The following is a 112,468-nucleotide window of genomic DNA, read 5'->3' as shown; positions in this document are numbered from 1 at the left end:
CCGCCCTGCCTCACCACCTCCACCCCGAGGATGTCGCTGGTTTCCTCCGCCCCATCTGGTTGGGGCTCTTCACTGGACAAAGGCGCATTCTCCTTCCCGGGAAATAAAAAAGCGCCCACACGTCGCACCTACGAGGAACCGGGTCTCCTGTAACCCGCATGTAGGCGCAGCGCATGAACGCAGCGGAATATTCAGTTGTCACGTCGGATGCTGCCCGTCGGCCGCGCCCAACGCGTCATGCCGCCAGCCCTTGGCTAAGGGGCTGACAACAGCCAATCCAGGGTCTCCCAGGAAAGAGACCCGAACCCGAGCCGGTTACAGCCGGCCAGGGGCGCCACCAGGTTAGGGAACTAGTGGCGGTGTGGTGTTTCCCTTCGCGCTGCGTCCCGCGAGCTCCTATGGGCCGCTCGTGGGGTGGTGTGCAGCACCTAAGAGTGTGCCACAGGTTTCCCCACCGCGCGTCACGAATTGGGTGGGAACGCTGGGGATTCGTAGGGCTGCGGTGAGATGCCCCGCTTTTCCCGACGCCCCGCCACCCCCGCGAGGGGTTTTGACCTGGGGAAATCCCCGGGGCCTGTCCGGCCGGCCGCCGCAACGCCCCAGCTCTACAGCCCGCGCCGGGTGCGGAAAAACCCTGGGCAGTCCCCGCGAAACCGCTTGATATCAGTAGCAGTGCAGACTATTCTTAAGATATAAGTTGGATCTGGTGATCCCCCGACTGACAGGAGTACCGATGACCACGACCGCCGCCCACCCCGCCGCCGCCCCCGCCGACCCGGGCGACGGCTCGGTCACCTCGGCCCGCCTGCGGCAGATCGTCGCCGAGCTCGACGCGACGTACCACGAGCGGTCCAGCGCCATCCGGGCGATCGTCGCCGCGATGCTGGCCCAGCAGCACTCCCTGCTGATCGGCCCGCCCGGCACCGCCAAGTCGGAGCTGGCCCGCGACCTGACGGACCGCATCCAGGACGCCCGCCTGTGGGAGATCCAGCTGAACGCCTACACCGCGCCGACGGCGATGTTCGGCCCGATCGACGTGGCCGCCCTCATGCAGGGCCGCTACGAGCAGGTGTGGGACGGCCGGGCCACGACGGGGCACATCGCGTTCATCGACGAGATCTTCAAGTGCTCCCCCGCGTCCCTGAATGCCCTCCTGGCGTTCCTCAACGAGAGGGTGTACCACCCGGAGGCGGGCGGCGCCCCCATCCCCTGCCCGCTGATCAGCGCGGTGACGGCCAGCAACGAGCTGCCGACGGCGACGGAGTCCGCCGCGATCTATGACCGGCTGCTGGTCCGGGTCGAGGTCGACTACATCCAGGACGCCACCAGGTTCGCGGACCTGCTGCGGACCAGCTCGGCCCCGGCCGCGTCCCGCACCAGGGTCCTGCTGACGGACCTGCAGGCGGCCGTCGGCGTGCACGTCCCCGCGGTCGGCGTCCCCGACCAGATCATCGACGCGGTGGTCACGCTGCGGGCGGCGCTCCGCCACGAGGGCCTGGTGCCGTCGGACCGGCGGTGGCGGCAGATCGTCCGGCTGCTGCAGGCCCACGCCTGGCTGGACGGCCGCGCCGAGGTCGCTACGAACGACCTGGCGGTCCTCGCGCACGCCCTGTGGGACAGCCCGGCGACGCGGCCCACCGTGGAGAAGGAGGTGCTGAACCTGGTCAACCCGTCGGCCCGGGAGGCGCTGGAGCTGCGGGACGCCGTGGAGGAGCTGAACGCCCAGCTGGACGCCCTGCAGGGCAAGTCCACCAACGAGATCAGCACCTGGGCGATGCAGGAGGCCATGCCAAAGCTCAAGGCGGCCGGGAAGAAGCTGCAGGAGCTGCACGCCGACTCCGCGAAGGCGGGCCGGTCCACCGCCACCCTGGAGGAGGTCATGCAGCGGCACACCGGCGTCTTCGTGAAGATCATGACGGAGGCGCTGCAGATGCCCGCCGCCGTGGCCCGCGCCACCGTCAGCCAGCTCTAACCCCCTTCCCCTTCCCGAGATGATTGGAGACGCGTGATGCGACTGACCGCCAAGCTCAAGGACCTCGCCGCTACAGCCGGCCGCTGGCTGGGCCTGGCGGCGGCCACCCCCGCCCCCGCCGCTGCCCCGGGTGTGCGGGTCGTGACCTGCGACCGGTTCGACGACATGACCTGGCGCGACACCTGGGGGCAGGCGGCCGCGCTGCGGGCCCTCGCCGAGGACCTGAACACCGAGCACGACTACACCGAGGACCTGGTGCGCGACGCGTGGACGGCGGCTTTCCGGGCGTTCCCCGAGGTGCTGCCCGCCGACCAGGTCCACCCGTCCCGCCACGTCAACCGGCAGGTCGTGGCGTCCCTGCTGGACGCCCCCGACTTCGCGGAGCTGCGCCGCCACACCGTGGGCGACGCGTACGCCTCGGCGATGGCGGTGCTGGCGCAGGGCGACGCGCTGCGCACCATACTGGAGCGTTCCAAGGAAGCCGCTGAGGCGGCCCGCGCCGCGCAGGACGCCGCCGAGCAGGCGGCGCAGGCTGCCGCCGACATCGCCGACGCCATGCACGCCGCCGAGCAGGCCGGGGACGGGGAGGCGACGACGCAGGACGCCGCCGACGCGGTGGAGGCCGCCGTCGCCGCCGCCCAGCAGGCCGACGCCGCCGCCCAGCAGGCCGCGCAGCAGGCGGCGAAAGCCCTCGACCAGGCCGCGCCGGGGGTGCGGGCGGCTGCCCGCGCCGCCGCCCAGCAGGCGTCGGAGCAGGCCGGGCAGGACGCCGCCCTCGCCGCCGGGTGGGGGCTGGAGCCGGGCGAGCTGCAGCGCATGAGCTTCGACGAGCGGGCCCAGCTGGCGCAGGCGCTGCGCGGGCACCGCCTGTCCCGGTTCGCGCACCTCATCGGCAGGTTCCGGCAGATGGCGGCCGGTGAGCGCGCCCACCGGGTGAACAACGCCGCCGGGGAGCTGGTCGGCGTCGCCCTCGGCTCCGACCCGTCCAAGCTGGTCCCCTCGGAGCTGGCGAACCTGGCGGTGCCCGCGCTGCGCGCCGACTTCGCGGTGCGCCTCGCCGAGGGCCGCCTGCTGACGTACGAGACGCGCGGCGACGCCCCCGCCGGGAAGGGCGCGATCATCGCGCTGGTCGACACCTCCACCAGCATGGACCACGAGGAGGGCGGCATCACCCGGGAGGCGTGGGCGAAGGCCGCCGCCCTGTCCCTGCTGGACCAGGCCCGCAGCGAGGGCCGCGACTTCGTCGGCATCCTGTTCTCCGGCCCTGGCAGCCAGCGGGTGTTCCACTTCCCGAAGGGGCGCGGCCCCATCGCCGACGTCCTGGAGTTCGGGGAGACGTTCCTGCGGGGCGGCACCAGCTTCCCCCAGCCGCTCGACACCGCCGCCGACATCCTGGCCGAGCCCGCCAACGGGGAGGCGGTCCGCAACGGCGACATCGTGCTCATCACCGACGGGGAGACCCGGGTGCCCGCCGAGTGGCTGGAGGGCTGGCAGCAGCGCAAGGCCGCCCTCGGCTTCCGGGTGTTCGGGGTGGCGGTGCAGCACACCCCCGGCCAGGTCCTGGCCGACCTGTGCGACAACCTGCGGCACGTCGCCCGCCTGGCCGACCTGGACACCCCGCGCGACCTGTTCCGCCTGATCTGACCGGCCCGGGGGCGGGCGCACCGCCCGCCCCCGCCCCCCTTGACGGCCCCGCGGAGGTGCCCCGTGACGACCTCGGCCCCTGACCCCGCCCCGCGCGACGGCGAGCACGCCGGCTGCTCGGAGGCGGTGCTGTCGGTCACCGAACTGCAGCCCGACGGCGGCCACCTGCACCAGTCGTGGGCGGTCTGCGGGTGCGTGGCCGGCGACCTGCGGGCCGTGCTCGGCGTGCCGCTGCACCAGCTGCTCGCCACCAGGGAGCAGGCCGACGCGACCGGCCGGGCCGTGCTCTCCGTCCCCGGCATCGTCGAACTGTGAGCGGCATTTCCGCAGGTCAGAACACCAAAACCCCTGCACATCATGCGCAGAGGATGCTATGGTTTAGATATAAGTGCTGATGTGATGAAAGGACGGCCCCGATGAACACCCCCACCCCCGCCGCGACCACCCCCGCCGAGCAGGGCGGCACCGTCGAGACCCTGGCCGGGCTCAACGCCTTCACCGCCGCCATGGCCGACGCCCCGCACCTCGGCCACATCCTGTGGTACTCGGTGTTCGAGCCACAGGCCCCCGTCAGCCGCGACCAGCTGGAGCTGTGGTTCCGGCAGCTCGGCCTCGACGAGACGTTCCTGCCCCCCGCGATCCGCCAGATCGACGCGTTCGAGCAGATCACCGGCCCGCGCGGCGTCCACGCCTCCTACCGCCTGGCCCACGCCCACGGCGAGGCCCCCGTGACCACGACCCGCCGCCGCAACCGCCGCGACGACGACAGCCGCACCCTCGGCGTCACGCTGATGATCCGGCACGTGTCCCGCGAGGACAACAAGCTGGTCCGCAACCTGGTCCGCGAGGTCCGCGACGAAAACGCCTCGGAGCTCGAGTACGACCCGCGCCTCGCCACGATCGAGTTCTGGCGCGACCCCGCCCAGACCGGGGTGCCCGGCGCCGGGGTCCTCAACATCGAGCCGAACGAGACGGCGATCGCCCTGCTGTGCGAAAGCGAGCAGGCCAAGGTCCGCGCCGTCCTCGACGAGGTGCGCGAGACGTACGCGCAGGCCTGCCGCTACTACACCACCGACCGGCTGCGCGCGGTGGTCCGCACCTACGTGGAGGGCCTGAGCGCCGTCAAGGTCCGCCCGTCGGGCGGGGTGTACTTCGTGCACCGCTACCACGACGGGGCCATTGACGCCCTCAAGGGCCTGGTCGACCGGCTCGGCGGGGACAGCGAGCTGGTGCGGGTGCCGCTGCCCGACACCGCCGAGCAGCGCGACATGGTGGTGCGGGCCATCACCACCAAGGCCAAGGAGGACCTGCAGAAGCTGGCCGCCGACATCGCCACCGCCAACCGCGACGGCGCGACCGAGGCGCACATGCAGGGCCTGGTGAAGCGGTTCCAGGAGCTGCAGAAGCAGGCCGACGAGCACGAGCGGATGCTGGCCACCAGCCTCGGCGAGACGCAGGACGCCCTCAAGGTCGTCCACGCCCAGGTGTCGACCCTGCTGGTCTCCACCTGGTGACGGCGCGGCGGCCGCCCCCGAGCGGGGGCGGCCGCCCACCACATCCCCTGTAACCCGACAGAAAGGAACCGAGCCGACATGGCGACGAGCTTCGCTTCCCTGCTCCCGGAGGTGCCGGTCAACCGGTGGCACGCCGAGAAGCTGGGCGAGGAGGGCGACGACTACGGCACTCACCGGTCGTTCTACACGGTCGACGCCGGCAGCGGCGTGGAGGCCGAGCAGCGGGTCCTGGCGTGGATCCACCACGACTACCAGGACGACCTGCGGCACGCCGAGGTCACCGCCGACCCCAACCCGCTGCAGCCGGGGCGGTGGCGGGTCACCGTGGTATGGGACACCCGGCGCGAGTAGCCGGCCCGCCGTCCCTGCCCGCTGGGCCGGGGGTACGCGCCGCCCCCACACCCGCTGAGCTGCGGAAACTTCCGCCAGTCCTCTTGTATCTAGATAAGTGCAGGCTATTATAAAGATATAAGGGAACGATGAAGGGACGCCGACATGACCGCCACCGCCACCGCGACGACCGCCGAGGAGCTGCGCGCCCAGGCCGCCGCCGAGGACGCCAAGGCCCAGAGGTCGTACGAGGACTGCGACACCGACGGGTTCGTCTCCCAGTGGGCGCACGGCGTCGTCGCCCAGGAGCTGCGCCTGCAGGCGTCCATCGAGGAGGCGGGCGGCAAGGCCCTGTTCCCCGCCCTGTTCGACACGGCCGGCCGGCTGGTCCCGGCCAAGCTCATGTCCGGCCAGTGGGGCGTGTACTTCGCCCTGCTCGACGAGCGCGGCCGCATCACCGGCACCTGGTTCACCCCGTCGAAGGCGCAGGACGCCAAGCGCGCCCGCGCCAACGACGCCCGCAAGGGCTACTACGTGGGGTACGTGATGGCGCCCGCGCAGGCCGAGATCCGCGGGACCAGCACGGTGTCCTGCGCCGCGTACGCCGTCCGCACCGACGGCGGTTACTCCCCCGAGGCCGAGGTCGTCGACAACGGCCAGCACGACCAGTACACGTGGGAGCTCGGCCGCTGGTACGCCGTGCAGGGCGGCCTCATCTGACCCGCCGCGCGCCCGGGGCGGACACCCGCCCCGGGCCGCGGACCACCCGCACACGAAAGGACAACAACCCGCGATGACCGAACACCCGCCCGAGGCCCCGCCGGACGCACCGGCGGGGCAGCCGCCGTTGGCGACGTGCAGCTTCAAGACGTACACCCGGGACATGGGGGTGGCCGTCCGCATCACCGTCGGCCGCCCCCGGTTCTTCCGCCACCCATACGAGTTCGTCGCCGCCCTCGCCCCGTTCGGGATCTTCAACGCCCCGGAGTTCGAGGGCAAGCCGATGGACGTCAAGGAGGCGGCGTTCTACCGCCGCCTGGACTCCAAACGGGAGGAGGTCCTGGCCGCGCTCGGCGCCCTGGCCGACGCCCACCCCGGCCGCACCCTGGTCCTGCTCTGTTATGAGGACGTCCACGCCGGGGACGCGTGCCACCGCACGTGGGCGGCGAACTGGTTCGCCGACCGGCTCGGCTGGGACGTGCCGGAGGTCTCCCCCGCCCCCGAGCCGCGCCTGTTCTGACCCACAGGCCGGGCAGGGGCGGCCACCCCCGCACCCCGTGCGGGCGGTGACCGCCCCACCCGGGCACTGGCGAAGGTCAAGACTTCCCCATGATCGACCGCCCGGACGTTGCACCGCCCCCGCATAGGCGGCGCCGGGATCTATGGTGTGACCTGCCCGAAAGCGACCGGCGGTGGAGCAAGTAGCTCACCCAGCTTTTCCGCTGGGAGGTGCAGGCTCACTACCTGCCCGCCGGACCACCCCCGCCGGGAGCCAGCAGCACCACCCCCGAGGAGGTCCCGTTGGCCGGCCCCGCAACCCTCCTGTTCGCCGGGCTGGACATCTCCCCGGCCCGCGAGTTCGTCGCCACCCTGGTCGACCCCGCCCGCCACCACCGGTGGGTGCTGCCGTGCGTCGGCCGCTGGTCGACGGCCACGGCGATCGTCGCCAAGCACGGCCACCCGGAGCGGGTCGAGGCGTCCGACCTGTGCCTGTTCTCCTCCATCGTCGGCTACCTCGCCGACCCCCGCCACACCCTGGAGGAGCTGGAGGTCCGCATCCCCGGCGACCTGGCCCGCTTCACCGCCGGGGCCCGCGACGAGCACGAGCACGCCGCCGGGGTCCTGCTGACGGTGAAGTTCCTGTCGACGCCGCCGAAGAACACCCACGCCCAGGAGCTGCGCACCGAGATGTGGCGCAACGCCGCCGCGATCCGGGACAAGCTCGCCGACGGGCTGCGCCAGCAGGTCGACCTGATGCGGGGCTGCCGGTACGACGTCGCCGACGTCCGCGACGTGATCAACGACGCCCTGGCCGCCCCCGACCCGCAAAACACCTTTTTCTACGCAAATCTCCCCGGGTACAAGGGTGGGTACTCCAAGCAGTACGGCGCGGCTGAAACGCGCATCTGGGCCTGCCGGCTGATCGCGGAAGAGTTCGACCCGGCCGACGCCCGCATGTGGCTCGACTCCTTCACCGAGTCCCCGGTGTTCGCCGCCGCCTACGTCCACCACGGCGACGACCAGGCCCCGCCGGACTGGGTGAAGCTCGGCGCGTTCGCCGCAGGCCCCGACCGGGTCGACTACATCATCGGCAACCGCGACCCCGGGGACCGCCTGGTCGTCCGCAAGGGCCTCGGCGGGCCGCCCCGCCAGTGGCCCGTCTACGCCGACCAGGACATCACCCCAGAGTCCGTGATCAGCTTCGAGCAGGTCGACAAAGACACCTGCCTCCACTACCGGGACCTGTTCGTGCACCGGCTCGGCCTGACCAAGGCGGAACGGTACTGCCTCATGCTGATCGACGGCCGGGTCACCACGGCGTTCGGCCTGCACACCAGGGACATCCGGCTCGGCAACTCCGGCTGGGTCGGCGAGGTGTTCGGCATCACCGTCACCTCCGCCAGGTACGCCCGCCTCGGCAAACTGTTCATGCTCGCGCTCACCAGCGGGGACTTCAAGCGGTGGGTGCTGGCCAACAACCCGCGACTGCAGCAGGCGGAGATCGTCGGCATCTCCACCGCGTCCCCCACCATCAACCACGAGGGGAAGACCGACCGCGGGGTGATGAAGCTCGCCAAGCGCGAGCCCCGCCCCGGCGGCGGGTTCCAGCTGCTGTACCAGGGCGAGTTCCGCACCGACACCCTGCCCGAGGTGATGCGCCGCTGGCACGCCGAACAGGCCTGGGTCTGCCGCCCCGGCTGGGACGGCCCCCGCCTCCCCCAACCCACCGCGACGGGGCAGCGGCGGAAGAAACGCAAAGGCCGCGGAGCCTCCACCCAGCAGCAGCCGGCCGTCACGGAAGGGGAACCCGCCTGATGCCCACCACGAAGAGCAAGACTGCCGCCGACGAGGCGGAGGAGCGGCGCCCACCGGAGCGGGTGCTCGACCTCGGGCAGGGCCTGGAGCTGTGGCGCGTCCACGTCGACGACCTGCACGAGCAGGAACTCAACGCCCAGGCCATGCCCCCGGCCATGTTCGAGCGGCTGTCGGCCACCATCGGCCGGGACGGCCGCCTGGAATCCCTGCCCCTGTGCGGGATGGTCAACGACCGGTTGGAGATCATCAGCGGGCACCACCGCGTGAGGGCGTCCCGCGCGGCCGGCGTCGCCTACGTGTGGACCATCGTCGACATCACCGGCCTGACCGCCGACCAGGTCAAGGCCAAGCAACTGGCCCACAACGCGATCCACGGCCAGTCGGAGGAGCAGATCGTCGCCCGGATCTACGCGCAGATCAGCGACGTGGACGCCCGGCTGGAGGCGTTCGTCACCCCACCCGACATCGAGATCATTCCGCCGAGGGTGAGCCTGCCGAACCTGGACCTCGACCTGGCCTACCGCACCGTGCTGATCACGTTCCTGCCGCACCAGGCCGACCAGTTCGAAACAGCGGTCAAGCAGATCACCGAGCAGGTCGACCTGGACCGCGACCACCTGTACCTGGTCGACCGGTCCCTGTACGAGCAGTGGCAGGCCCTCACCCGCCGCATCGGCCGCGAGTACGACGCCCGCGCCCTGTCAACCGTGGTGTCCCGCATCATCACCACCACCGCCCAAGCCCTCGGCCTGGACGGCGCCGACCCCGACGAGCTGGACCCGCACGCCCACACCCCGCTGGCCGAGCTGCTGGGCACCGCCCTGGTCCCGCCCCGCACCGCGGCGGTCATCCAGACGGTGGTGGACGAGGCCCTGGCCCGCAACACGGTCACCAAGAGCACCCGCCACAGGCTGGTCGAGGAGGTGTTCGCCGCGTACGCCGACGCACACCACATCACCCTGCCCGACGACGACGACCCGAGCGAGCCCGCCGATGGACAGCCCTAAGCCGTGGGAGCGGCGCAACGACGAATCCGCCCCCGCGTTCGAGGCGTTCGCCGCATACCGGGACATGCCAGCGACCGAGAGGTCCTACCGCGACGTTGCGCGCCAGTTGGGCAAGAGTGCAACGCTGATCGCCCGCTGGGGCTCGACCCACAAGTGGCCGGAGCGGGTCGCCGCCTACGACCGGCACCTTGAAGAGCAGTGGCTGCTGGAACAAGCCAAAGCCCGCCGCAAAGCAGCCGAGCGGCAGATCCGCACCGCGCAGCTCGCCCAGTCCAAGGCCGCCCAACGGCTGCTGGAGCTCGACCCGGCCAAGCTGACCGTCGCCGAACTGGTCCGCCTGTGGGAGCTGGGCGTGCGGGTCGAACGCGACGCCATGACCGACCTGCACGCCGGGACCACGTCGAAGGTGGAGGTCACCGAGGACGGCGGCCGCCTGCAGGTGGCACTCACCCGCTTCCGGGAGCTGCCGCCGGAGCAGCGGCGCACCCACCTGGCCGAACTCGCCCAGGACGTCGCCCGCCGCGCCCGCGCAGCCGGCGACGAAGACGACGACGGCGAGTAGGTTGACCGGCGGGCTGGACCACCTGGACGACGAGGCCGCCCTGGCGGAACTGCTCGCCGCCCAGGAGGCCCTGCGTAAGGACATCCTGCGGGACCCGGTGACGCTGGCGCGGGCCCTGGACCCGACGTGGCACATGCGGCCGCACCTGCGGGTCATTGGCGACGCGATGGCGGGGCTGGAGGCCGGGGAGTACGACCGGCTCCTTGTGATCACTCCGCCGCAGGTCGGGAAAAGTACCTCTGTCGCGGAGTGGGGGCCGTACTGGTGGCTGTGCCTCCACGCCCGGGACAACGTCGCAATCACCTCCTACAGCGATGACCTGGCGCTGCGCCGAGGCAAGGCGGTCAAGGCGTACATCGAGGAGTACGGGGAGGAGTTCGGGCTGGTGCTGCGGCCCGGCTCGGGCGCGTCGCACGACTACAACCTGCGGACCGGCGGCGGCGTCCGGTCCGTTTCGGTGGGAAGCGGACTAACAGGATTCTCTGTCAACTTTCTGGTCATTGATGACCCGCACAAGGACCGGAAGGACGCGGAGTCGGTCCGGTCCCGGCAGCGGGTCCACGACTGGTACTCCTCGACCGCGTTGAAACGGCTCCAGCCTGACCGCAACGCCGTCGTCATTATCCTGACGCGATGGCACTGCCTGGTAGAGAATCAACGTGTGAGTACAGTGCTGGGAGACAAGCCGGTCAGCGACATCCAGCCCGGTGAGCTGGTCCTGACAAGCGACGGATACCAACCCGTCGTCGCCACCGCGGCGCGGCTGCACAACGGCGAGACGCTGACCCTGGCGTTCTACGGCTCGCCGGAGACGCTGCAGGTCACGCCCGAGCACCGTGTGTGGACCGAGCACGGGTGGCGCGAGGCCCGGCAGGTGCAGCGGCTCGACTGGCTGCTGCTGCCCGCCCGCAGGCGGCCGGAGATGACGGCGGAGGAACTGGCGGCCCTGCTGCCATCGCCGCCCGCGCCTCGGCGGGACCCTGCGAGGTCGACCCGCGTCCGCAACGCGCCGCTGACCCGCGAGGAAATGGAGGTCCACCTAGCCGCCGGGATGACCTACCAGCAGATCGCCGAGCGGTACGGCAGCAAGACCCGGTCCGCCGCGTACGAGTGGGCGCGGGTGCTGGGCGTCACTCGCCCGGCGGGCAACGTGATCGACCTGGCCTGCGTGCACGACCCCGAGTTTTGGAGGGTCGTCGGCTACTGGGTCGCCGAGGGCACCCTGACGTACGGCAGAGACAAGGACCGGCTGAATGTCTGCCGCTGGTCGTTCGGGGAGCACGAGCGCGACACGCACGCCGCGCACGTGCGGGAGGTGCTGGGCCGCCACGGGCTGCGCGCGGCGGTGAACCTACGCGGGGACCCCGAACAGTCCCCTTGGGCCAACGCTTCCCAGCGCACGGCCGTCGTCACGGTGTCCAGCGCCCAGCTCGCCAACCTGCTTAAGCAGTTCGGCCTCGGTGCGACGAAAAAGCAGCTGCCCGACTGGGCGCATCGGCTGCCACGAGAGCACGCCCTGGCCCTGATCGACGGCTGGACCTTGGGCGACGGCTGCGAGTACCGCTCCTCCGGGAACCGGGATGGGTGGAAGCGGGTCACGTCGTCGAGCTTCCGACTACTGCGGGACATGCAGACGCTGCTGGCCCAGCACGGCATCGCCGCGTCGATCATGCGGTCGGGTGGCGGCGCGCCGCACGAGCTGCGCTACCACCCCGGCGGCGGCAACCGACACATCCGCGCCGACGACAGCGGTCTGTGGGTGCGGGTCAAGTCGATCGAGGCCACGCACTACGAGGGGCCGGTGTACGACCTGCAGACGCCGACCGGGGATTTCGTGGCGGGCGGCGTGCTGGTGCACAACTGCGACGACCTGGCGGGCCGCCGCCTGGCCGAGGAGGGCCGCCTGGATGAAGGCGGCCGGTGGAAGGTCCTGCACCTGCCCGCCATCGCCGACCCCAAGTTCGGGCCCGACCCCCTGGGCCGCGCCCCCGGGGAGCCGCTGCCCCACCCGAAGATCCGCACCCGTGACCGGGCTGCGCTGCTGGCCTGGTGGTCGGACATGAAACGCACGTCGATCGTGCGGGACTGGCACGCGCTCGGGCAGGGCGACCCCAAGCCGGTGGAGGGGGCGCTGGTGTCGGCCGAGCTGCTGCGCACCATCCGCGCCAACCCGGCGGGGGTGCAGCCGCAGCGGGTGGCCGTCGCCGTCGACCCGTCCGGCGGCGGCCGCGACACCGCCGGTGTGATCGGCGGGTTCTTGGGCGACGACCAGCGGGTGTGGATCACCCACGACCGGTCCGGCGTCATGTCGTCCACGGAGTGGTCCATGGAGGCGTGCCTGCTCGTGCACGAAACCGGTGCGTCGGTGATCTTCGTGGAGAACAACTACGGCGGCGACATGTGCGAGCTGGCGATCGCCACGTCGTGGGACGCGCTGCAGCGGGAAGGCCGCATCCCCGCGCGGGAGCTGCCGCCGATGGTGCAGGCGCTGCGCGCCCGCCAGGGCAAACTCCTGCGCGCCGAGCCGATCGCGCAGCAGATGAAGCTGGACCGGGTGCGGCTCGCCGGCGCGTTCCACGACCTGGAGGCTGAATGGTCGACGTGGATGCCAACCGACCCGGACAGCCCCGGCCGGATCGACGCGTCGGTATATCTGGCGTTCGGGCTGCTGCCCGACATCACCGGCGGGGCGATCGTGCACGCGCCGCTGCCGAACCGCCCCACCCCGCAGGGGCCCAGCGCCGCCGGGGTGTACGGGCGCAACATTGGCGACCGCCGTCGCTGAACCCGTGCCAGCCTATGCTTGCGCGCACAGCCTAGCGATTCCCCACGTAAGCTACGGTTATGCCGCCCACTGCCAGTACAGGCGGGTCAACCATCTTACCTTTGAGCCAACGCTCAGTCGCGGTGAAGAACGACGTATCCTTCCCGCCAGAAGAGTATGCGGTAACCATTCCTTTGCAAGTTTTCAATGTCCTCCCACTGCTCTTTCAGGGAGGGAAACATGGGCTGAGGCGAGTGGATATCGGCAATTACCCAAGGCGCCCTACGCGGCATCTCTCGCCATATTACAACCTTCGTTCGGGACGATAGATTTGGCCCCAGCTGGTTGGCCGCTTCCACAAGGATCCCATCCGGCACTAGTGCGATTGCTGCGTCCGCCGCGTGATCACGCTCAGTCTTCTGATACCAGCTGGGGCTAAGCAAGTTTCCCAGCGCAAAAAAAGGGACAAAGGCCAGTGTGCAGGAAAAGCTAGCCGCACCCCATATCAAGCCCAGTCTCCGCTTTCCGCCTAATTGGGGCATGCGCTGCGAGGCGCATCGAATCAGCCTCTCCGCACCATCAACAGCAGCACACAGCAGAGCTACAATTATCGCCGAATTATAATGATAGTGAGTATCCCACCATCCTGGCTGGTCACTGGCTAACATCCGCTCCAACAGCAGCATCATCGGAGCAAAGAAGTACGGAGACGCTAATGACAAAAAAAGCAGCGGGGCTAGCAGCAGGACTAACGTGGCCACTTTGGCACTAGGAGTAAAAAGGAGTTCGAGTGCATTCATTGGGTCCGTTAGCATGTGAATCACAGCCGCTTTGGGGCTACCCCCAAGTTCACTGTAGTACCAGTATCGATCCGATGCGCCACCGAAGGCCGGAATCAATACTTGACTTGTAGCCCAAACTGCCACAGGCCCAAGACCGATAAAAGATACCCCCATCCATCGCCACTCCCGCTTCCATAGAAGCGCCAAGCCTAAGCCCATGACAAAGAAGCCGATATCCTCCTTGACCAGAAGGATCAACAAGGTGACGACCACCACATGCCAGGGCTTGGCTGCTTGCATGCGCTCAAACAGTACCGCCGTGAGTACAGGCATAAACGCATACTCATGAAAATGAAAGGCCACAGCTTCCGCTATCGGCCAAGACAGCAAATATGCCATACTGACAAAATAGGCACAACCACGCCCAAATTTTCTATACGTAAACACCCACAAGAACGGCGCGGCTGCTGCAAATAATACGGCCTGGGCGACAATGAGTGTTTGCGGGCCGTCGTATATCCAATAGAGCGGAGCCAGCGTTGCCAAAATCGGCGAGAAATGGTCACCGAGAATCGAAACAGCCTCTCCAAGCTGGTTCCATTGATCCTTCACATAGGATCCGGGCACGGTGAATCGCGAGTAGCCACGTATGGCCTGATCGAAAATAACGAGGTCGTATATCCCCGTGCGATAGGTGAAGAACTTCACTAAACCTAGAGTCGAATAAATGACGGCGGCTGCCGTAGACATAGCGAAAACAGTGCAGCGATGCGAACCTATTTTTCCCTGCAGCTTGAGGCGGCTTATTGTGTAGCCTTTCATCATCCAATCCAATAAGGAAAGAGACGCTCCAGTTGCGACTGGAGCGTCTCTTGATTCCGTTCTTGTGTAGCCATGATGGCAGAGGTTGTGCCATCACGCAAATCTGGAAGCCTCGTTCGGCTGTTTACGGACGGTTTGCGCCGCCTACATCAGAGCCTCGTCCAGCTAAAGTAGCTGCTAGTTCCGCAGCTCTGCGTACGGGCTTCATCGAGGTAGTTTCCGCCAACTCTGAGACAAAGACCCGTAGCCACGTTCTTGTAATAATTCCCCGAGGGCTGTACCCAGTTCTGATAAGCGTTACCGGTACTGCAGGGGTTGGTATATACGGATCCGCTTGCGTTGCTGTCCAGGCAGCGGCCTGTTGCTACATCCTTGAGGAGAGCCCCCCAGTTAGCGTTGACGAACTCCCAGCGCTGGAAGTTGTTCCCACTATCGCATGGGTTCAGGTACGCGTTACCGCTTGCGTTTGAGTCCAGGCAATCCCCGCTCCCGTTGTTCCTGAGGAGGTAGCTTGTAGCGGCTGAAGCGTGTGTGGTCGACAAGGCCAGGACAGCGGGAAGCAGCAGAGCGAATGGGATCATCCTGAAGATTCGCTTTTTGCTCGAAGTGTGCATAAAAATTCCCTTCTCGTGTGCCGGCAAATAGCTGACAGGGGTGTGCGTGCCTAGCGCGGTGCTGGACAAACGGCTAGCTAAGCAAACACCCATCGCTGAGCGTTGTTTCCGACGTTGCAGCTACTAGTGAACACTGCGCCGGTCCCATCCGTTTGTAAACACTTTCCTGTGGCAATGTCCTGCAGCTCGAAGCTTGAGCCGGAGGTATTGACTATCTGCCAATTCTGGTAGGCGTTGCCGGCGCTACAGGGGTTTGTGTAGGCACTTCCGCTCAGGTTGCTATCGAGGCACCTGCCCGTGGCATAGTTCTGGAACAGAATGGCGTAATTTCCGGAGTAGTAGTTCCATCGCTGGTAGTTGTTTCCACTGCTGCAGGGATTCGTGTAGGCGTTCCCGCTCGCATTGCTATCGAGACATGCACCTGTTTGAACACTGCGGAGTAGTGGCAACGGTGCCGCAGAGGCGGGTGTTTGGTAAGCGGTAACCCCGAATGCTGTAGCAGTGAGTGCTGCAGCGAAAGCGACGGAAGCCCGCCTGGCCTGTTTCGCACCTTGTACCTGAAGCAACAGTTTTCTCCTTTGGGTTTGGTAAGTCGCCTTTATATGATGGTTCCTTGAGATCGTGGAACTCCATACAAGGAGATTCAAGAAGGAGTTTCGGCAGATGTCATCGCAGTTCGCTACAGTAGATCGCCTATCCATCACGGTGACAGGCTGCTCAACGCGGGGCATTGACCATGCGCCTACAATCGCAGGCTTCCAACGGTGACACTGCTGCAGTTGCTGGGCGACACCTGTCCCGGCGGCGAAGCCGACCGACAACTGTCAGCAGGCTCATGACATCGCCCTCTGTTGGCCCGACCCGCACCCACTAGGGGGCAAGTTCACCCGAGCGGCCTGTCGCCCTACGCTGCTGATGTGCCCTGTAGCTAATTCCACCAGCGTTGCGCGTTGTTTCCGACATTGCAGCTATTAGTGAAAACTGCGCCAGTCCCGTCCGTCTCCAGGCATCTTCCTGTCGCGATGTCCTGCAGTTCGAAGGTAGAGCCTGACCAGTTGACTCGTTGCCAGTTCTGGTAGGCGTTTCCGGCGCTACATGGATTCGTATAAGCGTTTCCGCTGCCGTTGCTGTCAATGCAATAATTTGTAGCCACACTCCGGATAAGATAGCCGTAATTGCCGGTCGCGTAATAGTACCGCTGGAAGTTGTTGTTCGGGTTACAGGGATTTGTGTAAGCGCTGTTGCTGTTACTGTCCAGACACGCATTCGTTTGGGAATTATGGAAGAGGTAAGATGTTGCGGCGAAGGCGGGTATCGTGTAAGCGCCGACCGCTAGTACCGCAGACGTGACTGCTGTGGCGAGGGCGATCACTGTACGCCTAGTAGTCCGTGACAATTTACTGCTCCCTTTCCTGCCCACACTCATGCACTTTTTCGAGTGGATCTACGACTGTGATCATCAATCGCCAACACATGCCTGACAAGACCAAATGAGTGAGCCGTCACGCGCAAAGAGTGATATTGAAAGGTCAGCAGGGATCTTGGAACCTCAAGTTCATCTGGTAATTCGACATCACAATTTTTCGGGTGGGCTGTAACATCGATAAAGGTGCACTCGACCTGCTGGCCGTGCCGTATGAACCACCCACCTGCTACGGGGTGCGGCAGCGCCGCGCCGACACCGCGTTGTACTCTTCGCGGCGTTCACCCAAAGGGGGGCGGATGCACTGGACGTGGCCGCCCGCCAGTTGCACGCCCTTGGCCCAGCACGACCCCGACGTCGGGTGCTGGTGGCGGCTGTGCCCGAGGTGAGTGCGTCGCCTCACCGACGACGACGTGCGGCGTTCGCCCACGAGATGGTTGAGGCTTATGACCGTTCACACCTGGCCGGTCACGCGGCGCTCGTGTGAGCAGATGGGGATGGGGTATGTGCCGGCGGCGGCGCTGCTACTCCTGCGCGGGCGGGACCTCGACCCGCCCGAAGTCGCCGTTTGTCGGCTGGCGCCGGACTACCGGAACAGCCCGGTACCGCCTGGGCCGCCCCCGTACGCTGGCGGCCGTGGACTACCGCGACCGGATCCCCCCTGCCGTTGACCAGGCCGGCGACCTTGACGTGGAGGCGGCGGCCTTGGACGAGCAGGCCCGCCTGTGGGAAGACCTGGACCTGGCGTTGCGCGCCGACGGCCACTGGTCGCCCCGCTGCGACGCCATCGCCGCGCGGATCGCCCGCCTGACCCGGGCCCTCGGCCGGGCGCCCCACTGGACGCAGGTTCCCGCCTACCTACTGGAGGCGGGGCTGTTTCAGCGGATGCTCGACCTGCTGGGCGTGCCGTACGACTTACCCGACCGTGACCAGGCCGGGCAGCGGCGCGTCGACGTGGTGAGGGCCACCTCCCCGGAGCTGGACCGGGCGGAGGCGCTGGACGTGGCCGCCCAACTGCTGCAAGCCCTGGCCCGGCATGACCCCGACGGCGGGCCGTTGGTGGCGGCCGTGCCGGTGGTGTCCCCGTGGGTGCGTCACCTCATCAACGACGAGGTGAGGGCTTCGCCCGCGAGCTGGTCGAGGCGCTGGGTGACCCGGCAGGGCCAGGCACCGCGCAGGAGGTCATCGCCGGGTGGCGTGCAACGGGCCGCATCACCGCGGACCCGGCCAGCACCGGCCCGCGTCAGAAGACGGAGGGTGACTCCGGGCGGGCGAGGTCCCGCCCGCGCAGGAGTAGCAGCCCCGGCCGGCCGGCGCACGCCCGATTGGTTCCCGGCCGCACCTTGCAGTTCGGGCTGTCAGGGTGCGGCCGGGAGCTCAAGAAGTGGAGGTCCTGCTACTCCATGATGTTATTGAGGAGACCGATGATCGCGACTGCGGTAGTGAAGCCAACAGTCTGAACTCCGACCGTAACCGCAGCGGACGTTTCCTCACTGGAGAGCCTACTTACCACTTCCTGAGCGGCCGACTTGACGATCCACCAGCCGACCGCAGCGGCGAGCATGATGATCGCCCACCGCTGCGGGAGCTTCTGCGGCTCCTTATGGGGTTCCTTGTCTTTCTCTTTGAAGGCTCCTCGGAGTACGCTCATGTGTGCGGCCTCTCCTTTCGCATGCCTAGAGCTGGGACCGGACCGCGAAGAGCGGCCTCTCTGGTGCTACAGAGAGGCCGCTCGCCGTGTTCTTGGGCACCTCTTGAGGTGCTCCTCAGTGCACGATGCCACATGAGCAGGAGCCCCCGCATCGTAATCAGGTCACGGCATAAGAGGTTCCTCCCGGTGGCGGCCACAAGGAATGGATTTACCCCTCTCGGTAGAGAAAATCTTGCCCCTACCTTCCGGTAAAGATCTTGATCGTCTCACCTCGATCGCCAAATAGGCGTAAACCTTTGCACTTTTCGCAACACTGAGCGCATACTGTGCTCCATGATGGAAGCCGCAAGAGAGCTATCTAAGATCCTCAAGCCCGATCCAGAGGCAATCGAAGGGCGAGCACCCAAGGAGCGCGAGGAGGAACTCAAAGCCGTCCGTAAGCAGCGAGAGGCTCTCGCGGGTGAGCTGGTTGCCGCCGCACAGAGCTCGCCCACCGAGGATCCGGTCCTCGCCCGGCTACAGGAACTTGCCAGAAAGAAACGTGAAATCAAGAACGAAATCCGCCTACTCCTGACATATGCACGCGAGTTCACTCGGCCCGAACCATACCGATTGAAAGCCCTAGCCGAAGCTGCAGACATGTCAATATCGTCCGTTCGCACGGAGTGCGATAAAGGCGATAAAGCATACATCGCTGATCAAATCGGCCGTAGCGACCTAAAAAAGACCGTCATGCCAACTACAGCACTGGAATACCTAGCAACATTCCCCTCGCCGTCCACCGCCCCTTCTCTTGAGAGGCGGCAGTACGAACCGGGAATGGGCTTTATCCAGACCGACTGATTGCAGCCCACGCCGACCACATGTGGGGCTCCTACCTGAACCGCGCCGACTTGACCGCCATCTCCGCCCAGGACCCAACCTTCACGGCGCAGGCCGACACGGTACGCCGCCTGCTGCGACACCTGTCCATGGCCCTGGACGACGAAGGGATCACCGGGGAGCAGCAGGACCGCATCCTGCGCGGCGTGGTCTACGGGACGCCAGACCCGATCGGGGCCGAGCGCCGCGTACGCGACCACCAGCGGCAGGTGGAGGCGGTGCGGCAGGAACCGGCGGCGCTGCGCCTCGCCGCTGCGCAGGCGCAGACGCTGCGGCGCGACCCGCCCGGCCGGTGACGTGGGGCGGGCCCAGGCCGGAAGTGGCGCCACCCACCTGGGCCCGCGTCAACGAGGCCCCCGGTGGATGAACGCTAATCCGCCGACCGAGGGTGCCCGTGTCACCGCTCAGAGTAACCACCACCCCGCCCGGCTAAACGGCTGAAACCCCCGGAAAGCGGCAGGGCCCCGGCGCACTGCACTGGGACCCTGCATTCGCAATCAACGACCCGAGACCCCGGCCCCGCGTTCGTGGTCTGTCGAGTCGTGGGAGCCGGGGGCTCGCGAGAAGCGGTTCGACCTCTAACTCGTCGCTGACGGTAGCATGCCCGTCACCGAGGCGACGGGTGTACGGGGAAGTTGCACTGCGCCCGTGCATCACCCGCATATGCCCGGTATTTATTCCGGCCGCCCTGGGGGCGGCCGCGAGCGGCCGCTACACCAGTTGTCGAACTGCTGGGCCCGTACCACGTTTCGTCGTCGTGCCACGGAGTGCCGGCGCTTGACCCGTTTCTCCAGCGCCAAGCCGGCACCGCCAATAGCATGAGCCGATGCAGACCGGCGTAATCGTGGCACCCAAGTACGACATGGGGCAGGCCGTAGTAGATCGGCCGCTGGACGCCCTGCTCACTGTGGCGTGGCAGGTGCCCTTGACGGGCTTTTACACCCGCGAAGCCCGGCTGGATTCGGTGTCGGGAGTGGCCATGCTGACGTCCTCGGAGCACGGCGTGCTGGCCCTAGGCGCGGCCCCGCCGGACCTTAGGTCGGACGCGGGCCGATGGCCGGTGCCGGTCCGTGTCGTTGGCTCGGGGTATCCCGGGCAGCTGATGGTGGTCGACAACTCGGGCATGGTGTACCGGCTCAGCCCCGAGCGGCCGCCCATGCCCGTGTGGGAGAGCACGGAACACCCTGACGAGGTCGACGTGGTGGGGCTGCCTGGCGGTCGGCTGCTGGCGTCCTGCTTCGACGACTCTTGGTCCGAAACCCAGCTGGTCGAGGAGGCCACTGGGCATATCGTGTGGCGCAGCCCCGTTGTGCAGGCACCGGTGATGCCCGTAGGCGACCAGCTCATCGGCATCAGCCACATGGCCCCTAGTCGGGGTGACCTGGTGTCGCTGGACGTGCGCACCGGTCTTGAGCGGTGGCGGCGGCCGGGCGGTTCGCTGTGGGGGGCGGACATAGTCGCGGTGGTCCGCGCCGTGTTGTGGGTGGACGATCGGATCAACAACCAGTTGGTCGGGTTCAGTGTGGACTCTGGCCGCCCTATGGCGAGGGTTGCGCTGCCCCGCACGTCACGGCTGACGGGTGTCCTGGATCAGGCTGGGGTTCTGCACATCGTCGACGAGCACGGCTGGCTCGCCGTGGACTTGACGCAGGCCCGTGTGGTCGCCGACGTGCGGTTCGAGGTGTCCGGTATGGGCAGGGTGTATCAGTCGCGGACCATTCGGAGCGCAGACGGGCGACTGGTACTCGCCGACGATCGTGGACAGATCTTCGTGATGCACCCCGCGCAACCGCAGCGGCCCGAGCTCGTGGCCACGTGCCCGCAGGTACGGGGCATCGGGATCGCGGAGGGCCGACTGATCGTGCTGTCCCACGACGGCACCCTGACAGCACTCGGCGCACCCTCGTAGCATCGACGCCTCTCGGGTGAAGCGGCGCAGCATTTTGGCGCGGCTCCGCGCTGGCGGCCAGCGGGCCAGGGGCATGCGGCCTGGGGCCGCTCCCAGGCCCGCGCTGCCGCGCGCCAGACGCCGACGCGTACTGCGACCCGGAGTGGGAGTTGTACAACCCGGCGCGCCACGGGCTGACATTTACCCCCACGGTCGGCAACATCTTCGGCTACCCGGCGCCCTACCCGCCGGTGCGGGCCATCGCCGTCGCCCTGCGCGGGCACCTGGCCCCGGCCGAGCGTGAACTCCTCGCCCGCCTGCTCACCACGAAGGATGCCTGACCCGCACGCCTGGCGCGCGGCCCGTGTCCGTGCTCCCATGCCTGTCATGGAGGGGCGATGACACAGTCCTTATGGAATGTCCCGGACAACTTCTGGGTGCTGCAACGGCGGTCCCGCTGGGCACGCACGCTCTACCTGTCCATGCACGGCGAACCCGAACGCAAAGGCCGGAGAGGGAAACGATCATCCGTTGCTTTCCAGCAGCAGGTGCTCGACCAGTTGATGACCAGGCGGCGGCGTCCCTTCACGGGGCCCGTCGCGCTGGACCTGCAGTTCTACACGAGACGCAGGAACCCGCCGGCAATCCACCAGCTCGCCAAGCACGTCCTTGACCTCCTCGGCGCAGCCGACGCAGCGGTCCAGCCTCGCTGGCGCAGCGTGCTCTACCGGGACGACCGGCAAGTCAAGTTCCTGTACGTGGGCCTGCACCAGGGATGGGACCCTGAGGCTGCCGACGGCGAAACCCCCGGGTGGAGCACCATCGTCGCCCGCCCGGTCCGTGACGTCGCCTCCGACCTCCAGCTCGCCCAACGGCTCAGCCACGACGACTGGGATGCCAAAGAGGACGAGTCCAGCCCGTTCTACTCGCCGGAACTCCGCGACGAGCTTGATCGCGCCCTGGATCTCCCAACCGGCGACCGCGCCTCGTGGTCGTGGGTCGACGAGTTCAGCGTCTACTTCGACGCGATGCAGACGCAGACCGCCGTCCTGGCCCGGACAGACGCGGCGCTCCTGACCGGCCTGTGCTCCTACCTCGACAGCCTCTCCGACACGGCCGCACGGCGCCTCGAAGAATGGCGGGAGGCATTCGAGGCGCTGCTCCGCGACTCGTACATGATGAGCCGGCACCTGCTGCTGTCGAACCCGCTCACGGCGGCGCTGCCAGCGTTGCCCCGAGCCACCGGCGACGCCACCGCGTTCACCCGTGCACTCCGCGAACAACTGGAAGGGTTCCGGGCCCGGCACCCGCTGTTCACGTCCCTCGTGGTCCCGGTGAAGGTGACCTTCCTCGTTGTGCCCCCCGAGCAAGGCAAGGATCTCGACAACGTCGCGCGGGTGGCGCTGCCCGTCGTGCATGACGTACTGCGGCCGCACATCGAGCCCCACCTGCTGTCGCCCCAGCCTCCGGACGAAGAGCCCAAACCGTGGCGTGAGGAGGCGCTGCGCCGCCTGCGGTCCCTCAACGCCAACAGCGTCGCCGCCTACCAGGTGATCGAGTTGCCGCGTACGCCGCACGACCCGCCCGAGGGTGTGCTGCGTCTCGCGCTCGGCAGCGCTCACTCCTACCGCAGCTGGTGGGACCAGGCCGCAGCCTACGTGGACGAGCGAATCAACGACGCCGATGGTCTGTTCGGGTAGGACGTGCGCCGCTGGGCGCGTGCACCGCTACCGGCGCAGCTCCACCACCTCGACGAGGTCGGCCAGGTCGACGTGCTGGGCGACGCCGGCGACGGACCGGGCGTAGCAGATGTGGTAGCCGAGGTGCCGCACGCGGAACACGGGGCGGCCGTCGAGCTCGACCACGGCGACCTCCCAGCCGTCGACCCCCACCCACCTGGACATGCGGGCATGTTAGGCGCGCACGGGCGCGGGTGGGCATGTGGGGGCATGTTCCGAGCGGGGGCTGGTTGTCGGCGCGCACCTATATATAGGTGTGTGTGACGCGCCCTTGGTGCCCCGTTAGAAACTCGTTCGATTCCGTTACCCGGCCTTTATACACGCGATAACCTGAATTACCACCGGTAAGCAGGGGGATCGGATGAGTGACGCACAGCTGGTCATACGACCCAGCCGTGACGTTGCGCGCACCCGCCCCGAACCTGTCTACACCGACACGGACTTCGCACTCGGCGACGAGGCGCGCGAACTGATCGCGGAGGGTGTCGCCGACGAAACGCGCCGCGCCTACGCCCGCCACTGGCGGGACTTCGAGGACTGGTGCGCCCACACCGGCCGGGTGCCGCTGCCCGCCACCCCGCACACCTTCACCGAGTACGTCACCGACATGTGCGCGCGGGGCCTGGCCCCCGTCTCCATCGAGCAGGCCATGGCGGCGATCCGCACCTGCCACCGCACCGCCGGGTACAAGGGGCAGCCGGACCGGGAGGGCGCCGCGCTCGCGCTGCGCGGCTACCGCCAGCGGCGGGCCAAGAGCGGCCGCCGCAACCAGCGGCAGGCCCCCGTCCTCACCATCGAGCAGGTCCGGGCGATGGCCGGGGTGTGCCCCGACGACCCGGCCGGGTGGCGTGACAGGCTGGTCCTGGACCTGGGCGTCGCCCTGATGGGCCGCCGGTCGGAGCTCATCGCCCTGTTCCAGGACGACGTCCGCGTGGTCGACGGCGAGCTTGAAGTGCTGATCCGGCACAGCAAGACCGACCAGGACGCCCACGGCGAGACCGTCTACATCCCGCCCGGGGAGCACCCGCTGACCGACCCGGTCGGGGCGTGGCGGCAGTGGACGGCGTTCCTCGCCGAACACGGCCACACCGGCGGCCGGCTGCTGCGCCGCTTCTACCGCAACCACCGGGTGGGGCCGTCGCTCGGCGGCGACGCCGTCAACGACATCATCCGGGGCCTGGCCGTCCGGGCGGGCATCGACGGCGCGGAGGACGTCACCGCGCATTCGCTGCGCGCGACCGGCGCCAGCTGGGCGTACGCGGAACGCGCGCCCATGTCGGCGATCACCGAGCACGGGCGGTGGAAACCCGGCTCGTCGGTGGTGCTGCGCTACATCCGCGCCGTCGACAAGCGGCGCAACAACCCGATGCGCGGCGCTGGCCTTTAGTCGCGCGACTCCAGAAAGGGCAGAACATGAGCGGAGAAGCTGATCGGCCAGACGATGCGCGGCCCCCAGCTGTGCGGGTGGATCTCGGCGAGTCCGGCGACAGGCTGATGGAAGACCTTTGGCTTGACGAAACTGGTCGGCTAACTCGGCAGTCGGAGCACGTGCGGGAACTCCCGGGCTATGCCGATGCGCTGGAGGCATGGCGTCGTCTGGAAACCCCTCTACGAGCCCAGCTGAGAGAACGCATCTCCCTGCCCTTGGCCAATATCATCACCCAGGCCAGCAGGGTTCAAGTCCTGGTGTCCCGCATGAAGACGTTCGTCCGGGAGTCCTCGCCCGCCTTGCGGGAAGTCCTCTTGACACGGTGGAAGAGTTTTAAGGTTGAGGTGGTGCTCTACCGCCTCGGCCAGCTCGAACTGCTGGCCTGGATCGAGTCCGAAGATCCGCAGCTGGCAGTGAAGGGCTGGATCAGCCTCGCACTGTTGGACGAGGCCATAGACATGGACGACGCTGAGCAACTGTCTCCCATTGTGCTGTACGTCTCCAACGACGACGCATACAACGACGTGCGCGAGGCACTCGACGACGCCATGGAGGCGTTCGGCCTGGCCCCAGTCCGCAGCAGCCCTCCCATTCGCGGGTCCGTATGGCAGGTAATAACGGCCGCGTTCAAACGGCAGGTGGAACCGGACCGGCTGGATCAGGCCGGCGACGCGTTCACAGCCGGGGCTAAGGCGCGCTGGTACGGCGAGCCGCAGTCCCAGATCACCAAGGCACAGGGCGAGGCCGTCGCCAACCTGCTGGACAAACTGCAGTCCACCCCGGACGCACTCATCATGATCAGCAACATCCTGATCGTGAAGGTCGACGGGGTGCCGGTGGTGCGGGAGCTCACACCCGAGCAGGTGCAGGTCCTGCAGGAGAACCCGTCGCTGTTCACCGACCCCCGGCTCGCGCTGTCCCGCCTCCAACCCCTGCGGGCTGAGGTGAGCGGGCGCGGCCCGGATTCGGGCCAGCAGTCAATCGCCCGCTGACCCCCTAACTGGTAGGCCGATCCCGGCCGGGAAGGATCAACACCGCATGACCACCGACGACGAGTGGAGCCCGTACGACGTGTGGCGGGGCCTGCGGGACGCCCACCAGTTCGAGGTGCGGCCCGAGCACATCCGGCTGCTGCGCCGCGCCAACACCGCGTGGGAGGGGCACCGCGACGTCGGGGCCCCCAGCCTGGACCGCAGGCACCCGTTCGGGGACAGCGACGACGTGTACGCCGACATGGCGGAGATCGTCGACGGCCGCACCGACGGCGGCTACGACGACGAGGACGTGGACCGCTACGACCGGCTGCGGGGTGAGCTGGGCCTGGTGCTGGAGATCGTGCTGCAGGCGGGCAGCTTCGAGCCCGGCCACTACGAGCGGACCCCGGGCGGGATGTGGCGGCATGCGGTCGCGATCGACACCCCCGGCGGGGAGCAGGCCGGTGGGTGAGGACCCGCCCGCCGACGGGCGGTACGTCCGCCGGTCGATGACCGTGCCCAATGACCTGTCGAGCCTGTGCGGCGGCTGCCACGCCGCGATGAACGAGCCGCACCGGCCCGGGTGCGCCAAGGCGCGGTGCCCGTACTGCGGCGGGCAGCGGTACGACTGCCACGAGCCGCCCGGGTGCGAGGTGTTCGGCGGCGTCATCGACGACAAGCCGTCGATGTGGTGGGGCCGCTGGCCCCAGGACATCGCCGCCGAACGGTACGGCGTCGACAAGCGTGAAATCTTCGACCTGATCGAGGTCGGGCTGTTCGTGTGGGACCCCGACACGCAGCTGTTCAAACCCGCCGACTGACGGAAGGACTGACCATGACCGATCACCCGATGGACGATGACCTGGTGGCGGGGCCGCCCGAGGGGTCGGCACCCTTGTGGTTCCACGACGGGGAGCTGTCGCTGCTGCGCCGCCAGATGCAGGCCGCGCAGGCCGACCTGGCCCAAGCGGAGGGCGACGCCCCGCCCGGGTTCGGGGTGCCACCCGCGCTGCGCGAGGCGCGGCTGCGCGCCGCGACCTTGGAGGAGCGGTTCGCCCGGTGCCTGATCGGGCTGGTCGCCGCGCCGCGCGGCGCGGAGGGCGACCTGGTCGCCCGCGTCCTGGCGGCGGTCGCCGACCAGGAGCAGCGCCTGGAGCTCGAGACGCTGGCCCGGCTGGCCGGCGACGACAGCGGCGCCGCCGCGGCGGCGTTGCTGCGCACCGCGGCGGTGCGGCTGGGCGCGGTCGACGTGGCCCGCACCCCGGACGTCGCCGAGGTGGTGCACGACCTGGCCGAGGGGCTGACCGCGCTGGTCCCCGTGGTGCGGGACCTGTTCGGGCGGGTCGACGCCGATGACGCCGACCTTGGGGAGACGGTTGACGCGCTGGAGTCGGCCGCCGGTGGGGTGCGGGTGCTGGACCTGCACGCGCAGCGGGAGGGCCTGTGAGCGGCGCCGGGGCGGGCCGGTCGTTCACGTACGCCAGGACGTTCCAGCTGCGGTCCGGCGTGGTGTGCGACCTTGCGTACACGCCGCCCGCGTGGGCGCGGAGGCTGCTCGCGCTGCTGCGGCGCAGGTGAGCCCACCGGCGGGGTGTCAACTTCTGCCAACAAGTGCCAACTTGTGTCACACCGGGCGGGGGGCGGCCTACCGTGCTGGCATGGAGCGCGGACTGCATATGGCCCAGGCCGAGGTGGTGCGCGAGGTGTACGCGCTGTACGCCGACGGGGTGTTCGACACCGAGGAGCTGGCCGAGCACCTGAACCGGGAAGGCGTGCCCACTCCCCGCGAGCTGATGCGCCGCCCGGACTGACGGGGCGCGGGAGGCCTCGGGCCAACCCCAGGAGGCCCGAGCCCCGCGTGCGGCGCGGCGCGTCCCCGGTGGGTGACCGTCCGGGGGGCCGCGTCATACGGGTAGCCGGCCCCCGCGGCGTTGGAGCGTCGAGATCGCCGAGGGGGCTGGTTGCGTGGCCGAGCGTAGCCGCCCCGTCACACTCGCGTCCGTGTCTTCGGCGAAGACGCAGGCGGGCGGGCCGCGGCGGGTGGTGTAATGCGCTGCACCGTCGCCCCGCGAAGGGAAGCCGCGTTGTGATCACGCTGGATGAGGCCAAGCAGGTTCTGCCCGTCGGCCGACGCGTCCGCCACCTGTACCTGGACTGGGCGGGTGAGGTCGCCCCCCGGCCGGAGGGTAGGCCGGGGGCGGGCCGCGTGCACGACTCCGACGTGTCGGGGAACTGCTGCTCGGTTAACATCGCCTGGGACCACGGGGAGCACCTGTGGACCAGCCCCCGCGAACTGGTGTGGGAACGCGACGGCGACCCGCCGCCGGACCCGCTGCTGGCGTTCGCCCAGGCGGTCAGCGCGATCGGGCGGAGCATGGAGGTGACGCACCGCACCATGCAGGCGTCGGGCGCGATGGGCCTGGCCTTCCGGGGTGACCTGGACCGGCTGCGGGACCGGCTCCGCGAGCTGCCGCCGGAGCAGGTGCGGGGCATCCACGACGCCGCCCGGGTGCTGTGCGAGGTCACCGCCGAGGCGCCCGGGGATGCGGCGGGGCCGGGCGGGCAGCGGGGGGTGGCGGGGCCGTGACGATGGGGCCGATCGACGCCCGCCCGTTCCTGTGGGTCGAGGACCTGCCGGGGGTTCCGTCGGCGCTGCTGTATGTGTCGCCGCTGATCGGCGACCCGGCGGTGGAGGTGCTGCCCGCTGCGCTGTCGGTGCTGGGGCTGCCGTACACCCGGGTCGAGGGGCCTTCGTTCGTGCTGCAGGACGCGGGCCGCGGGTGGCGGTGCACCCTGACCCGCGCGAGGTGGCTGTCGGTCACCCGACGCGGCACCACCCTGGTCGAGGTCGAGCGGATGGACGCGCCGCCCGGCTGGGTGGAGGCCGCGCTGGCCGAGGGACAGCTGCTGGTGATGGCGGGGCCGCCGATCCCGGCCGTGGCCGGCGAGCGGACCTCGGCCGAGCAGGTGTTGGGCTGGGCGGCGTCCCGCCCGTCGTGCTCGGGGCTGGTGCCGGTGGTGGAGGGCGTCCGTGGCTGACGGGCAGGCGGAGCGGTGAGCCCGCCGCCCGGGTGGTGGGAGGCGGGGCTGGTCGACCGGTCCGGCCGGGCCTGGGTGCACATCCCGGGCCGGGGCTGGGCGCGGGTGCCCGACCGGCCATTCCTGCTCCGACACCGACGCTGGCGGGGGCGGTGGTGGCGGCGAGCGTGGCGTCACTGGGCACGTTGTTGAGGGCGCCGCTACCCCTTGACGATGCGCCAGGGGAACGCGAGGATAAAGAGAACAAAACCGATGATCGTCACTCCGACAGTGATGCTGTTTGCCCCCGTGAAGAATTCGCTAAATGACGCCCCCACGGATAACGCAACCCCCACGAGCACGCAAACGCTCTGAAACAGTGTGCGCTTTCGGGAGGGGCCGGTCGGGTATGGCAGTAGATCGACGTTGACGAGACTGCCTGTGACTTTGTCTTTGGTTGGTCGCGGCGGCTTCTGTTCGACCAGCAGCGTGTAGGTGACTTGCTGCTGGCGACCGATGTGCCCGGGGTCAATCAGCAGCGTGTTGCCGTTCCAATGGCGAGGCAGTGCAGGAGGCGAGCTTGGGATGGCCTCCTCTTTCACGACGTCCAGGATCTTGGCGCCGATCTCGGCCTTGATGGGCTGTTTGAACGCGTCGGCGTCTAGGTCGTTGGGTCCTTCAGCGTCCAGGCGGAATTTCACCGTGTGCGGGTCCTTCACTGGCACCGAGTTGTGGAACAGGGTGAGGTGATCGCGCGTCTCGTCGGTCACGATCGGGACGACTTCCATCACGCGCCAAAACAGCTTGAAGCGTTGCCTCTCGAACTTGTGCTTAAGCCAGACCGCTAGGAGCGTTGTGACCGCGCCGATGCAGGCCCCCACCAACGTCCAGACTCCCGTAAAGCCGCCCATACGGGAGGTATGGCCAGATTCTTGCGGTCTGATTTAAGGGGTGGTGCAAAATTGAGTCAACACCCTCAACGCCGTTTTCCTCGCAACCGATCGCCCGCACGTCGATCTCTGGCGGTCGGCCCTGCACCGAAGGGGGTAACGGAGAGATCACCGTGCGTGGTACACCTGGGGTGTCCCCCGATTTCTCCCCCGAGGCTTCACGTCTCGCCCAGTGATCGGGTAGCGCGTTGAATCATCTCCGCATCACCACCCGCCCGGACGGGCCGCGCGTTGTGCTCGTCGCGGACGGGGAGCTGGACGCGGCCAGTTCGGACCTGCTGAGGGCGGCGTTCGAGGAGGTGGTGCAGGCGGGGCAGCACACGGTGGTGGATGTGTCGGCGTTGACGTTCTGCGACTCCTCCAGTCTGCGGCTGCTGCTGTCGCTGCGGGACCGGTGCGCGGCGGGCGGCGGACGCCTGGTGCTGGCCGGGGCGCGGGGGGTGCTGGCCCGGCTGCTGCACATCACCGGGCTGAACCGCGCGTTTGTGCTGGCGGAGTCGGTGGAGGCTGCGGCCTGCTGACCCCCCGCTGTGGGGGCTGGGGGTCAGCGCCGGGTGGAGGGCCACACCTGGTGTTCGGGGTCCCACCACACGACGTGGAACACGTTGCCCTCCAGGAAGCCGTACAGGCGGATGGCGCCGCCGAGCCGCAGGCGGGAGATCTTCGTCATGTCGCCAAGGTTGAGGGCTTCTAGCCGGTCGATCGCGACCTTGTTGGGCAGGGCGGCGACGTCGTAGTGCTTGCCGGGTTCCTCGCCCTGGTCGAAGATCTCGCGGCAGGTCATGGACTCGAACGCCCGCAGCTTGTCCATAATCTGGGCGAAGGTGAGGTCGCCGAACCCCCACGGGCCGGCGTGGTCGACGTGGCAGAACCGCCACGCGATGCGACTGTCGGAGGTCTCCGCACGCGGCAGCAGCGACCGCGACGCGACGAAGGGCTTGTTGCCCTTACCGGTCTTGGCGGGTGCGGAGACCTTCTTCTTACTGCTGCCCATCCGCGGACACGAGGGCGTCGAAGAACTCGTAGATCTCGTCGTCGTCGAGTGGTTCGCTGCTGCGCTCCAGCGGGCCGACGTTCGCGCGCTTGCGGGCGTTGACCCAGGGGGCTTCGCGGTGCGTCATCTCGGACAGGTCGTGGGCGGACAGCTTGCCGAGGTTGTCGAGCACAACGTCGACGGACTCCCGTTCGCCGTCGTCGAGGACGCCGGGGTCGCCGGGGATGTCGCCGGCGTCCAGTTGGAACCGGCCGCGGTGCAGGCCGTACAGGGCGGGGGCGACGGGGCCGTTGGCCCACGCCTCGAAGGGTGCCCGGAACAGGGGGCGGCCTTCCCACGCCAGGTGGTAGCCGTAGGCGTAGTAGCAGAGCTTCTGCAGCTTCATGGCGGTCATGGGGCCGCACTTGGCGAGGATGTAGGCGGCGACGTCTTTGATGCGTGCCATGCCGCTGCCTCCTCCCGCTGGTCTCCCAGTTCCTTCTACCCGTTTAGACGCCTTGGGGGTCATCGGCGATCCCTATACCAGTGTGCCCTTTTTATGTCACAGCCAGGACACGGTCGAACAGGTTTTCGAGGTTATGTCCTGGTTGCTCTCGCGCCACTCTGTCACCGCCGGGCTGCGGCGCGCAGCCGTACGGGTGTCGTGTCGCCGGGCCGTGACCTGCCGGTGACCTCCGCTCCCCCGCCACCACCGCCCCACGGGCTGCGGCGACTACCAGCTCCACCGCCGCGACTAGGCCGCCCCGGGGACCGGCCTGCCCGTCACCGGGTGACGGAGGCGATCAGCCGGTCCGCCTCCTCCACCCGGGAGCCGGGCGACCGGGCACCGGTCCAGCCGGCGCGCAACGCGGACAGCTCCTTGGCGACCCGCGCCGACGACACCAGCGGCAGATCGGCGCGCATGCCCAGCACGGTGGCGGCCGCCTCATCGACGCGCCGCTGCCGCAGCTGCATCCCCGCCAGACGGGAGGTGATCAGCACCCGGGAGCGGCGCTCACCGCCACGCCGCACCCGGATCGAGTCCACCATGTGCCGCTCCCCGGTGGCCAGGTCGGACAGTGCGGCCAGGGTGGTGCCGGTGTCGTGCTCCAGGCTGGCGCGGCGGTACGCCCCGGTCCACTGCGACTCCGGCGGCGACTCGGCCCGCTCCACCTGCCCCTCCGCCTGGGTGAGGGCGGCGATCGCCGCCCGGGTGTCGCCGCCCGCCGCGTACGCGTTGGCCCGCATGCCGTTCATCCACGCCCGCACCCGCGGCGGGCAGCTGTCGTCCAGGGCCGCCGCGGCGGCCTCCGCCAGGTGCACCGCCCGGTCGGGGTGGCCGATCTCGACGGCCTGCAACGCCAGGCCGCGCAGTGCCGTCGCCTTCGCCACCGGGTCCCCGGCCTCGTCTGCCAGCCGGACCGCCTGAATGTAGTACCGCTGCGCCAGCCCGGCCATGCACGCGTCGTTGGCCATGAACCCGGCCAGGTAGGCCAGCTGGGACGCGGCGGTGAACAGGGCGGGGCGGGCCGCGCCCGTCGTGCCGTGCAGCAGCGGCGTCACCTCCGCCACCAGGTAGGACGCGACGGCGGTGCGCGCGTGGCCGCCGCCGAACAGGGAGTCGGCGTCGGCGAACTGGGCGGTCATCGCGCGGATGCGTTCGACGTCGCCGCCGCCCGCGCGGCGCGGCTGCCCCGCCCGCGCGGCGGCCGCCGGGGTGGGCGGCAGGTTCAGCGCGGCCAGCGTGTACAGGCCGGCGGTCAGCACGGTGCGCCTGTTCAGCATGTCGTCCCTCCCGAGACGGGTCACCCAGGCGACCGGGTCGCCGTCCCACGGGTTGACCGCGACCGGCCCGGGGTCGGGCCAGCCCAGCTCGGGGGCGGTCACCGCCCGCCCGAGTAGCCGGGTGAACGCTTCGACGATGGCGGGGATCGCGGCGGCGTTGGGGACGGTCCCCGTCAGCCAGTGTGCGATAGACGCCGCGTCATAGTACATAGCCCGCCCGTTTTCCGCCCCAACCGCGCGGATTGCCTGGGCGACCCTGGCGTAGGGGAGTTGGGCGGCCTGGATCGCCGCTTGAAGTGCGGGATTGGCCACGGGGTGGCGTCGTGCCGCGGGCATGCCTCCACCTCTCATGCGCGGGATACGGGACCTTGCAACGCCCAAGGCTGTCCCAAGCCAAGGGCCGGGGGCCGGGTAACCGGTGAACGGGTCACAACTGCCCGCGCAATGCCACTTCGGCCTTGTCCACGGCTGTGGTGAGAGCGCGCATGTCGGCGGGTGGGAGTGTCCCGGCACCGAGCCCTGATGCGGTGACTACGGCGGTGAGGTCGTGTTCCTGCCGAGGGGTCATCTGGGAGCGCATCACGTGGTGGCCCAGGACGTCTCGGGCGGCGTAGGCGTCGCTGGACGCCCCGTCGATGATGGCGGCCCGTAGGTTCGACACGCGCGGTGTCCGGGCGGCGGCCAGGTCGAGCACGGCCAGGCCCAGACGGACCCGGAAAACGACCTGCCCGGGTGGATCCTGATCGAGCCCGAGGTAACGGTCGACCATTGTGGCGGCATCGGGGCTGCCGGTCAGTACGGCGAGGGCAGCGGCGACCGCTTGTTCCCACGGGGTGGGCGTGGAGGATGCGGCCAGGAGGCGGGCAGCGCCGTGACAGTCGCCCGTCGCGTGATGAGTGATGATCGCGATCTGGCGGCCGTCGAGGAGTCGTTGCCCGAGCCCGTGGTGGGCCTGGACATGCTGGAGCGCTTCGGCCCAGCGGCAGGCTTGGGTGAGGGCGCGGGTGCCGTCGGACAGGACCACGGCCCACAGCCATTGGACGAGCTCGCGGTGGTCTTCGGGCGTTTGGGCCAGGCGGGTGAGGTCGACGGTACGGCCGTCGACCTCGGCGGTCGTCTGGTCCTTGACGGCGTCGAAAACGGTGGTGATCAGGTGGTGGGCGGCGGTGCCGTGGCCGGTGCGGGCGTGGAGGCGGCCGAGGTTGATGAGGGGCTGAAGCGCGAGTTTCGCGACGGCCGCCGTGTAGGGCCGCGCGGTGTGGAAGATGGCGAACTGGGTCCAGCACAGGTCGGCTGCCAGGGCCGGCAGGCCGCAGTCGCTGGCGATGAGCGCGGCCAGGTTGTGGGCTTCGGCCGCGCGCGTCATCGTTTGCGCCGGGTCGCCGGTGGCGGCGTCCGCCAGGTCGGCGACCTGGCGGACGCGGATGTCGAGCCGGTGGCAGGCGGGTCGTGCGCGCGCAACGAAGGGGAACCGGCGGGCGACGTCGCTTCGGCCGTTCATCGTGCCCGCCAGGTGACGGTCAGCAGCACGTGCGGCTTGTCGATGGCCGCAGCGGTGTCCGATCCGATCTGGTGTGATTCGATGCGGCGTGATTCGACCTGGCCGGGCCCGCGGTGGATGGGCTTGAGGTAGGCGTCGATGCGCGGGGTGGTGGCGCGGTGGTCGCTGTCCCACCGGTGGATCTGCTCGGTGAGGGCCGCAGCGAGGTCGTCGCGGTGCGGGCCGTGGGCGCGAACCCCAAGCTCATAGCGGGTTCCGGTGTCGTCGGCCGGTTCGGCCGGGCGGATGGTGAGGTAGGCGAAGGAATCGCTTTCGTTGGTGACGGCGGCGCCGCCCCAGCGGAATGCGGGTTCCGCCAGGTCGGAGGCGACGGCGTCGGGTTGGGCGATGATCCGGCAGAAACCGCTACCGGTGGTGGCCAGCCACAGGTCCAGGTCCTGGAAGGGGGCCCCTGACCGGATGGTGATGCCGGTCCAGGTGCGGAGCGCGGGCTGGGTGAGGGCGTGAGCGAGGGGCCCGGGGGGTGCGGTGCGCCCGTCGCCCAGCAGGAGCTGGACGCCGTCCCCGAGGGTGAGGGAGGGCTCTGGCTGGGCGCCGATGCCGCGCATGGCAAGGAACCCGCACGTCATCATCGACTGGCTCACCAGATGGTCGCCGCCGTCGCGGTCGAAGGCGACGGAGCGTGTCGTCCCGCCGATGATCCGCAACGGGACGACGAGCCGCCCGTCCGGGGTGAGCTGCTGCCACCATGCGGGCGGCAGGTCCCACGCTCCCGCGGTGACGATGATCCGGTCGTAGGGCCCGGCGGGGGCGTGGCCGTCGGCGCCGTCGGCGCACAGCACCTCGACCTGCCCGTAGCCGGTGGCGGTCAGAGCGGTCCGGGCCCCGTCGACCACGTCGGCGTCGATGTCGACTGTGACGACGTGCCCGGCCGGGCCGGTGAGTTCGGCGAGGAGGGCCGCGTTGTAGCCGGTTCCGGCGCCGATCTCCAGAATGCGGTCGCCGGGGTGGACGTCGAGTTGCTCCAGCATCGCGGCGACGACGCCGGGCGCGGACGCCGAGCTGAGCGCCGCACCGTCCTGGCCGCGTTTGGTGACCACGGCGTCGTCGAGCGCGTAGGCGGATTCCAGGGCGGCGCCGGGCACGAAGGCGTGCCGGGGTACCGCCCGCAGCGCGGCCTCGACCGGCCCGGTCCGGACGGTTCCGCGGGCGACCAGCAGGTCGACGAGCTCGGCGTGGAAACGGTCGGCGGTCTTGAGGGTGTCAGCGGCCATCGGAGGAACCTACCTGTCGTCGGTGTCGTGGTCGGGGGAAACGGCAAGGGGCATCAGCAGCGCGGCCGTCCACGGATCGGTCACCCGCGGGGAGGGCACGCCGGCGCGGTCGGCCAGGGTCAACACGATCCCGGCCGCGCCGACCAGGAGCCCCGGCTCGTCGGTCGCCACGCCGTGGTCGCTGTGCCGGAAACCGAACGGCAGCGCCGGATCGTAGTGGGCGGCGAGGGCGTCGGCGGCACGGTCAGCGGTGATGGTGCTGCCCGCAGCCTGCGCGCACATCAGGACACCGGCGATGCCGTGGCAGAGGGTGGGGCCTTCGGTGTCCCAGCCGGTGGTGCGGGACCCCAGGGCGTCAATCGCGCGGCGGCCCGTCGCCGCCAGGCCGGGATCGGTCAGCGCTCGGCCTGCGGCGATGAGGGCGGCGCTGATGCCCGGCGCTCCGTAGCACCAGGCGTCGCGGCGGCCACGGGTACTCGGCTCGGTGCTGGTCCCGGCCAGGTCTTCGGCGGTGATCTGGGGTGGCCAGCTTTCGCCGGCCTGCCAGTCCAGCAGCCAGCGGGCTGCGACGCTGATCGCTTCGGCCTGTCGGGTGTTTCCGTGCCCGGCAAGCTGGCAGGCCGAAAGCAGCGCCAGGGGCCCGGCGATCCCGTGGGCGAGGCCGGTGTTGGCGGCGTCGCGGTTGTGTGGGTCGGCAAGCGCCGCAGGATGCCGTGGGGTTGGCCGCCACCAGCCTGGTCGCCCTTCCCCAGGCGTGTGGATCATGCCGGTGAGGGAGGCGCGGGCGGCGGCGAGACCGGGTTCGGCGTTGGTGTGCCCGGCGCGGGCGGCGGCGAGCAGGACCGCTCCGATCCCGGACAGGCCGTTGATGAGGTCGTAGGTCTGCCAGGGGGTTCCGGCCTGCCCGGCGTCCCGCCGGTCCTGCTGCCAGGCGGCGACGAGGCGGGCTCGTTCGGCCAGCCAGTCGACGCCGCGTTGAACGGAGCGTTCGTGGCGGCCGGGGTCGGGCAGGTAGGGGGTGCCGAGGATCAGTGAGGCGGCCAGGGCGCCGGCACCGTTGAAGATGCCGCCGGCCCGCCCGGGGGTGGTGCCGAGCAGCTGTGCGGCGCGTGTCCAGTGCTGGTCGGCTGCGGCCGCGAAGCGGGGGTCGAGGGTGGCCAGGCGGGCGTGCAGGAGCGCGGTCCCGGCCAGGCCCCGCGACAGGGACGTCACGGCGGGCCCGGCCGCGGTGATGATCGGGTCGGGATCCAGGAGCCGCTCGGCGAGCAGGATCGCGAAGTCGGCGGCGCGGGCGTCGGGAAGGGTGCCGGTCGGGGTCGGCATCAGGTCTCCTTGATGGTGCGGATCAGGTCGGCGGCCAGGGCGCGGACGATGTCTTCGCTGTCGGGTGCGATCCGGTTGCAGTGCATGTGGATCACGTCGGAGGCGACCCGCGCCCCGATGCCGGGCGGGAGGGCGGCCGCGTAGTCGGCCAGTGCCGATTCCCACGCGGTGGGCCACGGGGATGCGGCGGCACGTGTACGGGACCGCAGGGCGTGGGCGAGGCGGTGGGTTGGGCGGTCGAGCCGCGCGGGTGCGATCCCGTCGATGCCGATCCGTCGGGCGATCGCCGCCGCGCACGCCGCTGCGACGCTGAGGCGTGCGTCGTCCTCCCGGATGGTGCACAGCACATCGAGTGCGAAGGCGCTGTCGGCGGCGAAGAACCGTTCGGCGGCGGTGATGGCCTCGCGCCCGCCGTACCGCTCGGTCTCCTGCTCGTAGGGTTCGACGCAGAACCCGGAGATCAAGCCCTGCCGGTGCAGGTTGGACGCCCACCCGGTCACCGACGCCAGCAGCGTGCCGGTGGCGGCGGGGTCGGTGTGGAAGCGGATCCTGAGGTGTTCGCCGTGGCGGAGGTCGCGGTAGCGGAGCCAGAACCACCGGTCCCCGCGCCCGATCAGGTCGCCGGCTCGCGGGGCCAGCGACTGCAGGATCCGCTCGTGGCAGCCGGACGGGGCCTGGACGGCCAGCGACAGCCAAGGCCCTCCCGGAAGGTGGAGGCCCTGACCGGGCGGCCGTACCGGCGGTGCCGCCTGTGGGAGGGCGGGCGAAGGTGCGGCGCGGTCCAGGCTGACGACCAGTTCCAGGAGGTGACAGCCGCCGGGACCGGGCAGCACGGCCGAGCTTGATGCCTGGGCGCCCCACGGGGCGGTGACGGCGGTGAGGCCGCGCCGGACATAGCGGCGCAGAAGTTCACGGTCGTCGGCCCGCCGCAGGTCCAGCGGAAGCCGACGGTCTGCGTCGTCGGTGGCCACGACGTCGGGAGGGCGTGGCCGGGTCGTCTCCCGCCAACAGTTGAGAGCTTCCTGCCACCGGTCGCGTTGGCCGGCGAGGGCGGTCAGATGCCGCGGCAGGGCCCATCGGGCGGGCGCGAGCCAGGTGCCGCGGTAGCGAACAGCGGGGGTGAAGGGGGCGGTGGTGAGGCCCCGCCACGACCAGCAGTGCCAGGGACGTTCCCCGGAATGTCCCGCTGCGGCCAGGAAGCGGGCGGCCGGCGGCAGCAGCCGCGGCGTGATCCGCGAGTACAGGACCGGCCGCACGGGCCGGTCGCGGGTGACCGACCACACGATCAGGCAGCCGCCGGCAGAGAACACCACCAGGTCGCCGAGGTCGAGATCGCCCGGCCGGGCCGGGACGCCTACGGGGAGCCGGTGCGCGGCAAGCCCGGTCTCGGCCGCGACGGAGGCGACCGCGTCCGAGCGGGGACGCGCCACCAGCTCGGCGATCAAGACGCCGTGCCCGTCGCCGGCGTCGGGGGGGATGTGCGGAAGCTGGCGGAGCAGGCGGAGGAACCGGCCGGTCGTCGACAACGCGTCCTGTGATCCGCCGGACACTGCCAGATGGAACCGGTGATCCGCGCCCTGCTCAGCTGCGGGCAGGACGTGCACGTAGATCTCGGCCGTGCGGGGAGGGGGGGCCTCATCGCGGTTGGTCAGCCGGTCCACGATCGCCTCGTCCAAAAGGATCTCGGTCCTGCCGTCCGTCAGCGCGTCGGCCAGCAGGTGGGCCAGCACTCCCTCACCGTGCGGGTCGGCTGGCCCGGCGCCGATGTCGGTGGCGTCGTCGTCGAGGGGGCCGAGGCCGATGACGGGATCGAGGAGTTCCAGGAGCGGCACGGCCCGGCGGGTGCCGTAGCGGGTGACGAACCTGCGGTGGTAGTCGGCGAGCGGGTCGCAGCCCGAGCTGATCCGCCACAGGACGCCGGCGGCTTCCGCGGCTCGGCGGGCCAGATCGGCGGGCAGGACCACGGTGGCGTCGGCCGCGGTGTCCACGCGCAGGACACGGTCGGCGGGCAGGACGTCGCGTGTGATCGCGTCGGCGGCGGTGAGCAGGTGCAGCCGCTTGGCGTCGCCCGGCCGGTGCTCGTCGGCCCCGGCCAGGTGATCACGGAGCTGTTCCAGCCGGTGGCGCAGCAGCGAGGAGCTGGGGAGCCGGTCCAGCAGGTGCGTCAGCGGGTCACGGCGCGGGTCGTCGGGAAGCAGGTCATGCAGGAGAAAGCCGTGGCCGATCAGCTGTCGCACGAGTCGTGGCCCCGCCTGCGGGGCTGCTTGCGGCCATCGCGATGCCACCGCGGCGAGCAGCCGCTCAGCGGGCATCCCGTTCCTGCAGTACCGCAGGACGAACGCGGTCACCTCGGTATCGCGGATGCCGATTGTCACAGTGCGTCCCCGGCCGCCGGGGGAAGGCTGCTCGATCTCCCACCGACCGCCGCGCAGCAAGGCGAGGTTGCTGGTCGTCACCCGCGTCGTGGACAAACCGTCAGAGCCGTCGATGATCGAGCGTGCCAGCAGATTCAGCCACAGCGGGTCGGGGCTGGTGAAGGCCCGGTGGTCGGCCCCTAGCCGCAGGTCAGCCGGAATGGAAGGGCCGGCGGACAGCGTCGCGGGCGCGACACCGGCGAACACGCCCTGCGGGGTGGTGCGGGTCCGGGATCGTGTCGCGTAGGCCCGCCTGGTCGCCGCGGACGCCGAGCCGTGGGGTGCGTGCTGCGTGAAGCCACCGGCCGTTGTGATCGCCTCGGCGAGCAGCGGGTCGTCGTCGGTGTCGTGGCCGTGCTCCGGGCGCAGGGGGATGCGGGCCAGCGCGTCGGTTCGGGCGGTGAAGATCGGACGAGCCACAGGACGTCTCCTCCATGGGGCCGCGGCCGGTTGAATGCCGCGGCCCCGTGCCGGGGGTGGGGTCAGTTCTGCGGGTCGGGGTAGCGGCAGGCGGGCTGCGTGCCGCAGCCGTTGTCGGTGATGGCGTCGACGACCAGGAGGCTGCCGCCCACGTCCGTGGCGTCGAGGTCGAACAGATCTGCCGTGGTGGCGTCCAGGACCGCGCTGTTGTTCATTGGTGTGCCTTTCCGTGGCGCGCAGGCATGCTGTCCCTGCCTCTGGTGCGCGCCGCTGACCAGAGGCAGGGGGCCTATGGAGGGTGTAGAGCAGCGGGTTGCCGTTCTGCGGCGATTCCCGCAGCGCGGCTGCTGTTGCTCTCCTTCGCTAACCGGTGCTGGTGCCCGTGGCCCAACCGGATGTGCCGTTGTCCCCTCGCCGCTGCCTACCCCCGAGCTGGGCAGGAGCATCGTTCACGAGGGGTGGCTGCAGGGTCAGCCGGTCCGGGCATCGTCGCCCGTGCGGGCGGGCACTTCCCGGTGTCGGGCTGCCACCTGCCTGGCCGCCGCTTACGCGGCACCCTAGGAGGAGGCGGCCCGGGTGTTGTCGGCCAGCCGGCCCGGGTGTTGTCGGCCAGCCGGTCCCGGTCGAACTCTCCGTCGCGGACGCCGCCGATGAAGGCGTCCCACTCGGCAGGGGTGAAACCCAGGGCGGGGCCGGCGGGGTCCTTGCTGTCCCGCACGCCGATGGTGCCATCGCCCAGCAGCGTCACCTCGACACAGGCGCAGTTGTTGGCGCTGCGGCTGCTCTTCCGCCACACGGCGCCGGGCAGATCGGTCGCGAGCATGGTTTGTCTCCTTGTCCCTCGCACGGCCTCCCGGGGACACCCGGGAGGGGTCTTTCGAGGTGCGGGCAGACCGGCCGGATGGGCGGGCCTGCGGGGGCTCGGCCGGGGGCGTGCGTGGCGCGGCATCGGGTGACGCCTCCTTGCCCTGAGCATGAGGGGGGCAGCGGGCCGGCGCCGGGGCTGGCGTGACCGATCGCCATGGACGTGACGGTAAACAGCCGGGGCGAGGCGGCTCCAGAAACTTGTACGAACTTCTACGCCTGTTCCAGCGCGCCGATCGCCGCAGTGATCAACGCCTTGGCCTTGTCCCCGTAGACGGCGCTGGATGCCAGGTCGTTGAAGCACTTGACGTACAGGGCGATGTCCCGCGGCTGGGTGATGGTGATGATGGCCGACACCAGCTCGATGGACACCGTGGCGTCGCCGTAGATGTGGAAGGTCTCGGTGAGTTTCTGCACGCGCCGACCGGCCAGCGGGATGACGCCCAAGGACAGGTTCGGCTGGCGCATGCCGGTCAGGAGGTGGTGCAGCTGCTCGCCCTGCACGTCATCGCCGAAGATCCGGTTTCTGAGCACCGACTCCTCGATCAGCATCGCGCAACGGCGGGTGCCGTCGTCCAGGAACCGGCGGCGGGCGACGCGCGCCTCGACCCCTGCCTCGATGTCGGGCACGTCGGCCTGGTGGAAGTCGGCGAAGCGGCGCATGATGGCCCGCATGTAGCTGGGCGTCTGCAACGGCCAGGGGACGAGGTTGGAGGAGTAGAACCGGTACAGGTGGTTGTCCTCGAACAGCGACAACCCCAGATCCTGCATCCGTTTCATGCTGCGCTGAACCCTGCGCCATTCCAGGTAGGAGGTTTCGGCGCTGCGGGAGGCGGCGATCAGGTTGGGGATCTCCTCGGGGACACCGCAGATGGTGCACCAGGCGCGGATGTCGTTGTCGCTGGGCGGGGTGCGGCCGTGGATGAGGCGGGAGCATTTGGTTTCGTTCCACCCCGCCTGCCGTGCCAGCTCCCGGGCGGTCAGGCCGGAGTCGCGCAGCATTTCGCGCAGCCGGTCGGCGATCGCCTGGCGCGCCTGCTGGGTGCTGGATGAGGGGGAGGTGGCCATGAGTGTGCTTGCGGTCAGGCGGGCTGGTACTCCTCGTGGTCGATCCCGCGGTCCCACACGGCCTCGAATGCCGAGGCGCACAGTTTGGCCGCGTCCGGGTCTTCGGTCAGCTGGTAGCCGGCGGGGTCGCCGTCGCCGCTTTGGAAGACCCAGCACACCAGGGCGCCGTCGAACTGCCAGAAGTCGCACCCTGGAAGCGCCAGGTCCGCGGCACGCGGGCGAGGCAGCCAGCGCACCCGCTCACCGGCGGCCTGGTTGGAGTAGCCGGTGGCGGCGTGCTCGAAGCGGATGTAGTCGCTGACCGGTTCGGACACGATCCTGGCTCGGCGGAAGGTGACCCCCCGGGCCGTGTGCTCCCCGACCAGGGTCACCCACGGAGCGACATTGCCGTGCTGCGCGATCTGGTCGATGGGGACGCCCTCACGCCACAGCGCGTAGTCGGGGCCTCCGGCGCCGTAAGCGTCCCGCATCTCCAGGTGTGTCACCGACCGCTGGGTTCGCGCGAACAACTCAGCCAAGATCTGGATCATGCTCACCCAACGCCTCCCTCAGAGCTTTCCGCAGTTCACGCGGCACCCGGACGGCCCGCTCGTGAGGGTCGATGTGGCTGTGCCGCTGGATCTCGGTCAGTACATCCGGATCTTCGATGAGCGTGCCCACGATCACGAGGCTTCCGTCCGTGTCGTCCGCGTGGACCGAGGGGCAGCTGTCGGTCTGGCTGCCGCCCTTGCCATAGAACCGTAGCGCCATGGGGGAACTCCTGCCTGAGAGCTTGTACGGACTTGCACAGATGCGAGCTTGAAGCGCGGCGGTGAAAGCAGTCAAGAGTGCCGGTGAGCGGGGCGGTGGCGCGTCGCCGCCCCTTTCCGCCCTGCTCAGCGGCGGTATCCCGGGGCCCGGTCACGATCGTCGAGCCGAAGATTTGACCCGCATGCAACACCATCCAAAACGCATCGGAGTCCGGAACGCGCGTCCGCGGCATTGACTGTCCGGCGTCAGTGACCCGACTCGACGCCCCCGTTCGGGGGTGACTGGAGGACATGGTGACCCCCCGGACCACCTGCACCACCCCCGCGCCGCTGCGCCGCGACCCGACCCGTGACGCCCTGTACCGGGTGGGGCCGGTGCGGGTGGCCGTGCAGACCGACCACCCGCCGGCGCTGGCACATCTGGGCGACTTCTACTGCCACGCCGACACAGGGCTGCCGTGGTGGCTGGTGCGCGGCACCCTGGCCGAGCCGCCGCCGGGGATGCGCCGTGACCCGGGCGGCGCCGGGTATCGGGCGGACGAGCGGGAGCGGGTGCTGCACATCGCCGCCCGCCGTCCCGCCGTGCTGCAGCGGGCCCTGCGGCAGGCGGTGCGGGAGGTGATGCTGGCGCACTGCGAAACCCGCCGCCACGTCATGATCCACGCGGCGGCGGTGCGGCGCCGGGACCTGCTGTTGGTGTTCGCCGGCACGGCCGGGGCGGGCAAGACGACGCTGGCCGTGGACGCGGTCGTGCGGCACGGGTTCGACTACGTCGCCGACGACCACCTCATCCTGTACCGCGACGACCAGGAGAACGGGGGCGGGCTGGTCGCGACGGGCCTGCCGACGACGATCCCCGTGGGTATCGGCACCTACCTGGGGATGGAGGACGTGCTGCCGCCGCCGTGGGACGCGCGCGGCGTCAACCTCGACTCGTACCGGGGGTGGCCGGCGGAGACGCACAGGGCGCTGCGCGGCCGCGTGCACTACACGTTCGCGTCGTTCGGGCAGCCGCACCCGCTGGTCGTGACGTTCGGGCGGGGGCGTGTGCGGGTGGTGGTCGTGCAGCCCGAGCGTGCGGCAAGGCTGGGGCCGCTCGTGGAGGGCGGCACCGCCGCCGACCTGCAGCGGCTGCTGGCCACTGGGTGGGTGGCCTCGCCGCTGGTCCACCCGGTGCGTTTGCCGTACGTGCGGCGCACACCGTTGGAGGTGCAGGCGGACGGGCAGGACGTGCTGGGCAGCCTGTGCGCGCGGGCGCGGATGCTGCGGTGGGCGCACACCGGCCGGGTCGGCCGGCTGCTGACCGCGCTCGGCGAGCCGCTGGCCTGACCGGCCCGGCCGGGGTCCTACTCCCCGGCCTGGGCGGCGGCGACCTTCTGCAGCTCGGTGTGGGCGGCGAACTTGTCGGCCACGTTGTCCCAGAACGTGTGCCCGTACAGGGCGTGCACAAGGCGGCCCCGCTCGGCGCGGGCCACCTCCAGCTGCTCCTCAAGCGCGGGGTCAACGACCACCTCACCGGCCGCGATCTTCGTCGGGGGCGGGAATGCGTCGCAGAGGTCCCGCGCCACCTCCGCCGCGCGGACATACGCTCGCTGCAGCTCCACCAGGTCATCGTCGAATTTGAGATCTGCCACTTCCGCCTCCAGGTCCGCGCCCCTCGGGCGGGCATCGTACGCGGGCGCGGTGACGGCCTGGGAGCCGCCCCGGCCGCCGGGGGCGGCCTCTCCGTCCCAGCCGTCACCGGCCCGGCAGTTACAGGAAGTTCATGCCGTCCCGCCAGGCGTCCCCGGCCGCAGGCTCCCCCAGGGGAGACGGTCTGACAGTCCACAAGTAGAAGGCCCCGGCAGCGAGGGCGGCGGCCTCTGCAACTACGACAACAGGGTGATCCAGCAACGTCGTGGGGGGCGGGCCCTGCCCACGGGGCCACCGCGGCAGGAACAAATGAGCGGTTACGGCTGGGAGGAAGCCGGAGACTAACGCGATCAGGGACGCGGCACCGACTTTGGCTGTCAGCGGGGCTCGGGCCCACTGCACGCCTAGGAACCCAGCCAGCAAGGGCAGCGCCATCGTGACCATCATCACGCCGATGGCCGCTGCCGCCAGCGGGAGGTACGGGTACATGCCGGGGTTGGAGCCGACGCCAAGGGCGCCCATCGCCACTGCCTCCCCCACAAATGTGGCTGCGATCGTCGTGACCCGGCCGAAGAGGGACATCCCGGCGCGGCTGGGGGCGACCCACCGGGCGCGCTCCTCAACGACCAGCAGGATGAGCAGAACCGGTATCACCTGGGCGGCGGTGGCGAAGAACTCCAGAGGGATGGGGGGCTCCTGACTCATACCCGATGATCGGCTGCCATGCCCGGCTGGTTACGCCGTCCGGCCGCGACGCGCTCACCCCCAACCCCCAAAGTCCGTAAATCTTCCTGCTGTATGGCTTCCGCACCGGAAGATTTACGGATAGCGGTCCTATGATCGGCGCGATAGCCGGGGGATCGCGCGGTTGGGGGCAGCTGTTGATCGGGCTGGTTGAGCTTGGCGTGCTGGCCTTCGCGGGTTACAGAGCAACCCAATTGGTGATCAATGACACGATTTTGGACCCAGCGCGGGATGTGGTGTTCCGGTGGCGCGACCGCCGCCCCACCTCCCAGGCCCGGGACTGGGCGGTCACCCTCATCTCCTGCCCGTACTGCATGGGCTGGTGGCTGTCCGGCGCGATCCTCGCCGTGTACCTGCTGGTCGCGGGCCGCTGGGGCGACACCTCGCCGCTGATCCACGGCATCGAGTGGTTCGCCGTGGCGGGGGCGGCCGTGCTGCTGAACCGCGCCGACACGGCCATGGGCCAGGGGTGACCGTGACGGCCCGCGCCCCGGAGCTCACCGCCGCCGCCTCCCGGTTCGTCGCCCGCCGCCTGCGGGTCCGCCAGGTCGACCAGGGCTGGCAGGACCAGGCATGGTCGTACTTCGACAGCACACCGGAGGTGCGGTTCGCCGCCACCTGGGTCGGCAACGCCATGTCGGGGGCGAAGCTGTTCGCGGGCCGCCGCAACAGTGAGGGCAGCATCGACCGCGCCCCCGACGACCACCGCGCCGCGCAGCTGGTCGCCTCCATCGCGGGCGGCCCGGACGGGCAGGCGCAGCTGCTCGGCGGCTTCGGCCCCCACCTGGTCGTCGCCGGGGAAGGGTGGATCATGATCCGCCCCGACCGCAACCCGGCCGGCGACGACACCGGGGCGGGCGCGGACTGGCGGGTCCTGTCGGTGTCGGAGGTCACCCAGCAGGGCAACAACCTGGTCGCCGACGTCGACGGCGAACCCGTGGTGATCCCGCCGTACGACGCCGACCAGCCGGACCCGGACGCGCCGGTCGCGATCCGGGTGTGGGAGCCGCACCCGCGTAAGCACATGGAGGCCGACTCCCCCGTGCGGTCGTCGCTCGGGCTGTTGGAGGAGTTGCGGCTGCTGAACGCCGCCGTCGCCGCCATCGCGAGGTCCCGCCTGACGGGGCGCGGGATTCTGCTGGTGCCGAAGGGCACCACGTTCCCCCGCACGAAGGCGGAGGGCGACGCCGAAGACGACCTGATCGAGCTGCTGATGACGGTGGCCGAAACGGCGTACAAGGACCCCGAGTCGGCGGCCGCCACGGTGCCGATCATCCTGGAGGTCCCCGCCGACAAGATCGGCGAGATGCGGTGGCTGACGTTCGAGTCGGACTTCGACGAGCTGGCGATCCGCCTGCGGGAGGAGGCCATCCGCCGATTCGCCACCGGCCTGGAAATGCCAGCGGAAATCCTGCTCGGCCTCGGCGACACCAATCACTGGTCAGTCTGGCAGTTGAGCCAGGAGGCGATCCGCCTGGCGATCGAGCCGAAGCTGGGCACCGTCGCCCACGCCCTGACCACGCAGTGGCTGCGGCCCCTGCTGGAAGACGAAGGCGTGGCCGACGCCGGGGAGTGGCTGGTCTGGTACGACTCCTCACCGCTGCGGGTGCGGCAGAACCGGTCGGAGATCGCGCTGCAGGTGTACGACCGCAACGCCATCTCCGACGAGGCGCTGCGCCGGGAGACGGGGTTCGAGGAGGACGACGCGCCGCGGCCCGGCGCCCCGAACACGCAGGGCGACCGCGCCGACGACGGCCAGGAACGCGGGCGTCCGGCCGACCCGGACCTGCCGGTGGACGAAACCATGAAGGAGCCGGACACGCTGCCCGCCTCCACCTCCGCCTCGGCGGGGGTGGCGGGTGAGGGGTTGCTGGCCGCAGCGGACGGGCTGATCTGGGCGGCGCTGTCGGCGGCCGGGGAGAAACTGATCCGCACCCCCGCCTGCCCGAGGAGCGAACGCGGCCGGGCGAAGGCGATGCAGCCGGCCGCGCTGCACACCCTGCTGTCGGTGGACGGCGCGCACGTGGAGCAGTGGCGGTTGCTGGACGGGGCGTGGTCGCGGGTGCCGGAGATCGCCGCCCGGTACGGCGTCGACGGCGACTGCCTGGCCGCGTCGCTGGACTCCTACTGCCGGGAGCTGATCGCGGCCGGGGTCGACCACACGTGGGAGCAGACCGCGGGCGTGTTGCGCGCCCCCTGCCTGGTGGCCGCATGACGACGACGGCGCCGGCTCAAGAAGGGGTGCGTAGATGGTTGCGATGGTGGGCCTGCCCGAACGTCCCCCCGTGCCCCCATGGCGGCGTGCTGCACGACATCGAGGACCTCGAAGATCAGTCCCCTCGCTGCTGCGTCGGGGGATGCTCGTGCGGAGGGCAGGCGTGATGGCTGGCAGGCGTGAGCGTCCCCATGTCGCGAAGGCGGCACCAGCGGGTGCCGACCACACACGGGAGCAGACCACGGGTGTGTTGCGCGCCTCCTGCCTGGTGGCCGCATGACGACGACGGACGGGCCGCTGGGGCACAGCAGGGCCGCGCACGCCGCGCACGGCTGGTGCTCGCACTGCCGGGACCGGTCGGTGGCGGAGGAGCTGTTGGCGTGGCGGGTGCGGGAGAACAGCCACACCGGTTGCGGCGAACACGACCCGGACGGGCCGCCCGAGCACGACGGGAACGTGCCGCTGGTCGGTGAGATGCGGCACGGGTGGTGCCCCACCTGCCAGGCGGCGAGCCTGGCGATGGCGACGATCAGCGCCGCCACCACCGAAGGCGTGACGATCATCGGGGGGTACGCGGTGTGCGAGGGCTGCGGCTGGTCCCCGTACGCCGACACCGGGGGCCTGCCATGACCGGCGGCAAGGACCCGAGGCAGGCCGCCCGCGACGCCGCCGACCGGACGTTGACCGGCCTGGAACGCATGGTCGAACGCGCGGTGGCCGACGTGCTGGACGAGGTGGCCGAGGAGTTCGGCCGGTCGCTGGAGGCGTCCGGCCTGCCCCTCGCCGTGCTGCATCGGCTGGTGGCGGCGGACGGCGACCCGATCGACGACGCCGACCTGCGCCGCCCAGGCACGCTGTGGCGGGGGCTGCTGCGGCGGATCCTCGCGGTGCTGCTCGCGGTGTGGGAGGCGGCGTTCCACGCGGTGCTACGCCGGTTCGACGTGCCGCCGCCGCCCGGCAGCGACGACCTGGTGCCGCGCTGGCTGGACGACCCGTTCAGCGTGCCGGAGGCGGCGCAGGCGTACATGCGGGAGGCGGAGAACCGCCTCGCCGCCGTGGGCGACAACCTGTGGCAGGCCGCCCGGCAGGCCCTCGCCGACGGCATGGCCGCCGGGGAAGGCGTCAACCAGCTCCGCGACCGGCTCAAACGCACCTTTGCGGAAGACGGGGCGGTGCTGGGCGACACCCGGGCGGAGCGCATCGCCCGCACCGAAACCGCCGCCGCCTGGAACCGCGCCAGCCTGGACGCGGTGCACGCGATGCCTTCGGAGGTGCGGCCCGGCTTCAAGACGTGGCTCGCGACGATGGACCGCCGCACACGCCCCGGGCACTTCGCCGCCGACGGGCAGACCGTGCCGGTCGTCGCGCCGTTCCTGGTGGAGGGCGAGCCGCTGCAGTACCCCGGCGACCCCACCGGCTCCCCCGCCAACACCATCCAGTGCCGGTGCACGGCGGTGTTCGGGTACGAGCCGACCCCGCCACCGGACGACGGCCGCCAGTACCTCACCGACGAGCAGATCCGCCAGGTCGTCGACTACTACCAGGAGCAGGGAATCGTGCGTGACGCCCACCCGCAACCCGACCTGTCCGCCGCCTCAGGCGGCCCGTACACCGGGGGGATGGTGGCGCTGGTCCCCTCCCAGGCGGACATTGAGCGCCTGGCCGTGCCCGGCGGCGAACTGCCGGAGGACCTGCACCTGACGCTGCTGTTCCTCGGCGACGCCGACGCCATCGACGCCCCCACCCGGGCGGCGATCACCGACGCGCTGGCCTCCGAGATGCCCGGACAGATGGACCAGCCGGACGGGCTGCAGCCGCTGGAAGCCAACGCGTTCGCCATCAGCGTGTTCAACCCGGCCGACGACGAACGGGACCCGTGCATCGTGCTCGGCGTCGGCGGGCCCGGCCTGGCCGACATGCACCGCTCCGCCAGCTACATCGTGTCGGGCCTGTTCGACCTGCCGGAGCAGCACACCCCGTGGGTGCCGCACGTCACCCTCACCTACACCGGAGACCTGGCGCAGGTCGCCCAGCTGGCCGACCGCACCGGGCCCATCACGTTCGACCGGCTGCGGGTGGCGTTCGGCGGCGAGGTGACCGACATCCCGCTCGGTCGAGGACAGGACGGAGACACCATGCCCGATCAGACCGCAGCCGCCGACCGGTCGCAGCGCCGCCGCTGGTCCACCCCCGGCGACACCGCGCTCGCGTTCGAGAACGTCGAGACCGGCGACGGCCGGATCTTCGCGCCGAACGCCCTGTACTGGGAGGGCGGGCCGTGGCCGCTGCAGTTCGCCGACGAAATGCTCGGCGGGCACGAGGGGGCGGAGCTCGCCGGCGACATCCAGGACCTGGACCGGGCCGGGGACCGCATCCCCGGCGCCGGTGACCTGTACCGGTCGCAGCCGGCGGGCCTGGCGGCGGAAAGGCTGCTCGACGAGGGCGCGCCCCTCGGCGTCAGCGTGGACCTGGACGACGTCGACATTGAGTTCATCGACCGCACCACCAGCGAAGGGGACGGCGGGGAGGTGGTGCTGCTGGCGTCCGCCGCCCACGCGTCCGCCCTGCCCCTCCCGGACGGGTCGTGGCTGGTGTCGGTGACGTCCCATGGTGAGGTCGCCGCCGCCGCGGGGCCGGTCCGCACCAGGCGGGCGGTGCAGTGGACGACCACCCCGGACGGCACGGTGCCGGTCGCCGCGCTGCGGGCGCTGGCCCAGGACCCCGGCGTGGTGACCGCCGCCGCCGGGGACGCCGACGACCCGACCCGGGGCGAGGTGCTGTTCACCGAGTCGTCCGGGGACTTCCTGATGCGGATCACCCGGGGCCGGGTGCGCGGCGCGACCCTGGTGTCCATGCCGGCGTTTCATGGGGCGCGGATCGTGCTGGACCCCATCGAGCAGGAGGAGGCTGCCGCCGCGGCGTCGGCGTGCCGCCCCAACGAGGAGGAGCCGGCGATGGTGGCGGAGGGGCCGCGCATGGCGGAGGTGGTTGCGTACGTGTCGACGTCGCCCACGCCGACGAGCCCCGCCCAGCTGGCCGACGCGCTGGGCATGAGCGTGACCACCGCCCGCGCCTACTTGGCCCGGGCGGCGGAGGCGGGCCGGCTGGTGCGGCTCGCGCCGTCCCTGTTCGTGGGGGCGGCGGGCTTCCCCGAGGGGCAGGTAGCGGCCGGCGCCGGGCCGGGCGTGGATGGGGCCCTGTCGTGGGGCGGACAGGAGGAGGCGGCGATGGCCGGGCTGGAGGCGTCGGCGTGGCAGGCGATGCAGGACATGCCGCCGCTGCCCGCCGGCTGGTTCCGGGAGCCGACGGCGGAGGAGCTGCCGCCGGGGTCGGGCGGGGTGCACTACCGCGACGGCCGGATCTTCGGGTGGGTGGCGCAGGCCGGGGAGCCGCACGCCGGGTTCCCGAACCGGCGGCTGACGATCGAGTCGCTGGGGGACATCGACCTGACGCATTTCCTGCGGGCCAGGCTGCCGCTCGACGACGGCTCCTTCGCGAGGGTGGGGGCGTTCACGATGAACGTCCCGCACGCGCGGGACGGCGCCGAGTGTGAGAACGCCGCCTGCCAGTTCGACGACACCCGCACCGTGGCGGGGATCGTCGCCGTCGGCATGAACAGCCGGGGCATGTGGTTCAGCGGGGCGGCCGCGCCGTGGCTGGCCGAGTGGGACCGCCGCGTGTTCACCGCGTGCCAGCCGAGCTACCACATGCGGCAGGGCTCGGGCGGCAGGTGGCAGCTGCGGGCGGTGCTGTCGGTGCCGGTGCCCGGCCACTCCTCGCCGCTGGCCGCGTCGGCGGTGGCGCACCGGGCGAACATCGCGCTGGCCGCCTCAGCGGCGGCCGCCCCACCCCTGCCGACGGGTGGGGATCTAAGGGCGTTGGCGGCGCTGCTCGTGGCGGACACCAGCCTGGTCGACGACCTGCTGACGGCGATGGAGGTGCGGGAGCAGCAGCGGGCCGACGCCCGCGCAGAGATCGTCCGCCTGCAGCAGCAGGTCGCCCCGGCCCGGGCGGAGATCGCCGAGTCCATGGCGGCCACCATCAAGGGAGGTAATTGATCATGCCGTGCGGGTGCCAGAACAAGAACCGGACCCAGTACGAGGTGGTGCAGAATGGCAAAGTCGTCTACACCTCGACCAGCGAGCCGACCGCCAGGGCAGTGGCGAAGCGCTACCCGGGAGCGGAGGTGAGGCCGAAGGGCGGTGTCACGTCAACTGACGGCGCTGGCTGACGAAGCCCCCGCCGAATAGCGAGGGCTGTCAATAGTAGTGGCGTACTGGAACGCCAGAATCTCTTAGCTTATGCAGCCCGTGCCATACCAGGCCCCGCACCGACCTCTCATCGGTGTCCATCAGCCGTGCAATGTCAGCGTCCGACAACCGGTGCAAGTACCGCAACGTAAGCGCCTCGCGCTGTGGCCCGGGTAGCAGGCCTAGCGCTGAGATAAGCCGTTCGCGTTCTTGCTCGGTAGCAAACGACTTCCTACCACGCAGATCGCGGAGGATTCGCCCCACCGCTTTCGCCGGGCCGCCCATAAGGTGCAGGGAAAACACGGTTGCTCGCAAGAGCCGTGTCACCGGCAACCCTTCCGAGCGGCGCGCGATGAACTGCATCTCCGGCAGCCACTCGTCCTCAAGAATGTGCTCCCGGCACTCGTCGGGAAGATCGCGAGCCGCGCGTTCGAGCAGCCAGTGGGGAATCCGCTCCAGCCGGGTGGCGGCTTCCTGCTTGATGAGATCGCTGCAGATGGTGCAGGCCACCGCCATAAGCGTGGCGACGAGAGTGACGAGAGCGCCCGTCAGGTAGATGAGGCCAGTCAGCAGATATCCGGTCACGCGGTGCCACCCTGGGGCCGCAACCGGGCGTTGACTGGCGGCCGGTAAGCCTCGGCAAGTGCCTCCAGCCGCGCCTGGGCAAGCACAGCGCCGTCCGGAGTAAGGAGGTACATCCGGCGAGGGCGCCGGCCCGCCTCCTTCGGGTCGATGTCTTCCCTGTGGCTGTTCAGCCAGCCCGCCTTTTCCAGTGTGGCCAGGATCGGGTACAGCGTGCCGCTGTGCTGACTGGTGAGCTGCATGAGCTCGAAGCCGTAGCGGGGCTGTTCGACGTCCTCCAGGAAGACCTTCAAGATCTGCGCCATTTTGGGGGTGACGCTCAAATGGTCGGCCATATCGAAGAATCTACATACCCTATGTAGATTCCGCAAGCCGGGTAGTCGGTGGGGGTCGGGGCGCCATGCAGAGCAGCGCCCCCGGCTGAGACCCTGTGCTATACGATCTGGAGCATCGCCGCTGGTTATGGGCCGGGCTCTCGTCCTGTAGGAGAGAGATGCCGCAGCTGTGGACCAGCAGTTTGAGCTTCCCGAGGACCTGACCCGCCTGACCGACGACGAGCTGGTTGACCTGCTCGACGGGGCGGTTGCCGCGTTCGACGCCCGATCCACCAGCACCACCGTCACCCCCGACGACCTGGCGCAGCTGCGCACACTCGCCGAGTTCGTCAACAACGTGCGTTCCGAGCAGCAGACGCGGCGGGAAGCCGCGGAGGCCGCCGCCGCCGAGATCGACGCTCTGGCCGCGCAGGTCCGCGGGCAGGACGCCCCGCCGGATGAGCCGGAGCCGGAGCCCGCCCCGGAGCCAGAGCCCGCCCCAGACCCGGGGCCGGCCCCGGAGCCGAGGGAGGCGACGGCGTCGGGGGCGGTGGCGCGCCGCCCCGTGCTCGACCTGTCCGGTGTGCGCCGCCGCCAGCCGCGTGTCCTGCCGCAGGACACCAACCCCCGCCCGGAGATCACCGCGTCGGTGGACGTCCCCGGCTACCAGCCGGGTCAGCCGCTCGACATGGACGGCGTCACCGAGGGCATCATCCGCCGCGCCAACGCCCTCAAGACGGCCGGCGGCGGTGTCGGCCTGTGCGCCTCCTACCGGCTGCCGTTCACCCGGGAGCTGATCGTGAACGACTCGTCGTCGGGCACGGAGGGCACCCGGGCGGTGATCCTCGCCGCCGACCAGTCGCGCCTGCCGAACAAGGACCTGGTCGCGTCCGGCGGCTGGTGCGCCCCCTCGGAGACGGTGTACGAGCTGACGGACATCGCCTGCCCGGAGATGCTGTGGGACGCACCGGAGATCCAGCTCGCCCGTGGCGGCCTGCGCTTCTTCAAGATCCCGTCGCTGGACGTGGGGTCCATGACATGGGTCCACACCGAGGCCGACGACATCTCCGGCGCGACCAAGCCCTGCTTTAAGATCCCCTGCCCGGAGCCGGACGAGATCCGCTGCGACGCGGTCGGCGTCTGCCTGGAGGCGGGCATCCTCACGCAGCGCCACTTCCCGGAGTTGGTGGCGTGGTACCAGCGCAACACGATGGTCGCGCACGAGCTGCGCGTCCGCCAGGTCCTGTTCGAGCAGGCCCGCGCCGCCGCCACCGCCGTCACCATCACCGCGACGTTCGGCGCCTTCTCCGCGATCTTCGCAGCTGTGGCGCTGCAGGCCGCCGACATGATCGAGCGGCACAGCCTGTGTGACTCCATCTCGATCGAGGTGGTGTTCCCGTGGTGGTCGCGGAACATGTTCCTGGCGGACATCGCCCGCCGCAACGGCGTCGCCTGCGACGAGATCAGCGACCAGTGCATCATCGACGCGTTCCGCACCCTCGGCGTGCGGGTGCAGTGGGCGCGCGGCCTGACCCCGGCGGTTCCCACCGACATCGGCGGCGCCACCCCCGCCCCGGACTGGCCGCAGCAGATCCCGTTCCTGATCTACCCGTCGGGTGCGTTCCAGATCGGCCGCGGCGGCGAGATCAGCCTGGGCGTGATCCACGACTCCACGAAGTTCAGCACGAACGACTACACCGCGGCGTTCTCCGAGGAGTGCGTGGCGCTGATCAACCGCGGCCCGGAGGCGCGCATCGTCACGGTGCCGGTCTGCCCCGACGGCCGCACCGGCGAGCAGCTGGGCGTCGCCTGCCCGATCGCCTAACCCTCGCCCCTCCACCGGACGCGCAAGGCACGGAACCCTCGCCCCGTGCCTGGCGCCCCCGACCACCTTGTGAGGAGGTGAGCGGATGCCACCGGCCGGCATGAGACGGCGTGTGGCCGCGATCCCGGGCACGCCGCTGCCGAACGGCATCCTGGGCGGCTGCTCGACGGTCATCGACGTGACCGAAGACGACATTCACCAGCTGCTCGGCGTGGAGTGGCTGGGTTTGGGCTGCAACCCGGTGCGCGACACCGACTGGTGCCCGCCCGGCGACGAGTCCCCCGGTGAGGTGCCGGTCAAGGAGTTCGCCCGGCCCGAGGTGGAGTCCGCCGACCCGGTCACCCTGTACGCGGGGGTGGAGTGCTCCACCATCGGCTGGTCGTACGCCGAGGCGATCGAGCACGTGCGGGCCACGCTGCTGCTGGGTGAGCAGCGCGGCCTGGAGGAGTGGTTCTGGTCCGCCGTGCTCGCCCCGAAGGCGATCGACCTGACGCCCGCGGCGGGGCCGGTCAACATCGCGCAGGGGGTGGCCGCGCTGGAGGGCTGCCTGGCGGAGAACTACGGCGGCATCGGCACCCTGCACGTCCCCGCGGGGGCGGCCGCCCTGCTCGGCTGCTGCAACGCCGCGGTGCTGCAGGGCAACCGGCTGCGGACGCTGGCCGGGAACTGCGTGGTGATCGGCGCCGGGTACTCGGCCCTGAACAGCGGCCCGGACGGCACCCCGGCCGAGCCGGGCACCGCCTGGCTGGCCATCTCGGGGCCGGTGCTGATCCGGCGCGGGCCGCTGGACATCGTCCCCGGCAACCCCTCCCAGTCCGTCGACTACCGGTACAACGACCGCCGCGTACTTGCGGAGAGGACCTACGTCCCGGCGACGACCTGCACCGTGTGCATGATCCAAATTCAGGTTTGTCCGTGAGAGGTGTGGCGGTGTGCCCATGAGCGTGATCATCCGTGTTCGTCCCGCCGCCGACCAGCGGCGCGCGTTCGCCGCCTGGGCGATCACGCAGACGCCGAAGCTCCGCACGGTGTCGCCGGTCGAGTTCGGCGTGCCCGCCCACCTCTTTCCGGCCGTCCCGGAGCACCTGCTGGCGGGTGCGTTCGTCGACGGCCGCCTGTACGTGGCACCAGACCCTGTCCAGTTGTCGGGGGACGCCAGCCGGGGTCTGGTGCCGCCCCCCGACCAGGAGGGTCCGGCGGAGCTCGAGGAGCCCGCCCCGCACGACCAGCCCGCCGAACCGGGCGAGGCCGCCCAGCCGGCCGAGCCGGAGCGGGCGGCGGCGGCCGCGCGCAGGTCCCGCAGCCGCCGCACCCCAAGGAGCTGACGTGGCCGTACAGCCGCTCCCGTGCGACGACGGCGGCGGGTCGGGGCCGCCGCCCACACCCGTGTGCTGCGCCCCGGCGATCGCGGCGCAACCGCTGTGCCTGCCCGACGGCGCCGCCGTCCTGCTGGTCGTCCGCTCCGGGTGCGTCGAGTGCGGCGCCACCCCCGCCGACCCGCAGGCCATCGGCTGGATCAACCCCCAAACGGGCGTTTTCACGCCGGGGGTGGTTCCGGCGGGGGCCGGGCCGTGCGACGGCGGCTGCTCCACTGTCACCACCGTGCAGCTGTGCGACCTGCTGCCGGGCGGCGGCTGCACGCCGTTCCTGCGGCACCTGGTCCGGGACTGCGCCGGGGCGGTCACCACCACGCTGGACACCGCCCTGGACGGCACCACCATCTACCCGGTGTCGGGCACGGCGGGGAACTGCGCTGCCTGCGCGGCCGGGTGCGTCGACACGATCTGCGTGCAGCGGTGCGACGACACCGACGGCGACGGCCAGCCCGACGCGACGTACAGCGAGCTGTGGTGTGTCCGCGCTGACGGGTCGGCCGAGCTGGTGCTGACGTACGCCGACGAGCCGGCCGTGCCGTACGTGCCGGTGTCCCCGATGGAGTGCACCTACGGCTGCCCCGAGTCGCAGACGCTCATGCTGTGCGACGGCTCCGGGCCGTTCCTCCGCAGGTACGTGTTCCTGAACGGGGCCGCGTCGTACACGGACGTCGCCCTGGACGGGCAGACGCCGCACGTGGTGATGGGTCAGGTGGGGCCGTGCCCGGCCGGGCCTGACTGCGACAACCCCACCACCCCGGCGGCCACGGTGGGGCTGTGCCTGCCGGACGGCACCCCCATCGCCACGATCATCACCCGCGACTGCTCCGGGACGGTGACGCAGGCCGGGTGGATCAACCTCGCCACCGGCCTGTACTCGGCGGGTGCGCCCCCGGTGGGGGTGACCGCGTGCGGCGAGTCCCGCAGCATCACCACCGCGGGCGTGTTCTGCGACATCGACAGCACCGGCGAGGTCGTGGGCCTGGTCCTCGTCGAGTACAGCTACAACCCGGACGGGTCGATCGCCTCGGTGCGGCTGGTCGACGCCACCACCGGCGGCACCTACACCCCGGCCGGGACGGTCACCGCCTGCCCAGTGGGTGCGGAGCAGCCCGAGCAGGACCTGGCGGTGCTGTGCGACACCCAGCCGGACGGCACAGTGACCGCCTTCCTTCGGGACTGGCGGCGGGACGAGATCGGGCAGGTCGTCGGCCACACGGACTACGCCCTCGGCGGCGGCCCGTACACCCCGACCGGCAGCGTGGGGGTGTGCCAGCCGGAACCTGAGCCGCCCTGCACGAGCACACACACCCTGACCCTGTGCGACGTCGCCGCGGACGGCACCAGCACGCCGTTCCTGCGCCGCCTCACCCTGGACTGCACCGGCACGGTGACCGCGTCGGCGGACACCACCCTGGACGGGGTGACGCCGTACGCCCCGGCCGGGACGGTGGGGGTGTGCCAGCCGGAGCCTGACGCGCCGTGCTCGACCGCGCACATCCTCACGCTGTGCGACGTCGCGGCGGACGGCACCAGCGTCCCGTTCCTGCGCCGGGTCACCATCGGCTGCGACGGCACGGTCAACTCCGTCACGGACACCGGCATGGACGGCGCCACCGTGTACTCCCCGACCGGCAGCGTGGGCGTGTGCCAGCCCGAGCCTGACACGCCGTGCGAAACCGCCCAGGTGATCGCCCTGTGCGACGTCGCCCCGGACGGCAGCAGCACGGCGTTCCTGCGCAGGGTCACCATCGGCTGCGACGGCACGGTCATCGCCACCGCGGACACCGGCATGGACGGGGTGACGCCGTACGCCCCGGCCGGGACGGTGGGGGTGTGCCAGCCGCCCGCCGAGGAACCCGAGCCGTGCCGGAACACGTCCACGCTTCTGGTGTGCGACCTGCCGGACGGCGGTGCGCCTGACCCGGCCGTCACCGACACCGACCCGACGCCGTACTACCCGTACCCCACCGGCTTCGCGGTCGCTGGCGGGCAGACGCTGTGGGACGGCGGGACGCTGAACCTGCCGCCGGGGACAGCGCCGCAGCCCGGCACCACCGGCAGCGTCAACAGCCTCGCGGCGACCATCGCCGCGCTGCGCCCGGCCTGCGACACCGGCACCGCGCACGTCACCGTCTCCGTCAACGCCCAGCAGACCGGCCCGGACAACGGGTGCGGGCCCACCGGTCACCTGCGCCTGTTCATCGGGACGACGCAGGCCGCGCTCACCGTCCTGCCGGCGAACACGCCGGTCGGCTGGTTCGGCACCCTCACGGTGGAGGCCGACGTCCCGGCCGTCGATCTTGCCGCGGGCAACGTCGTCGTGGCGCTCGCTCTGGACGCCTACGACGACAGCCCGGCCACGTGCACGCCGAGCCCGCGCCGCACCGGGTGGCAGGTGTCGGCGTTCACCGCGTCGGTGACGTACGACCAGTCTGGTTGTGCCACACAGTTCCTGCGCAACGTCACCACCGACTGTGAGACCGGCGCTGTCGTCGCCGTCGTAGACACGACCATGGACGGGGCGCCGTACACGGTCACCGGCACGGCCGGGCAGTGCGAGGCGGCCGGTGGGGCGTGCTGCCCGCCGCCGGAGCCGGAGTGCCCCCAGCACCTGCTGCACGAGTGCCGGTGGGACGACACCGACGGCGACGGGCTGGGCGACACCACGTACCTGGAGCTGATCCAGGTCGACGGCTGCACCGGGGCCCTCACCAGCCTGGGCACCTACCTGCCGGATCTGACCGCCGCCTACACCCCGGTCGCGCCGACGGCGGAATGCCCCGTGGAGGGCGCACCCCAGGCGTCCGCGGTGCGGGCCCGCAGAGTACAGCTCGGCCCGGGCGGTGGCGGCGCCTGGTCAGCGGCGCGGGTGCCGCTGCTGCAGTCGGTCACCGCGACCGCGCACGGCGGCACCGGCCGCATCAGCACCGTCGACGGCGATACCACGCTGTTCCCCGGCGAGTCAGTCACCTGGTCGGTTGCTCGGGACGAGGACTCCATGCTGGTCGGCCCGCTGACGATCACCGCCCAGACGGGCACCGTGACCATCTCGTACACGCAAGGAGTGCTGTTGTGAGTGGATGCTGCGGCCCGGGCCCGGTCATCATGAGCGGCCCCCAGGCACCGCGTGTCGACGTGGAGACGGTCCTGCTGTGCGACGTCCTGCCGGACGGCACGGTGGCCTCGACCGTCCTCGTCGAGCCGGTCTACGACACGAGCAGCGGGGACCGCGTGGGCACGCGCACCGTGGACCCGACCACGGGCGCCGCCTACACCGTTCAGGGCACGTTGAGGGACTGCGCCGCCGCGGGTGAAGACTGCGACCAGTTCATCGGGGCGCTCTGCTATCAGGAGCCGAGCGCCCAGGACCCGACGTTCACACTGCACAAGTTCGACGACGCCGACCCGAGCTATCCCGGCTGCCTGGTCGGGCTCGACGCCATGGACGGCGACCTGCCGTTCATTCAGTACAACGACCCGATCACCGCGTGGGAAGGCGTCTACACGTCCAACACCGGTACCGCGTCGAACGTCGAGGTATCCGCTCCTGAGCTTGGCGGCTTCATCGACTGGAGCACGTTCAGCCCGCCCATCCCATCGGTCCCCAACGCGGGCATCCCGGCCCCGTATACGGGCACCGCCGTGGTCAACGGCATCACGGTCACGCTGGAGATCTTCACCGCATCGGCGATCACCACCGGTACCCAGTACCTGCGGATGGGCGGCACCGAGCACTTCAAGCTGTCGTTCTCGTCGCCCGTGACGATGAAGTTCGGCACCCAGGGCTTCGCCGACCCAGCCGCAGGCAACTTCGAGCGGTTCTGCAACGTGACCGCGACCGGTGTCGTCACCGGGACCGGTGAGATCCGGACGGCGTATGGGCTCCGCGACTGCAAGACCGGCGAGACGACGTGGCGCGACCAGGTCAGCGGCGACGAAGTAGACCTGACTCAGGCAGTGGTCGTTCCGTGCCCGCAGCAACAGCGGGACTGCGCCTCGCCGACCACCCCGACCGCCACCATCGGCCTGTGCCTGCCGGACGGGACGCCGATCGCCGTCACCGTCGTCCGAGACTGCGACGGCGTGGTCACCTCCGAAGGCTGGATCAACCTTCAAACCGGCGCGTACAGCGCGGGCGCGCCGCCGGTCGGGGCCGTCGCCTGCGGCAGCTCCCAGTCCGTCCAGGTCTCGGGCACGTTCTGCGACGTCCTCGCGGACGGCACGGTCGCCGGCCTGGTCCTGATCGAGTACTCCTACGCAGCGGACGGCACGATCGCCTCGGTGCGCCTGGTCGACGCCACCACCGGTGGCACCTACACGCCGACCGGCACCATCACCACCTGCCCCGCTGGCGTCGAGCAGCCGGAGCAGGACATCGTCCAGCTCTGCGACGTCGCCGCGGACGGCACGACCACGCCGTTCATCCGCGACTACCGCCGCGACGAGCTCGGCGCGATCACCGGCCACACCGATTACACCCTGGCCGGCGCCCCATACAGCCCGACCGGCACCGTCGGCGTCTGCCACGCGGAGTGCCGGAACTCCAGCACGGTCCTCGTCTGCGACGTCCCCGCCGCCACCTCGACGGACATCCCGACGACGATCGTGGACAGCAACGTCGCCGCAGTCGGCCAGACCCAGTTCCAGAACCACCCCGGCCCGTACACGTCCCTGTGGGCGGGCGGAACCCTCGTCTACCCTGCCGGGCCCGGACCCGCCCAGCAGCACCTCACCGCCACCGGCCAGATAACCGCCGACGTGTCCGACTGTGAAGGCGCGTCCGGCTCGCTGACGATCTCCGTCCGTGTCAGGAACAACGGCCCCGATGCCGGGCAGTCATGGGACGGCGCCCTCCGCCTGTTCCGGGGCACGACCGCGCTGGACACGGACGACGCCCTCACGTGGGCACCGGCCGGCTGGCAGGGGACGCTGACGGTCTCCGCGCCCGTCACGGCCGCTGACATCGCCTCCGGTGACATCCGGGTCGCGCTGATCCTGGAGACCTACCACCTCGGCGCGAAGTCCTGGACCGCCGACCAGTTCGACGTGACCCTCGCGCTGGAGGGCTGCGAGGTCACCGAGGCGACCCAGTTCCTCCGGACGGTCACCACGGACTGCGTGACCGGCGAAGTCGTGTCGACCACGGACACGACACTGGACGGCGCCCCGTACACGGTCACCGGCGAGGTCGGCCAGTGCACGCCCGCCGAGACCCCGTCGGACTGCCGGGACTGCACGTCGACCGTCCTGTGCGACGTCGCCGCCGACGGCACCTCGACCACCTTCCTGCGCACCGTGTGCCGGGACTGCACGGGCGCGGTCGTCAGCGTCCTTGACACCGATCTGGGCGGCACCGCACCGTACGGGCCGTCCGGCACCGTCGGCATCTGCCAGCCAGCCGAGTCGTGCCTCAACTGCGAGACGGTGCTGCTGTGCGACGACGGCGCCGAGGCGGCGGCCACGATCACCGGTCTCGCATCCTCCGGGACCCTGCCCAACGGGGTCGGCTGGACCGCGCGGGGCAGCGGCGCGGCGTTCCCGGCGAAGCAGAGCAACGCCGATGGCTCCTGGTGGGGTCAAGGCACCTTCCCCAACCCCATCCTCACCAACACCACGTGGACGTTTGACCGGCCGGTCGACGTGGAGTTCAGCGTCGAACTCCACTACTTCAACTACACCGACCCCGCCCAGCGGAACGCGGCTCAGCTTCCGGTCGGTGCGGTGCCGGTCTCCCTGCCGACCGGGTACAGCTACAACGCGGCCACCGGCGTCCTCACGGGCGACAGCACCCTGACCGACTGCACCGCCCTCACCGACCCCCACCAGGCGACCTCTGCGCGGTTCCGGCTGCCGAAGCCGGTCACCACGTTCAGCCTCCAGTACCTCGGCGCGCGAGTCGCCGCGTGCGGTGTGTTCGACATGTGGCGGTTCGGGTCGGTCACCGTCACCCCGCCGGGGCAGTTCCTCCGCCGGATCTGCCGCGACTGCGACGGCGCGGTCACCAGCGTCACGGACACCGCCCTGGACGGCGTCACCCCGTACACCCTGATCGGTGCGGCGAAGGTCTGCACGGACCCGGAGCCGGAAGACTGCTGCCAGGCGGTGCAGGTGTGCATCGCGGACACCGTGACCGAGACGGTCGAGTTTGTCTCCAACGAGGCGCAGGTCTACGACAACAGCGTGGACACGGTGTGGACGTGGACGCCGAACGGCGACACGAACGGGCCGGCGGCCGCCGCGACCTGGTACCAGACGTACCGGGCCAGGTTCGCCCCGAACCCGGCCGCCTGGTCGGTGGTGGACACGGCGGCGAGCCGCCCGGCCGGGTGGATCGCCCCGCACCCCGGCGGCCTCACCGGCACCACCGGCACCCCGGGCGAGGGACCCACCCTCAACGGCCCCGAGCCGTGGTGGGCCAGGGCGTCGTTCAGCCTCCCGGCCGCTGCCGACCCGGACTCGATCCAGGTCCAGATCACGGTCCTCAACGCCGACCAGCAGGCCATCCGGTTCCGCCTCAACAACGGCGCCTGGCAGGCCATGCCCGCGAGCGCCACGCACAACGGGACGCCGTACACGTTCGGGCCGGGCACCCTCGCCGGTGCGCAGCCGGGCACGAACACGCTGTACTTCGAGGTCAACGAGACCCTGGCGGACTCCCCGAGCAACGGGGCCGGGGTCATGGCGCACTTCATCGTCACCTACGCCGTGCCCAGCCTCGGCCAGCGGTCGTGGACGCGGATGGTGTGCTGCGACGGGTCGGTGTACTACCTCGACGAGAACGGGGACCGGCAGGACGAGCTGCCGCCGTCCTCGTCGCTGGTGGCCTGCGGCGGCAGCCCTGACCCGCTCGTCCTGTGCGACGACAACGGGACGTTCCTGCGGCACGTCTCCTACGTCGGGGACCAGGTCATCACGACGGACACCGACGTCAACGGGACGGCCTACACGCCGACCGGTGCCGTGCGCAGTTGCGGGGCGGGCGGCGGCACCTCGGACGCCTGCTCCAAGCAGGTCATCGAACGGTGCGGCTGCGACGACACCACCGGCGACGGCATCGGTGACGTCCTCTACACCGAGCTGTGGGCAGTCGACCCGTGCGGCACGGACGCCCCGGTCCTGCTCGGCACCTACGAGGACGGCGACCCGTCCAAGCCGTACACCCCGGCCTCCCCGGTGGAGTGCACCGTCGAGGAGGACGCCGCGCCGACGCCGCTGAGCACCGGCGTGCGGGCCGTGAACGGCACCGCGGTTCAGGACATCGCCGGGAGCTTCCCCGGTTTGCAGAGCGTCAGCCTGACCGTCCTCGCGGGCACCGTGAACGTCACCATGACGGACGGCAGCGCGGTGCCGATCCCGGCCGGGGTCACGATGACGTGGTCCGTCGCCAAGGACGAGGACCCGGCACTGGCGGCGGCCTCCTTCGCCGGAGCCTCGGCCGCCGCGCAGTACCTCCTGAACTACACCTACCGCTGACCCGCCCGGGGGCCGCCCGCGCCCGGGGCGGCCCCTCCCAGTCGTGAGGAGACAAGCCGTCATGAGCGACGAGCCCGCACCGAACCCCCGCTACTTCGCCAAGGAGGGGGAGAGCGCCCAGGTGGTCTACAACCTGCGGGACGCCGCCCCGTACCTCGATCTCGGATACGAGGAGGTGAGCGAGGCCGCCTTCGTGGCGAGCCAGCCCACCTCCGCCGACGCCCTGCCGACTGCGGCCGGTGACTGATGGCTGGTAAGTGCTGCGGCGGGGCCCTGGTGTTGCGCTCCTCCTCCGGGTCGGCCACCGTGGACCCTGCGGCCTGTAACGCGCTGACGGAGTCCGCGAGCGGCCTCCTCGTGCCGTCCGTCGCCGTCCAGGGCATCGCCCCGGGCGGCGCCGTCTCCGCGACCCGCTCCGTGGACGTGGACGTGACCGCCCCGGCGGCCGGCGCGTGCCCGGCCACCTGGACGGTCGGGGCGCGCCTCACCCCCGTCAGTGGTGAAGCGTTCGGAGCGGACGCGGATCTCCAATCCGTTGCATCCGGAACGTGGGTGGCGACCGGTGCCCAGGTCGTGCTGCCCGAGGCCGGGAAATACGCCCTGTCCGCAGACCTCTATTCGCACATCGCCGCGACCACGCCGTGGGCGGTGGCGATCAACGCCCGTCTGTTCAACGTCACCGCTGGGGCACTCGTGCCCGGCACCAGCCGGCGGATTCAGTTCGGCAACATCAACGATCCCGGCGGCGGCACGGTGATGTCCCTGCAGAACGCTGGCAGCCTCAGCACCTTCCTCACCGTCACCGGGCCGACAACGATCCGCGTGGAAGGGCTGCGGCAGCACGTCGGCTTCAACGACTCCACCCAGGCGATCCTCGGAGGACCACGCCTCGGTTTCGTGAAGGTGAGCGACTGATGGCCGGTAGCTGCTGCGGGCGTACGTTCCGGGTCGACCCGCGCCTTGACCCGGCCGCATGCAACGCCCTCCAGCAGACGGCGAGCGGGCTCCTCGTCCCCCGCGCGGCCCTGCAGGGGGTCGCCCCGGGCGGCGCGCTCGGCACGGACCGCTCCGTCGACATCGACGTTCAGGCACCGGCCGCCGGCTCCTGCCCGGAGACCTGGACCGTGGGCGCACGGCTCACGCCCGTAGCCGGGCAGACCAGCGGAGTTGTCGCCCTCGACGCCAGCCCCGCCAACACGTGGGTGCCCGTGACCGGGGCGCAGCTGGTGCTGCCGGAGGCCGGCCTCTACGAGGTGATCGCGGACGTTCAGTGTTCCATCGGGTGGTCGGCCGGTGTCGGCAACGCGATTATCGACGCCCAGATCTTCGACGTGACCGCTGGTGCCGCGGTCCCGCTGTCTGCGCGGCGAGTGATCCTGTTCACCGATTCGACCGCGACGGGCGTGACCGGCATCCAGGCCAACGCCTCGGCGTCGGCGCTGTATCGGGTGGCCGGTCCGGCAACGATCCGTGTTGAGGGGTCCTGGCGTACCGACGTCGGAAGCACCTTTCAAAAGGTCGTCTGGGCCCAGAACTTCCGCTTCAAGAAGGTGGGTGACTGATGGCCGGGCCCTGCGGTCGCACGTACCGCATCGACCCCCGGCTCGACCCGGCGGCGTGCAACGCCCTCACCCAGACGGCGAGCGGGCTCCTCGTGCCGGGCACCACCGTGACCGGGATCGCCCCCGGCACGGCGGTCGGCACCGAGCGGTCGGTAGATGTAGACGTGACGCCCCCGGCCGCCGGGGCGTGCCCGGAGAACTGGGCGGTCGGGGCCCGGCTCACGCCCGTGTTCGGCACCCGTAACGCTGGCCAGGCGGACCTACGCACGTCGGCTCAGGGGCAGCAGGTGGTGCTGCCGTTCAGTCAAGTTCTGCTGCCCGAGCCGGGCGTGTACCGGCTCACCGCCCACCTCTTCGGCCTGGCCACCTGGAACTTCAACGGAAGGCACATCGCCTCCATCTCGGCTCTGTGGTTCAACACGGCGACGAATGCGTTCGTACCCGGCAGCCCGCGGTGGGTGCTCCTCCACGACGAGCCCGGCACGGTGAACCCGGAGACCGGCCTCAAGAGCATCGGTGGGAACGCGGTGTGCGAGGGGTTCGTCACGATCGCGGCTCCGACGACGTTCGAGATCCGGGGGCTGCGGGGCACTGGCGACGGGTCGGCGCTGGCCAACGCCAACCTCCAGCACTACCTGACCGGCGGCATCCCCCAGCAGGGGATCATGTGGCAGAAGGTGAGCGACTGATGACCGGAACGGCAGCCGCTATCGGCCGCCTGCCTGATCCGGCCGGGTGCAACGCGCTGACCGAGACGGCAGCCGGCCTCCTGGTGCCCGAGGTGCTGATCGAGGTGGACCCGGGCCTGGCGGTCACGCCCCCAGCCGCAGGCGACTGCCCGCAGGTGTGGCGGATTGGCGTGGACGCGGCATGGGTGCAGAACGCGACGCTGACCTTCAACCACGCGCTGACCGGGGCAGACCGGGTCTGGGAAAAGGTCAGCGAGGTCCCGACGCTGACGATCCCCCGGGCCGGTGTCTGGGCGATGGACTACAACGCCCGGGGCGCTGTGTCGGTGCCGACGGCCGCCGCGCAGTACGTGATGACGGGGATCTACAAGAACGGCGCCCTGATCGTCGGCACGGAGGCGCTCATCGTGGGCATCGCGGCGGCCAACGGTGCTCAGGCCACAGGCGGCCTGTCGTTCCTGCACCCGTTCAACGCCGGGGACACGGTGGAGCTGTGGGCGTTCCGGGTCGGCCAGGCCGGGGCCTCGGCCGTCGTCAGCAACCCGGACGGCCGCACACGCATCACGGGCCACTGGATCGCGCCGGTAGGAGACGGACCCTCATGACTGGAACAGCAGCCAGCGTCAATACCCGCGCCAGCGGCTTCGCCGCGCTACCGGCTGGCGTCGACCTCACGTCAACGGCGTCCGGGGCATGGATCGACCTCGGGCTGTCCCTGGCGCTGCCCGCCGCCGGCACCTACCACCTGGACGCGGTCGTCCGGGGCAACCTCGGCCGCATGGGCACGGGCGAGAACGCGCTCATCACCGCCCGGCTGTGGGACGTCACTGCAGGTGCCATCGTCCCCAACAGTGAGGCCATCGTCGTGCAGATCTCCGAGTTCGCCCCGGGGGCTGCGACCGCCTTGCAGTGGAACAGCTCCACGGCGATCAGCGTCGAGTACAAGCCGACGTCGCCGAGGACGATCCGGCTGGAGGCGGCCCGGACCGACATCGCGGGGACCACCGAGGTGGCCGGAATCGGCTCCGACACGCTCCAGCGCACCACCCTGCGATACGCCCGTCTCACCTAATCCCACACCCTCACGGAGGTCCCCATGTCCGGAACCAGCGGCAGCGTCTCGACGGCCGCCCCAGACCGCGAGTTCGAGATTCTGTGCGACGACAATGGGGCGTTCCTGCGTCGCTACACCGTGGACAGCACCGGCACCACTGCGCCGGTCGACACCCTGCTCGACGGCACCACCGCCTACACGGTGGCAGGCGCGGTGACCAGGTGCCAGGAGCAGGCGGCGCCGAACCCGCAGGTCGCCAGCACGGCGCAGCGGCAGACTGGGGCGGGCACGGTGAACGTCGCGGCCGGGGCGCGCTCGGTGACGTTCATGGTGTTCGCCGGTGCGCCGACGGTGTCGATTGCGGGCGGGGCGGCGGTGCCGTTCCCCGCCGGGTCGACGGCGACGTGGTCGGTGGATCGGGGCGGCGATGCCGGGGAGGGGCTGGCCGACGCGTTCGCCTTCACGGGCGTGGCGGGCAGCGACTTTGCTGTCCTGACGACGCGCGAGGTGTGAGCGGGTGAGCACCCGCGGCTCCTACACCGCCCCCGCCGCCCGGGTCGAACGAGCCCGGGGGGTGACCGACGCCAACGGGCTGGTGACGTTCACCTGGCCGGCGGGGGCGTTCTCCGCGCCGCCGGTCGTCACGCACGCGATCGAGGCGGGCACCGTCGGGGTACGTACCGCGCGCATCACCGCCAACACCGCGGCGGCCACCACCATGCAGGTGCTGGTCACGACGGGCGTGACGGTGCTCGGGATCAGCGTGCTGGGGCCAGGTGTGCCCGCCTCAGGGGTGACGGTTCACAGCATTGCTGTCTCCCAGTAAACATGCGCACTATCGTAAGAGGGATCTGTCGGCTGCCGCCCACTCGACTCCTTCATGAAGCAGACACGGACGTGATGCCCTCATCAGCCCCGCTGGTCGCCGACCCTGAGCCGGAGGTGGTGGCCACCACCCCAGGCCAGGTCGTGAACCTCGCCACCTCCCACCTGGCCGGATGGGCCATGCCGTGCGGGCACACCATGCGGATGGGGGCGCATCACCTGCTGCTGGACGGGGAGTCGATGTGGTTCGAGCCGGCCACGGCCTGACGCCGGAGGGCGCCCCCTCGACTGTGGGCGCCCGTCATCACGGGGCAGCCGGTGCGCCGGGCTGGAGGAGAATCAGCGGGTGTGATGTTCGTCACAGACGATTCTTAGGGCCGCTTACATTTCCGTCACGATTGTTAGAAATGCACAGGTCAGGCGTCCCTTTACCAACTTGTTACTACAAAAAACGGGTACATCCGCGGAGGCGCGCGTCGAACCCGTGGGGCTACGGGTTGACCAAGTTCCCATACCATCGGATCAGCGCCGCAACGGCGACGGGCCTCCCAGCGGGAGGCCCGTCGGGGACCGGGCGCCGGAAAATTATCCGAGCACTAGATCCTGTAACTCGCACTTATAGTGTATCTGATGCTTGGACTGATTTTATCGCCGCAGCAATAAAAAAGCGGTTGATAATTATTTCGGCGCCCGATCTCTGGAAAAACAATTACCAGAGAAAGGATTAATGTGCCGGAGAATAAGCGCATCCGGAGGACCAACGCGCGGCCCGGGGACGGTCGTGCGGGCCAGCGCCGCGTGCGCCGCGCGGGGACGGACAGCCAGCGGCGAGACCGGCGGGCGGACCGCCGACCCCGCAGGGTCGTCCATCCCGCCGCCAAGGACTGCCACCAGGCGCACGACCCGCGCCCCCAGCGGTCCAAGCGCCAGTATGGGCGAGGTGTGACCTACATGGTCCTCGCGGTGGCCGTCGTCGTCGTCCTGGTGAGGCTCGGCGCGACCATCACCCTCACGATTAAGTGAGTTGCGCCCGCGAGCCCGGACGGCTCGCGGGCCATCCCACCTGCGCGCCTCGCCCCTGGGAACGGGGCGGGGCGCTCGCCATGTGACGGCACCCTTGGGCTGAGGTTGCCGGTCGGCCTCGGCACACCCGTAGTGGTCGGCCCCCGACCCGCCGTCGCCCGCAGCCGAGTGACCCGGGCGCCGCACCCGAGCAAGGTAGCCGACCCTGGCGGGGTCAGGTAGTGCGCTGCCCCCACCCGTCGTTCGACGGAGTGTAGGGGGCGGGGTCGAGCGGCTGGTCCGTCACGGCCCGCCACCACCCGGCGCACACCAGCGCCCCCAGCGGGACGCCCTTGTACCAGGCAACGGGGGCGTACTCGCCGTCGACCACGGGCATGGTGGCGTGGCAGTAGAACGGCCGGTCCAGCGGCGGCGGCTCCTCCTCCGGCGCTCCCTCCCGGTAGGGGTAGACGTGCAGCCCATCACGGGATGGCGGGACGCCGGCGAACGAGCCGTGGCAGCCAATCACGAGGCCTAGCCTGCCACCGGGTTTCACGGTGGGTGCGCGGCTAGAATCACGGCGTAGCCGCTGGTTGTGGGCCGGGCCAACAACACCATGTTGGAGGCCCCGTGTCCTGCCCATTGATCGCGAACGCGAGCGTCGCCCGGGTCACCCGCGTAGACGGCTGCGGCCGCCCCGTGTGCGGCAACGACAACGGTTTCGTGTTCGACTGTTTCGCCTCCCTGGCGATGAACGTCAACAGCGACGAGGGCACCGACGTCGAGTACAAGGCCGCCAACGGCCGCGTCTGCGGCTTCAAGCGCGGCTGCCCCACCTTCAAGGGCTACGACATCGAGCTGAACTTCTTCGCCGTGTCGCCGGAGTTCATCGAGATCACCACGGGGTCGCCGGTGGTGTTCGACTACGCGGGCAAGCCCATCGGATACGACTCCTGCTCCATCCCGTGCAACTCCGGGTTCGCGATCGAGCTGTGGGCGGAGGTGCTGGGCGAGGACGTCTGCCCCGAGGAGGCCACCTCGACGGGTGCGTGGATCTACTTCCTGATGCCGTGGGTGACCAACGGCGTGATCGGCGACCTGGAGGTGGGGTCGGAGCAGGTGACGCTGCAGCTGACTGGCGCGACCCGGGCCGGCGGCAAGTGGGGCACCGGCCCGTACGACGTGGTGGCGCAGAACGCGGCCGGTACGGCGGGGCCGATGCTGACGCCGATCGGCGCGTCGTGCCACCGCCGGACGTTCATCACGACGGTCGCCCCGCCTGCGCAGTCGTGCGACTACCAGCCGGTGCTGTGCGACGCGTCCTGACGTGGGTGTGCCGGATCTGGTCGTGCCCGTGCGGGAGGGCCCGGCCAACGAGCAGCTGCGGTACGCCCTCCGCTCGTGGACGGCGAACCTGCCGCACTCCCGGGTGTGGGTGGTGGGCGGCCGCCCCGGGTGGCTGACCGGGGTGGGGCACATCCCGCTGGTGCAGAACGGCTCCAAGTACGAGAACACCACGGCGGCCGTCCGCGCCGCCTGCCTGCACCCGGGGGTGTCGGAGGAGTTCCTGCTGTGCAATGACGACTTCTTCGTCATGCGGCCGGTGGGGGTGATGCCGGTGCTGCACCGCGGGCCGATCGACCAGGTCGAGGCGTACTACGCGGCGCGGGCGTCCAGCGCGTACCTGGGCGGGATGCGGGACACCCGCACCCTGCTGGCCCGGTTGGGGGTGGCGGCGCCGCTGTCGTACGAGCTGCATGTGCCGCTGCCCGTCACCAAGGCGGCGATGCTGGGCGCGTTGGACGCGGGCCGCCACCTCCCCGTGCTGCACAAACGCACGTTGTACGGCAACTTGGCGGGTCTCGGCGGGGAGCAGATGGTGGACGTGAAGGTGCTGACGCGCGGCCCCCGGTTCGACCGTGACGCCGCGTTCCTGTCGACGATGCCGGACACCTTCGTGCACGGCCAGGTCGGCGCGTTCATCCGCGCCCGGTTCCCTGACCGGTGCCGGTACGAGAGGAGCCGGGGATGACCCTGCACCCCGGGCCGTGCGAGCCCTGGCCGGTCGACCTGTGCTGCGAACTGCCCGACGACCTGGACCCGGCCATCATCCAGCGGTGGCAGATGGTCGCCACGCAGGTGCTGTTCGCGTTGTCGGGGCGGCGCTGGGGCCCGTCCTGCCCGATCACTGTGAGACCGTGCAGGCGGTCGTGCCTGGACGGGCCGGGCCTGCCCATCACCGTGCGGTGGGGGTCGGCGGGGCCGTGGGTGCCGTACATCGGCTCCGACGGGCTGTGGCGCAACGCGTCGATCTGCGGCTGCGGGTCGGACTGCTCGTGCGGGCAGCTGTGCGAGGTGCGCCTGGCTGGGCCGGTGCACGACATCGCCTCCGTCACCGTCGACGGCCAGGAGCTGGTGCCCGAGGCATACCGGGTCGACTCCCCCGCCCTGCTGGTCCGCACCGACGGCGAATGCTGGCCCAGTTGCCAGAACATGGCGGCGCCGTGCGGCGAGCCGGGGACGTTCTGCGTGACGTACCGCACCGGCCTGCCGCTGGACGCGGCGGCGATCGCCGCCGTGTCGGAGCTCACCTGCCAGCTGGTGCTGGCGTGCCTGCCGCCGGGCACGAAAGGCTGCGGCACCTGCCGCTTGCCCGGGAACGTGACCCGCGTCATCCGGCAGGGGGTGCAGGTCGACATGGCCGACCCGACCACGATCTTCGCGGAGGGCAGGACGGGCCTGCCGCTGGTCGACCTGTGGCTGCAGACGGTCAACCCGGACCGGCTGCACTCCCCCGCCCGCGTCTACAGCCCGGACGTCCGTCCGCCGAGGGTGACGATGTGGCCCTGACGTCGTTGAGCGTGCACGACCTGGCGGCGGCGCTGCTGGGCTGCGTGTGCCACGCCCTGGAGCGCACCGCCCTGGAGGTGGTGGGCCAGCCCGGCTGCCCGTGCCGGGTGTTCGTCTCCGCCGGGGCGCCGGCGTGGGACGAGTGCGCCGACCCCTGCTCCGGCCAGGAGGGCGGCCAGCTGACGGTGCACGTCGCCCGCCTCTACCCCTCCCCCCGGTTCCCGGAGGAGGACCGGGAGGTGCGCGGGCTGACCTCATGCCAGCCGCCGAACACCACGGCGGCCGAGCTGGTCGTGACGCTGCTGCGGTGCGCCCCCACCATCGACGAGCGGGGCTGCCCCCCGGCGGCGGACGAGCTCGAAGCCGCGGCCCGCGTCGTCCACGTCGACAGCGTGACGGTCTACAACGCGGTGATGTGCTGCCTGCCCACGACCGCGGGGCCGCGCGGCCGCCGGTTCGTCATGGGCGCCCAGACGATCATCGGGCCGATGGGCGGCTGCGTCGGGGTGGAGCAGCGGGTGACCGTCGCCTTGCCGGGCTGCGCCCCCTGCCCCGCCGACGAGTCGCCGTGAGCGTCACCGTCCGCATCCACCGGGGCAGGCTGCACCGCCTGGCGGTGAGCCCGTCCGCGCCGATCGGCCGGCAGCTGCACCGCAAGGTCGTGCAGATCGAGGCGCTGGCGAAGCTGTACGCGCCGGTCGACACGGGGAACCTGCGCCGCGGCATCCACATTCAGGGGCCGCTGGTGGGGCTGCGCACCCGGTGGGATGTGGTGGCCCCGGCGGCGTACGCGTCGTTCATCCACAAGGGGTACCGGGAGTACCGGCACGGGTCGGGGCGGCTCGTGTACGCCCGCGCCGGGGCCAGGCCGTTCCTGGTCAAGGCCATGCGGCAGGTCCTGGGCTAGGCTCCGGGCGTGCCGCTGGTTATGGGCCGGGCACCCATGCGCTGGGCGAGGGGGAAAAGCCGCCGTGGCACGCCAGAAGTTCGCGCTCAACACCGAGCCGCACGTCGCCGAGATCGGCGACGACATCGAGCTGTTGTTCAAACCCGAGGTGACGGGCGAGGAGTTCCTTGCCGCGCACGAGAGGCTGCAGCAGGCGCAGGCGCAGCTGACCGACGGCGACGGCCAGGACCGCTCGGTCGCGGAGCAGGCGCGCGTCGCGAACCTCGCCGTCAAGCTGTTCCTCGCCGGGTTCATGCTGCCGAAGTCCGCGCTGGTGTTCGCCCGCTGGGAGGTCCGCGACCCCACCGGGCAGGTGGTGCTGTCCACGGGGGACCCGGGCGAGGCGGAGCGGCACGCCGCGAAGGTCGACGGCGCCCAGGTGGCCGACGTCGGGATGGCGCTGCCCGACCGGGTGCTGCTGGCGCTGACCAACTGGGTGACGGAGGTGTACGGCGGGGGCCGCCCTACTGGGCTGTCCGGCGGATCTGCCACAGCGTCGCCACCCAGTGGGAGGAGATCGACGGGCAGCTCGCGCTCCAGGGTGTCGACCCCCGCGCGTGGTCGCTGAGCCGGCTGCTGAACGCGGCCGAGGTGATGATGCGGATGGCCGCCAAGGACGAACCGGAGTGGCAGCGGATCCGGGCCCGGCTGTACGCGCCGCCGCGTGAGGAGCGCCGCGCCGCCGCGTCCGCTGGCCGGGCGGGCGGGGGCCGGGTGGGGATGACGCGGGCGCAGGCCGCCGCGCTGCTGGGGCAGGTCGCCGCCGAGGACGCCAAGGCCGGAGGGGGCGGCGGCTAGTCTGGGATCGCCGCTGGTTCTGGGCCGGGCAACCTGCGATTTCCGCGAGGTTGCCTGGTGGCAGACGACATTGTGGGCTCGGCCCGCATCAAGGTCGAACTCGATGACGACCTGGCGCAGCGGCAGGCCCGCACCGTCGCCCGCCGCCTGGCCAAGGCGTTCCAGGAGGCCGGGAAGGAAGCGGGCGACGGGTTCACCCGCGACGCTGAGGGCCGCCTGCGTGACTCGCGCGGACGGTTGGCCAAAGAGGGCGAAAAGCTCGGCAAGTCCGCTGGGGAGGGCGCGGCCCGCGGCGCGTCCCTGCTGACGAAGGCGCTCGCGGCGGCGGGGAAGGGCCTGCTGTTCTACACGGCCGGCGCGGGGGCGGTCACCGCGCTGGGCATCTCCCTGGCCAACACGGTGGTCAACGCCACCCGCCTGTCGGCTGCGCTGGCGCCCGCCGCTGGGATCGTCGCCGCCCTACCGGCGGGGGCGCTGCAGGCGGCCGCCGCCGTCGGCACCCTCCGCCTGGGCCTGGTCGGGGTGTCCGACGCGATCGAGGCGGCGTTCACCGGCGACCTGCAGGACTTCCAGGAGGCGATGCAGCGGCTGTCGCCGGCGGCCCGCGCCATGGCGGTGGAGCTGCGCGGTGTCCGCCCCGAGCTGGAAGCGCTGCGCCTCAGCGTGCAGGAGGCGCTGTTCGCGCCGCTGCAGGGGGAGATCACCCGCCTGGTCGGTGTGCTGCGCGGCCCGCTGCAGCAGGGCATGGTCGGCGTGGCGTCGCAGTTCGGCCGGCTCGGGCTGGCCGTGACCCGCTTCGCCGGGTCGGCCGCCGGGGTGCATCTGATCACCGGTGTGTTCGACACGCTGCAGCACACGCTGGCGTCGATCAGGTCGGACACGATCGACCGGCTGCTGCTGTCGGTCGGGTCGTTCGTCACCACCACCCTGCCCGCCTTCGATGACCTGGGCACGGCGATCGACACCGCGCTGAACCGGCTGTCGGCCTTCCTGGAGGAGGCCGTCATCAGCGGCGACGCGCTGATCTGGGTGAACGACGCCGTCACCGTGTTCCGGCAGCTGGGGGCGGTCGTCGCCGACACCTTCGGCGTGATCTTCGACGTGTTCGCCATCGTCAACGCCAGCGGCAACAACGCGCTGGGCGGGATCACCGCCGTCCTGGAGGGCGTGCGCGCTTTCCTGGCCAGCGCGCAGGGCCAGGCGACGATCGTTTCGGTGTTCCAGTCGCTGCAGGAGGTCGGCTCCCAGCTGAGCCCGGTCATCTCCGCGCTGCTGGTGCTGCTCGGCCGCCTCGCGCCGATCATCGCTGACCTGGCCGACTCGGTGAGCGGGACCTTGGTGGGGGCGTTCGACGCCCTGGGCGAGGCCTTGACCGCGATCGGCCCCGGCACGGTCGCCGTGTTCGAGCGGCTGCAGGAGGCCATCGCCAGCGCGAACTCGTCGGGGGCGCTGACCGACCTCGCCGGCGGGGCGGGTGACCTGCTGGAGGCGCTGGCGCCGCTGCTCCCGGCGGTGATCAACGTGGCGGGTGGGCTGGGGCAGCTGGCCCCGGCGGCGTCGCTGCTCGCCGCCGTCCTGACCCCCGTGGTGGCGGTGGTCGCCGCGGTGGCGGACGCGTTCGACAGCCTGCCCGGGCCGCTGCAGGCGGCGGTGCTGTCGCTGGGCACGATGGTGGCATTGCGGGGCCGGGTGGCGGCGTTCGGCGCGACCCTGGCGGCGCTGCCCGCCCAGCTGTCGGCGCGGGCGATCGGCGTGGCAACCCGGGGCCTGGGGGTGCTGCGGTCCGGCCTGGCGGGGCTGCTGGGGGTATTCGGCGGGCCGTGGGGGCTGGCCATCACCGCCGGGGTCACCGCCCTGTCGCTGTTCGGGGACCGGCAGTCGGAGGCGGCGCAGAAGGTGTCGGACCTGACGGCCACCCTCGACGAGCAGACCGGCAAGCTGACGGACAACACCCGGCAGTGGGTCGCCACGGAGCTGCAGCAGCGCGGCATCCTCGACCTGGCGAAGCGGATGGGCATCGACACCGCGCTCGTCACGTCCGCGGTGCTCGGGGAGGCGGGCGCGGTCACCCAGCTGAACGACGCGCTGAACGCCAACGTGGCGGCGGCGCAGTCCCGGTCGGGCATCGAGATGACCAGCCAGCTGCAGGCGGAGCTGCTGAACAGCGACACCCTGCGCCAATCCGTCGGGGAGCTGTCGGCGGCGTACCGCAGCGCCAGCAGCGAAGCCCTGCTGAAGATCGAGGCGTCGAGGAGTCTGCAGCAGGCCGAGCAGTCCACGGCCACGGCGGTGCAGCTGACCACGCAGGCGATGAAGGAGCAGGCGGATCTGCTGCGCGCGCAGGTCGACCCGGCGTTCGCGTTCCAGCAGGCGCTGCAGGGGGTGGCCGACAAGCAGAAGGCGTACAAGGACGCCGTCGCCGAGTCGGGGGCCAAGTCCCGGGAGGCGCAGCTGGCGTCGCTGGACCTGGCCCGCGCCAGCCTGGACCTGCAGAACGCCGCCGCCGGGCTGGGCGACACCTTCACTGGGAAGCTCACCCCGGACATGCGGGCGGTGCTGAGCGCCGCCGGCTTGACCAAGGGGCAGATCCGCGACGTCGAGCGGGCGTTGAACGACACCCGCCGGGCCGCCGAGGACTACCAGGGCAACTACCGGGCCAACGTCGAGGTCGTCGGGGCGGACGCCGCCGAGCGGCGCATCCGCAACCTCAACAACGTGATCGCCGACGTGCAGCGCAGCGTCACCATCGGCATCGTCGCCAACGTCAACCTGCGGGGCCTGCCCGCCTACGACCACGGCGGCATCGTCGACTCCCCCACGGTGGCGCTGCTCGGAGAGCGCAACCGCCGCGAGGTCGTGATCCCGTTGACGAAGCCGGAGCGGGCCAGGCAGCTCGCCGCCGAGTCCGGGCTGACCCGCATCCTCGGCACCCCCGCCGCCCCGGCCGCTGCGGCGGGCGGCGGGGACACCCACCACCACACCTGGAACCTGTACGAGGTGGGCGACGCGGAGGCCACGGCGCAGCGCGTCGTGAACCGGCTCGCCCTGGCCGGCGGAGGACTGTGACCCGTGCTCGACACCTACCTGCTCCTCGGCGACACGGAGATCGCCAACCACGCCCGGTTGGACGCCTACCTGCAGTCGGTGGGGTCGCCCCTGACCAGCAAGCAGGCGTGCCACTGCCCGACGTTCACGGCGCAGCTGGTCGGCGACCGGCCGTACACGACGCCCCAGGGCGACGCGGCGCCGTGGTGGGACCCGAACGTCCCCGCGTCCGCCGAGTTCGCCGGGCTGATGGTGCTGGACGTCGACGGCCTCGACGACCACCCCGTGAAGCGGACGGTGACGACGGCGGTGGCGGGCGGCGCGGCGCTGGGCCCACCTCGGGTGCAGCCGCGGACGATCGTCGTCAAGGCGCTCGTGCTCGGGTCGACGTGCTGCGGCGTGGACTACGGGCTGAACTGGCTGGCCCGCGCCCTGGAAGGGTGCGGCACCCCAAAGTGCGGCGACTGCCCCAGCGCGGCGTGCGGCGGCACCGACCTCACCGTCTACAACTGCTGCCCGTCCGAGGCGCTGGGGGTGGAGGAGTTCACCGCCCGCCACCGCCGCACGCTGCGCCGCGTCGCCCTGGTCGACGGCCCCACGGTGCTGGCCCGCGAGGGTGACGGCTGCAGCACCGGCGACGGCTGCAGCGCGGGTGCGGACGTGCTGACGGTCGAGTTCACCCTGACGGCGGCCACGCCGTGGCTGTGGGCGGACCCGGTGCCGGTCCTGGACGCGGCGATCCCCAGGGACTCCACCAACAACTGCATCCAGTGGTGTGTCCACCCGTCGGCGAACTGCCCCGGCACGTGCCAGCTGGCCGAGTGCCCGCAGCCGCCGGTGCTGTGCTCGGACCCGACGTGCCGCACCCCGACGCCGCCGAGCCCGCCGCCACCCGACACGTGCTTCTGCCAGGCTCTGGCCCCGGACGTGCAGTGCTTCGGACTGGACCGGTCGGCCCGCGCGCGGTGGTTCCCCGACGCCCCCGTGATCACGGTCGACGCGGGCGGCAGCGACCTGCGCCGCCTCACCGTGACGTTCTACGAGCGGACAGCGGCGAACGCGGGCATGACGTGCGCGCAGATCGCCGACGCGGCTCGGTGCGCCCCGCACAGCGTGTATCACGCGGCGTACGTCCCGGCCGGCGGGACGCTCACCCTGGACGGGCAGGTGGGCCGGGCCACCGTCACCTGCCGGGGCGTCACCGAAACCAGCCCGGACGTGTTCGGCAGGGACGGCGCGCCGCCGTCGTGGCGGCTGCTGGAATGCACCGCGTTCTGCGTGTGCATCAGCTCCGACCCGCTGTTCACCCCGGCCGCCGACGCCACGGTGTCCATCTCACTGTCCGGCAGGGGGTACTGATGGCCGTCGGCTGCGGCGTCCACACCGCCGCCATTCATGACCGCGACGGGGCGATGATCACCCCGGCCGACACGCTGATCGAGGTGGAGTGGACGCGGGTCCTCAACGCCATCTCGACCGCGAAGGCCACGATCTACCCGTCCGGCGACTGCTGCCAGGCCGTCGACAACGTGCGTTCATGGCGGCACAAGCTGGTGATCTACCGGGATGGCCGCCTGGTGTGGGAGGGGCCGATCCTGGACGCCGACTGGAAGTACGGGGGGTTCGAGGTGCAGGCCGGCGACGTCCTGTCGTGGCTGGACCGCAGGGTGCCGCACCAGGACATCGAGTTCGACGAGACGGACCTGGCCGACATCGCCGAGTGGCTGATCGAGGACGGGTTCGCCCCCGACGACCCCGGCCACAGCGTGCAGACCATCGGCCTGGCCGGGATCACCGGCGGCCGCGCCTACAGCAAGGACGTCGGGCAGACCGGCGACCACCTGCGGGACCTGGCCGACACCGGCATCGACTTCACCGCGGTGGGGTCGCGCATCCTGATCCTGCCGGAGGACCACACCACCCGCGTCGGGTCGCTGTCGGACGCGGACTTCCCCGACGGGTTGACGGTGTCGGAGGACGGCGTCGGCCTGGCCACCCGGTGGGTGGTGCACGGCAATGACAAGGTCGTCGGCGAGGCAGGCGGCATCCACCCGTACTACGGGCTGCTGGAGCGGGTCGCTGACGAGTCGTCGATCCGGAAGAACTCCTCCGCCGCGGCGGCCGCCAGGTCGCGGCTGCGGTCGTCCCTCCCGGCTCCGGTGTGGATCGCGTCCCAGCAGGCCACCCTGTCACCTGACGCGGCGGTCGACGTCCCGAGCCTGGTGCCGGGCTGGTGCGTGGATGTGACGTCGACCCGCACCTGCAGGGTGATCACACAATCCTTGAAGATCATGACGGTGAGGGTGATGGAGAACGGCAGCGGGGAGACCGTGTCGGTGCAGCTGGCCCCGGCGGGGGCGTGACATGGCGGCCAGGGGAAGCGCCTCCCGCAGGTCGCCGTACGGGGCGATGGCGGGCATCGTCGGCGACCTGACGCAGCGCACCCGGGCGGTGGAGAACGACCGCACCTCCCGTCAGGGCCCGCCCGGCGAGCCCGGCCCGCCCGGGCCGCAGGGCGAGCCGGGGCAGCAGGGCCCGCAGGGCGAGCCGGGGCAGCCCGGGCCGCAGGGACTGGCAGGCCCCTCCCCCGCCTCCGCCGTCCTGCTCACCACCCCCGACGGCCGGGCAACCTGGGCGTTCCCCACCCCGTTCGCGGCGCCGCCCGTCGTCGGCGCCCTGCCCGTCGACGGCCAGCCCGGCGACGACACCACCGTCACCGCCGCACTGGAACAGGTCACCACCACCCAGGCCGTGGTGCGGGTGTGGCGGACCCGCGCCCTGCTCGGGCTGGGCCTGCTGCCCTCCGTGCCCGCCGGGGCAGGCGTCGAGGTCCATATGACCGCCACACCCCGCCCATAGAATCCGTGCCGTAGCCGCTGGTTATGGGCCGGGCGCACCAGCAATCCACCATGAGGGGTGGTGTGCCATGGCACGCGCCTGCGTGTGCTCCGACAGGTTGACCGTCAACGCCAGCGGCGAACTGTGCGTCATCCCCGGCAGCCTCGGCCTGCGGCAGATCATCGTCTACGACGACCCGGGCGTCTACCAGTTCCAAAAGGCGTCCTACCCCTGGCTGGCGCGGGTGCGCGTGCGGGTGCAGGGCGCGGGCGGCGGCTCCGGCGGGGCCAACGCCGCCTCCAACCAGCTGATCGCCCGCCCCGGCGGCGCGGGCGGCAGCTACGGCGAGTCGCTGATCAACGTGGGCACGCTCGGCGCGTCCGAAGCGGTCACCGTCGGCGCCGGAGGCGCGGCCGGGACCGGCAACAACGCCGGAGGCGCCGGTGGTTCCAGCTCGTTCGGCGGCCTGGTCATCGCCCCCGGAGGGGACGGAGGCACCGCCAACATGATCTCCGGCACCACACTGGGCACCGCGACGGGGGTGCCCGGGCCATCCGCAGGAAGCGGGCAGATCCGGGAAGGCGGCGGCGCCGGCGGCGGCGCGATCAGGCTGAACGCCACCGAAGGCATGAGCGGCCAGGGCGGCGAGAGCATGCTGGGCCACGGTGGTTTCGCCCGAGGCGGCGCAGGTGCGGGCACCAACCCGCGCGGGTACGGCGGCGGCGCCGGCGGTCCCCTGTCCACCGGCGGCGCAATGAACGGCGAAGCGGGCGGCAACGGGGTCGTGATCGTTGAGCTGTACGGGTGACCGCCGCGCGACCTGGGCGTCCTGCCGGGGCGCGGCTCTAGACTCGCCGTAGCTGCTGGTTATGGGCCGGGCGCGCTGCTGGTTTTGGGCCGGGCAGCACTCCAACCAGGAGATACGGCCTTGTCCAGATGCGACTGCGGCACCCGGTGCACGTGCGTCATCACCGCGGGCGACGGCATCGCCGTCGACGGCAACGGAAGCACGTCCGCCCCCTACGTCATCAGCACCAGCGGCGACGGGACGGTGTCCTGCGACGAGGTGCGCCCCTGCATCTCCTCCGGCCCCGGGCTGGACTACGACCCCGCCACGGGGGTGATGGGGGCCCGCCCGAGCACGGACGCCGGCAACACCTTGGCGATCGGCTCCGACGGCGGGCTGCTGGTCCCGCCCGGCGCGGCGACCGCCTTGCAGGTCAACGACACCCCGAGCGTGGACCTGTCCCTGGCCGGGGACGGGTCGGCCGGTGCGCCGTACCAGGTGAGCGCGGCGGTACGGCTGGACGCCACCCCGCCCGGCGGCGGCACCAACCTGCTGCACTCGAACGCCGATGGGCTGTACGTCGAGTGCGCCGACGTGCGCGGCTGCCTGTCGGAGGGCGACGGCATCGACTACGACCCGGCGACGGGCGTGATCTCCGCCAGGTTCAGCACCGACGCGGGGAACGCGGTCAGCTTCGGCAGCGACGGCGGGCTCATGGTCACGCCGGGCGCGGTCAGCTGTGACGACGTCCGCCCGTGCCTCAGCGAGGGCCCCGGCATCGACTACGACCCCGCCACCGGCACCATTGCGGCCAAGCCGAGCACGGCCGCCGGGAACACCCTGACGATTGGCTCCGACGGCGGGCTGCTGGTCCCGCCCGGCGCGGCGACCGCCTTGCAGGTCAACGACACCCCGAGCGTGGACCTGTCCCTGGCCGGGGACGGGTCGGCCGGTGCGCCGTACCAGGTGAGCGCGGCGGTACGGCTGGACGCCACCCCGCCCGGCGGCGGCACCAACCTGCTGCACTCGAACGCCGATGGGCTGTACGTCGAGTGCGCCGACGTGCGCGGCTGCCTGTCGGAGGGCGACGGCATCGACTACGACCCCGCCACCGGCACCATCTCCGCGAGGCCCAGCACCGACGCGGGGAACACGGTCACGATCGGGTCGGACGGGGGCCTGCTGGTCCCGCCGGGCGGGGGCGCGGCGCCCGCGACGGGCTGCGGCCTGACGGGTGACGGGTCGGCGGGTGCGCCGCTGGCGGCGGCGGTGTCGGCGTGGCCGTACCCGTGCGACGTGAACGCCGAGGCCGGGCTGGTCTACTGCGACGACTCGGGTGTGCTGCGGGGCGAGCCGAGAGCGAGGTACGACTTCCAGCAGCAGCACATCCCGTCGGACTTCACGAACCCGACGGTGCCGTCGGGGATCGACGTGGTGGTGCTGACCCGCAACTTCACGATCACCAACCCGGACCCGTGCCGCCCGGCGCGCGTGATGGTGGAGCAGGAGGTCGACATCGACTTCTTCCTGCCCGCGGGGGCGTCGGCGGCCGGGGGCATCGGCACCGACGAGATGCAGTTCTTCTACAACCGGTCGGCGAGCACGACGAACAACATTCACCAGCAGTCGACGAAGGTCTACAACATGGGCACGCCGCTGCCGCCGGGCGGCTCGGCGACGATCACGATGGACGTCACGATGGGCCGCGGCACGAACGGCGCCACCTACGACAGGATCCAGACCTTTCTGCGGGCGTTCATCTTCATTCTCTGAGAGGCGACATGATCAGGTATTTTCGGCTGCCCGGCGGCGGGGTGGAGCTGGTCGACCAGGAGGGCGGCGCGCCGTACGTCCCGCCGGACGGCGCGGTGGAGCTCACCGAGGAGGAGTACCGGCAGGAGTTGGCCGCGATCGAGGCTGCCCGCCAGGCGTACCAGGAGCAGCAGGAGGCGGAGGCGACCGCGAAGGCCCGGGAGGACTACCTGGCGTTGAAGGCGGCGGGCCTGCCGGAGGAGACGGCGCGCCGCCTGTCGGGGTACACCCCGCCCGACGACGAGGGCAGCGACCAGCCCGCGTGATGTGCGGCCCCGCGGGCGTGCGGGGCGGCCGGTCCGGGGGTGCGCGCCCGGGGCCGGCCGCCCTGCCGTTGCGGGGGCGGTCACTACACTCGCCGTGAGCGCCGCTGGTTGTGGGCCGGGCCCCCCGGTCGACACCCAGGGAGGCCCTGTTGATCCGCGACTGGCTGCCCGCACTGCGCCACAGGATTGGGCATCGCGGTGCGTTTTTGCTGTTCCTGGCGGCGTTGGACGTGGCGTACGCGCGGCGCCTGGCGTGGCCTGACCCGCACCTGGACGCCAGCCCCCTGTACGCCTACCTGACGGGTATCGCGCCGGGCCAGGTGTGGGCGGTGCTGTGGGGCGGGGTCGGCGTCCTGTGCGGGTGGGGGGCGTTCCGCGTCCGCGACGCCATCGCGTTCACCGCGGCGATGGCCCTGAAATTCGTGTGGGCGGCGGTGAACCTGCTGGGCTGGTTGTTCGCCAGCCTGCCGCAGGGTGACTGGGCCACCGCGTTGTGGGTGTTCGCCGCGCTGGTCGTGTACGACGTGGCGAACTGGCCGGAGCCCGCCCGCGAGCCGGGCGGCACGGGGTGAACGCGGCCGTGCTGGCGTTGGAGGCGGCGCAGGAGTCGGGGTGGAACGCCGCGTCGTGGGTGTCGGTGCTGGGATCGCTGATCACCCTGGCGGGGGTGTGCATCACCGGGGTCCTGACGTACCGAGCCAGCGTGAAGTCCAACCAGGCGACGATCGACGCCGCGGCGCGGGCCGCCGAGCGGGAGGAGGAGAAAGAGGAGCGCGAGGCCACCGCCCGCCGCCAGGAGCTGCTGGATGAGACGGTGCGGCACCTGCGCGAACACCTTGAGGGGATCATCGCCCGCCTCACCGAAGAGATCGAGTACACCCGCACGGTCGCGCAACGCTTGCGGGAGCAGGTCAACGAAGAGCAGTCGATCAGCGACAAGCTGCGGCACCGGGTCCGCGCCCTTGAGGAGCAGGTGGAGGAGATGGCGCAGACCATCGCGGATCTGCGGACCCGGCTGATCGCCGATGACGCGGCGACGGCGATACGGCTGGGCTACCTGCGGCCCCGCGCCGAGCAGGGCGGCCCGCCCGGCGGGGAGCCTGCCGCCCCGGCGGGCGGCTGAACCCCGAGGAGTGGTCGGGGGTGCGGGCTACACTCCAGCCGTAGCCGCCGCTGGTTGTGGGCCGGGCGCAGGTGACCACCGCGAGGGGGCGGCGTGGACCTGATCGAACGGCACCAGTGGCGGGCTCGGGACCCGAAGGGCGTGGTCTACCTGCAGGCCCCGCCGCGCGGCGTGAAGATCCATTACATGGGGGCGCGGGTCGACCCGGGCATCGTCGACGACCACAACCGGTGCGTCGAGGTGGTCAAGTCCGTGCAGAGGCAGCACATGGACGTCAACCTGTGGGGCGACATCGGGTACACGGGCTGCGCGTGCCCGCACCGCAAGGTGTTCGTGGGGCGCGGCCCCGGTCACCTGCCCGCCGCGAACGGCGCCGGACTAAACGCCAAGCACTACGCGATCTTGGCCCTGTTGGGCGATGAGGGGCTGGTGGTTCCGCCGCCGGGGCTGCTGCACGGCCTGGTCGACGCGATCGAGTGGCTGCGCGGGGAGGGCGCCGGCCGGGAGGTGAAGGGCCACCGCGACGGCTACGCCACCGACTGCCCCGGCGACCAGCTGTACGCGTGGGTCCGGCAGGGTGCGCGGCGGCCCGACGACGGCGGCGGCGCGGTGGCGGTGCCGCCGTGGCATCGGGTGCTGTCGTACCCGCCGCTGATGGAGGGCGACGACGTCCGCACCTGGCAGGCGCGCATGCGGGCGCGGGGGTGGCGCATCACCGTCGACGGCGTGTTCGGGCCGCAGTCGCGGGAGATCTGCCGCCAGTTCCAGATTGAGAAGCGTGACCTGCACGTCAACCCGTCGATGGTGGGGCGGGTGGACCGGCCGACGTGGGAGGCGGCGTGGACCAGCCCGATCACGTAGGCCGCCACCGCCGCCCACCCGCCGCGCCCGCCGCGCCCGCCCGGGGCGGGTGGTTGCTGTCGCGGGCGTGGTGGGCGGACGCCGCGGAGCGGGCGGTGCGCGCCGCAGCCGGCGGGGCGCTGGGGGTGCTCGCCGGGAAGCAGACGCAGGTGCTGCCCGCCGCGGACTGGCGGCTCGCCGCGCAGGCCGGGCTGGCGTTCGGGGTGGGGTCGCTGCTGGTGTCGATCGCCGCCGGGGGCACCGGCGACAAGACGTCGGCGGCGTTCCTGGGCCGGCCCGACCCGCCCACGTGACCGGACGGGTGCGGGTGTAAGGCAGGCTGGTGCGGTGCGGTGGTACGGGGAGCCCTGCCGGGTGGAGGCGGTGCCGCAGGTCGACGACGGCCTGCGGCCGATGCGGGTGGTGTGGCGGGACCGGGCGGCGGTCGTCGCCCAGGTGGTAGAGGCCCCGTGGTGCGAGGCCCGCGAATGGTGGAAGCAGCTCGGCCAGCCCGCCACGGCCCGGCTGCACGTGTGGTTCTGGCGGGTGGTGGCCGTCTCCGGCGTCACCGAGCAGCAGGTCGCGGAGGGGCGCGCGGACGGGCCCGCGCTGGAGCTGATCCTGCGGGAGGACGACGGCAACTGGTGGGTGGAGTACGTGGTCGACTGACCCGCGTGACCTGCGACGGCGCCCCCGCTCGGGACAGCAAGGGCGCCGTTGTGCACGTCCACGGCCAGTGGAAGATCGCGAGCCCGGGCCGAAACCCGGGCTGCAGCGTGCGTTTCGGAGTGTACGCGGCGCGGCCCGGTTCGCCTACCCGACCACCGTTGTCCGGTCCGCCTTGCACATTGCGCACGTACACCTGTACGGTGTGTCTTGCATCATGCGAGGGGGGGTGATCATGGATGAAGATACGCAGCAACCTGCGCTGATAGGTCTCGACGGGATCGCGGAGTTCTACCGCAAACCGCCGAACACTATCTACTCGTGGAAACGACGAGGGAAGTTCGGCCCGCCGGACGCGGAGGTCGCCGGAAAGGCGATCTGGTACCGCGACCGGTTCCGCGACCCCGGCGACGACAGGAATATCGACCTTGGCGAGAGGCCGCCGCTGCCCCGGCTGATGGGCATCGCCGACGTGGCGAAGGCGTTCGCCGTCAAGGTCGGCGCGGTCGAGAAGTGGAGTCTCCGAACTCGGGACTCGGGCGACACCACTCCCCGGCCGCCGGAACCACGGTGGGTGATCTCCTACACGCCGATCTGGCTGCCTGAGGACTGGCGGCCGTTCGCGGAGGCCACGCACCGCCCGTACGACCCGCCGCCTGAACAGGGGGGCGGCACCAAGTAACACCATCGTCCGCCCAAAGGTCTGGGCGGACGTCTGCCCGTGACCTATGCGGGCGCACAGCATGTGCATCAGACACACCACGGCCAGTGGAGGAACGAATGACACTGAACACCCGGCCCCCGACATGTGTGGTGCCCTGGCCGCTCATCCTCGTGGAGGGCGGCGAGAAGAGCGGCAAGTCCTGGATGTTCGCGGAGCTGACGGCCAGCCCGCTCGTGGGCCGCAGCTTCTGGCTGGACCTGGGCGAAGGCGCGGCCGACGAGTACGGCGACATCTCAGGCCGCATCACCTACGAGGTGATCATCCACGACGGGTCGTGGGCCAGCATCCTGGACCAGGTCAAAGAGGTCTACGCCGAGGCGGCCCGCGCCCGGGAGGCGGGCGAGAAGCCGGTCTGCCTCGGCATCGACTCCGGCACCCTCATCTGGGAAATGCTCAAGGACTGGGGCTCGGAGCGGGCGAAGGGCTCCAACGCGAACAAGCGCCGCCTGGCGATGGACCCCAACGCGGAGGTGAAGATCCCGCCGAACGTGTGGGACGACATCCACGCCCGCCGCAAGCGGCTGATGCAGCTGCTCATGACGTTCCCCGGCATCTGCGTGGTCACGGCCAGGGGCAAGGAATCCATCGTCGTCGACGACAACGGCAACGTCGTCAGCGGCGTCACCACGTACAAGGTCGAGACGCACAAGGACCTGCCGTTCCAGGCCACCGCGTGGATCAGGCTGTCCCGCGACGCCCACCCCATGATCGTCGGGGTGCGGTCGAAGTACCTGAAGATCCGGCACGGCAAAGAGGACCAGGCGCGGATCGTGCCGAACCTCACCCTGGAGCAACTGATCTTCGAGGAGTTGCGCTGTTCGGTCGACTCCCAGCCGCGTGACCTGGTGGAGCTGGGCCGCGAGCGGACACCGGAGCAGGTCCGCGACGACGCGCTGGCCGCGACCGACCGGGAGCGGCTGCTGGAACTCCTCGCCGAGGCCGCGCACCCGGCGTTCCAGGCGATGACCGTGGAGAACGAGCAGGGGCACATCGAACTGCTGTCCGACCTGATCGTCCGGCGCGGCCACGCGCTGACCGGGGGCAGGCCCCAGCCCCAGCAGCGGCAGCCCGGCCAGCAGGCCCCCGCCCGCCCCGACAACCGGTTCTACCGGGAGAAGGAGTCCCGCGCCGCGCAGGCGCAGGCAGTGCCCCCCGCCCCGGACGGCGCCGGGTCGTCGCCGGACGACGTCGCCCCGCCCGCAATGGTCGACCGGCTGCGCAACGTGCTGGAGGCGTGCGGCACCGCCTCCGGTCCGGCGCAGCTGGCCGCCGTGCAGGCCATCACCGGCCACAAGGTCGGGCAGCTCGAGGAGCTGACCCGGGCTGAGGTGGTCCGCGTCGGCAAGCTCGCCGAGGCGGCCGCCCAGAAGAAGGACCCGAAGAAGGCCCTCGCCGCCCTCATGGGGCAGGCGATGAAGAACCGGAAGGCGGCGGCGTGACCGTGAGCGACCGTACGACTGAGGCCCCCGCCGAGCAGGCGGGGGCCGCCCCCGACGACGCCGAACCCGGCTTCGGCGGCTTCGGCGGGTTCGACAGCTTCGGCGACCTCGACCCGGACGACGCGGCGATGTTCGCCACGCTGGCCGACCTGCCCGACGACGACGGCGAGGGCGAGGGCGGGCTGGGCGGCGACGCCCCCGACTCCCCCGACGGCGACGCCGACGCGCAGGCGCAGGACCTGGCGGACGGCGCGCCCGAGCCCGGCCCGGCCGACGGGGAGGCCGCCGCCACGGATGGGCAGGATGCCACCCCGGACGGGGAGGACAAGCCGCAGGCCCCCGACGTGAAGACCGTCAAGCAGACCGCGGAGCACCTGGGGATGCTCGACGCGCTGCACAAGTTCATCGGCGACGAGTTGAAGCAGGCGAAGAAGGACCACGCGCCGCTGTTCGCCGCCGCCGCCAACCTCGGCGGGGAAAAGCAGATCGACCTGACCCTGCCCGACGGCACGAAGATCGGCACCTACAACCTCGACCAGCCCGGGGTGCTGATCGCTTGGGACACGGCGGCGGTGCGGGAGTACACGCGGCGCACCGCCCCGCACAACCTGTACGACGAGGTGAACCCGGCCGCGCTGAACTACCCGGACATCGTGGAGTTCATCAAGCTCACCCACCCCGGGCTGGTCCAGGAGGCGGTGCGGCCCTCCTACCTGACGCTGCTGGAGGAACAGCTCGACGAGCAGGGCCGCCTGCCCGACCCGACGACGGGGGAGCTCGTCACCGTCGCCAAGCGCAACAAGGTCGACGCGACGGGCGAAGGCCGCTTCGGCTGGACCCGCGCCAAGCGGGACGTGCCCGGCGGCCGGGAGCGGCTGGTCGCCGCCTGGCGCGCCGGGGAGCTGCGCGGCCGCATCGCACTGGACCCGCCGGTCGCCGCCCCGGCGGCCGGTGCCGACCAGCCGCCGCAGGGCGGCGGCCCGGAGGAGAAGGGCGAGGATGGGCACGAGTGAGCAGGCGCGGGTCAGCCCCGCTGTGGCGGCGCTGACCCGCGCCAGGGCGGAGATCGCCGCGGTGGTCGCGGAGACGCACACCCACCGGCAGGGGCACGGCAACTGCCGGTGCCCGGTGCCGGTGGCGGCGGCGGAGGTGGCGCGGCGGATCCTGGCGGCCATCGAGGGCCGCCAGCCGGCCGACGAGACGGGCCGCCGGGTGCGGACGCACGAGTGCGTGATCGACGGGTGCACGGAGCAGGTGCCGCTGCACATGCTGATGTGCGGGCCGGACTGGTGGAAGGTCCCCAACGAGGTGCGCAACCGGTACTGGTCGGCGCAGCGGCGCCGCTACCAGGACTGGGACGCGTTCGAGGCGGCGGTGGAGGCGTGCAAGGAGGCGGCGGTGCGGCCCAGGCCCGCGCCTCCTGCCCGCCCTGTGCCGCCCGCCAGGCGGGGGCCGCGCCCCCGCCCCGCCCGGGCCTGACCCTGCCCCCGAGGTGTGGCCGGGAGCGCGGCGTGCGGGAACCACCTGCACGTGCGCGTTCCCAGGTACACACTGAGTGGTTATGGTCACGCTGCTCACCTACCGGACCGGCCGGGGTGTGGCCGGCCGGTGTGACGCAGGCTGCTACGACGGTGCCGCCGCGCGGTGTGAGTGCGTGTGCGGCGGTGCCAACCACGGCGTCGGCTTCGAGACCGCGGTGGAGCAGACCCGGCAGATCGTCGACGCGTGGATGGATGAGCGCCGCGCCGACGGGTGGCTCCCGGCCTTGTCGGAGATGGAGCTGGGGCTGCCCATCGTGAACGGCCTTCTGTTCTGACCCCCTGCTCAAAGGAGCGTTTTGGCATGTCCGAGGGTGGTTCGAGGCCCGGAACGGGGGCGCGTCCGCACCGCATGCACCGCTGCCCGATGAAGGGCTGCACGGCGCGGCTGCCCCTGTGGGTGCTGTTCTGCAAGCCGCACTGGCGGGTGATCCCGCTGGAGAACCGGCGGGCGATCCGGGCGGCGTACAAGCAGCGCCACGTGCGGCCGTTCGCTTACCGGAACGAGGTGGAGAAGGTGCGGTACCTGCCGGGTGGTGTGCCCGCGTAGGTGTGAGCGGCACCGTTGAGGGGTCAGCCGTGTTTGGCCGACCTATGTACAGGTGCCGTAGTAGGTTGCCCCCACTGGTACGTCGCGTGGTCGTCTGCTTCGTGTCGGCTGCTCGCGGTCGGCGGCGTACCAGCCCCACACACGCAGAAGCCCCGCCAATGGGACGCCACATCCCGGCGGGGCTCCTCAACGACCTTTGAGCTGGAGGTCGCGCGTATGCGTTGGATTTTACCCGCGCACGCCCCCCGGAAGCAGGGGAACGGCGTGAACGAAACGGGTCATTCCCAGCTGGTGTTCCAGCTGTATGTGGAGCGGTACGGGCCGATGGAAGCCCTGGAGGCGGAGGCCCGGGTACTGCCGCCGCCGCCGTGCGGTCCACCGCCCGACTGCCCCGGTCTCGCGGCCCTGCACGCCGAGTCCTGGCCGCCCGCTCCTGCCTCGCGCCGCCCGACGGCGGCTGGTCTGCCACGCCCTTTCACCCGCATGGGGGGTCACGATATGCCCGAGCACGCCCACCGCACCGCCCCGCCTCCCGCCGGTGGCGCGGCCCGTCCGCGCCGAGCAGCAGGCGAGGGCAGCAGGTGACGGCTGCCGACGACTTCCCGTTCGACGAGGTCGAGGTGCGCGGCGGCCGGTCGTTCCCGTACGTCACCGGCGGGGAGTGGATCCTGCTCGCGCCGATCCCCAACGCCGCCAAAACCCTGTACTTCATCCTGCGGGCGCACGTGAACCGGGAGCGCGGCGGCAACCGGGTCTGGCCCAAGCAGGTCGTCCTGGCGCTGCTGCTGGACTTGAAGCGGGGCGACCAGGTCAAGCCGTACACCGAGGCGCTGCGGCAGATCGGCGCGGTCGACGTCGAGTACCGCCGCTACAACAAGGGCATGCGGAAGCGGATCATCTACACGGTCCACGAGGCCCCGCCGGAGCGGTACGCGGGCGCGGTGTCGCTGGCCGAGCTGTACGCCCTGATCAAGCACGTCGGCGCGGACGGCGACACCCCGCCCAGCAACGACCGAGCGCCGTTCAGTCTGGACGACATGCCCGGCCTGCTGCAGGCCATGTCAGGGCAAACCGCAGGTCAAGCGGACCCCCAAAATTTTGGGGGTCCGGACCCCGGAAATTTTGGGGGTCCGGACCCCGGAAAAATCCGGGGTCGCGACCCCCAAAAAATGCGGGGGGAACCACCTGAAAGAGAAACCACCCGAAGAGAAACCACCTCCCCCTCCGCCCCCACGCGCCGCCCGCGCGCCGCGAGCGACACCGGCACGCCCCGGGGGGAGGGGGCGGACGACCCGGAAGTGACGACGCTCGTGGAGGACATCAAGAAGCTGCGGCCCGGGTGGCGGCGCGACAGCATCCGCCGCGTCCTGTGCGACCCGGAGGTCAACGAACGCCCGTGGCCGGTGGTGCGGGCGGCGGCGCTGGCCGTGGCCCGCGACCCCGGCTCGCATGCCCCCGGCCGGTTGCGCGCCGACGGCCCGTGGTGGAACCAGACCGCCGACGGCTCCAGGCCGGGGTCCCGGCCCTGGTGCGGCCAGTGCCACCGCGACACCCGCACGGTGGAGGACCCCGTCACCCGGGACCCGCTCGGCAAGTGCCCCCGCTGCCACTGGTCGCTGACGGCGGTCGGGTCGTGAACGGCCGGGTGGTGGTGCTGGTCGACCCGGCCGGGGTCGTCGCCGTGTTCGAGGACTGGCCGGCGGTGTGCGTCGTGCGGGTGCACCCGCACACCCGGCGGCGCGACGTCCGCTGCCGGGAACCGATCTACCGTGGTGTTCCCGGCGCGCCGGAGCCGGTCGGCGTGCCCGGCGGGCGGGTGGCGGGCATCCGCCTGGCGGACGAGGACCTGGCCGGGCGGCTGCTGGGCCAGCGCTGCCTCATGCACTGGCCGGGCGGGCTCGCCGAGGCCGGGACAGAGTGGGTGCCGTTCGACCCTGGCCGCCACCGGGGCCTGCTCTTGGGGGAGGGCGCGTGAGACCCAACACGCTGGAGATCACCCGTTGCCGCGACTGCCACGCGGAGATCTTCTTCGCTGTGACGGAGAGCGGGGCCCGCCAGCCGCTGGACGCCGAGCCGGACCCGGCCGGCCCGGTGCTGGCGCGGCGCGGCGCGGGCGGGTGGTGGCTGGCCCGCGCCGTGCAGAGCGTCACCGACCCCAACGAGCTGCACCCGCTGGAGACCCGGTTCATGCCGCACTTCGCCACCTGCCGCAAGCGCACGCGCGGCACGCAGGAGGCACTGCCCGGGTTCGAGGCCCCCTCCCCCGCCGCGGCCCGGCCCCGGCCCGATGGCGGCGCCGCCGTCGCGCCGCTGCGGCGCAGGCGCAGGTGAGCCGGGTGGAGCGTTCCACGCCCGGCGAGTGGCCGACGCTGCCACTGCCGGTGTGCGACTACGTTCGAGGGGTGAGCCCCCGCCCAGAGGACGCCCCGACGGACGTCATCCCCGTGATCGTCGCCGGCACGCTGGTGCCCGGCGGCATGCCCGCGGCCACCTCGCGCCGGGTGGCGCCCAAACGGCAGGTCCGGGTGGACGGGCTCGGCTCGGTGGGGTGGATGCTCGACCAGGCCGGGGCGGACATGTACTCGCCGCCGTGGCGGCCGTGGCGGCGGATCTGGTGCTGGGCGATGTTCGGGCACTGGTACACGCCCGACGCCGACGCCTGCTGCGACTGTGGCAAGATCCGGCCGGACCTGCGGGGCAAGCGCCGTCGCCGCTGACCTGCCCGGCGGGCCAGGCACCAGCCGGTCACGTCCGCGCAGGTCAGCCCTCTTCTCCCCTAAGAGCACCTATGTACTTTCCGACCATTGGCGGGCGCGAGCGTCTCTAGCCGCCCGCTGGTAGGCGCTCGGCGACAGGCCGGTGGTGCGCTTGAATGCCACGCTGAGTGCGCTGTCGGAGCCGTACCCGACGGCCCGGGCGATGCCGGACAGGGTGTCGTCGCCGCGGCGGATGCGGTCGGCGGCGAGCTCGATCCGCCAGCCGGTGAGGTACTCCAGCGGGCCCCGGCCCACGACCTCCTTGAACCGGGCGGCCAGCGTGGACCGGGAGACCGCGGCGACCCGGGCCAGCTCGGCCACGGTCCAGGGGTGGGCGGGCCGGGCGTGCATCGCCCGCAGCGCGGGGGCGAGCACCGGGTCGGCCAGGGCGGCCGGCCAGCCGGCGCCGGCGGCCCGGGCGAGGTGCAGGCGCAGGATCCGGACCAGCATGACCAGGGCGAGGTGCTCGGCGACCAGCGTGCCGCCCGGCGGCGCCGCCCGCAGTTCGTCGTCGATCTCCCCCATCGCCCAGCGCACGGTCGCGGCCTCCGGCGTCGCGGCGGGCACGTGGATGACCGGTGGCAGGGCGTCGAGGAGCAGGGCGCGGCCGCGCTCGGTGAAGGAGAACGCGCCGCCGATGAGGAACACGTCGTCGCCGACGCCGGCACGGGCCACGCCGCCGGCGGCCTCGGCGAAGAGCGGCCCGGCCGGTTCAGGCGGGATGCCGGGGTCGCTCGCCAGCGTGAACGCCAGGGGACTGGTCAGGAGGAAACAGTCGCCCTCGACCAGATTCACCGGGTCCGGCATGCCGTCGACCCACAGGAGGCAACCGCCGCGCCGGACGGAGTTGAACTTGGCACCGGCCGGAGGGTCGAAGCGGACCGCCCAGCGCCCTCCTGCCGCGAACGCGGCGGACATGTGGCTGGTCGCACCGACGAGCGCGAGGACGTCCTCCAACGGATCCACGTTCCGCCCTCCTGGACGCTTGCTAAAGGATGGCGGACTCCAGGATACAGACAGTCCAGGGAACATGTTCGTAGCGTGGAGGCCATGACCACTGAGACACGACTCACGACCCCGTTCACCGCCCGCGCCACGGCAGCCGAGATCCTCGACGGCGTCGACCTCACCGGCCGCCGGATGATCGTCACCGGCGGCGCCTCGGGCATCGGCGCCGAGACCGTCCGCGCCCTGGCCGGGGCCGGGGCGGAGATCACCGTCGCCACCCGCGACCCGTCGAACGCCGCCGGGCTGTTGGCCGAGTTCGCCGGAGCCGGCCCCGGCGTGGTGCGGGCGGCCGGCCTCGATCTGGCCGACCTGGCCTCGGTCGACGCCTTCGTCGCGGCCTGGGAGGGTCCGCTGCACGCGATCGTCGCCAACGCCGGGATCATGGCGGTGCCCAGCCGGCAGCTCACCCCGCAGGGCTGGGAACTCCAGCTCGGAACCAACTATCTCGGCCACTTCGCGCTCCTCCGCGGCCTGCACGACGACCTGCGCGCCGCCGGCGCCGCGCGGGTGGTGGTCGTCAGCTCCGGAGCGCACCTGCGGGAGGCGTTCGACTTCGACGACCCCCAGTTCGAGCGGCAGCCGTACGAACCGTGGGCGGCGTACGGCCGATCGAAGACCGCGGACGTCCTGCTCGCCGTCGGTGCCGCCCGGCGCTGGGCCGCTGACGGCATCGCCGCCACCGCGCTCAACCCCGGCTACGTCAACACCAACCTGCAGCGCCACCTGGACGACGAGACGCTGCGGGCGTACGGGGTGCTGGACGAAGCGGGCAACCGGATCGACCTGCCGTACTACAAGACGCCCGCCCAGGGCGCGGCCACCTCGGTGCTGCTGGCGGCGTCGCCTCTGCTCGCGGGGGTCACCGGCCGTTACTTCGAGGACAACCAGGAGGCCGAGGTGGTGGCCGGCGGCCGCGAGGCCACGGGTGGGGTTGCGGCGCACGCGATGGACCAGGCCGCGGCCGACCGTCTCTGGACGTACGCGGAGCGGTCTCTGACATCCCGCTGACGCGGATGCACGGTCCGGCGAAGCGCGCTCACCCGTCGGGGCGGCACGGCCGGCCATGCGGCCGCGCGGCCGGGCGTGGCCGGCCGCGCGAGGGGCTGGATCGGCGGGTTACTCGGCGGGGCGGGGGCGGAAGCCCTTCAGCGCCTCGTCGACGATCCGCTCGGGCAGGTCGGCCGGGGAGTGCCCGTCGGACCACTTCGTGAGCCACACCATCGCGCCGCTGAGCAGCGCCAGCGCCATGTCGACGTCGAGGTCCGCCCGCAGCTCACCGGTGTCCATGCCATGGCGCAGGACGGCCGCCACCACCGCTCTGCGCGGCTCCACGGCCAGCTCGCGGAACCGCTCCGCCAGCCGGGGATGCCGCTCGGAGTCGCTCATGGCGATGTTCATGATGCAGCGGGTGCGGGCGTGACGGGTCTCCTCCTGGATCACCCGGAGGTAGGTCACCAGGTCGTCCCGGACGGTCCCGCCCTGGGGCAGCGGGATCGGCGGCTTGAGGGTCGCCAGGGCGTCCACCACGAGGTCTTCCTTGTTGGACCACCTGCGGTAGATCGTGGTCTTGCCGACACCGGCGCGGCTGGCGATCGACTCGATGGACAGCTCCGACACGCCGATGCCCTCGCCGAGCAGGTCGAGGGTGGCCTCGATGATCGACCGCTCCGCCTTCTCGCTGCGCGGGCGGCCCGCCGGACGGGCCGCCCCTTCAGCCGTCTGCTGCGTATTCATGGCGTGCTCAGACTACCGCCGCTTCCTTTTCGGTCCCGGCCTTGTCGGCCGCGACCTCGGCCGGAGCCTTGCCCGGCATCCATCGGGCCACCACGAGGGTGCCGAGGAGGGCGACGAGGGCCGAGCCGAGAGCCGCCCAGTGGATGCCGGTGACGAACGCGGCGTTGGCCGTGTCGAGCAGGCTCACGCCCCGCGCGCCCAGGTGTCCGGCGACCCCCGCCGCGCCCGAGATGGACTCGGTGACGACATGGCGGAGCTCCTCCGGCAGGGCGGTGACCTTGCCCTCCATGTCGTTGCGGTAGCTCGCGGACAGGACCGCGCCCAGGATGGCGATGCCGAGCGTGCCGCCGACCTGCCGGACGACGTTGCTCATCGAGGAGCCCACCCCGGCCTTCTCCCTCGGCAGCGCGTTCATGATGGCCGTGGTCGCCGGGGGCATGATGTTGGCCATCGCCGCACCCTGGACGAAGGTGAGGGCCAGCAGCAGCCAGATCGGGGTGTCCACCTGCACGAAGGCGTAGGAGGCGAGGGCCAGCGTGATGACGAGCATCGCGACCGTGCCGACGGCCCGCGCGCCGTACTTCTGGACCATGCGCGCGCTCTGCGGCGCGAAGATCAGCTGGGCCGCGGCGAACGGGAGCACGAGCGCGCCCGACTGCAGCGGCGAGTATCCGCGCACGATCTGCCAGTAGAAGGCCAGGAAGAACATGACGCCCATGGCCGCGAAGAACACCAGGCCGACGCTGGCGATCGCGGTGGAGAAGCCCGCGTTGCGGAAGTTGCGCACGTCGAACGCCGGGTGCTCGATGCGGCTCTCGTACCACACGAACGCGGCGAGGATCGCGAGCCCCAGCAGCGACGGCGCGATGACCGAGACGTCCGCGACGGTGCCGAGGTCGCTGATCCGGACGATGCCGTAGACGAGGCTGATCAGACCGGCGATGGACAGCAGCACGCCGACCGGGTCGAGGCTGTTCTTGCTCGGGTCCCTGGAGTCGGGGACGAGCGCGGCGATCAGCACGAGGCCGATGATGACGATCGGCACGTTGACGAGGAAGACCGAGCCCCACCAGAAGTGCTCGAGCAGCACGCCCCCGGTGATCGGGCCGATCGCGACGGCGATGCCGACGCCGCCCGCCCAGATCCCGATCGCCTTGCCCCGCTCGTGGATCGGGAAGACGTTCGAGATGACCGCCAGCGTGGCCGGCATGATGGCCGCGCCCCCGAGGCCCATCAGCGCCCTCGCCGCGATGAGCTGCATCGGGTCCTGGGCGTACGCGCTGGCCAGGGAGGCCAGGCCGAACAGGACCATGCCGACGAGGAGCATGCGCTTGCGCCCGTAGCGGTCGCCCAGCACCCCGAAGGTGAACAGCAGGCCGGCGAACACCAGGGTGTAGGAGTTCATCGCCCATTCGAGCTCGCTCTGGGTCGCGCCCAGCCCGTGGACGGGATCGGCGATCGTCTTGATCGCCACGTTGAGAATGGTGTTGTCGAGGACGACGGCCAGCAGGCTGAACACCATCACGCCGAGGATCTGCCAGCGGCGTGGATGACCGGTATGCGCTTCCAAGGAATCCCCCATGATTGCGGCACGCTTGATTTCGATACGCTTGAGTTTCGCAACGCCAGCGTAGCGCTAGGCGGTTCCGATACGCAACGGCACCGTTTCATAATCGCCGGATGCCTCCGTACCAAGCACCCGGGAACGGGTTCTATTCCCCGCTCCTACTCCCCGGCGGACGCGCGCAGGGAGGCGGCGGCCTCCGCCCCCGCGACGGCGCCGCCGGCGCCCGGGACCTCCAGGGCGGCCGACACATCCGAAGCCGCCGCATCCGACGCCGCCGCACCCGCAGCGGGCACGTCCGAAACCGCCATGACCGAAACGGCCGCGCCGGGGACGGCGGCCGGCGCCCTGCGCCAGACCAGCGCGGCGATCACGGCCGGCACGAGACCGGCCGCTCCGGACACGGCGAAGGCCCAGGCGGGGCCGTGGGCGTCGAGGATCCCGCCGGCGATCGGCCCGGCCAGGGCCCCGCCGATCGTCAGCGAGGCGCCGTGAAGGCCCATCGCCTCTCCCCTGGCCGCCGCCGGGACGCGCCGGTTGACCGCGTCCACCGTGGACGACAGCGCCGGCGCGCACAGCAGCCCGGACGGCACCAGCGCCAGGCAGAGCCACCACCAGCCGCCGCCGACCAGCCCGACGGGCACGGTCAGCGCGCACAGGCCCCCCGCGAGCAGCACGGGCGACAGCCCCCGCGGCAGCCCGCCGTACACGAAGCCGCCGACCAGCGAGTACGCGCACCACAGCGCGACGACCAGCCCGGTCCAGGCGGTCGCGTCACCGGCCTTCAGCGTCGCGACGACGGCCAGCTCGGTCGTCGTGAGCACGAAGGTCAGCCCCGTCACCATCCCGAACAGCGCGAACAACGCGGGCCGCAGCCAGTGCCGCCGGGGAACGGCCCCCTCGTGCCCCGCGGCCTCCTCGGCGGAGCGCGTGGGCGGGTTGAGCAGGTAGAACGCCACTCCCGCGCCGACGAGCCCGGCCGCCAGGCCGTACATCGTCGCCGTGCTGCCGAACGCCGTCACGCACGTGACCGCGAGCGCGGGCCCGACCATGTACGACAGCTCCACGCCCATCGAGTCGAGGGCGAAGCCGGTCTGGTGGTTCTCCCTGGGCACCATCGCGGCGATGCACTGCCGCACCGCCCCGAAGACGGGCTGGCTGAACAGCCCGCCGATGAGCGCGCCCGGCAGCAGCACGGCGTACGGCATCGCCGGCGCGGCGCACCACAGGCACAGCTGCACCACCGTCGTGACGACCATGACCGGCCGCAGCCCGCGCCGGTCGACGAACCTTCCGACGAGCGGCGAGCCGACCGCGGCGCCCGCCATGGACGCCGCGCCGATGAGGCCGGCCTGGAGGAACCCCAGCTTCTGGTGGTTCACCACGTGCAGGGTCAGGGTCATTCCGGTGCCGGTCAGGGGGATTCTCGCGATCATGCCGACCAGCAGCAGTGCCCGCACGCCCGGCAGGGCGAGGACCCGCCGGTAACGATCAAAAGCCATTGTGGTTCCTTACCTCCGCAGGCATTGTGCCTGGTGGGTCCGACAACTTCGGCGCCGGGGCCCCATGCGTCACACCCGTCACACCCACTGGATTACGCCGCCGATCCGGGGTGTTCCATGCCATGCCGGCATGCAATGATCGGACTGTCCGGGGACGCCACAGGGGCGCCACGAGGCCTGGAGGTAGCCATGTCCTCTGTTACAGCTGTGTCCACTTCCGCCCTCTATGGGGGTGCCGCGGGTCGCAGGGTCACCGTCCGCGACATCGCGGCCGCCAAGGAGCGGCACGAGAAGTGGCCGATGGTCACCGCGTACGACGCCATGACCGCGAGGGTGTTCGACGAGGCCGGGATCCCGGTGATGCTCGTCGGCGACTCCGCCGCGATGGTCGTGTACGGCTACGACTCGACGCTGCCGGTCACCGTCGACGACCTGATCCCCCTCACGGCCGCCGTGGTGCGCGGCTCGTCACGCGCGATGGTCGTGGCCGACCTTCCGTTCGGCTCCTACCAGGCCTCGCCGCAGCAGGCGCTGGAGACCGCCGCCCGCTTCATGAAGGAGGCCGGCGCGCACGCCGTCAAGCTGGAGGGCGGCCACCGCGTGCTCCCGCAGGTGGAGATGCTCGTGTCGGCCGGCATCCCGGTCATGGCCCACCTCGGCCTGACCCCGCAGTCCGTCAACGCCTTCGGCGGCTACCGGGTGCAGGGCCGCGGCCAGGCGGGCGACGAGATCATGGCCGACGCCAAGGCCCTGGAACACGCGGGCGCCTTCGCCGTGGTGCTGGAGTGCGTGCCGGGCGACCTCGCCGCGCGGGTCACCACCTCGCTGAGCGTCCCCACGGTCGGCATCGGCGCCGGGCCCAGCACCGACGCCCAGGTGCTCGTCTGGCAGGACCTGATGGGCCTCACGCCCCAGCCGGCCAAGTTCGTGAAGAAGTACTTCGACCTCGCGGGCGAGATGGACCGCGCCGTGCGGGCCTACGCCGACGAGGTCGTCTCCGGCGTGTTCCCCACGCCGGAGCACAGCTACCGGTAACCCCTCCCGAGGAGCCGCCTCGCGACCCGTTTCACGAGCCGGTCAGACGGCGTCGAGCGCCTGGGCGAAGTCGGCCCACAGGTCCTCCGGGTGCTCGATGCCGACGGCCACCCGCACCGTCCCCTCGCCGATGCCGGCCGCGGCGAGGCCCGCGGCGTCCACCGTACGGTGCGAGGTGGTGGCCGGGTGGAGGATCAGCGTCTCGACGCCGCCGAGCGACGGCGCGAGCAGCGCGAGCCGGACGCCCCGCATGAACGCCTCGCCGGCGGCGCGTCCTCCGGCGAGGTCGAAGGAGAACACCCCGCCGAAGTCGGGCAGCAGCTTGGCCGCGAGTTCGTACGACGGATGCGACGGCAGGCCCGGCCAGTGGACAGCGGCCACGGCCGGATGATCCGCGAGCCGCGTCGCGAGCAGGCGGGCGTTGGCGCAGTGCCGCTCCATGCGCAGCGGCAGCGTCTGGATCCCGCGCAGGGTCAGCCACGCGGCGAACGGGTCGGCCGTCGCGCCGAGTTCCACGGCGTACGACCACACCCGGCGGTGCAGGTCGTCGTCGGCGAAGACGGCGATCCCGCCGACGACGTCGGTGTGCCCGGAGAGGTACTTCGTGACGGAGTGCACGACGACGTCCGCGCCGTGCTCGATGGGACGGCACAGGATCGGCGAGGCGAAGGTGTTGTCGACGACGGTCAGGATCCCGGCCTCGCGCGCCGCCGCGCACATCCCCGGCAGGTCGGCCACCTGCGTCATCGGGTTGGCGATCGTCTCCAGGTACAGCAGCCGCGTCGTCGGCCGCACGGCGGCGCGCACGGCGGCGGGGTCGTCCTGCGGCACGTGGGTCACCTCGACGCCGAAGCGCCGCGCGAGGTCGGCCAGCGTCTGGGCGGTGGCCCCGTAGAGCGCCGACTGGGCGATCACGTGGTCGCCCGACCTGAGCAGCCCGAGCAGCACGGCGTTGATCGCGCCCATGCCGGAGCCGGTGGCCACGGCGGCCACGCCGCCCTCCAGACCGGCGACCGCCTCCTCAAGGGCCCGCACGGTCGGGTTGGAGAGCCTGCCGTAGACGTATGCCCCGTCGGGCCGCCCCATGCCGTCGGCGAAGACGGCCGGGTCGTCGAAGACGAACCCCGAGGTCTGGTAGATCGGCATGGAGATCGGGATGCTGCCCTCCGGCACGGGCCGGGGCAGGTGGACGACACGCGTTTCCGGACGCAGGGAGCTCATGCCGTCCAGAATGACCCACAAAAGAGGCTCTTGTCAGTTTGGGCCGCCGACGACCGGTTACGCGGCGAGCGGAGACCGATCCCGTCGCCGCCGACGACGGCGAGGATGAGGGGATGGACGTCAGCTTCCTCCTGGTGCACAGCCCCTCCGTCGGTCCCTCGACCTGGGCGCCGGTCGCCGAGGCCCTCCGGGCGCGGGGCCACCTCGCGGTCGTGCCGCCGCTGACCGACGTGACGGCCGGCCCGCCGCCGTACTGGCCGGGCCTGGTGCGGCAGGTGACGGCGAGCGCGCCGCGCGGGCCGCTGGCGGTCGTGGCGCACAGCAACGCCGGGCTGTTCGTGCCGCTGATCGCCCAGGCGCTCGCCGGGCAGGTCGCCGCGTGCCTGTTCGTGGACGCCGCCCTGCCGCCGCGCGACGGCGTGTGCCGTACGGCGGAGCCGGAGCACCTCGGCTTCCTGCGCTCCCTCGCCGACGACGCGGGCGTCCTGCCGCGGTGGACCGACTGGTGGCCCGAGGAGGACGTCGCCGCCCTCCTGCCCGACCCCGTGACACGCCAGGTGGTCGTGGCCGAGCAGCCGCGCCTGCCCCTCGCGTACTACCAGGAGGAGATCCCCGTGCCCGCCCGCTGGGACCACGTCAGGAGCGGCTACCTGTGGTTCGGGGACGCGTACGCCGCCCTGGCCGGGGAGGCCGGCGAGCGCGGCTGGCCGGTCGCGCGCATCCCCGGCGAGCACCTGCACCAGCTCGTCGCCCCCGAGGCGGTGGCCGACTGGCTCGTCGCCACCGCCGTGTGACGGGCCGGCGCCTCCAGCGGGCGCCCTCAGCAGGCACCCTCAGCGGGTGTCCTCAGCGGGCCCCGAGCGGGCGAGGGAGCCGGACGACGACGAGGCGGTTCGGCACGCCGCTGTCCACCAGCCTGCCGTCGGAGCCGAAGTCGCCGAGGCCGAAGTCGTTGTCGTTGGCCAGCGCGATCGTGTGGGGGTCGAGCACCGCCAGTCCCTCGATCTTGCCGGGCAGCGACGGCACCAGCGCGTTCGGCTCCAGCACGAGCGACTTGGCGGGCAGCCTGAGGCCGGCGCCCGTCCCCTCCTCCAGCGACGGGCTGGTCTTCGGGTCGTCGTAGGGCCCGCCGAGCAGGTTCGCCGCCCGGGTCAGGTCGATCGAGTACACCCGCGCGACGTTGTCGGTGCGCTCGTCCACGAGCAGGCGGCCCGGGCCGGCGTACGCCAGGCCGGAGATCTTCATCTCGCTCTGGTCGCCGTTCACCTTCGGGTCGAAGGTCGTGACGTCCTCGAACTGGTACGGATACTCCCCGGTCACCTTCCGGCGGTGCAGGTCGAACGTGAGGATGCGCCCGATCCGCGACTTCTTGGCCGTCTTCTTGTCGGGGTTGGCCAGCGGGCTCTGCACGGCCAGGTAGAGCGTGCGCTGGTCGGCCGAGATCGCGAGGCCCTCGAAGCCGCGGTTCTGCTGGCGGCTCGCCAGGATCGCGGGCAGCGTCTCCTTCACCGGATAGTCCGCGCCGGTCAGTCCGAGCCCCACCGGGACGTGGCGCTCCAGCACCCGGCCGTCACGCGACACCCGCACCAGCGACGGGCCGTACTCGTCGACCAGCCAGAAGTCGCCGTCACGGGTGCGCACCAGGTCCTCGACGTCCAGCCCGCTCGGGTTGTACGGCAGGGCAGTGCGGCCGTCCCAGGTGTACGGCGTCTCGTCGTGCCCCGCCTGGTTCGACAGGCCGGTCACGGGCCTGCCCGAGGCCCCGGTGATCGGGATGTACTGCTTGATCGTGGCCGTGCCGCGCCCGAGGGCGACCCGGACGATCGCCGGCGCGAAGTCGGGCACCGGGAAGGTGCGGCGCTTCTCTCCGTCCACGGTCGGCTGGCCGTTCGGCCCGCGGTCCGTGACGAGCCAGAACTCACCGGCCCGGCCGGCCGGGAACAGGCCGCTGCCGGCCCCGCCGAACCGCACGCCGCGGTCGTCGGCGATGGACGGCTGCAGCCGCTTCAGCGCGGCAGCGGGCAGCGTGACATCGGCGACGACGGCCGGGCCCCTGGCCGGGGTGGCGGCGACCGTACCGGTGGCGGTGAGGGTGAGCGCGGCGGCGACGGCCAGACCGGCGAAGACGTGACGTGGCACTGGAGACCTTTCAGAGAGCGACGACAGCGCCCGAAGGTAGTGAACGACCACGTCTCCACCGTGAAGATCAGGTGAAGCCCGGATGGCTACACATCGGTGACCCGGATGCCGGCGTGGGCCTTGTACCTGCGGTTGACCGAGATGAGGTTGGCGGTCAGCGCCTCGATCTGGTGGGCGTTCCGCAGCCGTCCCGCGTAGATTCCGCGCGCGCCGGGGATGCGGGCGGCGAGCGCCCGCACGACGTCGGTGGCCTCCCGGTCGTCGCCGAGCACGAGGATGTCGAGGTCGATCTCCGCCACCGAGGGGTCGAGCAGCAGCACCGCCGACACGTGGTGGAACGCCGCGACCACGCGGCTGCCGGTCAGCACGGCCGCCGCCTGCTGGGCCGCGCTCCCCTCCTCCACGGGCAGCGCGTACGCCCCCTGCTTGTCGAAGCCGAGCGGGTTCACGCAGTCGACCACGATCTTGCCGGTGAGCGGCTCGCGCAGCGACTCCAGCAGCTCCCTGTGCCCCTCCCAGGGCACGGCGACGATCACGACGTCGGCCTCGGCCGCCACGTCGGCGTTCGCGGCCCCCCGCACGCCGATCTCCCGTGCGGCCTCCTCCGCGCGCCCGGCGCTCCGCGAGCCGATCAGCACGGTGTGACCGGCGAGCGAGAACCGGCGGGCCAGCCCCTTGCCCTGGTCTCCGGTGCCGCCCAGGATGCCGATGGTCAGCCCGGACACGTCGGGAACGTCTGTGGTGTGCTCAGCCATGCCTCAGATCATGCCAGCAGGCCGGGGGCGGGGAACCGCCCGGGCGGGGCGCGTCCGGGGACGCGAGCGGCTCAGCAGTTGCCGACGGCGGGCAGCCCGGCGACCCGGGTCGCCAGCCAGGCCACCGCCAGCGGCGCGCCCTCGACCGCGCCGAGGACATGGCTGCCGGCCGGCACGCCGGTCCACAGGACGTTCGCCCCACGCGCGCAGTAGTCCCGCCGCAGCGTCCGGCCCAGCTCGTACGGGATGATCTCGTCGCCCGTCGCGTGGTACAGGAACAGCGGCGCCTTCGACGCGGACGCGCCGAGGCGGTTCTCGGCGAGGCGGACCCGCCAGTCGGGCAGGTTCAGCACGTCGGTCGTGGTCAGCTCCGGCAAGCGCCGGCCGCCGAGCTTCGCCCGCAGGTCGCTCACGCAGTCGTCCCGCGCGTCGCCGAACAGCGCGGCGCCCTCGGGGGTGAGGTGGCTCTCCAGGCGCAGCTCCGGATAGGCGGCGTCCAGCCCGAGGCCCGCCGCGGCGGCCAGCCCGAAGTTCCCCGTGCCGTCCAGGTGATCGGCCACCGCCCGCAGGTCGGCCGGGACCCCGCCCGCGGCGACCCCCCTGAGCCGCAGCTCGGGCGCGTACGACGGCTGGAGCTGGGCCGCCCACGCCGCCGACGAGCCGCCCTGGGAGTAGCCCATGACCACGACCGGCGCGGCGTCGGACAGGTTCGCGTCCGGCACCCGGACCGCGGCCCTGATCGAGTCGAGCACGGCGTGCCCCTGGGCGAGGCCCGCCATGAACGTGTGGTCGCCCGGCGTGCCGAGGCCCTCGTAGTCGGTCACCGCGACGGCCCAGCCCTTGAGCAGCATCAGGCTCATGATCGCGAGCTCGGCCTCGGTGCCGTTCGCCATGGCGGCCGAGGGGGCGCACTGGTCGCCCAGGCCGTGGGTCCCGACGGCGTAGCCCACGACGGGCCGCCTGCCCAGGAGGTAGGGGGCGGCCGGCACGAGGAGGGTGCCCGAGACGACGTTCGGCTGACCCGTCGCGGAGGTGGAGCGGTACCGGAGGTGCCATGCCTTCACCGGCACCTCCAGCAACCTGCCCGGCGCGAGGTAGACGGTGGTGGCGCGGGCCTCGACGACCTCCCCGGCCGAGGTCGCCCGCGCGGTGCCGCCCAGCGCGGGCAGCAGGAGGAAGACCCCGATCATGGACACGAGGGCGCGAACGCGCAGGTTCATCGAGCCGCCTTCCGGCCGTTGGGTGCACATGACGATCTCAGCGCCGTGGGCTGATCGTCATCCTCCGGTAACGGTGTGTCAAGAACCGGATCGGCGGGACTTCACTCGTGTCTGTCAGGCACGATGACGTTCATGGACGCCGCATCGGTGAATCTGCTGCGGGAGGTGCTCGCCTCCTCCGGCTGGCTGGAACGCACGCGCGAGCTCGGCCTCGCCCTCCGGGCCACCAGGTCGCCCGGCGGGCTCCTGGTCGTCGGCACCCCCGAGGACGAGCCCTGGCACGTCACCGCCCATCTCGCCGACGAGGCCCGGCTGTCGGGCCTCGCCCAGCTCTCCCCCACGCTCGTCCGCTGGGCGCCGCCGCCCGGCGCTCCCCCTCATCTGCGCGTCGGGATGGACCGGCTGCGGAGCGCGGGGCGGGGCGAGACGCTCTTCGTGGTGGCCGAGCAGCGGGCCCCCGTGCCGCTGCTGGAGCGCGTGGACGACGCCCGCCGCACCGGCGCCACGATCCTCGCCGTCGACGGCGGCGATCCGGAGCTGGAGTCGCTCGCCCACGACGCGATCGCCGTACCGCCCGAGGGGGGCGTGCTCAGCTTCGACGCGGCCCAGCACCTCGTGAGCAGCGCGGCCGGTGAGGTACGTCGTCAGGCCGGCCTGCGGGAGCGCCTGGCCCTGCTGGCCGACCGCATCACCGGTCCGCGCGTGAGCGACTGACGCGAACGGCGGGATCATTGGGCATGAGCAATTCTCCGGACGGAGGGCAGTCCTGATGTCCGCCTTCATCACGATCATCGGCACGCTGGGGGCCGTCGTCCTGCTGGCGGCGTACGCCATGGTGTCGTCGGGCCGGATGTCCGGGGACGGGCTCCCCTACCAGCTCCTCAACCTCGGCGGGGCGGCCGCGCTGATGGTCAACAGCGCCTATCACTCGGCCTGGCCCTCGGCGATCCTCAACCTGGTGTGGAGCGGGATCGGAGTGTGGACGCTCGGCCGGCTCGTGACCCGCCGGGCGGCGCGGCGCCGGGCGGCCGGGTCCGCGAGCGCCGCGCCCCCTGCCTCAGCACCCCCTGCCGCCGGGGTCCAGGCAGGCGGTGGCCAGCCGGGCGGGGTCCAGACCACCGACAACGCGGCCGGCTGAACCCCCCGTACGTCAGGGGATCGGGGTCAGTCGTCCCACTCCTTGTCCTGTTCCTTCCACTTCTTGTTGCGCTCGGCCGCCGTCTGCAGGGCGTGGGAGGCGGCGTCCTGGGAGTCGTAGGGCCCGAGCCGGTCCTTGTTGGGGCAGCCCTTCTCCGGCTCGACGGTCATGTGCTTCAGACAGAACCACCATTGATCGCTCACGGCACTAATCGTGCCCAGCGGAAGCGCAACTAGACTTGGCGGCATGTCCACGCTGCTGCGCCCCGGGCGTATCTCGCCCACCCGCAAGGTCCCCGCTCACATCCCCCGCCCCGAGTACGTGGGCAGGGCCGAGCCCAAGAAGGGCGGCAGCGACGTCCAGACCCCCGAGACCATCGAGAAGATGCGGATCGCGGGCCGGATCGCCGCGCAGGCCCTGGAGGAGGTCGGCAGGCACGTCGCCCCCGGGGTGACGACCGACGAGCTCGACCGCATCGGCCACGAGTTCCTCTGCGACCACGACGCGTATCCCTCGACGCTCGGCTACCGCGGCTATCCGAAGTCGCTCTGCACGTCGATCAACGAGGTGATCTGTCACGGGATCCCCGACGACACCGTCCTGCGCGACGGCGACATCGTGAACGTGGACATCACCGCCTTCATCGGCGGGGTGCACGGCGACACCGACGCCACCTTCCTCGTCGGGGACGTCGACGAGGAGTCGCGCCTGCTGGTCGAGCGGACCCGCGAGGCGACGATGCGGGCGATCAAGGCGGTCGCGCCGGGCCGGCAGCTCAACATCGTCGGCCGGGTCATCGAGGCGTACGCCAAGCGCTTCGGCTACGGGGTCGTCCGCGACTTCACCGGTCACGGCATCGCGACGTCGTTCCACTCGGGGCTGATCGTCCCCCACTACGAGGACACGTCGCTGTCGGTGACGCTGGTGCCCGGCATGACGTTCACGATCGAGCCGATGCTCACGCTGGGCACGATCGACTACGAGATCTGGCCCGACCGCTGGACCGCCGTCACCAAGGACCGCAAGCGCACCGCGCAGTTCGAGCACACGATCGTGGTGACGGAGAGCGGCCACGAGATCCTGACCCTGCCCTGAGACCGCGCCCCGCGCCGGCCCGCATGAGCCCGCGTGGTCAGCTTCAGCGGGACCGGTCGCGCCGGTTCAGCTTGGACAGGTAGTCGTTGTAGGCGTCCAGCTCGGCGTCTCCGGTGCCACCGCCCGGCTTCGCCGCGGCGGCGTCGGCCCGGCGGTCGGCCCGGCGCGCGACGCGCTCGTCGGCGCGCCACCACTGGAAGCCCAGCGCGAGCAGCACGATCAGAGTGGGGATCTCGCCGAAGCCCCAGGCGATGCCGCCTCCGGTCTGCTGGTCGGCCAGGGACGAGGCGCCCCAGGTGCGCCCGAGCTGGTCGTAGTACGCGCCGGCCAGCACGGTGCCCATGCTCATCAGGGCGATGCCGAAGAACGCGTGGAACGGCATGGTCACCATGAGCAGCAGCAGCCGCCCGGCGTGCGGCAGCTTGTGCGGCGCCGGGTCCACACCGATGATCACCCAGAAGAAGAGGGAGCCGCTCAGCAGGAAGTGGGTCGTCATCGCGATGTGCCCGAGGTGCTCCTCCATCGCCGCGGCGAACAGCGGGGTGAAGTACAGCGCGAACGTCGACACCACGAAGATCGCCGTCGCGATCGCGGGATGGCTGACGAACTTCATCACCCTGCTGTGCAGGATCACCGTGATCCACTCGCGGGGCCCGCGGTCGCCGCGCCGTACGGCGGGCTTGAGCGCGCGCAACGCCAGCGTCACCGGCGCGCCGAGCACGAAGAAGATCGGGACCAGCATCGACAGGATCATGTGCTCGGTCATGTGCACGCTGAACAGCACGGGCGCGTAGCGCGCGATGCCGCTCTGGGTGCTGAGCACCAGGATGACGACGCCGAGGTACCAGCTCACGGTGCGGCCCACCGGCCACTTGTCACCCCGCCGGGCCAGCCGCATGACCCCCGCGCCGTACAGACCGGCCAGGGCCGCGGCGAGCACGGCGAAGAACAGGTCGAACCACCACAGCGTGAGCAGGTTCGCGAGCGACAGCGGAGGCGGGATCAGGTAGCCGAGAAGCTCGAACGCGCGGTCGATCGGCGTCCTGACGGGCGGCGGGGCGGTCCGGGAGAGCGCCACGCCGACCCCCATCGTCGCGCCCATGAGCACGATCTCGCCGAGGGCCAGGCGCAGGAACGCGTGCGGCTCTCCCGCCGACAGCCTCGGCAGCGTGCCGCCCCGGTGGCGCCATCCCAGGAACCCGAGCGCGGCGAACGCGGCGACCTTGACGAGCAGGAGCAGTCCGTAGGTGGAGGTGAACAGGTCGCCGATCGTGGCCAGGCGCGAGGCGCCGGCGGCGACGCCGGAGACGCCGACCCCGGCGAAGCACCACAGCGCCATCCGCGAGAAGCGCGTGGCGGCGACGTCGATCTGCGCCTGCCCGCGCAGCGCGTGGAAGCAGAGCGCGGCGAGGCCCCCGACCCACAGCGCGAGGAAGAGCAGGTGCATGCCGACAGAGGTGGTGGCCAGGCCGTGGTTGGGCGCGGAGGAGGAGTGCCCGGTGAGCGCGGGCGGCAGGAGCGTGACCAGCGCGAAGACCAGCAACCCGGCGGCGGCGCCCGCGGTGATCGCGCCCCGCGCGAACAAGGCGATGGCGACGGCGAACAGCACGACCAGGGTCAGCGCGATGCCCTGCGGCACCTGGCTGGCGTAGCTGGTGAGCTCGTTGCCGGCGAGGATCTCCCCCACCGGCGCGCCGAGGGTCTCCGACAGGCTGAAGACCAGCGCCACCGCCGCGGCGACCGCCCAGGCCAGCGCGGACCACGAGGCGCCCTTCACGTAGCTCTGGGCCTGCCGGCCGAGCAACCCCTTGTCGCTGGGCAGGAAGGCCGCGGCCACGGCCAGCAGTCCCACGGTCACGACGCCGGAGACGTCCATCGCGAGCTTCGACAGCGGAAGCATCCAGCGCGTCAGCGTGCCCTCGTCGGGCAGGCCGGGGATGATCCGCGGGGTCGCGGCGCCGCCGACCACCATCGCGACCACGAGCGCGCCCGCCGCCGCGCACAGCGCCGCGACGGTCAGGCGCGCGACCCTGCTCACGGCTTCTTCCGCAGGCTCAGGAACATGCCGATGCCGATCCCGGCGATGCCGAAGACCACGGCCCAGAGCCAGCCGGGCACGCCGCCCCCCTGGTCGTCAGCCGTTTGGGAGGCCTGTGCCAGGTCGGACGTGGCGTCCGATGCGGCGGCGGACGACGTGCCGGGCAGGGCGGCGGGCGCGGAGGCAGTGTCCTGAGGCTCGGCCACGGAGGTCGCGCTGCCCAGCGCCTGGTCGCCCGCCACGGTGAAGGGGATCTCCCCCTCCAGGGGGTGGCCGTCCGGAGAGACCACCCGCCAGGCGATCGTGTACCGGCCCGGCGGCACCTGGTCGGCCACCGCCTCGGTGACCTTGGGGCCGTTGACGGCCGGAGCGCCCTTCTCGTAGCGCTTGCCGTCCTCACCGCGAACGACCACGACCGGGAAGCGCACGGACTCCGCGAACTCCAGGGTGACCTTGGTCAAGGTCGTGACCTTGGCGTTCTTCTGCGGGTCGCTGCTCTTGAGCGAGGTGTGCGCCTGGGCCGGCAGGACCGGGGCCGCGCACAGCAGGAGCGCCACCAGGAACGCGGCGAGGCCGGCGAAGGCGGCGAGGATGGGTCTCTTCATGACAGTCCCAGGCTACCGACGCGTGTGTCCGGTCCATACCCCCGCACCGGAAGACGGGAACGACCTGTGCTATCCCCTGCTCAAGGGCCCGGCGCACAGACGGAGCCGGGCCGGAGCGCCATACGCTCCGGCCCGGTACGTCAGGTCTGCACGGGGCCTATATATGAGGCCCCGTAGACGAGCGATGCGACGGGACGTCCGTCACAGCCCGGCGCAGGCGAGGGCCCGCTGGTAGGCGGCCACGCTCTGCCGGTCGTCACCGATCCGCCGGCGCATCTCGCCAATCGCCATCCAGTCCTCGGCCGCCTTCCGGGTGAGCGGCGTGGTCTCCAGCCAGTGGCTGACGGAGTCCAGTTCCGCCGCCGCCTCGTCGTCCTGGTGCAGCAGGAAGCGCGCCTGGCTGAGGAGGAGGGCGGCTCGCATCTCAAGCCATCCCGAGGTGCCACGCACCAGGTCGAGGGCGGCCTGCGCGTACTCCACGGCCTGCTCGGGGTAGTGGAGGACGATCTCCGCCCACGCGAGGGCAAGAGCGCCGAAGGCCCTGTCGAAGGTGCTGGTGGCCGCCGCTTCCATCTCCCGCTGCGCCCGGAGCAGGAGGTCGCGTGCCTTCTCCGACTCCGCGGGGCGCAATCTGAGGACCATGTCCGCGTACGCCTGCCGCAACCGCGCCAGGTTACGCGACTCACCGGTCTCGGACTGGATCGCCAGCGCACGCTCGATCAGTCCGATCGCCTCCTCCCCGCGCCCCGCCTGCTCGGCCACGAGGGCCGCGTTCCAGCACGACGCGACGGCGGCTCGGGGAGTTCCCAGGGTCTCGGCGGCCGCCAGCAGTTCACCGGCGAAGTGCCCGGCCCGCAACAGGTCGCCCCTCCACAGGTAGACGCTCAGCAGCGTGGCGCCCAGCTCGACCAGCGGGTCGGTCCAGCCTGACTTGGCCATCGTCTCGAGCGCGTGCTCACCGACCCGGACGGCGGCGGAGTAGTCGCCCCGCTCCCGATGGCACCGGCACAGTGCCAGGGCAACCGCGATCTTACGTTCCTGGGTCATCGCCTCCGCCTCGGACCCGCCGAGCTCCTCCAGCATGGAGATCGCCTCCGCGAGTTCGCCGCATGCCTCGGAGGCCAGCGCGTAGCCGTAACGGGCCTCCACCCGAAGCGAGGGGAGACCCAGAAGGTTGCCGTCGGCGAGAAGTTCGGCGTACCGGCGGCGCGCCTCGGCGACTTCGCCGTTCTCCAGCGCCATGCGGGCGAAGCTGAGGCCGACCTCGAGGTCCTCCATCTGCTCGGCGGTGACGCCGTTGACGAGGTAGGTGAGCGAGCAGTCCAGCTTCTGCGCGAGCAGTTCCAGGACAGCGGGGGTAGGAGTACGCTTGCCGCTTTCGATCAGTGACACATAACTGTCAGAAAGTTCGGGATGCGCCAGCTGTGCTTGTGAGAGACCCCGCTGACGGCGAATCGCCTTGATGCGTTGTCCGACCAGATCTTGCGCGGCCATTGGCAACTCCTGCACTATTGTAAGCCCGGCAGTCTGAACTGATGGGAGACCCACCGTGCGCCGCCTTACCCTACCCGTTCTTACCGTCGTCATCTCGGCCATAGTGGCCGTTGGCGGCAATGCTACGCCAGCAAGTGCCGCTCCGTCGCCTGCGCTGGTGAATTTTATGAACGCAATCCCCTGCTGCTGATCAGATCCACCTGGAGCCTCCCGCTGGGACGCCGGAGATGAAGATCCAGGACTACCCCTCGTCATACACCCTCTCCGGCTCCCCCGCATCCTCTCATCGGAATTTATGCCAAGTCGAAATTCGACCCCGGCCCGACAATTTCGCGCACCTGTCATCGGTTTTCGATCGGCCCACCGGCAATGGGCCGCCCATCGCCAGTTTGCCGAATCCTCTTTTCCTTTGTGGCTTTTCGACGGCTGATGCCTTTCCATCAGCACCGTCGGTGCCGGGCCGGCGCACATTTGATGGTCGAGTTTTCCGCTCAGCCCATAACCCGCCCGCGGATCTCGGTCGGCTTCGACGGCAGCAGGCGCCACGGCTTCGCCTTGCGTCACGGCCCGGCCGGACCGGCCCCCGCACGAACCGTGGATCGCCGCACGCGTACGCCTCAGGCGGAGCAACGGACCCGCGGGCGCCGGAGGAGCCTTCCGTGCCCACCCCTCCAGCACTTCGAGGCTCGGCACGCTTGGCCTTCACGCATCTAGACGAAATCTAGATATGTGATGGCATATTTGGAGTTCTGCCACGCGGCGGCGGGACGTGGCCCGTCAGGGCTTGGTGAACACGGGGATGACTTCGTAATGCGGTAGTAGAGGAACGTCGGGGATGCGACGAAGGTGTGGTCACGGGCATCCCATGTCGACGCCTTCAACCAGTCCTGACAGGCTTCCACAGAACGCGTCTGGTTCGTCACGGCTTGGAGTCCGACGACGTATGGATAACGCGAAAGCGCACGGAACGTCGCAGCGCTCACCATATCGCCTGCAACTGCTGGGGCCCGTGGCCGCATGGCGTGAGGGCCGGACCGTCGACCTCGGGCCGCCGCTGCAACGTGCGGCCCTGTGCGTCCTCGCCGTCCGCGCGGGGCGGATCATCACGAAGGACACGCTGATCGGCGGGCTCTGGGGGGATCGTCCGCCGAACACCGCCGAACAGAGCATCTACACCTACATCGCCGGTCTTCGGCGGGTGCTGGAGACGACGCCGGGCCGGCGCGGACCCTACAGCACCCTGATCTCCCGGTCGCGGGGCTATGTGCTGGAGCGCGAGGCGGTGGAGGCGGACGTCGGCGACTTCGAACGACACCTTGCCGAGGCCCGGCGACTCCAGACCACAGGGGATCCGCGCGGGGTCCTGCGCGCGTTGGAGGCCGCCACCGAGTGCTGGTCGGGGCCCGCCCTCTGCGGCGTCCCCGGCCCCTTCGCCCAGGCCGAGCGGGTCCGGCTGGAGGAGCTGCGCCTGACGGCGCTGGAGGACCGGGCCGACGCGCTGCTTGATCTGGAACTCCACCAGGAGGCCGTGACCGCCCTCACCGAGCTGGTCGCGGAGGCCCCCCTGCGGGAGCGGACGCGTGACCTGCTCATGCTGGCGCTCTATCGCTCGGGCAGGCAGGCCGACGCGCTCGACACCTACCTGGACGTCAAGCGGCTGCTCGCCGAGCGGCTCGGGGTGGATCCCGGCGAGGCCCTGCGGGAGCGGTACGAACTGATCCTGCGGGCCGACCCCTCCCTGGACCCGGCGCAGAGCGAGACGACCACTGGCGGCATGCAGTTTCGGCCGCCGCGTCAACTCCCGCGCGCGGCCACCGGCTTCGTGGGCCGGGTCGAGGAACTGGTCCGCCTGCGGTCGCTGCTCACCCCATGGGACGGCGGCGTCCCGCAGGCCGTGGTCGCGATCACCGGTGCCCCCGGAACGGGCAAGTCCGCCCTGGCCGTCCAGGCCGCGCACACCGCGGCCCACGCTTTCCCCGACGGCCAGCTCTACGTGAACCTCCTGGGAGCGACTCCGGGGGTGGAGCGTCTGGAGCCGATCGGCGTGCTCGGCAGGCTGCTGCGGGCGCTCGGGCTGGAGGGCAAGGCCGTGCCGTCCGAGGAGGACGAGGCCGCGGCGGTGCTGCGCGACCGGCTGGACGGCCGCAGGACCCTCATCCTGCTCGACGACGCGGCCGGGCCGGAGCAGGTCCGCTCCCTGCTGGGGTTGCCCTCGGGCAACACCGTGCTCATCACGAGCCGGGAGTCCTTCGCCGTGGCCGACGACTGCGTCCGGCTCGTCCTCCGCAGGATGCGGCGGTCCGAGGGGGTCACCGTCCTGTCGAAGCTCGTCGGTGCGGAGCGGATCTCGGGGGATCCGGCCGCCGCGGCCCGGCTGGTCGAGCTGTGCGGCGGGCTGCCGCTCGCCCTGCGTCTGGCCGCCGCGCGGCTCGGCGAGCGGCCGGACTGGAGCGTACGGGACCTCGGTGGGAGGCTGGAGGACCGGCGGCGCACGCTGCACGAGCTGGAGTCGGGCCAGATCGCCGTTCGCTCCAGTCTGGAGCTGAGCTACGAGGGGCTCGCCCGCGGCGGCGAGCTCGACCGGCTGGCCGCGCGGACGCTGTGCCATCTCGGCGTCCTGCACGTGGCGAGCATGACCGCCGACGTGGTGGCCGCCCTCGTCGGCGAGCCGGCCGACGCCGCCGAACGCGCCCTCGACCGCCTTGCGCGGGCGCATCTGCTGGAGACCGGCGAAGCCGGCCGCTACCAGCCGCACGACCTCGTGCGGCTCTTCACGATCGAACTCGCCGACACCCATCTGACGCCGCGGGTGCGCAAGGACGCGCTCATGCGGGCGCTCGGCTTCTACGGCGCGACCACACGTCACGCCAGCACCCTGCTCGATCCTCACCGCGTGCATTCTCCCTGGCCCGACGTACCGCAGCGTCCATTGGCGCTGGACACTCCCGCCGAGGCCAAAGCCTGGCTGAGCAAGGAGCTGCCACATGTCATCTCCGCCGCCTCACAGGCGATGGCGAGCGAGGACGACGAGATCGCGCGTATGGGCGCCTATGTCGGGTTCACCCTGCACTGGCAGCTCACCCGTGGAGTGCGTTACCGCGAGCTACTCGAGGTGAGCCATCACACGCTGCTGGTCGGGAGGCAGACCGATGATCCGAACATCCAAGCTCTGGCACACGGTGGAATCTCCGCAGCGCTCGCGAATCTCGGACGGCCGGCGGAGGCGGTGCCGCACCAGAAGGCCGAACTCGAACTAAGACGCGCTCAGCGCGACCGTTTCGGCGAGATGCGCGCTCTGGGCAACCTGAGCGTGGCTCAGTTCGAGCTCGGCAGATATACGGACGCCTACGAGAGTGCCGAAGTCCAGAACGCGATAGCCCGGGAGATCGGTTCCGCGGTGGGAGAGCGGCACTCCCTCCTGATGTGGGCTCGCGCTCGTCGAGCTCTGGGCGACACAGCGGGGGCGTTGGACCAGCTCGAACAGGCGCTCACGCTCGCGCGAGTGGCCGGGGACCAGCATCACGAATCCATCAGTCTTCTGTTCCTCGCCGAGCTGTGTCTGGACCGGGGCGATCCGTCGACCGCCAAGGACTACCTGGAACGCGGCCTGCGCCTCTCCCGCGAGAGCGGCCAGCGAGGTCGTGAAGGCCATCTGCTCCGCGTGCTCGCGCGGGTGCATCGCCTGCTGCGCATGCCTGAACCTGCCTTGGCCTGTACACAGGAGGCCCTGGCCATCGCGCGGCGGTCCGGCAACGAGCAGCTACGCCGCCAGGCCGAGGACGAGTTGCGCGAGATCGGGGAGGCGTTCCCCGGGGTGGAGGTCTCGCCACCGAACTCCGCGGAGGAGGCGCTGAGCCCGTCAGCTTCTCGGCCGTAAACGACCGAGCTTGCAGCTCCTCGCCGTCGATGGATTCGACGGTTCAGGCCGCGTCGTCGGCAGCGTGACTCACTGCCCAGCCCGCGACACCGCGCGCGGCGATGTTGCGGGCTGCGTTGACGTCGGCGTGCTCAGCGAAGCCGCACGACG

120 protein-coding genes (1 of these 120 cut by a window edge) are annotated in these 112,468 nt (G+C 71.2%); 83 read left to right on the top strand and 37 right to left on the bottom strand.

Features of this window, described 5'->3' with window-relative positions; genetic code table 11:
• Positions 1-80: the beginning of a hypothetical protein gene (locus F5972_RS08445; protein WP_150932860.1), read on the bottom strand. The gene continues 190 nt to the left of window position 1, outside the view; 80 of the gene's 270 nt are visible here — the first part of the coding sequence; its start codon is at positions 78-80; its stop codon lies beyond the left edge, outside the window.
• Between the two features lie 653 nt (positions 81-733).
• On the opposite strand from F5972_RS08445, the gene F5972_RS08440 reads away from it, so the two are divergent.
• The 11 genes from F5972_RS08440 to F5972_RS08390 all read left to right on the top strand — a co-directional run bounded on the left by F5972_RS08440 (position 734) and on the right by F5972_RS08390 (position 12,850).
• The gene (locus tag F5972_RS08440; protein ID WP_150932859.1) at positions 734-1,972 is read left to right on the top strand and encodes an AAA family ATPase; all 1,239 of its coding nucleotides are present in this window, start codon (positions 734-736) and stop codon (positions 1,970-1,972) included.
• A gap of 36 nt (positions 1,973-2,008) precedes the next feature.
• Positions 2,009-3,616: a VWA domain-containing protein gene (locus tag F5972_RS38770; protein WP_150933357.1), complete on the top strand. Its 1,608-nt coding sequence runs from the start codon at positions 2,009-2,011 to the stop codon at positions 3,614-3,616.
• A 63-nt stretch (positions 3,617-3,679) separates the two neighbouring features.
• Positions 3,680-3,931: a hypothetical protein gene (locus F5972_RS08430; RefSeq protein ID WP_150932858.1), complete on the top strand. Its 252-nt coding sequence runs from the start codon at positions 3,680-3,682 to the stop codon at positions 3,929-3,931.
• 101 nt (positions 3,932-4,032) lie between these two features.
• Complete coding sequence (locus F5972_RS08425) at positions 4,033-5,130, top strand: DUF6744 family protein (RefSeq protein ID WP_150932857.1); 1,098 nt, start codon at positions 4,033-4,035, stop codon at positions 5,128-5,130.
• A 78-nt stretch (positions 5,131-5,208) separates the two neighbouring features.
• On the top strand, positions 5,209-5,481 hold the full coding sequence (locus F5972_RS08420; RefSeq protein WP_150932856.1) for a hypothetical protein: 273 nt from the start codon (positions 5,209-5,211) through the stop codon (positions 5,479-5,481).
• Between the two features lie 144 nt (positions 5,482-5,625).
• On the top strand, positions 5,626-6,180 hold the full coding sequence (locus F5972_RS08415; protein WP_150932855.1) for a hypothetical protein: 555 nt from the start codon (positions 5,626-5,628) through the stop codon (positions 6,178-6,180).
• A 73-nt stretch (positions 6,181-6,253) separates the two neighbouring features.
• Complete coding sequence (locus F5972_RS08410; RefSeq protein ID WP_150932854.1) at positions 6,254-6,700, top strand: hypothetical protein; 447 nt, start codon at positions 6,254-6,256, stop codon at positions 6,698-6,700.
• A 281-nt stretch (positions 6,701-6,981) separates the two neighbouring features.
• Positions 6,982-8,496 (top strand): putative antirestriction adenine methyltransferase, encoded by a 1,515-nt coding sequence (locus F5972_RS08405; RefSeq protein WP_150932853.1) that lies wholly within the window; start codon positions 6,982-6,984, stop codon positions 8,494-8,496.
• On the top strand, positions 8,496-9,503 hold the full coding sequence (locus tag F5972_RS08400; protein WP_150932852.1) for a ParB N-terminal domain-containing protein: 1,008 nt from the start codon (positions 8,496-8,498) through the stop codon (positions 9,501-9,503). The genes F5972_RS08405 and F5972_RS08400 overlap by 1 nt, the downstream gene beginning before the upstream one ends.
• Positions 9,490-10,065 (top strand): hypothetical protein, encoded by a 576-nt coding sequence (locus tag F5972_RS08395; RefSeq protein WP_150932851.1) that lies wholly within the window; start codon positions 9,490-9,492, stop codon positions 10,063-10,065. The genes F5972_RS08400 and F5972_RS08395 overlap by 14 nt, the downstream gene beginning before the upstream one ends.
• Before the next feature lies 1 nt (position 10,066).
• Positions 10,067-12,850: an LAGLIDADG family homing endonuclease gene (locus F5972_RS08390; RefSeq protein ID WP_150932850.1), complete on the top strand. Its 2,784-nt coding sequence runs from the start codon at positions 10,067-10,069 to the stop codon at positions 12,848-12,850.
• Positions 12,851-12,963: 113 nt separating this feature from the next.
• Here F5972_RS08390 and F5972_RS08385 read toward each other — a convergent pair whose 3' ends face one another.
• The 4 genes from F5972_RS08385 to F5972_RS39280 all read right to left on the bottom strand — a co-directional run bounded on the left by F5972_RS08385 (position 12,964) and on the right by F5972_RS39280 (position 16,473).
• The gene (locus F5972_RS08385; RefSeq protein WP_191910019.1) at positions 12,964-14,319 is read right to left on the bottom strand and encodes a DUF2079 domain-containing protein; all 1,356 of its coding nucleotides are present in this window, start codon (positions 14,317-14,319) and stop codon (positions 12,964-12,966) included.
• 263 nt (positions 14,320-14,582) lie between these two features.
• The gene (locus F5972_RS39290; RefSeq protein WP_225311343.1) at positions 14,583-15,014 is read right to left on the bottom strand and encodes an RICIN domain-containing protein; all 432 of its coding nucleotides are present in this window, start codon (positions 15,012-15,014) and stop codon (positions 14,583-14,585) included.
• A gap of 110 nt (positions 15,015-15,124) precedes the next feature.
• Positions 15,125-15,748, bottom strand: a complete 624-nt coding sequence (locus tag F5972_RS39285) for an RICIN domain-containing protein (RefSeq protein ID WP_225311342.1) — start codon at positions 15,746-15,748, stop codon at positions 15,125-15,127.
• A 227-nt stretch (positions 15,749-15,975) separates the two neighbouring features.
• Positions 15,976-16,473 carry an RICIN domain-containing protein gene (locus F5972_RS39280; protein WP_150932846.1) on the bottom strand — a complete coding sequence of 166 codons (498 nt, stop codon included), beginning with the start codon at positions 16,471-16,473 and terminating at the stop codon, positions 15,976-15,978.
• A 633-nt stretch (positions 16,474-17,106) separates the two neighbouring features.
• On the opposite strand from F5972_RS39280, the gene F5972_RS08365 reads away from it, so the two are divergent.
• Positions 17,107-17,877 carry a hypothetical protein gene (locus tag F5972_RS08365; protein ID WP_150932845.1) on the top strand — a complete coding sequence of 257 codons (771 nt, stop codon included), beginning with the start codon at positions 17,107-17,109 and terminating at the stop codon, positions 17,875-17,877.
• Here the strand turns inward: F5972_RS08365 and F5972_RS08360 are convergent.
• Positions 17,867-18,121, bottom strand: a complete 255-nt coding sequence (locus tag F5972_RS08360) for a hypothetical protein (protein WP_150932844.1) — start codon at positions 18,119-18,121, stop codon at positions 17,867-17,869. The two genes, F5972_RS08365 and F5972_RS08360, sit on opposite strands and share 11 nt — an antisense overlap.
• Before the next feature lie 333 nt (positions 18,122-18,454).
• Between F5972_RS08360 and F5972_RS08355 the strand changes: the two genes are divergently transcribed.
• From F5972_RS08355 to F5972_RS08340, 5 genes are all read left to right on the top strand, one after another.
• On the top strand, positions 18,455-18,964 hold the full coding sequence (locus tag F5972_RS08355; RefSeq protein WP_150932843.1) for a hypothetical protein: 510 nt from the start codon (positions 18,455-18,457) through the stop codon (positions 18,962-18,964).
• 20 nt (positions 18,965-18,984) lie between these two features.
• A complete protein-coding gene (locus F5972_RS08350; RefSeq protein WP_150932842.1) occupies positions 18,985-19,299 on the top strand; it encodes a hypothetical protein in 315 nt (104 codons plus the stop codon).
• A 530-nt stretch (positions 19,300-19,829) separates the two neighbouring features.
• The gene (locus tag F5972_RS08345; protein WP_150932841.1) at positions 19,830-20,912 is read left to right on the top strand and encodes a PQQ-binding-like beta-propeller repeat protein; all 1,083 of its coding nucleotides are present in this window, start codon (positions 19,830-19,832) and stop codon (positions 20,910-20,912) included.
• A 149-nt stretch (positions 20,913-21,061) separates the two neighbouring features.
• A complete protein-coding gene (locus F5972_RS37025) occupies positions 21,062-21,232 on the top strand; it encodes a hypothetical protein (protein ID WP_191910015.1) in 171 nt (56 codons plus the stop codon).
• A gap of 57 nt (positions 21,233-21,289) precedes the next feature.
• Positions 21,290-22,591 (top strand): RusA family crossover junction endodeoxyribonuclease, encoded by a 1,302-nt coding sequence (locus tag F5972_RS08340; RefSeq protein WP_150932840.1) that lies wholly within the window; start codon positions 21,290-21,292, stop codon positions 22,589-22,591.
• A gap of 27 nt (positions 22,592-22,618) precedes the next feature.
• On the opposite strand, the gene F5972_RS08335 is transcribed toward F5972_RS08340, so the two are convergent.
• Complete coding sequence (locus F5972_RS08335) at positions 22,619-22,795, bottom strand: transposase (RefSeq protein WP_150932839.1); 177 nt, start codon at positions 22,793-22,795, stop codon at positions 22,619-22,621.
• A gap of 196 nt (positions 22,796-22,991) precedes the next feature.
• On the opposite strand from F5972_RS08335, the gene F5972_RS08330 reads away from it, so the two are divergent.
• The 9 genes from F5972_RS08330 to F5972_RS08300 all read left to right on the top strand — a co-directional run bounded on the left by F5972_RS08330 (position 22,992) and on the right by F5972_RS08300 (position 28,072).
• Complete coding sequence (locus F5972_RS08330; protein WP_191910014.1) at positions 22,992-24,017, top strand: tyrosine-type recombinase/integrase; 1,026 nt, start codon at positions 22,992-22,994, stop codon at positions 24,015-24,017.
• Positions 24,018-24,094: 77 nt separating this feature from the next.
• A complete protein-coding gene (locus tag F5972_RS08325; protein WP_150932838.1) occupies positions 24,095-25,051 on the top strand; it encodes a hypothetical protein in 957 nt (318 codons plus the stop codon).
• A gap of 46 nt (positions 25,052-25,097) precedes the next feature.
• Positions 25,098-25,505, top strand: coding sequence for a hypothetical protein (locus tag F5972_RS08320; RefSeq protein WP_150932837.1), 408 nt, complete (start codon positions 25,098-25,100; stop codon positions 25,503-25,505).
• Positions 25,498-25,854 carry a hypothetical protein gene (locus tag F5972_RS08315; RefSeq protein ID WP_150932836.1) on the top strand — a complete coding sequence of 119 codons (357 nt, stop codon included), beginning with the start codon at positions 25,498-25,500 and terminating at the stop codon, positions 25,852-25,854. Before F5972_RS08320 ends, F5972_RS08315 begins: the two co-directional genes overlap by 8 nt.
• 14 nt (positions 25,855-25,868) lie before the next feature.
• Complete coding sequence (locus tag F5972_RS08310) at positions 25,869-26,480, top strand: hypothetical protein (RefSeq protein WP_150932835.1); 612 nt, start codon at positions 25,869-25,871, stop codon at positions 26,478-26,480.
• Positions 26,477-26,611, top strand: coding sequence for a hypothetical protein (locus tag F5972_RS38765; protein ID WP_263641805.1), 135 nt, complete (start codon positions 26,477-26,479; stop codon positions 26,609-26,611). The genes F5972_RS08310 and F5972_RS38765 overlap by 4 nt, the downstream gene beginning before the upstream one ends.
• A gap of 80 nt (positions 26,612-26,691) precedes the next feature.
• Positions 26,692-26,844 (top strand): hypothetical protein, encoded by a 153-nt coding sequence (locus F5972_RS37020; RefSeq protein ID WP_191910013.1) that lies wholly within the window; start codon positions 26,692-26,694, stop codon positions 26,842-26,844.
• A 275-nt stretch (positions 26,845-27,119) separates the two neighbouring features.
• A complete protein-coding gene (locus F5972_RS08305; RefSeq protein ID WP_150932834.1) occupies positions 27,120-27,620 on the top strand; it encodes a hypothetical protein in 501 nt (166 codons plus the stop codon).
• Positions 27,617-28,072: a hypothetical protein gene (locus tag F5972_RS08300; protein ID WP_150932833.1), complete on the top strand. Its 456-nt coding sequence runs from the start codon at positions 27,617-27,619 to the stop codon at positions 28,070-28,072. Before F5972_RS08305 ends, F5972_RS08300 begins: the two co-directional genes overlap by 4 nt.
• A 200-nt stretch (positions 28,073-28,272) precedes the next feature.
• Here the strand turns inward: F5972_RS08300 and F5972_RS08295 are convergent, their stop codons facing one another.
• The gene (locus F5972_RS08295; protein ID WP_150932832.1) at positions 28,273-28,962 is read right to left on the bottom strand and encodes a hypothetical protein; all 690 of its coding nucleotides are present in this window, start codon (positions 28,960-28,962) and stop codon (positions 28,273-28,275) included.
• Between the two features lie 227 nt (positions 28,963-29,189).
• On the opposite strand from F5972_RS08295, the gene F5972_RS08290 reads away from it, so the two are divergent.
• Positions 29,190-29,522, top strand: a complete 333-nt coding sequence (locus tag F5972_RS08290) for an STAS domain-containing protein (protein WP_150932831.1) — start codon at positions 29,190-29,192, stop codon at positions 29,520-29,522.
• 23 nt (positions 29,523-29,545) lie between these two features.
• On the opposite strand, the gene F5972_RS08285 is transcribed toward F5972_RS08290, so the two are convergent.
• The 12 genes from F5972_RS08285 to F5972_RS08235 all read right to left on the bottom strand — a co-directional run bounded on the left by F5972_RS08285 (position 29,546) and on the right by F5972_RS08235 (position 41,373).
• A complete protein-coding gene (locus tag F5972_RS08285; RefSeq protein WP_150932830.1) occupies positions 29,546-29,995 on the bottom strand; it encodes a hypothetical protein in 450 nt (149 codons plus the stop codon).
• Entirely contained in the window at positions 29,982-30,440 is a 459-nt protein-coding gene (locus F5972_RS08280) for a Panacea domain-containing protein (protein WP_150932829.1), read from the bottom strand. The genes F5972_RS08285 and F5972_RS08280 overlap by 14 nt, the downstream gene beginning before the upstream one ends.
• A gap of 317 nt (positions 30,441-30,757) precedes the next feature.
• Positions 30,758-31,969 (bottom strand): hypothetical protein, encoded by a 1,212-nt coding sequence (locus tag F5972_RS08275; RefSeq protein WP_225311282.1) that lies wholly within the window; start codon positions 31,967-31,969, stop codon positions 30,758-30,760.
• A gap of 217 nt (positions 31,970-32,186) precedes the next feature.
• Positions 32,187-33,260 carry a hypothetical protein gene (locus F5972_RS08270; RefSeq protein WP_150932828.1) on the bottom strand — a complete coding sequence of 358 codons (1,074 nt, stop codon included), beginning with the start codon at positions 33,258-33,260 and terminating at the stop codon, positions 32,187-32,189.
• Positions 33,257-34,534, bottom strand: coding sequence for a methyltransferase, FxLD system (gene fxlM / locus F5972_RS08265; RefSeq protein ID WP_150932827.1), 1,278 nt, complete (start codon positions 34,532-34,534; stop codon positions 33,257-33,259). Before fxlM ends, F5972_RS08270 begins: the two co-directional genes overlap by 4 nt.
• 9 nt (positions 34,535-34,543) lie before the next feature.
• Entirely contained in the window at positions 34,544-35,857 is a 1,314-nt protein-coding gene (locus F5972_RS08260) for a lanthionine synthetase C family protein (protein WP_150932826.1), read from the bottom strand.
• Complete coding sequence (locus F5972_RS08255) at positions 35,857-38,691, bottom strand: lantibiotic dehydratase (protein WP_150932825.1); 2,835 nt, start codon at positions 38,689-38,691, stop codon at positions 35,857-35,859. Before F5972_RS08255 ends, F5972_RS08260 begins: the two co-directional genes overlap by 1 nt.
• A 62-nt stretch (positions 38,692-38,753) precedes the next feature.
• A complete protein-coding gene (locus tag F5972_RS37015; RefSeq protein ID WP_191910012.1) occupies positions 38,754-38,906 on the bottom strand; it encodes a hypothetical protein in 153 nt (50 codons plus the stop codon).
• 206 nt (positions 38,907-39,112) lie between these two features.
• Positions 39,113-39,514 (bottom strand): DUF397 domain-containing protein, encoded by a 402-nt coding sequence (locus F5972_RS39155; RefSeq protein ID WP_150932824.1) that lies wholly within the window; start codon positions 39,512-39,514, stop codon positions 39,113-39,115.
• Between the two features lie 254 nt (positions 39,515-39,768).
• A complete protein-coding gene (locus tag F5972_RS08245) occupies positions 39,769-40,623 on the bottom strand; it encodes a helix-turn-helix domain-containing protein (RefSeq protein ID WP_150932823.1) in 855 nt (284 codons plus the stop codon).
• Between the two features lie 14 nt (positions 40,624-40,637).
• Positions 40,638-41,141, bottom strand: a complete 504-nt coding sequence (locus F5972_RS08240) for a DUF6879 family protein (protein ID WP_150932822.1) — start codon at positions 41,139-41,141, stop codon at positions 40,638-40,640.
• Entirely contained in the window at positions 41,134-41,373 is a 240-nt protein-coding gene (locus F5972_RS08235) for a hypothetical protein (RefSeq protein WP_150932821.1), read from the bottom strand. Before F5972_RS08235 ends, F5972_RS08240 begins: the two co-directional genes overlap by 8 nt.
• A gap of 290 nt (positions 41,374-41,663) precedes the next feature.
• Here F5972_RS08235 and F5972_RS08230 point away from each other — a divergent pair, with 290 nt between their 5' ends.
• Positions 41,664-42,701 carry a hypothetical protein gene (locus F5972_RS08230; RefSeq protein WP_150932820.1) on the top strand — a complete coding sequence of 346 codons (1,038 nt, stop codon included), beginning with the start codon at positions 41,664-41,666 and terminating at the stop codon, positions 42,699-42,701.
• A gap of 17 nt (positions 42,702-42,718) precedes the next feature.
• Here the strand turns inward: F5972_RS08230 and F5972_RS08225 are convergent, their stop codons facing one another.
• On the bottom strand, positions 42,719-43,006 hold the full coding sequence (locus F5972_RS08225; RefSeq protein ID WP_150932819.1) for a hypothetical protein: 288 nt from the start codon (positions 43,004-43,006) through the stop codon (positions 42,719-42,721).
• Positions 43,007-43,124: 118 nt separating this feature from the next.
• Positions 43,125-43,709, bottom strand: a complete 585-nt coding sequence (locus F5972_RS08220) for a hypothetical protein (protein WP_150932818.1) — start codon at positions 43,707-43,709, stop codon at positions 43,125-43,127.
• 131 nt (positions 43,710-43,840) lie between these two features.
• On the opposite strand from F5972_RS08220, the gene F5972_RS08215 reads away from it, so the two are divergent.
• From F5972_RS08215 to F5972_RS08200, 4 genes are all read left to right on the top strand, one after another.
• Positions 43,841-44,221 carry a DUF1360 domain-containing protein gene (locus F5972_RS08215; RefSeq protein ID WP_225311281.1) on the top strand — a complete coding sequence of 127 codons (381 nt, stop codon included), beginning with the start codon at positions 43,841-43,843 and terminating at the stop codon, positions 44,219-44,221.
• A 2-nt stretch (positions 44,222-44,223) separates the two neighbouring features.
• A complete protein-coding gene (locus F5972_RS08210; RefSeq protein ID WP_150932816.1) occupies positions 44,224-45,963 on the top strand; it encodes a hypothetical protein in 1,740 nt (579 codons plus the stop codon).
• A gap of 276 nt (positions 45,964-46,239) precedes the next feature.
• Complete coding sequence (locus F5972_RS08205) at positions 46,240-46,593, top strand: hypothetical protein (protein ID WP_150932814.1); 354 nt, start codon at positions 46,240-46,242, stop codon at positions 46,591-46,593.
• The gene (locus tag F5972_RS08200) at positions 46,590-50,021 is read left to right on the top strand and encodes a phage minor head protein (protein WP_225311280.1); all 3,432 of its coding nucleotides are present in this window, start codon (positions 46,590-46,592) and stop codon (positions 50,019-50,021) included. Before F5972_RS08205 ends, F5972_RS08200 begins: the two co-directional genes overlap by 4 nt.
• Positions 50,022-50,222: 201 nt before the next feature.
• On the opposite strand, the gene F5972_RS08195 is transcribed toward F5972_RS08200, so the two are convergent.
• Complete coding sequence (locus tag F5972_RS08195; protein ID WP_225311279.1) at positions 50,223-50,798, bottom strand: RNA polymerase sigma factor; 576 nt, start codon at positions 50,796-50,798, stop codon at positions 50,223-50,225.
• Positions 50,795-51,130: a PadR family transcriptional regulator gene (locus F5972_RS08190; RefSeq protein ID WP_150932812.1), complete on the bottom strand. Its 336-nt coding sequence runs from the start codon at positions 51,128-51,130 to the stop codon at positions 50,795-50,797. The genes F5972_RS08195 and F5972_RS08190 overlap by 4 nt, the downstream gene beginning before the upstream one ends.
• Before the next feature lie 169 nt (positions 51,131-51,299).
• Between F5972_RS08190 and F5972_RS08185 the strand changes: the two genes are divergently transcribed.
• The 15 genes from F5972_RS08185 (at position 51,300) to F5972_RS08115 (ending at position 66,936) form a co-directional block, all read left to right on the top strand.
• Complete coding sequence (locus tag F5972_RS08185) at positions 51,300-52,934, top strand: major capsid protein (protein WP_150932810.1); 1,635 nt, start codon at positions 51,300-51,302, stop codon at positions 52,932-52,934.
• A gap of 112 nt (positions 52,935-53,046) precedes the next feature.
• Positions 53,047-53,853: a hypothetical protein gene (locus F5972_RS08180; protein WP_225311278.1), complete on the top strand. Its 807-nt coding sequence runs from the start codon at positions 53,047-53,049 to the stop codon at positions 53,851-53,853.
• Positions 53,854-53,872: 19 nt separating this feature from the next.
• Entirely contained in the window at positions 53,873-54,259 is a 387-nt protein-coding gene (locus F5972_RS08175; RefSeq protein WP_150932806.1) for a hypothetical protein, read from the top strand.
• A gap of 1 nt (position 54,260) precedes the next feature.
• Positions 54,261-57,386 carry a hypothetical protein gene (locus F5972_RS08170; RefSeq protein ID WP_150932804.1) on the top strand — a complete coding sequence of 1,042 codons (3,126 nt, stop codon included), beginning with the start codon at positions 54,261-54,263 and terminating at the stop codon, positions 57,384-57,386.
• The gene (locus tag F5972_RS08165) at positions 57,383-61,783 is read left to right on the top strand and encodes a hypothetical protein (RefSeq protein ID WP_150932802.1); all 4,401 of its coding nucleotides are present in this window, start codon (positions 57,383-57,385) and stop codon (positions 61,781-61,783) included. The genes F5972_RS08170 and F5972_RS08165 overlap by 4 nt, the downstream gene beginning before the upstream one ends.
• A gap of 61 nt (positions 61,784-61,844) precedes the next feature.
• Entirely contained in the window at positions 61,845-62,030 is a 186-nt protein-coding gene (locus tag F5972_RS08160; protein ID WP_150932800.1) for a hypothetical protein, read from the top strand.
• A 170-nt stretch (positions 62,031-62,200) separates the two neighbouring features.
• Complete coding sequence (locus tag F5972_RS08155) at positions 62,201-62,698, top strand: hypothetical protein (RefSeq protein WP_150932798.1); 498 nt, start codon at positions 62,201-62,203, stop codon at positions 62,696-62,698.
• Complete coding sequence (locus tag F5972_RS08150) at positions 62,698-63,345, top strand: hypothetical protein (RefSeq protein WP_150932797.1); 648 nt, start codon at positions 62,698-62,700, stop codon at positions 63,343-63,345. Before F5972_RS08155 ends, F5972_RS08150 begins: the two co-directional genes overlap by 1 nt.
• Complete coding sequence (locus tag F5972_RS08145) at positions 63,345-64,034, top strand: hypothetical protein (protein WP_150932795.1); 690 nt, start codon at positions 63,345-63,347, stop codon at positions 64,032-64,034. The genes F5972_RS08150 and F5972_RS08145 overlap by 1 nt, the downstream gene beginning before the upstream one ends.
• On the top strand, positions 64,034-64,639 hold the full coding sequence (locus tag F5972_RS08140; protein ID WP_150932793.1) for a hypothetical protein: 606 nt from the start codon (positions 64,034-64,036) through the stop codon (positions 64,637-64,639). The genes F5972_RS08145 and F5972_RS08140 overlap by 1 nt, the downstream gene beginning before the upstream one ends.
• Positions 64,636-65,106 carry a hypothetical protein gene (locus F5972_RS08135; RefSeq protein ID WP_150932792.1) on the top strand — a complete coding sequence of 157 codons (471 nt, stop codon included), beginning with the start codon at positions 64,636-64,638 and terminating at the stop codon, positions 65,104-65,106. The genes F5972_RS08140 and F5972_RS08135 overlap by 4 nt, the downstream gene beginning before the upstream one ends.
• A gap of 24 nt (positions 65,107-65,130) precedes the next feature.
• Positions 65,131-65,601 (top strand): hypothetical protein, encoded by a 471-nt coding sequence (locus F5972_RS08130; RefSeq protein ID WP_150932790.1) that lies wholly within the window; start codon positions 65,131-65,133, stop codon positions 65,599-65,601.
• A gap of 4 nt (positions 65,602-65,605) precedes the next feature.
• Positions 65,606-65,914, top strand: coding sequence for a hypothetical protein (locus tag F5972_RS08125; protein ID WP_150932788.1), 309 nt, complete (start codon positions 65,606-65,608; stop codon positions 65,912-65,914).
• Positions 65,915-65,985: 71 nt separating this feature from the next.
• Positions 65,986-66,180: a hypothetical protein gene (locus F5972_RS08120; RefSeq protein WP_150932786.1), complete on the top strand. Its 195-nt coding sequence runs from the start codon at positions 65,986-65,988 to the stop codon at positions 66,178-66,180.
• Between the two features lie 462 nt (positions 66,181-66,642).
• Positions 66,643-66,936 carry a hypothetical protein gene (locus F5972_RS08115; protein WP_150932784.1) on the top strand — a complete coding sequence of 98 codons (294 nt, stop codon included), beginning with the start codon at positions 66,643-66,645 and terminating at the stop codon, positions 66,934-66,936.
• 214 nt (positions 66,937-67,150) lie between these two features.
• Here F5972_RS08115 and F5972_RS08110 read toward each other — a convergent pair whose 3' ends face one another.
• A complete protein-coding gene (locus tag F5972_RS08110) occupies positions 67,151-67,444 on the bottom strand; it encodes a hypothetical protein (protein ID WP_150932782.1) in 294 nt (97 codons plus the stop codon).
• Positions 67,445-67,545: 101 nt separating this feature from the next.
• Here F5972_RS08110 and F5972_RS08105 point away from each other — a divergent pair, with 101 nt between their 5' ends.
• From F5972_RS08105 to F5972_RS07965, 29 genes are all read left to right on the top strand, one after another.
• Positions 67,546-68,241 (top strand): hypothetical protein, encoded by a 696-nt coding sequence (locus F5972_RS08105; RefSeq protein ID WP_150932780.1) that lies wholly within the window; start codon positions 67,546-67,548, stop codon positions 68,239-68,241.
• 1 nt (position 68,242) lies between these two features.
• Positions 68,243-68,947, top strand: coding sequence for a hypothetical protein (locus F5972_RS08100; RefSeq protein ID WP_150932778.1), 705 nt, complete (start codon positions 68,243-68,245; stop codon positions 68,945-68,947).
• Complete coding sequence (locus F5972_RS08095; protein WP_150932776.1) at positions 68,944-69,765, top strand: hypothetical protein; 822 nt, start codon at positions 68,944-68,946, stop codon at positions 69,763-69,765. The genes F5972_RS08100 and F5972_RS08095 overlap by 4 nt, the downstream gene beginning before the upstream one ends.
• A complete protein-coding gene (locus F5972_RS08090; protein ID WP_150932774.1) occupies positions 69,756-70,337 on the top strand; it encodes a hypothetical protein in 582 nt (193 codons plus the stop codon). Before F5972_RS08095 ends, F5972_RS08090 begins: the two co-directional genes overlap by 10 nt.
• Positions 70,334-70,672 carry an HK97 gp10 family phage protein gene (locus F5972_RS08085; protein ID WP_150932772.1) on the top strand — a complete coding sequence of 113 codons (339 nt, stop codon included), beginning with the start codon at positions 70,334-70,336 and terminating at the stop codon, positions 70,670-70,672. Before F5972_RS08090 ends, F5972_RS08085 begins: the two co-directional genes overlap by 4 nt.
• Before the next feature lie 64 nt (positions 70,673-70,736).
• Complete coding sequence (locus tag F5972_RS08080) at positions 70,737-71,279, top strand: hypothetical protein (protein WP_150932770.1); 543 nt, start codon at positions 70,737-70,739, stop codon at positions 71,277-71,279.
• Positions 71,280-71,314: 35 nt separating this feature from the next.
• Entirely contained in the window at positions 71,315-71,509 is a 195-nt protein-coding gene (locus F5972_RS08075) for a hypothetical protein (protein WP_150932768.1), read from the top strand.
• 57 nt (positions 71,510-71,566) lie between these two features.
• Positions 71,567-74,575, top strand: coding sequence for a hypothetical protein (locus F5972_RS08070; RefSeq protein ID WP_150932766.1), 3,009 nt, complete (start codon positions 71,567-71,569; stop codon positions 74,573-74,575).
• Between the two features lie 3 nt (positions 74,576-74,578).
• The gene (locus F5972_RS08065) at positions 74,579-75,913 is read left to right on the top strand and encodes a hypothetical protein (protein ID WP_150932764.1); all 1,335 of its coding nucleotides are present in this window, start codon (positions 74,579-74,581) and stop codon (positions 75,911-75,913) included.
• Positions 75,913-76,917 (top strand): hypothetical protein, encoded by a 1,005-nt coding sequence (locus tag F5972_RS08060; RefSeq protein ID WP_150932762.1) that lies wholly within the window; start codon positions 75,913-75,915, stop codon positions 76,915-76,917. The genes F5972_RS08065 and F5972_RS08060 overlap by 1 nt, the downstream gene beginning before the upstream one ends.
• Position 76,918: 1 nt before the next feature.
• Positions 76,919-77,413 carry a hypothetical protein gene (locus F5972_RS37010; protein ID WP_191910011.1) on the top strand — a complete coding sequence of 165 codons (495 nt, stop codon included), beginning with the start codon at positions 76,919-76,921 and terminating at the stop codon, positions 77,411-77,413.
• A gap of 67 nt (positions 77,414-77,480) precedes the next feature.
• Positions 77,481-78,200 carry a glycine-rich domain-containing protein gene (locus F5972_RS08050; protein ID WP_150932760.1) on the top strand — a complete coding sequence of 240 codons (720 nt, stop codon included), beginning with the start codon at positions 77,481-77,483 and terminating at the stop codon, positions 78,198-78,200.
• Between the two features lie 120 nt (positions 78,201-78,320).
• Positions 78,321-79,952, top strand: coding sequence for a hypothetical protein (locus tag F5972_RS08045; RefSeq protein WP_150932758.1), 1,632 nt, complete (start codon positions 78,321-78,323; stop codon positions 79,950-79,952).
• Positions 79,953-79,960: 8 nt separating this feature from the next.
• On the top strand, positions 79,961-80,257 hold the full coding sequence (locus F5972_RS08040) for a hypothetical protein (protein ID WP_150932756.1): 297 nt from the start codon (positions 79,961-79,963) through the stop codon (positions 80,255-80,257).
• A 149-nt stretch (positions 80,258-80,406) separates the two neighbouring features.
• On the top strand, positions 80,407-80,829 hold the full coding sequence (locus tag F5972_RS08035; RefSeq protein ID WP_150932754.1) for a hypothetical protein: 423 nt from the start codon (positions 80,407-80,409) through the stop codon (positions 80,827-80,829).
• 8 nt (positions 80,830-80,837) lie between these two features.
• Positions 80,838-81,380: a hypothetical protein gene (locus tag F5972_RS08030; protein WP_150932752.1), complete on the top strand. Its 543-nt coding sequence runs from the start codon at positions 80,838-80,840 to the stop codon at positions 81,378-81,380.
• Positions 81,381-81,473: 93 nt separating this feature from the next.
• A complete protein-coding gene (locus F5972_RS08025; RefSeq protein ID WP_150932751.1) occupies positions 81,474-82,241 on the top strand; it encodes a peptidoglycan recognition protein family protein in 768 nt (255 codons plus the stop codon).
• Positions 82,220-82,534, top strand: a complete 315-nt coding sequence (locus F5972_RS08020; protein ID WP_191910009.1) for a holin — start codon at positions 82,220-82,222, stop codon at positions 82,532-82,534. Before F5972_RS08025 ends, F5972_RS08020 begins: the two co-directional genes overlap by 22 nt.
• Before the next feature lie 34 nt (positions 82,535-82,568).
• Positions 82,569-82,889 (top strand): DUF6504 family protein, encoded by a 321-nt coding sequence (locus tag F5972_RS08015; protein ID WP_150932747.1) that lies wholly within the window; start codon positions 82,569-82,571, stop codon positions 82,887-82,889.
• A 232-nt stretch (positions 82,890-83,121) separates the two neighbouring features.
• Positions 83,122-83,568 carry a hypothetical protein gene (locus F5972_RS08010; RefSeq protein ID WP_150932745.1) on the top strand — a complete coding sequence of 149 codons (447 nt, stop codon included), beginning with the start codon at positions 83,122-83,124 and terminating at the stop codon, positions 83,566-83,568.
• Positions 83,569-83,666: 98 nt separating this feature from the next.
• Entirely contained in the window at positions 83,667-85,049 is a 1,383-nt protein-coding gene (locus F5972_RS37005) for a hypothetical protein (RefSeq protein WP_191910008.1), read from the top strand.
• Positions 85,046-86,062 carry a hypothetical protein gene (locus tag F5972_RS08000; RefSeq protein WP_150932743.1) on the top strand — a complete coding sequence of 339 codons (1,017 nt, stop codon included), beginning with the start codon at positions 85,046-85,048 and terminating at the stop codon, positions 86,060-86,062. The genes F5972_RS37005 and F5972_RS08000 overlap by 4 nt, the downstream gene beginning before the upstream one ends.
• Positions 86,049-86,528: a hypothetical protein gene (locus tag F5972_RS07995; protein ID WP_150932741.1), complete on the top strand. Its 480-nt coding sequence runs from the start codon at positions 86,049-86,051 to the stop codon at positions 86,526-86,528. The genes F5972_RS08000 and F5972_RS07995 overlap by 14 nt, the downstream gene beginning before the upstream one ends.
• A gap of 82 nt (positions 86,529-86,610) precedes the next feature.
• Complete coding sequence (locus F5972_RS07990; protein ID WP_150932739.1) at positions 86,611-86,865, top strand: hypothetical protein; 255 nt, start codon at positions 86,611-86,613, stop codon at positions 86,863-86,865.
• Positions 86,866-86,891: 26 nt separating this feature from the next.
• Entirely contained in the window at positions 86,892-87,137 is a 246-nt protein-coding gene (locus F5972_RS07985; protein ID WP_150932738.1) for a hypothetical protein, read from the top strand.
• 581 nt (positions 87,138-87,718) lie between these two features.
• Positions 87,719-88,774 carry a hypothetical protein gene (locus F5972_RS37000; protein WP_191910007.1) on the top strand — a complete coding sequence of 352 codons (1,056 nt, stop codon included), beginning with the start codon at positions 87,719-87,721 and terminating at the stop codon, positions 88,772-88,774.
• A complete protein-coding gene (locus F5972_RS07975; RefSeq protein ID WP_191910006.1) occupies positions 88,771-89,112 on the top strand; it encodes a hypothetical protein in 342 nt (113 codons plus the stop codon). Before F5972_RS37000 ends, F5972_RS07975 begins: the two co-directional genes overlap by 4 nt.
• Entirely contained in the window at positions 89,109-89,468 is a 360-nt protein-coding gene (locus tag F5972_RS07970; RefSeq protein WP_150932732.1) for a hypothetical protein, read from the top strand. The genes F5972_RS07975 and F5972_RS07970 overlap by 4 nt, the downstream gene beginning before the upstream one ends.
• Before the next feature lie 71 nt (positions 89,469-89,539).
• Entirely contained in the window at positions 89,540-89,854 is a 315-nt protein-coding gene (locus F5972_RS07965; RefSeq protein WP_150932729.1) for a hypothetical protein, read from the top strand.
• Positions 89,855-89,923: 69 nt separating this feature from the next.
• Here F5972_RS07965 and F5972_RS07960 read toward each other — a convergent pair whose 3' ends face one another.
• Positions 89,924-90,859 (bottom strand): AraC family transcriptional regulator, encoded by a 936-nt coding sequence (locus F5972_RS07960; RefSeq protein WP_150932727.1) that lies wholly within the window; start codon positions 90,857-90,859, stop codon positions 89,924-89,926.
• Positions 90,860-90,943: 84 nt separating this feature from the next.
• On the opposite strand from F5972_RS07960, the gene F5972_RS07955 reads away from it, so the two are divergent.
• Complete coding sequence (locus F5972_RS07955; RefSeq protein WP_150932725.1) at positions 90,944-91,909, top strand: SDR family NAD(P)-dependent oxidoreductase; 966 nt, start codon at positions 90,944-90,946, stop codon at positions 91,907-91,909.
• A 108-nt stretch (positions 91,910-92,017) separates the two neighbouring features.
• On the opposite strand, the gene F5972_RS07950 is transcribed toward F5972_RS07955, so the two are convergent.
• From F5972_RS07950 to F5972_RS07940, 3 genes are all read right to left on the bottom strand, one after another.
• Positions 92,018-92,635 (bottom strand): TetR/AcrR family transcriptional regulator, encoded by a 618-nt coding sequence (locus F5972_RS07950; protein WP_150932723.1) that lies wholly within the window; start codon positions 92,633-92,635, stop codon positions 92,018-92,020.
• 7 nt (positions 92,636-92,642) lie between these two features.
• A complete protein-coding gene (locus tag F5972_RS07945; protein ID WP_150932721.1) occupies positions 92,643-94,205 on the bottom strand; it encodes an MFS transporter in 1,563 nt (520 codons plus the stop codon).
• 155 nt (positions 94,206-94,360) lie between these two features.
• Complete coding sequence (locus tag F5972_RS07940; RefSeq protein ID WP_225311277.1) at positions 94,361-95,701, bottom strand: MFS transporter; 1,341 nt, start codon at positions 95,699-95,701, stop codon at positions 94,361-94,363.
• 189 nt (positions 95,702-95,890) lie between these two features.
• Here F5972_RS07940 and panB point away from each other — a divergent pair, with 189 nt between their 5' ends.
• The gene (gene panB, locus F5972_RS07935; protein ID WP_150932720.1) at positions 95,891-96,736 is read left to right on the top strand and encodes a 3-methyl-2-oxobutanoate hydroxymethyltransferase; all 846 of its coding nucleotides are present in this window, start codon (positions 95,891-95,893) and stop codon (positions 96,734-96,736) included.
• Positions 96,737-96,778: 42 nt separating this feature from the next.
• On the opposite strand, the gene F5972_RS07930 is transcribed toward panB, so the two are convergent.
• The gene (locus tag F5972_RS07930; protein ID WP_150932718.1) at positions 96,779-97,957 is read right to left on the bottom strand and encodes a trans-sulfuration enzyme family protein; all 1,179 of its coding nucleotides are present in this window, start codon (positions 97,955-97,957) and stop codon (positions 96,779-96,781) included.
• A 113-nt stretch (positions 97,958-98,070) separates the two neighbouring features.
• Between F5972_RS07930 and F5972_RS07925 the strand changes: the two genes are divergently transcribed.
• Positions 98,071-98,751, top strand: a complete 681-nt coding sequence (locus F5972_RS07925; RefSeq protein ID WP_150932716.1) for an alpha/beta hydrolase — start codon at positions 98,071-98,073, stop codon at positions 98,749-98,751.
• Positions 98,752-98,803: 52 nt separating this feature from the next.
• Here the strand turns inward: F5972_RS07925 and F5972_RS07920 are convergent, their stop codons facing one another.
• The 3 genes from F5972_RS07920 to F5972_RS07910 all read right to left on the bottom strand — a co-directional run bounded on the left by F5972_RS07920 (position 98,804) and on the right by F5972_RS07910 (position 102,071).
• Complete coding sequence (locus F5972_RS07920; RefSeq protein WP_225311276.1) at positions 98,804-100,096, bottom strand: esterase-like activity of phytase family protein; 1,293 nt, start codon at positions 100,094-100,096, stop codon at positions 98,804-98,806.
• 86 nt (positions 100,097-100,182) lie between these two features.
• On the bottom strand, positions 100,183-100,851 hold the full coding sequence (npdG, locus tag F5972_RS07915; RefSeq protein ID WP_150932714.1) for an NADPH-dependent F420 reductase: 669 nt from the start codon (positions 100,849-100,851) through the stop codon (positions 100,183-100,185).
• Positions 100,852-100,922: 71 nt separating this feature from the next.
• On the bottom strand, positions 100,923-102,071 hold the full coding sequence (locus F5972_RS07910; RefSeq protein ID WP_150932712.1) for a lipase family protein: 1,149 nt from the start codon (positions 102,069-102,071) through the stop codon (positions 100,923-100,925).
• Positions 102,072-102,203: 132 nt separating this feature from the next.
• Here F5972_RS07910 and F5972_RS07905 point away from each other — a divergent pair, with 132 nt between their 5' ends.
• Together F5972_RS07905 and F5972_RS36995 are read left to right on the top strand one after the other, a co-directional pair.
• Positions 102,204-102,785 (top strand): hypothetical protein, encoded by a 582-nt coding sequence (locus F5972_RS07905; protein WP_191910004.1) that lies wholly within the window; start codon positions 102,204-102,206, stop codon positions 102,783-102,785.
• Between the two features lie 55 nt (positions 102,786-102,840).
• Complete coding sequence (locus F5972_RS36995) at positions 102,841-103,209, top strand: CBU_0592 family membrane protein (RefSeq protein ID WP_191910003.1); 369 nt, start codon at positions 102,841-102,843, stop codon at positions 103,207-103,209.
• A 26-nt stretch (positions 103,210-103,235) separates the two neighbouring features.
• On the opposite strand, the gene F5972_RS07895 is transcribed toward F5972_RS36995, so the two are convergent.
• On the bottom strand, positions 103,236-103,412 hold the full coding sequence (locus tag F5972_RS07895) for a hypothetical protein (protein ID WP_225311275.1): 177 nt from the start codon (positions 103,410-103,412) through the stop codon (positions 103,236-103,238).
• Between the two features lie 43 nt (positions 103,413-103,455).
• On the opposite strand from F5972_RS07895, the gene map reads away from it, so the two are divergent.
• Entirely contained in the window at positions 103,456-104,304 is an 849-nt protein-coding gene (gene map / locus F5972_RS07890; RefSeq protein WP_150932708.1) for a type I methionyl aminopeptidase, read from the top strand.
• Positions 104,305-104,347: 43 nt separating this feature from the next.
• Here map and F5972_RS07885 read toward each other — a convergent pair whose 3' ends face one another.
• From F5972_RS07885 to F5972_RS07875, 3 genes are all read right to left on the bottom strand, one after another.
• Entirely contained in the window at positions 104,348-106,342 is a 1,995-nt protein-coding gene (locus F5972_RS07885; RefSeq protein WP_225311274.1) for a cytochrome c oxidase assembly protein, read from the bottom strand.
• Positions 106,339-106,947, bottom strand: a complete 609-nt coding sequence (locus F5972_RS07880; protein WP_150932706.1) for a copper resistance CopC family protein — start codon at positions 106,945-106,947, stop codon at positions 106,339-106,341. The genes F5972_RS07885 and F5972_RS07880 overlap by 4 nt, the downstream gene beginning before the upstream one ends.
• Positions 106,948-107,148: 201 nt before the next feature.
• The gene (locus F5972_RS07875) at positions 107,149-108,441 is read right to left on the bottom strand and encodes a helix-turn-helix domain-containing protein (protein ID WP_150932704.1); all 1,293 of its coding nucleotides are present in this window, start codon (positions 108,439-108,441) and stop codon (positions 107,149-107,151) included.
• A 1,009-nt stretch (positions 108,442-109,450) separates the two neighbouring features.
• On the opposite strand from F5972_RS07875, the gene F5972_RS07870 reads away from it, so the two are divergent.
• Positions 109,451-112,318, top strand: a complete 2,868-nt coding sequence (locus tag F5972_RS07870; RefSeq protein ID WP_191910002.1) for an AfsR/SARP family transcriptional regulator — start codon at positions 109,451-109,453, stop codon at positions 112,316-112,318.
• The last annotated feature ends 150 nt before the right edge of the window (positions 112,319-112,468 follow it).

Origin of the sequence: Microbispora cellulosiformans, assembly GCF_008728085.1 — a bacterium.
Taxonomy (GTDB): domain Bacteria; phylum Actinomycetota; class Actinomycetes; order Streptosporangiales; family Streptosporangiaceae; genus Microbispora; species Microbispora amethystogenes.
This window is presented reverse-complemented; position numbering and strand designations above follow the sequence as displayed.

What these genes read in the sequence shown, in the direction of transcription:
- F5972_RS08130 (WP_150932790.1), top strand. Translation starts at nt 65,131, where the DNA reads ATGTCCGGAACCAGCGGCAGCGTCTCGACGGCCGCCCCAGACCGCGAG.
- F5972_RS08235 (WP_150932821.1), bottom strand. Translation starts at nt 41,373, where the DNA reads ATGGCGCTACGGTTCTATGGCAAGGGCGGCAGCCAGACCGACAGCTGC.
- F5972_RS07950 (WP_150932723.1), bottom strand. Translation starts at nt 92,635, where the DNA reads ATGAATACGCAGCAGACGGCTGAAGGGGCGGCCCGTCCGGCGGGCCGC.
- F5972_RS39280 (WP_150932846.1), bottom strand. Translation starts at nt 16,473, where the DNA reads ATGAGTGTGGGCAGGAAAGGGAGCAGTAAATTGTCACGGACTACTAGG.
- F5972_RS08310 (WP_150932835.1), top strand. Translation starts at nt 25,869, where the DNA reads ATGACCGATCACCCGATGGACGATGACCTGGTGGCGGGGCCGCCCGAG.
- F5972_RS08270 (WP_150932828.1), bottom strand. Translation starts at nt 33,260, where the DNA reads ATGAACGGCCGAAGCGACGTCGCCCGCCGGTTCCCCTTCGTTGCGCGC.
- F5972_RS08285 (WP_150932830.1), bottom strand. Translation starts at nt 29,995, where the DNA reads ATGGGCAGCAGTAAGAAGAAGGTCTCCGCACCCGCCAAGACCGGTAAG.
- npdG (WP_150932714.1), bottom strand. Translation starts at nt 100,851, where the DNA reads ATGGCTGAGCACACCACAGACGTTCCCGACGTGTCCGGGCTGACCATC.
- F5972_RS08260 (WP_150932826.1), bottom strand. Translation starts at nt 35,857, where the DNA reads ATGCCGACCCCGACCGGCACCCTTCCCGACGCCCGCGCCGCCGACTTC.
- F5972_RS08060 (WP_150932762.1), top strand. Translation starts at nt 75,913, where the DNA reads ATGGCCGTCGGCTGCGGCGTCCACACCGCCGCCATTCATGACCGCGAC.
- F5972_RS08425 (WP_150932857.1), top strand. Translation starts at nt 4,033, where the DNA reads ATGAACACCCCCACCCCCGCCGCGACCACCCCCGCCGAGCAGGGCGGC.
- F5972_RS08330 (WP_191910014.1), top strand. Translation starts at nt 22,992, where the DNA reads ATGAGTGACGCACAGCTGGTCATACGACCCAGCCGTGACGTTGCGCGC.
- F5972_RS08280 (WP_150932829.1), bottom strand. Translation starts at nt 30,440, where the DNA reads ATGGCACGCATCAAAGACGTCGCCGCCTACATCCTCGCCAAGTGCGGC.
- F5972_RS08140 (WP_150932793.1), top strand. Translation starts at nt 64,034, where the DNA reads ATGACCGGAACGGCAGCCGCTATCGGCCGCCTGCCTGATCCGGCCGGG.
- F5972_RS08150 (WP_150932797.1), top strand. Translation starts at nt 62,698, where the DNA reads ATGGCCGGTAGCTGCTGCGGGCGTACGTTCCGGGTCGACCCGCGCCTT.
- F5972_RS08410 (WP_150932854.1), top strand. Translation starts at nt 6,254, where the DNA reads ATGACCGAACACCCGCCCGAGGCCCCGCCGGACGCACCGGCGGGGCAG.
- F5972_RS08175 (WP_150932806.1), top strand. Translation starts at nt 53,873, where the DNA reads ATGAGCGTGATCATCCGTGTTCGTCCCGCCGCCGACCAGCGGCGCGCG.
- F5972_RS08145 (WP_150932795.1), top strand. Translation starts at nt 63,345, where the DNA reads ATGGCCGGGCCCTGCGGTCGCACGTACCGCATCGACCCCCGGCTCGAC.
- F5972_RS37020 (WP_191910013.1), top strand. Translation starts at nt 26,692, where the DNA reads ATGGAGCGCGGACTGCATATGGCCCAGGCCGAGGTGGTGCGCGAGGTG.
- F5972_RS07940 (WP_225311277.1), bottom strand. Translation starts at nt 95,701, where the DNA reads ATGGCTTTTGATCGTTACCGGCGGGTCCTCGCCCTGCCGGGCGTGCGG.
- F5972_RS08075 (WP_150932768.1), top strand. Translation starts at nt 71,315, where the DNA reads ATGGCCGCCAAGGACGAACCGGAGTGGCAGCGGATCCGGGCCCGGCTG.
- F5972_RS08340 (WP_150932840.1), top strand. Translation starts at nt 21,290, where the DNA reads ATGACACAGTCCTTATGGAATGTCCCGGACAACTTCTGGGTGCTGCAA.
- panB (WP_150932720.1), top strand. Translation starts at nt 95,891, where the DNA reads ATGTCCTCTGTTACAGCTGTGTCCACTTCCGCCCTCTATGGGGGTGCC.
- F5972_RS08215 (WP_225311281.1), top strand. Translation starts at nt 43,841, where the DNA reads ATGATCGGCGCGATAGCCGGGGGATCGCGCGGTTGGGGGCAGCTGTTG.
- F5972_RS08160 (WP_150932800.1), top strand. Translation starts at nt 61,845, where the DNA reads ATGAGCGACGAGCCCGCACCGAACCCCCGCTACTTCGCCAAGGAGGGG.
- F5972_RS08230 (WP_150932820.1), top strand. Translation starts at nt 41,664, where the DNA reads ATGGTGACCCCCCGGACCACCTGCACCACCCCCGCGCCGCTGCGCCGC.
- F5972_RS08050 (WP_150932760.1), top strand. Translation starts at nt 77,481, where the DNA reads ATGGCACGCGCCTGCGTGTGCTCCGACAGGTTGACCGTCAACGCCAGC.
- F5972_RS38770 (WP_150933357.1), top strand. Translation starts at nt 2,009, where the DNA reads ATGCGACTGACCGCCAAGCTCAAGGACCTCGCCGCTACAGCCGGCCGC.
- F5972_RS07955 (WP_150932725.1), top strand. Translation starts at nt 90,944, where the DNA reads ATGACCACTGAGACACGACTCACGACCCCGTTCACCGCCCGCGCCACG.
- F5972_RS39285 (WP_225311342.1), bottom strand. Translation starts at nt 15,748, where the DNA reads ATGGATAGGCGATCTACTGTAGCGAACTGCGATGACATCTGCCGAAAC.
- F5972_RS39290 (WP_225311343.1), bottom strand. Translation starts at nt 15,014, where the DNA reads ATGATCCCATTCGCTCTGCTGCTTCCCGCTGTCCTGGCCTTGTCGACC.
- F5972_RS08095 (WP_150932776.1), top strand. Translation starts at nt 68,944, where the DNA reads ATGACCCTGCACCCCGGGCCGTGCGAGCCCTGGCCGGTCGACCTGTGC.
- F5972_RS08320 (WP_150932837.1), top strand. Translation starts at nt 25,098, where the DNA reads ATGACCACCGACGACGAGTGGAGCCCGTACGACGTGTGGCGGGGCCTG.
- F5972_RS07910 (WP_150932712.1), bottom strand. Translation starts at nt 102,071, where the DNA reads ATGAACCTGCGCGTTCGCGCCCTCGTGTCCATGATCGGGGTCTTCCTC.
- F5972_RS08190 (WP_150932812.1), bottom strand. Translation starts at nt 51,130, where the DNA reads ATGGCCGACCATTTGAGCGTCACCCCCAAAATGGCGCAGATCTTGAAG.
- F5972_RS07995 (WP_150932741.1), top strand. Translation starts at nt 86,049, where the DNA reads ATGGGCACGAGTGAGCAGGCGCGGGTCAGCCCCGCTGTGGCGGCGCTG.
- F5972_RS08415 (WP_150932855.1), top strand. Translation starts at nt 5,626, where the DNA reads ATGACCGCCACCGCCACCGCGACGACCGCCGAGGAGCTGCGCGCCCAG.
- F5972_RS08345 (WP_150932841.1), top strand. Translation starts at nt 19,830, where the DNA reads ATGCAGACCGGCGTAATCGTGGCACCCAAGTACGACATGGGGCAGGCC.
- map (WP_150932708.1), top strand. Translation starts at nt 103,456, where the DNA reads ATGTCCACGCTGCTGCGCCCCGGGCGTATCTCGCCCACCCGCAAGGTC.
- F5972_RS07875 (WP_150932704.1), bottom strand. Translation starts at nt 108,441, where the DNA reads ATGGCCGCGCAAGATCTGGTCGGACAACGCATCAAGGCGATTCGCCGT.
- F5972_RS08010 (WP_150932745.1), top strand. Translation starts at nt 83,122, where the DNA reads ATGGATGAAGATACGCAGCAACCTGCGCTGATAGGTCTCGACGGGATC.
- F5972_RS08200 (WP_225311280.1), top strand. Translation starts at nt 46,590, where the DNA reads ATGACCGGCGGCAAGGACCCGAGGCAGGCCGCCCGCGACGCCGCCGAC.
- F5972_RS08395 (WP_150932851.1), top strand. Translation starts at nt 9,490, where the DNA reads ATGGACAGCCCTAAGCCGTGGGAGCGGCGCAACGACGAATCCGCCCCC.
- F5972_RS08205 (WP_150932814.1), top strand. Translation starts at nt 46,240, where the DNA reads ATGACGACGACGGACGGGCCGCTGGGGCACAGCAGGGCCGCGCACGCC.
- F5972_RS07880 (WP_150932706.1), bottom strand. Translation starts at nt 106,947, where the DNA reads ATGAAGAGACCCATCCTCGCCGCCTTCGCCGGCCTCGCCGCGTTCCTG.
- fxlM (WP_150932827.1), bottom strand. Translation starts at nt 34,534, where the DNA reads ATGGCCGCTGACACCCTCAAGACCGCCGACCGTTTCCACGCCGAGCTC.
- F5972_RS36995 (WP_191910003.1), top strand. Translation starts at nt 102,841, where the DNA reads ATGTCCGCCTTCATCACGATCATCGGCACGCTGGGGGCCGTCGTCCTG.
- F5972_RS08245 (WP_150932823.1), bottom strand. Translation starts at nt 40,623, where the DNA reads ATGGCCACCTCCCCCTCATCCAGCACCCAGCAGGCGCGCCAGGCGATC.
- F5972_RS08220 (WP_150932818.1), bottom strand. Translation starts at nt 43,709, where the DNA reads ATGAGTCAGGAGCCCCCCATCCCTCTGGAGTTCTTCGCCACCGCCGCC.
- F5972_RS08400 (WP_150932852.1), top strand. Translation starts at nt 8,496, where the DNA reads ATGCCCACCACGAAGAGCAAGACTGCCGCCGACGAGGCGGAGGAGCGG.
- F5972_RS37015 (WP_191910012.1), bottom strand. Translation starts at nt 38,906, where the DNA reads ATGAACAACAGCGCGGTCCTGGACGCCACCACGGCAGATCTGTTCGAC.
- F5972_RS08440 (WP_150932859.1), top strand. Translation starts at nt 734, where the DNA reads ATGACCACGACCGCCGCCCACCCCGCCGCCGCCCCCGCCGACCCGGGC.
- F5972_RS08350 (WP_150932842.1), top strand. Translation starts at nt 18,985, where the DNA reads ATGTGGGGCTCCTACCTGAACCGCGCCGACTTGACCGCCATCTCCGCC.
- F5972_RS08355 (WP_150932843.1), top strand. Translation starts at nt 18,455, where the DNA reads ATGATGGAAGCCGCAAGAGAGCTATCTAAGATCCTCAAGCCCGATCCA.
- F5972_RS07985 (WP_150932738.1), top strand. Translation starts at nt 86,892, where the DNA reads ATGTCCGAGGGTGGTTCGAGGCCCGGAACGGGGGCGCGTCCGCACCGC.
- F5972_RS37010 (WP_191910011.1), top strand. Translation starts at nt 76,919, where the DNA reads ATGGCGGCCAGGGGAAGCGCCTCCCGCAGGTCGCCGTACGGGGCGATG.
- F5972_RS07905 (WP_191910004.1), top strand. Translation starts at nt 102,204, where the DNA reads ATGGACGCCGCATCGGTGAATCTGCTGCGGGAGGTGCTCGCCTCCTCC.
- F5972_RS08135 (WP_150932792.1), top strand. Translation starts at nt 64,636, where the DNA reads ATGACTGGAACAGCAGCCAGCGTCAATACCCGCGCCAGCGGCTTCGCC.
- F5972_RS08295 (WP_150932832.1), bottom strand. Translation starts at nt 28,962, where the DNA reads ATGGGCGGCTTTACGGGAGTCTGGACGTTGGTGGGGGCCTGCATCGGC.
- F5972_RS08335 (WP_150932839.1), bottom strand. Translation starts at nt 22,795, where the DNA reads ATGTCCAGGTGGGTGGGGGTCGACGGCTGGGAGGTCGCCGTGGTCGAG.
- F5972_RS07990 (WP_150932739.1), top strand. Translation starts at nt 86,611, where the DNA reads ATGGTCACGCTGCTCACCTACCGGACCGGCCGGGGTGTGGCCGGCCGG.
- F5972_RS07930 (WP_150932718.1), bottom strand. Translation starts at nt 97,957, where the DNA reads ATGAGCTCCCTGCGTCCGGAAACGCGTGTCGTCCACCTGCCCCGGCCC.
- F5972_RS07925 (WP_150932716.1), top strand. Translation starts at nt 98,071, where the DNA reads ATGGACGTCAGCTTCCTCCTGGTGCACAGCCCCTCCGTCGGTCCCTCG.
- F5972_RS08420 (WP_150932856.1), top strand. Translation starts at nt 5,209, where the DNA reads ATGGCGACGAGCTTCGCTTCCCTGCTCCCGGAGGTGCCGGTCAACCGG.
- F5972_RS08040 (WP_150932756.1), top strand. Translation starts at nt 79,961, where the DNA reads ATGATCAGGTATTTTCGGCTGCCCGGCGGCGGGGTGGAGCTGGTCGAC.
- F5972_RS08360 (WP_150932844.1), bottom strand. Translation starts at nt 18,121, where the DNA reads ATGAGCGTACTCCGAGGAGCCTTCAAAGAGAAAGACAAGGAACCCCAT.
- F5972_RS08275 (WP_225311282.1), bottom strand. Translation starts at nt 31,969, where the DNA reads ATGTACTATGACGCGGCGTCTATCGCACACTGGCTGACGGGGACCGTC.
- F5972_RS37005 (WP_191910008.1), top strand. Translation starts at nt 83,667, where the DNA reads ATGACACTGAACACCCGGCCCCCGACATGTGTGGTGCCCTGGCCGCTC.
- F5972_RS39155 (WP_150932824.1), bottom strand. Translation starts at nt 39,514, where the DNA reads ATGCTCGCGACCGATCTGCCCGGCGCCGTGTGGCGGAAGAGCAGCCGC.